This window comes from Morganella sp. B601, from assembly GCF_051172335.1.
Classification (GTDB): Bacteria; Pseudomonadota; Gammaproteobacteria; order Enterobacterales; family Enterobacteriaceae; genus Morganella; species Morganella morganii.
Genome location: NZ_JBPIZE010000009.1, coordinates 1 through 115,343 on the forward strand (window position 1 = coordinate 1; position 115,343 = coordinate 115,343).

Sequence of the window (115,343 nt, forward strand, 5' to 3'; positions counted from 1 at the left end):
TCTCCTAAACCAAGGTTTCCGGGAATGCAGCCATAACCGGATAAATCCGTAATAATCCCGTCATTACAGCAAACATGAGGGAAAACAATGGCGGTCATCGGCTATATCCGCGTATCAACAACTGACCAAAACAGCGATTTACAGCGAAACGCGCTCATCAGCATAAATTGCGACCAGATTTTTGAGGACAAAATGAGCGGTAAAACCGCCGTCAGGCCGGGACTGAAACGGGCATTAAAGGCCATTCAGCCGGGCGATACGCTAGCAGTATGGAAACTGGACAGGCTCGGGCGCAGTGTCAAAAACCTGATAGCCCTGATATCTGATCTGCACGAACGCGGCGCACACTTCCGGTCACTGACGGACAGTATCGACACCAGCACCGCGATGGGGCGTTTTTTCTTTCACGTCATGTCAGCACTGGCAGAAATGGAACGCGAGCTGATAGTAGAGCGCACGTTGGCAGGATTGGCCGCAGCGAGAGAACAGGGCAGGGTCGGAGGACGACCGGCGGCACTGACACAGAATGATCGGGAGCAAATCGGCCGCCTGCTGGATAAGGGGCATTCCCGGCAGCAGTTGGCGATTATTTATGGAGTGGGGGTATCGACGATTTACCGGTATTTTCCGGCTGAAAGGCAGAAGAGAAAATAAAAAAGGGGGTGAAAGTTATTTCACCCCTTGCTGTGTTTATAACGACACCGGCAACATATCCATCAAATCGCTGAACTCCATCTCGGCCAGCCGTTCGCGTAGATCCTCACTGGCTTTCACAAGAGAAATACTGAATTCTATCCGCTTGGCTTTACCGTCTGAAAAGAACTCAGCCCGGCCTTCGTTCAGGCCGTCCATGATGTACATACCGTAAATCATGCCGGTACCCTCAATCAGAGGGTAAGGCCGTCCGCGATAGGCGGCAGTGCGCAGAAGTTCCAGTGAGATATCACCGCCGGTCACTTCCGGCAGCAGCACACCGTTCAGGGTAATCTTATCCTCACCCGCTCCGATATACTGCCAGCTTGCGGAACGGCCGACACGGTCATTTTTGGCATAGCGCCAGCTCATTGATCGCTGTAAGTTCTGGTAAGGTATGGTTTCCAGCATAAAAACAAACATACCGTAAATCATCATCATAGCGGTTACCCTATATCAGTGAGTTGTGACCGGCGGCGGCTGTCCTGAGAGCGTTTCAGTTTTTCCAGTTCCTGCCGTACCAGTGCCGCGATACTTTTCGCGTTTGCCATATCCACGCCATGAAAATGCAGCTCAATTTTATCTCCTTCCTGTTTAATGTCCTGCCGTGCAGCCGGGCGCTGCATTTCCATTTTTGCCGGAGTGAAGTCTGACGCGGCAATATCCGGAGTCGGTACGCGCTTAAAGGCAGACGGAGAACGCACAGACGGATCCTGATACAGTCCGTCCACTGCTTTAATTGCCGGGTAATTTTTAAAGACGATTTCACCGAGTTTATTCGGGTCTTTCGCCGCCTTGTCTGACGGGCTGCTGAAGCCGGAACCGTCTTTGTCTTTCTTCGCGGTCGGGTCATACACCCGTGAGCCGTAAGCGGCTTCTGTGGCTTCCTTCTGTTTGTTCTTTTTTTCCGCTTCTTTAATGGCTTCATCCCACGCGCCGGTTAATTTCTCCTTCGCTTTCCCGGCAACGTCTGAAACCTTTTTCCCCGCACCGTCGATAAAGTCACTGGCACCTTTCGGCAGTTTCCATTTAGGCGTGAGCAGGCTCATGACTTTTTCGCCCTGACCTTTCAGCTTCGCGGCATCCTCGGCGGAGAGTTCAACGGGCTTCATTTTGTTGATTTTATTTATGGCATCCTCGGCGGCTTTTGGCGCCATTCCGAGTTTTTCCAGAATCCAGCCGATCCCCCTGGCAACAATTTCAATCGGGGCAAGCAGAGAGCGGATAGCGATACCAACAACTTCACCAAATATTTTACCGGCAGACGTACAGGCCTGTAGTGCCTCATCAGAAGCTTTAATCGGCGTAAACAGCTCTGAAAGCCATTCCCACACCTTTTTGATCGCCGTCCAGATACCATCAAAAACCGGTGCCAAACCGCCGAATACCGCGCTGAATGCCTCACCGAGCGGGGCAAGGGCAGTCATCAGGCCTTCGAAGAACCCGCCGAAAAAGGCTTTTACGTGATCCCAGTATTTATAAATCAGCAGCGCCGCACCAACGACAGCAGCGACGACAAGCCCGACAGGACTCATTAACAGCGAAAGGGCACCGGATGCCATTGATGCACCGAGTTTTATCACGTTAAAAAGCTTACCGAATGCGCCAACCGCCCCCATCAATCCCTGACCACCGGTTAGCAGAGAAAGACTCAGGCGCATAGCTGCAAACGGCAGCATAACAGCGGCAGCACCTGCGGCCAGTGTGCCGAGAGCGGCGGTTACGGTGGCAATAATCAGACCGGCTTTAATCAGCGCAGCGGATAATTCAGGATGTGTTTTCATCCAGTTACCAATGCTGCTGATTACATTGGTAATACCTTGTGCCAGATTACGCAGCGGGGAATCAACGCTTTCCTGCATCTGAATGCCGAGGTCTTCCCAGGCAGATTGCAGTTGCTTCAAATCCCCTTTCAGGTTGTCAATTTTGACTTTGGCGTTTTTATCCGCTTCGCCGCCGCTGTTTTCGTTGGCTTTTTTGAGTTCGTCATAACGGCCGTTTCCGGTAGCGTCGATAACGGCACCCATGCCGACCATTGCTTCCTCGCCGAATATCTCCTTTTTAATCCGGATCTGGCTTGCCTGGTCGAATTGCTTCAGTGCCTTGCCGACATCCTTCAGGATATCCCCGGCATCCCGCAGCTGGCCGTTAGAGTCCTTGATTGATACGCCGAGCTGCTCCATTGCCTTTTGACCTTTGCCGACAGGGGCAACAAGGCGGGATAAACCGGCACGCAGTGACGTACCTGCCATTGAACCGCGGATCCCGTTATCGGCCATCGTACCGGCCATAGCGGCCATACTTTCCAGACTGACCCCGAGCTGTGCGGCAACGGGTCCGGCATAAGTCATCGTTTCGCCGAGCATCCGTAAATCGGTGTTACTGCGGGTAAAGGTGGCGGTCAGAACGTCAGAGACGCGGTTCATCTGGTCAGCATCCATCCTGAACTGAGTCAGGACGTTTGAACCGATATCTGAAGCCTCACCGAGATCCATATCTCCGGCCAGACCCATGTTTAAAATACCGGGCAGTGCCGCTTTAATGGCTTCCGGCGTGAAACCGGCCATTGCGAGAAACTTCTGACCGGATGCCGCATCGGTTGCCGTGTATGCGGTACTTGCGCCGAGTTCCCGCGCCTGGTCACGCAGCATCTTCAGGCGCGGATCGCTTTTATCCAGGCGGGTCAGAGCCTGAACGCCGGACATGCCTTCATCAAAATCACGACCGGGAGCCATGACGCGGGATGCGGCATACAGAGCGCCGCCACCGGCAGCAGCGGCAGCTGCACCGCCCATTGCCATTTTGCCGCTCAGTTGTTTTGCTTTTTCGTACTGCGCCTGTGCCCGGGTAACGGATGCCAGCCGCTGGCGTTGTGCCTCAAGCTGCCGGTTATAGGCTTCGGTGCGCCGGGTGATTTGTGCTGTGGCGTTATCGCTGTTCCGGACAGATATACCGTGCCGGTACAGCTGCGCCGCCGCAGCCTGTAGCTTTTGCTTTTCACTGTCGAGAGAACGGCCAAGGCGGTCACGCGCCTGCCGTGCCTGTTCCAGTGCGCGTTTTTGTTCTTCAGTGCGCTGATTTAATGCCGGGTAGCTGTCGCGCAGAGCCTGAACTTTTGCCTTTGCCTCTTCGTAAGCCGTGGTATTGCGTCTGACAGACTGAGATAACCGATCAAACGTTGCCGCCTGACCGGCCAGATTTCTGATATTGTTCTGAGTGGCTTTTATCTGAGAGGCGAAACCGGCGGCGCTGCGCTGTGCAGCACTCACCGGTGAGGTAAAGTTATTGACGGCGTTAAGTGCTACCCGAATGCTGAGATTGCGATCTGTCATTCGTCCTGTCCTGTGCGTGCCGCCGCAAGGTCGTGCCACTTAAGTAACTCTGAAATTGTCATTTCGTCATAAGCGGACGGCGGCCAGTGGAACACCACGGCGATATCGGCGATCAGGTCATCAATATCCGTGGTGGGTATTTTGGTGATTATTCTTCCGGTTCGCGGATCTCGTCGTCCGGGGAACTCGGTGCTAAAAAAAGCGCCACCTCGTTAATCAACTGATAAAAACACTCAACCGGCATTTCAGAAATTTCCTGTTCAGACAGGCGCGGCTGTGTCACACGCGGCAGCAGAGTGATCATAGAGTTCACATCTCCGGTGGCGACTTCCCACATTTTCAGGCCGCGCAGGGTTCCGGCCTGACGCATGGCTTCAGTAATCGTAACTTCGGTGATTGTTTTGCCATTTTTCAGAGAGACAGGGCATTTAAATTTAACAATAGACATAGCGATAGTTCCTGTGAATAAGCGTTGTAATCAGCGCCACGGCGTGACGCTGCGGGTAAAATTAATGGCCGATATTGGCGCGGTGTTCTGCCAGTCGGTCAACGCCGTTAACGATCCATTTCATGTTGATTAAATCCAGCTCGAAAATGTCCTCACCATCAGCAGTAATTTTGACGTAGGTATTTTTCAGCGTGTATTTATGCTGGGTGTTGTCCCCGGCCTTGGCGGTGCCCTGGTCAAGTTCGTTAAAACGTCCGCGTGTCTGGATCTCATACGCGGTTGTTTCACCGGTTGCATCGTCATAGTAGGAACCGGCAAAGCGGTACTGTGTACCGTCAATCGTGCCGCCCCACTGTTTGATAAGTTCGACATTCAGGCCACCCATTGCGACATCCATGTCGAGCGCCCCGGCATCAAAGCCGAGATTGACCGCCACGGCACCGAGCATTCCGCCACCCTGATAATCTTCGGTTTTCATCGTCAGTTTAGGTGGCGTAACCTCTTCTACTTGTCCAAGGTAGGTTTGACCGTTAATAAACAGGTCAAACATAAAGAGTTTTTTAGGCATTCCCATGATTTACGCTCCTGAACCTAATTGATCGAACACCGCAAAATAATCATCGGTGAATGTTTGCACCAGTCCGAGGCGTTCCAGTGGTGGCACCGGGGTGTATTTGTATTTGATGATCGCGTGACCATCAATTAACTGCGTGCGCGGGTTATCCGCCGGGTCATACCAGCAATGGAAACCAAGCAGGCGTCCCTGTGTGACCAGTTGATCCCCTTTCTGCTGGATACCGGCGATAACATCTTTGACCAGTGACGGTGTAAGCGGCTTATCGTTGTAAGAGAAATGCGCCTCAGCAATCATTTCAGCCAGAGTCTGTGCGGTACGGGTGAATACTTCAAAGAAATAGGTTTCTTCGTCACACGTCCGGTTGCCCCAGAAGCGGAACCCTTTATTTTTGATCAGGGTGGTAATGCCTTTTTCGTTCAGGTCATTAGAATCGGTATCTTTATCCTGCAATGACCAGTACACATCAGCAGAAATGCCGACCACACCATTAACGGGGACGTTTGATAACGATTTATGCCAGCCCTGTTCTTCATCAATACGGGCACGCAATCCGGCTGCAATCGCAGGTGCAGGGATAATTTCGTTTTTTCCGGTCTGTATGTTGTAGCCGATAAAGTCCGGGTAAATCACCATGACTTCACGCTGACTCAGATCCTTGCGGTACTCTTTCGCTTCGGCAATCGTGGTGCAGCCGTTGGCGGACACATAAGCAAAGGCTTTCAGCTTTTCAGCAATAATTGCCAGTTGCAGCGCTACCGGCTTTGTATCGAGTTCCGGCACTATCAGAATGCGCGGGTGTTCGTCTGTTTTGGTTTTTGCCGTCAGCAGCGCAAACATTCCTGTGTAGCGACCATCAGCACCATTACCGCCGATAACAAGCTGATCCTGAGTTTTGGCTGTCTCGCCCTCTTTGGGCTGGATATTGGCCGCATCTGCCACACGAATCACAATCACTTTCGGGCTGCACTGGTCAGAAATGGCTTTCAGGGTTTTATACAGGGTGCCGGTTTTACCTGCTTTCCCGATAACGGAAATAATGCGGGTAATCAGCACCGGCTCATTAAGCGGAAATTGTTCCGCATCAGCATCATCACCCGTGCAGACAACACCGATTGTTGAGGTGTTTAAATTGCGGATCAGGGTGGTGAGTTTGGTTGTCTCGTTGACTTCCACGCCGTGATGATAAGTCATAATTCAGCCTCACAAAAAAAAGAAGTAACGCTATTGTCATGATAAAACCCTGCTAAATCATGCGCTTTCACTTGTGATATCAGTGTGACAAGCAAAAGCGGTACAGCCACGCGCGCGCGATGTGGGAAAGTGTCCGCATAAGGGGGGCGCATGTTCGAACAATATTTTGATCCGGAACTGGTAAAACAACCGGCCTTTGATATCACTATCGGCGGAAAGCAGGTGTTAAGCCTGAACGGGCGCATGATGGGACTGACTCTGACGGACAACCGGGGCTTTGAAGCTGACACGCTGGAAATCACCATTGATGATACTGACGGAAAAATAGAGCTGCCGCCGCGCGGGGTTGAGGTCAGTGTCGCTATCGGCTGGCGCGGTGAACAACTGACGCATAAAGGTATTTTCACTGTTGATGAGGTGAGTCACTCCGGGCCACCTGACCAGTTAATTGTTACAGCGCGGTCTGCGGATTTCCGGCAGGACTTCAACGTTAAGCGCGAATACAGCTGGCACGATATCACTGTCGGTAAGGTGGTCAGTGCTATTGCCGGACGCTACAACCTGACGCCGGCAGTCAGCCGACAACTGATTGATATTGAAATAGACCACGCTGACCAGACTAATGAGAGCGATATCAGTTTCCTGTCACGCATGGCGGAAATGCTGGGCGCTATTGCGACTATCAAAAACGGGAACCTGTTGTTTATCATCCCGAACCGGGGGCTGTCAGCCAGCGGCAAGCCGATACCGGAAATCGTGATCACCCGTGACAGCGGCGATAAGCACAGCTTCCGCGTGGCTGACCGGGACGCTTACACCGGCGTAAAGGCGAACTGGCTGGATCTCAACTTCGGGAAAAAACCGGAAACCAGCGTGAAGCGGAAGAAACGTAAAAGTAAAAAGCCCAAAAAAGAAAAGAAAGAAAAATCAAGCAGTAAAGAGGGTGAATATCTGGAAGGGGCAGAGGGTAACGTTTTTGTGATGCGTCAGACCTTTAAAACCGAGACAGCGGCAAAACGGGCTGCGGCGGCAAAGTGGCTTAAACTGCAACGCGGGGCGGCGGAGTTTTCTATCACGCTGGCGCGTGGCCGGGCAGACCTGTTTCCGGAAATGCCAGCCACCGTAAGCGGATTTAAATCGGTGATTGATAATCACAAATGGATTATTGCCCGGGTGGTGCATCAGATAGGTGAGGGGGGCTTTCAGACACAGCTTGAATTAGAGCTTAAAATTGATAATGACAATATGGTGGATGGTGATAATTCAGACAACTAATTTAACGTGATATAATTGGAACAGGCAAACCCCCGAACCAAGGTTTTACAATGGCGTTTAATTGTCCAAAATGCGGCGCCGCATCCTGGACTCGCACCAGCGAGCCGGTAACTGAAGAAACGAAACGCAGCTATCACCAGTGTCAAAATATACTGTGTGGCTGTACTTTTACCACCCTGACAAGCGTCGAACGGTATTTAACAAAGCCCGCCCCACAGCCACTGCCGACAGGGTTTCGCCTGCCGGAGAATGCGTTTCCGAAAAGCCATTACGGCGAAAATCAATTAGTATTGCCGATGTAAAAATAAAGCCCCTCAATTTGAGGGGCTTCGCATATCTGGTTTAAATATTATTCGTAGTCGAAAGAAATAATATCCCCTGTGATGATATCAACTTTTGCCACGGCTCTCTGTTTTACGGTAGCGTTATATTGATTCTTCCCGGTAAAGGTTGTTATGACTGTGGCAACCGGCGGTTTTGCGCTGAGATCCATTCGGTAGGTTGTCGATTCGTGGGAATAGCTGCGGCTATCATTCATATCATTTTTAATCTGTTTTTCTAATGGCCGGTAAGAACCGTCAAAAGAAGAAAATTTAGATACGAAGTTATCCAGGTTAACACGGTCATTCAGTGCGCTGACAGAACGGTCAAAGTCAGCTTTACACCAGCCGAGAACCTCGGCCAATGTCAGATCTGTATTTTTCGTGTAACTCATTTGACTGAGGCAGCTATAAAAAATATCGAAGTGAGAACCATCGAACGGCACACTTGCCAGGTAGTTTTTAACAATATCCTGCCGGGTCGCCTGAGCCTCATTGCGGTATTCTTTCAGTGTCATACGCGGGTATTTGAATGCAGGGATTTCGGGGTTATTGGTTACTGCTGCTGTTTCGTTTTGCTGCGCCTGTTTTTCTTCTTTTTTATCGGGAGATAACTGCGAGCCAATGACGGCAAAAACCAGAAACGCGCCAAGATAAACCAAAGCAGCCTTGCCTCTACCGGGCATTTTAACGGCCTGTGGTTTGATCATTCCAATAACAAAAGCCAGGAAAGAGACAACCGCAATCAAGAAAATAATATCTTCCATAGAGTCACCATCGGTTAAGTAAAGTTAAACAATCAGAGTCGGTACATTGAACAGGCAGGAAGAGATAAAGTAAAGCCCCCGGGTACAGGGGCTTTTGTGGTACGTGGTCAATAATGGTCGATAGTGGACAGTATGTGGACGTTCAGTAATTTACACTTATATATTTCAATGGGTTAAGAGTAAAAACTGAACACCATCCCTGTCTTTTACAGCCCCTCTCGAGGGGCTTTTTTTTGCCTGTTTTTTGGCACCGGAGATTCCGCAGATAAAAAAAGCGGCCTTGCGGCCGCCGTAACTGAATCACAACGGGAAATTAAAAGTTGTAGCGCACGCCGATATTGCCGTGCAGCGGCGATTCTGTTTTGTCGCCTTTGCGGTAATCGATTTCCGCATACGCCTGAATCTGCGGCGTGAAACGGACAGTTAACCCGCCGCCGGCTTTCAGGCTGTCGCCGGAGAAATCGGTGTCAAACGTATTGCGCTGGTTAATGGTCACATCATTATTGCTGATAAACTCATGCTGCCAGGCCAGTGTGGCGTAAGGGGTGATGATCACCTGATTGTTCAGAGTGAAATCTTTACCCGCGTGCAGGCCGAGTTCGGATTGCAGGGACTGCTGTGCGTCCAGTTTTGCCTGCATATTATTGTTCAGGTGAACTGATTTGCTGTCCGCACGCATATAGCTCAGGCGGGCATACGGTTCCGCCCAGAAGGCTTCCGGCAGATCAAAGGAGTAACCGGCTTCTGCGGATGCGCCGTAGGCATTCTGTGAATAATCCCCGCGGATGCTGCTGCGGTTGGTGGAAACCGCGCGTAACTCATTATTGAAATGGTTATATTTCAGCACACCATCGAGATACCAGCCGTTATCCGAGAACCAGGTGGCGTAACCACCGGCAGTAATACTGTCGATGCTGCTTTCGCCGCCGCGCTGATGCTTCAGTTTGACATCGTTATAGCCGGTAAAGACGCCGAGCCATAATTTGCCGTTTTCCAGCGGGACAGATTTATCCGCACCCAGCTCAAAACCGGCCTGATTCAGTTTAAAGTGTGTGTGTCCGGTACCTGCGCGGGTTCTGTCGCCGGTCAGACGCACCCAGACCCCCGCATCGCCCTGATTATCCCGTAATTCGCCGCGGCGGAACCGCAGATTGTCGAGTTCGTGATTAAAAATCAGCTGCGGCGCGGCAGCCATGGATAACACCGCATCGGTGGATGGTGTGGTTTTATCCTCAGGTACGACCGGCGGAACCGGCTTTTCAGGCTCGCCCGGCTCGTCTTTCTGAGCCGCCAGATACCAGATTTTGCCGTCCTGCTCATCACGCTGATAGAGCGAGTACATATAGGTCCCGCCGTCCACCGCATTGATATTGGTACCGTCGAGGGCGCTCAGACGGAACTGTGCATTGCTGCTTTCGTCCGTGATTAAATCAAGACGTGATTCATCCGGACGGGTAATTTCAGCCCCGGAATCCTGTACATTCAGAGCATGCTCGCCACTGCCGTTACGGATGGTGAGGTAATCACCTTGTTGCTCCGCAATGGCTGTGTTCATATAAAATGTCTGGCTGCCGGAGAGATTATCAATGGTCAGATGGCTGTACCCGGCGTTGACCGGTGCAACAAACCGGACCTGGCCCTGTCCGCTGAGCGAACCGGCAAAGGCGGCATTCCCGGTATCACCGGTGATCACCAGCAGAGTGCTGTCCGGGCCGGATAAGATGACATTTTCCGCATAAGCCCCGGCATCCGCAGCCAGTCTGTCTTCTGAACCGGCCGTCAGCTGTACCTGCGACTGCTGATTAACCGTAGTGACGCCGAGGAGCTGTGCCCCTGCCGCCAGCCAGCTTTTGGCGCGATCATTCAGTGTGGTATCTGTCGCGGAGGAGCCGCTGTAAATACTTTGTACGGCGGTGTCATATAATTCGTTATTAATGGCTTGTCCGCCACCTTTGATTATCTGGGCGCCGCCATTTTTTACCAGGTTAAATTCCGCAATACCGGCAGCTGCGGCGGCATTCTGACTGAAAATATATTGCTGGCCGCCGTCAACAGTTGTATTGGTTGCTTTGGAATCATCAACCACATATTGCCGTGCTCCGGCGTTCACGAGGGTATTATCGGCAAAACCCTTGCCGTGCAGTTGCTGTAATCCGCCGTCATTAATAATGGTGCTGTCTGCAAATCCTCCGGATTTCAGCATCTGGGCACCGCCGTTATTCACGACCGTATTCAGGGATTTACCGTCCTGCTGGACATATTCATAACCGCCGTCATTAACCTGTGTACCGGTTGATTCCCCGCCCAGGTAAATAAATAATTTCCCGCCGCTGTTGACGGTATTATTTACAGACTGACCCGGGTCATCTGCTTTACCGGTATTACTGACATAGACGGTTCCGCCGTTGAGTACGGAATCTTTTAATGTTCCGCCATCCAGAACACGAATTAATCCGCCGCTCTGAATATCAATACGGTTGCCGGTGGCCGGAAAACCGGTGTGATACCCGTCCCAGGCAATATGGGTTGTTTTATCAATCCAGACTTCAGCGCCGCCCTGAACCTGAGAATCCTCAAACAGGCCGAGTACACTGAGTTTACTGCCGCTCAGCAGGGTCAGATCTTTTGCGATCCCGATATAGTCTGCGGGATCGCCGATAACCGATGCGCCAACCTCATAGCACTGGTCCGCGGTGAGTTCTCCGGTCAGTGTTGAGCTCCCGCCGTAAGTAATACTGCCTCTGTCACCACAGAATGTTTCAGCCATAACCAATGAAGGTGCTGTGCTGAAAATAACGGACAGAATAGCGAGGTGTAAGATTTTCTTTTTTGTTTTCATTAGTTATTCCCTGGTGTCGGTATATATAACGAAAGCCATTTCATCAGACGGAAATGGTAAATTTAAAAGGCGTAAATTTTATTTATGAGATGAGTATCTTATTTAAGGTTTGTTTAATCAATGGGAGCAAAAATGCATATTTAAGTGATTTTTTAAAATTAACTGATGGTAATGAATCTTAATACACATTATGAATGAAGTTAATCTGATGGTTTTTTTATTTCTTTGGTTGGAGTAAAATTCTGATATTGTCTGTTTTTGGGTTATTTTTCTTGCTTAAGTTCCATATTTGATTTATCAGGGGTAATGGATATACCCGCGACATGCGTAATAGCGGTGATGTAATAAATATTAATTTAGTATGACAAAATATTACGGATGTCTGTTTTTTAAATCCGGTCATAAATTATATTCAACAATTGCAAAAAAATATTATATAAACTTCTATTGCATTATTTATGTCACGATGTGAGTAATGACATAATTTCTTACGTTTTGTTTTTATTAATTACATAATGTGCGGTAAATCCGGATATATATTCTTTCCCGGATATGCCTTTTATTTCAGATCCTGCCTTTGACCCCTGCTTTTCCGGTAACGCATTATTTGTGAAAAAAATGTTTCATATCCGCTAATTATTTTCTGTTTTTCAGGTATCCTTAACGGGTATGCTGAGTAATCCTGCGGTTATGACAGGCCTGTGTTTCCGGTGTCTCAAAATGACAAAAAAATCCGCAAAGATAGGTGCATCCGGCTAAACCTTATCTTACTATAGGATTAGGTGAATCAATTCAGCAATGCGTTACAGCAGTGAATTCCCGAAGCCTGACCGGGGAAGCGTGATAACATGCCGCTCAGGTTTTTCAGATTTACACATATTACATCTGCAAATCAGAGGTCATCATGAGCAAGAAGATCAAACGAATCGGTGTGCTGACAAGCGGCGGTGATGCGCCGGGCATGAATGCTGCAATCCGTGGCGTTGTCCGCGCTGCGCTGTCAGAAGGGCTGGAAGTTATCGGGATTTATGACGGCTATCTCGGCCTGTATGAAAACCGGATGAAACAGCTCGACCGCTTCAGTGTCTCTGATGTGATCAACCGTGGCGGTACCTTCCTCGGGTCGGCGCGTTTCCCGGAATTCCGTGATGACAAAGTGCGGGAAACCGCGATTGAAAATTTGCGCAAAAATGGCATCGATGCGCTGGTGGTTATCGGCGGGGACGGTTCTTATCTCGGTGCCAAAAAACTGACCGAAGCGGGTTTCCCGTGTATCGGCCTGCCGGGGACTATCGATAATGACGTGGCGGGAACCGACTACACCATCGGCTATTTTACCGCGCTGGAAACCGTGGTTGAAGCTATTGACCGCCTGCGGGATACCTCCACATCTCACAAACGTATCTCTATTGTGGAAGTGATGGGCCGCTATTGCGGTGACCTGACACTGTCCGCTGCCATTGCCGGGGGCTGTGAATTTATCGTTCTGCCGCCGAACGAAGTGGAATACAGCAGTGATGAGCTGATTGCAGAAATCAAAGCCGGGATTGATAAAGGCAAACGCCATGCGATTGTGGCGATCACCGAACATGTCACCGACGTGTATGAACTGGCGCGGCAGATAGAGGCGACAACACATCACGAAACCCGTGCAACGGTACTGGGGCATATCCAGCGCGGCGGCTCGCCGGTGGCGTATGACCGTATCCTGGCATCCCGCATGGGCGCTTATTCTATTCAGTTACTGCTGGAAGGTTACGGCGGCCGCTGTGTCGGGATCCAGAATGAAAAACTGGTTCATCACGATATTATTGATGCGGTGATGAATATGAAGCGGGTGTTTAAGAAAGACTGGTATGAGACCGCGAAGAAACTCTACTAAAAAATCCTCGTCATCCTTCAGCCTGTGGCGGTGTTGGCTTCATTCATCGCCCGGGTCACATACTTGATGTATGCTCCCCGGACTCTTCATTTTGCCGCCTTGCCACAGACTGAATGATTCAGAGGATTGCGTGAATTTTTCAAGATAATACCTGATGACTCAATTTGGGATTAATCAGAATAAAAAGAAGCGGCGATTTCGCCGCTTTTTGCTGTCCGGAGCCCGGAGATTATTTTGCAGCTTTGGCTGCCGCTGCGGCTTTGACGATCACGGCGAAAGCATCTGCTTTCAGTGATGCGCCGCCGACTAATGCACCGTCGATATCCGGCTGGGTAAACAGCTCTGCGGCGTTTTTATCATTTACAGAACCGCCGTACTGGATAATAACCTGCTCTGCCACTTTCGCATCTTTCTTCGCGATATGGCTGCGGATAAATTTGTGCACTGCCTGTGCCTGGGCAGGCGTGGCAGATTTGCCGGTACCGATAGCCCAGATTGGCTCATACGCGATGACGGCGCCGAGGAATGCATCTGCACCCTGAGTGTTCAGAACCGCATCAATCTGACGTGCGCAGACTTCTTCGGTTTTACCCGCTTCATTTTCTGCTTCGGATTCACCGATGCACAGTACCGGGGTCAGACCCAGTTTTTTCAGGATCGCGAATTTCTCTGCCACTAATTCATCACTCTCACCGTGGTAAGTGCGGCGCTCGGAGTGGCCGATAATGATGTATTGTGCGCCGATGTCTTTCAGCATTTCAGGGGAAGTTTCGCCGGTGAACGCACCGGAGAGATTCAGACCGGTATCCTGGGCACCCAGTACAATGGAGGAGCCCGCCAGAACCTGTTTGGCCTGAGAGAGATAAATTGCCGGTGGTGCGATCGCAACATCACATCCGGTGACATTGCCGATTTCATGACGCAGAGCGGTGATCAGCTCATAAACCATTTTACTGCTGCCGTTCAGCTTCCAGTTACCCATGACTAAGGGATGTCGCATTGTATTTCCTCCTGCCGGAATGAGTTAAATGACTTAAGCTTTATTACCATTGTCCGCGCAGAGCGGCGAACAGGCAAACAGAGAGACAGTATAGTGAAAGCGGCGCGAAATAGCTTTGCTTTTCGGCCACTGTTTACTGTGCCGTATCACTATTAGATAGCGAAAGCTTAATCGGTTCAATAGCGAAAGTTACCCCATTTTTGTCATCAACTACCAGAAGATAGCGTAATGCACCGAATTGAGAGGCGTAAGTGCCGGTTTTGAAATCCGTTGCCAGTGCCCGGCTCAGGGCGGCATCAATATTGCTTTTATTGAGTGTCGGTTCGAACTGAATAATCAGTGCCTTAATATAGGCCAGCATCAGGGCGCGGTTGGTTTTTTCCGCTGCACTGTCCGCGCCGGGCAGCAGTGTCAGCTGAAGACTTTTGATTTTTTCACTGTCGCGCTCAAGGATGGCGGAAGAGTAAATATAAGGGCTGATGCGGGTTGCCGCCCGCAGATAGCTGGCGGTAATGTCGTTTGAGGCCACGACTTTGTATTCCCGTAATGGCAGCGACGGGTTGTTGCGGTTAAACTGTTCGCGCATAACGGGGATGGTGATGCCGAAAGCAGGGGCATCCGCCTGAAGCCAGAGTGTTTCCGGCGGGCAGGGGATGGGGATCAGCACCGCGTCACCGGCCGCAGCCGGTGTAACGGGCAGCAGCGTGCATCCCGCTGTCAGGGCGGCCAGTGCGGTTTTTTTGACTGCGTTCATAGCGACTCCCTGTGGTCCGTCTGCAATATAACCAGTGTACACGATTAGGAAAGAGAAATGACACTACAACAATGGGCGTTTTCGTTTCACGGGCGGATCGGCCGCAAAGCATTCTGGGCGGGGATCGGCGTGTGCGGCGCAGTGCTGTTTCTCCTGATGTCATTACAGGGGCTGTTTAAGCTGCCTGTTGAAGTGATTATGGTGCCGGTGCTGATGGTGATGTATCCCGCCGCCGCGATTTTTACCAAACGCCTGCATGACCGCAACAAGCGCGGCGGCTGGGCGTTAATGCTGGTGATGGCGTGGGCACTGACCACGCCGGACTGGAGCCTCGCCGGTGATTTCTGGCAGTGGGGACTGGGGCGTTTTCTGCCGATTTTTATCGTGATGATAATGGTGCTCGACTGCGGTGTGTTTAAAAGTCTTGATGAGGGCAACCGCTTCGGGGAGAGCACACAGCCGGTGGATAAAATCGACAGCCACTGAGGCAGAGACAGCGGGCGCACCCGCTGTCAGGGTATCACCAGTATTGCTCGCTGGTGATATGGCCGGGTTTGCGGCGCAGGTGTTTGCGCATCTCCCGCTCAGTTTTCAGCAGATTTTGTGTGTCTTTCACCATCTCCGGGTTACCGCACAGCATCACATGGCTGTTTTCGGCGGTCAGCGGTAATCCGGCGGCGGTTTCCAGCTCACCGGAACTGATCAGCGCCGGTACCCGGCCATGCAGTGAGCCTTCCGCATGCTCCCGGCTGACAACAGTCACAATCCGCAGTTTGTCACTCCCGATTTTTTTCTGCAGTTCCCGCATCAGCGGCAGATAGCTCAGGTCGGCGGCATAGCGCACGGCATGCACCAGCACAATATGACGGAACCGCTCCAGATCCTTGCCATATTGCAGAATGGATAAAAACGGGCCGATGGCGGTGCCGGTGGATAGCATCCAGAGGGTGTCGCAGTCCGGTACTTCATCAAGCACAAAAAAACCGGCCGCTTCATCGGTGATCAGCAGTTCATCTCCCGGGGTCAGGGTTACCAGACGCGGGCTGAGTTTACCGTCGCCGACAGTGACCAGATAAAATTCGAGGTCATCATTGTCCGGTGCATTAACATAAGAATAAGCGCGCTGTGTGCGTTCGCCGTCAATTTCCAGGCCGAGTTTGGCGAATTGTCCCGCTGTAAAGGGAAGGACAGGTGCCTGAACATGCAGGCTGAATAAGGTATCAGTATGGTGTGTGATACGTGTGACACGTCCTGTGATCCAGTTTGACATGCATAACCTCCGTCAGTCGCAGAATGGTCGTTATTAATATGTAAACCAGTGTAATAAGCCAACGGGGAAAAATGTATCGATTAAATGCGTCAGAGGATCCTGTCGCATGAATACGATAAATCAGGATGAACTGTACAGTTTAGTTGCCGGAAACAGCATAAAAACGGTCGTTCTGTTACAAAAATAAATGTGTGAACTATCTCCCAAAATTTTTTTAATTTGCTATTTTATACGGTATCGCAAGTATGACTGATTCCGGCCGCGATTAATGCTGCCGGAATTGTGCTGTGCCCTCCCGGTGACAATGTAAAGACAGACAATAAAAATGAAAAAACTGGAAAACTTTCATCTGCTGGTAATGCTGATTGCGCTGATTGCTGTCGGGCAAATGACGCAGACAGTGTATGTGCCTGTAATAACGGATATTGCGCTGGATTTCGGTAAACCGGCGGGTGCCGTGCAGAGCGTGATGGCGGCGTATTTATTTACTTATGGTGCATCCCAGCTTATTTACGGGCCGATTTCAGATAAAGTCGGCCGCCGTCCGGTGATCCTCACCGGGTTATTTATTTATGTGTTATCCACGACTGCCGCGCTGTTTTCACCGAACCTGACCATGCTGGTGATTGCCAGCGGGTTACAGGGATTAGGGACCGGGGTGGCCGGGGTGATGGCGCGGACCATGCCGCGTGACTTATACACCGGAATTTCCCTGCGCTATGCCAACAGCCTGCTGAATATGGGGATCCTGGTCAGTCCGCTGATCGCCCCGATGCTCGGCGGTGCGCTGGCGTTTTTCTTCGGCTGGCGCGCCTGTTATGCGTTTCTGCTCCTGCTTGGCCTGGCGGTGGGTTATAACATGTGGCACAAGCTGCCGGAAACCCGTCCGCCGATGAAAGAGAAACCTAAAATGTGGGCCTCTTTCCGTCTGCTGCTGACCAACCGGACATTTGTACCGTATCTGGCGATGCTGATTTGCGGCCTGGCCGGGGTGGCAGTATTTGAGGCATCCAGCGGTGTGCTGATGCGTGACGGCCTGGGGCTGGGCAGTATGGCGGTGAGTATTCTGTTTATTCTGCCGATACCTGCGGCATTTTTCGGTGCCTGGTTTGCCGGGCGTGACAGTAAATCCTTCAGTTTTCTGGTGTGGTGTGCGGTAATCTGCTGCCTGGTGGCTGGTGCGCTGATGTGGGTCCCGGGGCTGCTGGGCGTGATGAATGTCTGGACCTTACTGATCCCTGCCGCGCTGTTTTTCTTTGGTGCCGGGATGCTGTTCCCGCTGGCCACCACAGCGGCCATGGAGCCGTTCCCGTATCTGGCGGGGGCTGCGGGTGCGCTGGTGGGCGGATTGCAGAATGTGGGTTCCGGTGTTGCCACCTGGATTTCTGCACTGATGCCGCAGGGCGGGCAGGGCAGTGTCGGCCTGCTGATGCTGGCGGTCTCTGTGATTATGGTGTTGTGCTGGCTGCCGCTGGCTCACCGGTTGCAGAATCAGCAGCCGATGGCATCCTGAGTCAGGCTGCTGATATAAAGAAAACGGGCACTATTGTGCCCGTTGTTCTGTTTCGCAACAGAGTAGTGATCACTGATGCAGTTTATGTTTTTGCAGAAACTGTATGCCTTTGTCCGGAAAATCAGTAAATAACCCTTCTGCTCCGGCCTGAATATAAATAGCATCAAATAACTGTTCAGTGTTTTCCGCATACGGCGGCAAGGCATCCGCGCGGACAGTAAACGGATGGATCATCAGTTGCGAAGCGTGTGCCTCTTTTGCCATCGGCGTCAGAGTGATGTGACCCGGTTTGGACTCCTTGCTGATAAGCATATGATAATCAGGCCCGATACCACCAGCATATGCTGCGATTTTACTCATCGCACCGGGAGCCATCATCCAGTCGTAGTTATAGTTGACCCATTTGCCTTCCGCATTCTGTTCAAAGGTTTCCTGCCAGTCGGTGTAAGCGATCAGTTGTATCAGCATCAGATCCATCTTCATTTCCGGCATCAGTTCATTTTTGATGCGCTTTAATTCATTCGGATCGAAACACTGAAGAAATACCCCGGAATCTTTAGTCTGGTAGCCGTAGGCTTTCAGCACTTCCAGGGTTTTACGGGTGATATCTTTACCTTCCTGATGGTGGAACCACGGCGCTTTGATTTCCGGGTAAATCCCGGTGTTTTTTCCGGTGGAATGATTCAGACCCTGAATGAACTCAAGTTCTTCCTGAAAGGTATGAATACGGAAATCTGATTTTCCCATAGGAAAACGACCCGGATATTTTTGTACCGCTTTACCGTTTTCGATTTCAAACCCCTCCGTAAATTTCAGGGATTTAATTTCCGCGAGGGTAAAATCGATGGCGTAGTAACGGCCATCCTTACGCGCGCGATCCGGAAAGCGTTTTGCCACATCGGTAACACGGTCGAGATAATGGTCATGCAGGACGATGAGTTCATCATCTTTGGTCATCACCAGATCCTGTTCCAGATAATCAGCACCCTGCGCATATGCCATCGCTTTGGCCGGCAGGGTATGCTCCGGCAGATAGCCGCTGGCACCGCGATGTGCAATCACAATCTTATTGTCTGCCGCAAAAGCGGCAGAGCCGCAGAGCATGGCACCCGCAAGGGCACTGACAAGATAAAACTGACGGGATATATTCATCTGTCTGTCTCCGCTTAGGCTTTATTGCGGGCGATTTCATCGTGGTGTTTTTTCTCACCACGCATCACCACAACTAACAGGATCACAGCGAGCACACTGCCGCCAATCATCACACCGAAACCGCCGTCCCAGCCGAAATAATCCACGGTAAAGCCGACGATGGCACTTGCTGCCACAGAACCGCCGAGATAGCCGAATAATCCGGTGAATCCGGCGGCGGTACCGGCTGCTTTTTTCGGTGCCAGTTCCAGGGCATGCAGGCCGATAAGCATGACCGGGCCGTAAATCAGGAAGCCGATGGTGATCATACACGCCATATCAACAGACGGGTTACCCGGCGGGTTGAGCCAGAAGACCACGGTGGCAATCGTCACCAGCATCATAAAGAACACCCCGGTTGCACCACGGTTTCCTTTAAAGACTTTATCTGACATCCAGCCGCACAGCAGCGTGCCCGGGATCCCCGCCCATTCATACAGGAAATAGGCGACAGAATAGCCTGTTATATCGAAATGTTTGACTTCCCTGAGATAGGTCGGTGACCAGTCGAGAACGCCGTAACGCAGCAGATAAACAAAGACGTTAGCAACAGCGATATACCACAGTAACTTATTCGGCAGAATGTATTGCATGAAGATCTGTTTTGCCGTCAGTTCAACTTCGCTGTTCTCTGTGTAATCATCAGGATAGTCGTTTTTGTACTCTTCGATTGGTGGTAAGCCACAGGATTGCGGGGTATCCCGCATCAGGGCAAATGCGATGAGTGCCACCAGAATGGCCGCAAATGCCGGCATATAAAACGCCGCTTTCCAGTCACCGAACCAGTACATCCCCAGCAGCATCAGCATCGGCGGTAAACCGCCGCCGACGTTATGGGCACAGTTCCAGATTGATACAATCCCGCCGCGCTCCCTCTGTGACCACCAGTGCACCATGGTGCGTCCGCACGGCGGCCAGCCCATCCCCTGGAACCATCCGCAGAGAAACAGAAGAATAGCCATAATCCAGACGGAAGAGGTTGCCCAGTCGCAAAAGCCCATGATAAGCATGACAGCCGAGGCAAGGATAAGCCCGGTCGGGAGAAAATAGCGCGGGTTAGCCCGGTCAGAAAACGATCCCATGATAAATTTGGAAAGACCATAAGCAATGGAGATCGCAGACAATGCCGTTCCCAGTTCGCCTTTGGAAAATCCCTGCTCCATCAGACTGGGAAAGGCGAGGGCGAAATTTTTCCGGACCAGATAATAGGCAGCATAGCCAAAAAAGATACCAATAAAAATTTGCCAGCGCAGACGGCGGTATACCGGATCAATGCGATCAGCACTGAGCCTTTGAATATGCGGTGCGGGTTTAAACAGGCTTAGCATAGACATCCCCCTCGCTAAGTATTTGTCAGTATTTGGTGGCGAAGTTTACCGGAACATCAGCGGTTTTCTTCATATATTTTCCTTTTCGCTCACAGAATATTCGATTTAATTCGTTATTACTGTGAATGTCAGCACATGCGGTTACATACTGATTACAGTTGGTTGTTTTTTGTGATCTCTGACGGGTATCCGGGAGTTTGGTCTGCGGATATGTGCTTTTACCGGGTGAGGCGGGTTTTTGTTCTGGTGGTGATTATTGTTTTCGCGCATAAAAAACCGCCGGTATTAACCGGCGGCAGAGAGCAAAGAAAAGGAAAGAGGAATTAGTTGTGGTCTTCCCAGTCCTGTGCGCGGGCAACGGCTTTTTTCCAGCCGCTGTAGCGGACATTCCGTTCGGTGGTTTCAATGCCCGGACGGAAGGTTTTCTCGATGGTGGATTTGGCTTTGATTTCCTCGAGATCCTGCCAGAACCCGGTGGATAATCCGGCCAGCAGTGCCGCACCCAGTGCAGTACTTTCGCGGATCAGCGGGCGTTCCACTGACGTGCCCAGGATATCGGACTGGAACTGCATCAGGAAATTGTTTGCCACCGCACCGCCATCGACACGCAGCGCCTTCAGACGGGTTCCGGCATCGGCCTGCATGGCTTCCAGCACGTCGCGGGTCTGATAGGCGATAGATTCCAGGGTGGCACGGATCAGGTGATTGCTGTTCACACCCCGGGTCAGGCCGAAAATAGCACCGCGCGCATACGGATCCCAGTAAGGTGCGCCCAGGCCGGTAAAGGCAGGCACCACATACACACCGTTGCTGTCTTTGACTTTGGTGGCGAAATATTCGGAATCGGTGGCATCGGCAATGATTTTCATCTCATCGCGCAGCCACTGGATAGAAGCGCCGGCCACAAATACCGCGCCCTCAAGGGCATAATTCACTTCACCGCGCGGGCCGCAGGCGATAGTGGTCAGAAGACCGTGTTCGGACAGTACCGCTTCGTTACCGGTGTTCATCAGCAGGAAGCAGCCGGTGCCGTAGGTGTTTTTTGCCATACCCGGCTGAACACACATCTGGCCGAACAGCGCCGCCTGCTGGTCACCGGCGATACCGGAGATAGGAATACGGGTACCGCCTTTCCCGCCGATGTTGGTTTTGCCGTAGATTTCAGAGGACGCTTTCACTTCCGGCAGCATGGCGCGCGGAATGCCGAACAGATCGAGGATTTTCTGATCCCACTCCAGTGAGCGGATGTTATACAGCATGGTGCGTGAGGCGTTGGTGTGATCGGTGACGTGCACACGTCCCTGGGTCATGCGCCAGACCAGCCAGGTATCGACGGTTCCGAACAGTAATTCCCCTTTCTCCGCCTTCTCCCGCGCGCCTTCGACATTGTCGAGGATCCACTTCACTTTGGTGCCGGAAAAATACGGGTCGACCACCAGGCCGGTATTTTCCCGGATATAGCGGACCATCTCTTCATTCTGTTTGAGACCGGTGCAGTAATCTGCGGTCCGGCGGCACTGCCAGACAATCGCATTATAAACCGGTTTTCCGGTCTCTTTTTCCCAGACGATGGTGGTTTCGCGCTGGTTGGTGATACCGATCGCAGCGACTTCGTCCGGATGCACGTCGGTTTTGGCGAGGACTTCTGTTAAGACTGAGCTCTGTGTGGCCCAGATTTCCATCGGATCATGCTCCACCCAGCCCGGTTTCGGGTAGATTTGGGTGAATTCGCGCTGCGCGATATCGATAATATTGGCATTACGATCAAAAAGTACCGCCCGTGAACTGGTGGTTCCCTGATCCAGTGCGACGATATACTTTTTCTCACGGGTGATTGTTTCTGTTGTCATAATTAAACCTGTTTTATTTCTGAGTGAACAAACACGCGATAACGTCAGAGTACGTGATTCGCTGCGGTATTATTTTTCGTCCCCGGTATTGCACACTTCGCACGGCAGATGGCGGCCGATCAGCTTGCGGTAACCGAATGCACCGAGTAACCCGCCGACGATCGGCGCAAACATCGGTACCAGGAAATACGGGATATCACGCCCGCCGGTGAAGGCAATATCTCCCCAGCCTGCAAGGTATGCAACCACTTTCGGGCCGAAGTCGCGGGCAGGGTTAAGGGCGAAACCGGTCAGCGGACCGAAGGAGCCGCCGATAACCGCAATCAGCAGACCAATCAGCAGCGGTGCCAGCGGGCCGCGCGGCACACCGTTGCCGTCATCGGTCAGTGCCAGGATAAGACAGACGAGGATAGCGGCGATCACCACTTCGATAAAGAACGCCTGACCCACGCTGACCGGTGCAGCAGGATAGGTGGAGAAAACCCCGGCGGTAAAGAGGCTTTCCTGTGAGCCGCGGACAATATGATGCACCTGGTCATAATCGAGGAACACATTGTAATACATGGCATAAACCAGCGCCGCAGCGGCAAACCCGCCGAGGAATTGGGCCACAATATACGGAATCACTTTACGGCGCTCAAAGCAGGCAAACAGCCAGAGCGCGAGTGTGACAGCCGGATTGAGATGCGCGCCGGAGATCCCGGCAGTCAGATACACCGCCAGTGCCACACCCAGACCCCAGATGATACTGATTTCCCATAATCCCAGTTGTGCACCGGCGATACGAACCGCGGCCACACAGCCTAAACCAAAGAAGACCAGCAGTGCTGTACCCAGGAATTCGGAGAGACATTGTCCGAAGAGGGTCGGAGATTTCATTAGACTCATAGTATCAATCCTGATAGTGCAAAATTAGGGTGAAATAAGTGCAAATTATTAACAAATAATGTTCTTCGTGTATCAGACGTATGTCTTAGTGTGAATTTATCGTTAATGAGCGGAAACGAGAAATAACGAAATCAAAAACTGTGGATCTCGTCAACAAATTGAGCGATTTCGCTTATTTTGTAACAGGCAGGCAACATTCAGGCGAATATCAGCCGGATTTTATTCTGCTGCATTATGGGGAATACACGGGATGTGACTGGACACATTGATAACACCTACTTACAATCAGAGCATCGCTTACAAGGAGGACGCAAGATGTCATTTGAAGTATTTGAAAAGCTGGAAGCAAAAGTCCAGCAGGCTATCGACACCATCACTCTGTTACAGATGGAAATCGACGAATTAAAAGAAACGAACAACAACCTGAACCGCGAAGTGCAGAATGCAGCCGGTGCCCGTGAGTCACTGGTGCGTGAAAACGAGCAGCTGAAGCAGGAACAGGCAGGCTGGCAGGAGCGTCTGCGGGCTTTACTCGGAAAAATGGACGACGTCCAGTAATTACGCGTCATCCTTCGCCCTGTGGCTGTGTTGGTTTCGCTCAGCTCCCCGGTCACATACTGATGTATGCTCCCGGGGTTCTTCGCTTCACCACCTTGCCACAGAACGAATGATTTAGCGTAATCGCGGTATTGCTGCACAGCGGCGTTGGCTTTGTTCGTCCGCCCCGGTCACATACTGGTGTATGCTCCCGGGGACGTCCTCACTTCGCCGCCTTGCTGCAAAACGAATGATTTAGTGTAATCGCGGTTTTGATGCAAAATAACTGATTGAGTGTTATGCGGTTTTTATCTTGTGTCATAACGACAAAAGGGCGGATATCCGCCCTTTTTGTTGTCTGTGTATCTGATGAGGATTACGCTTCGGTCAGCTCGTCTTCATCGTCATCATTTTCTTCCGGAAGCGTCAGCGGGATATCTGACAGGATAATCCCTGTGTTATCCGCATACAGATAATCGCCGGAGAAGAAGGTCACACCGCCGAAATTCACGCGGATATCACTGTCGCCGATACCTTCTGAACCACAGCCTGCGGGAATCGCGGCCATCGCCTGGATACCGATATCCATTTCAGCCAGATCATCCACCTGACGTACCGCGCCGTACACCACAATACCTTCCCAGCCGTTCTGCACAGCCAGTGCCGCGAGTTCCGCGTCAACCAGCGCACGGCGGACAGACCCGCCCCCGTCAACGAGGAGAATACGGCCCTCTCCCTCTTCTTCCAGGAGATCAAAGAGCAGTCCGTTATCTTCAAAGCATTTTACGGTGGTGATTTGCCCCGCAAACGATGAACAGCCCCCGAAATTGGAAAACAGGGGTTCAACGACATTCACATTTTCCTGGTAAATGTCACAAAGCTCGGAGGTGTCGAAGGTATCATTTTTCATAGGATTTTACGTCTGGTTGCTGCCGGATACAGTCAGTATAGCCCCTTCACACGGTTGTTTGCAAAATCAACAGCGGCCGCTTTCCGATCTGAATCAAGAAAGCGGCAGATTTCGGCGTAAATCCCGGTTACAGACGCTGGCAGATAAGCCCTGCGGAAAACAGGATATTGACCAGAAGTGCGGCTTTCACCATCTGTTCCAGCAGCGGACGCATTCCGGTGGCGGTCATATCCCCCAGCACACGCCTGATATGCATAAACAGTACCGGTGCGGAGAGCAGGAACAGCCAGCTGTACCAGCCGTGCAGATAGAGAAGGGTAAAGAGCACCAGGCACAGGAATGCCACGGTAATCACGGTGGCATGGTAATAGCGGGATTTCAGCGGACCGAGGCGGACGGCCAGCGTGTTTTTCCCGGCCAGGATATCATTTTCGATATCGCGCATATTATTGATATTCAGCACCGCAACAGACAGCAGACCGCAGGCGGTCGCCGGCAGAATAGTCAGCGGGCTGAAAAAACCGGCCTGCAGGTAATAGGTGCCTATCACACTCAGCCAGCCGAAAAAGATCAGAACAGAAATATCACCCAGCCCGAGGTAACCGTAGGGTTTTTTCCCGACCGTATAGGTGATTGCGGCGATAATCGCGGCCACACCTAACCCCAGGAAGCCGATAATATCTTCCGGTTTCTCGCAGGCGACAATAATCAGGGCCAGCCCGGACAGACAGGCGAGGGTGACGGTCAGAATCAGCGCCTTTTTCATCTGAGCGGCGGTGATAACACCTTTCTGCATACCACGCAGCGGCCCGAGGCGTGCTTCGGTATCGGTACCTTTTACCGCATCGCCGTAGTCATTGGCCAGATTCGACAAAATCTGCAGAATGCCGGTGGTGATAAGGGCGAGCAGGGCAACAGGGAATTTAAAGTGGCCGGTCCAGTAAGCCAGAGCGGAACCGGTAATAATCGCGATCACCCCGAGAGGTAATGTTTTGGGCCGCAGGCTTTCCAGCCAGGCTTGGGTACGGCTGATGGCCGGTGAAGGGGTGACTGACATTGAAACTCGCTTACTTTTCAGAATGAAATAATAACGACAAAAATAATAACGCAGACTGCCGGGCGGATTACACCCGTACAGTCTGAATACTATTATGTCTGATTATTATCAAATTACAGAATAAAGCGACTTAAATCTTCATCAGCCACGAGCTGATCCAGATGATCTTTCACATATTCCGCATTGATCTCAATGGATTGACCCTGTTTTTCACTGGCATCGTAGGAAATTTCTTCCATTAATCGTTCCAGCACCGTATGTAAACGACGGGCACCGATATTTTCGGTGGTTTCGTTGACCTGCCATGCAGATTCAGCAATTTTACGGATGCCGTCGGCTGTAAAGGTGATATCCACACCTTCGGTGGCCATCAGTGCTTTGTACTGAACCGTCAGTGAGGCGTTCGGTTCGGTCAGGATGCGCTCGAAATCTTCCGTGGTCAGTGCCTGTAATTCCACACGGATAGGCAGACGACCCTGTAATTCCGGGATCAGGTCAGACGGGCTGGAAACCTGGAACGCACCGGAGGCGATAAACAGGATGTGGTCGGTTTTGACCATGCCGTGCTTGGTGGAAACAGTACAGCCTTCAATCAGCGGCAGCAGGTCACGCTGAACCCCTTCGCGGGACACATCCGGCCCGGAGGACTGGCCGCCGCGCTTACAGATTTTATCGAACTCATCGATAAACACGATACCGTGCTGTTCAACCGCTTCAATGGCCTGCTCTTTCAGCTCTTCCGGATTGACCAGCTTGGCGGCTTCTTCCTCAACCAGCAGTTTGAAAGCTTCTTTGATCTTCATTTTGCGTGGTTTTTGTTTCTGTCCGGCCAGGTTCTGGAACATGGACTGTAACTGGCTGGTCATCTCTTCCATGCCCGGAGGTGCCATGATTTCCACACCCATTGGTGCGGCAGAGACTTCAATTTCAATGTCTTTGTCATCCAGCTGACCTTCGCGCAGCTTTTTGCGGAATGCCTGGCGGGCAGCTGACGGCTCTGCCTGGGTGTCAGTCTGGCCCCAGTTATTTTTTGCCGGCGGGATTAAAACATCGAGAATGCGTTCTTCGGCCATTTCCTCAGCACGGAAACGGTTTTTCTCGATAGACTGCAGACGCACCATTTTCACAGCGGAATCAGTCAGATCACGGATGATGGAATCCACTTCTTTACCGACATAACCGACTTCGGTGAATTTGGTGGCTTCGACTTTGATAAATGGCGCATTGGCCAGTTTAGCCAGACGACGGGCAATTTCGGTTTTACCGACACCGGTCGGGCCGATCATCAGAATATTTTTCGGGGTGACCTCGTGACGCAACTCCTCATTGAGCTGCATACGGCGCCAGCGGTTACGCAGCGCGATGGCAACAGCACGTTTGGCTTTATCCTGGCCGATAATATGGTTATCGAGTTCGCTGACAATTTCGCGTGGAGTCATTTCGGACATAACGTCGATCCTTATGCTTTTGAAGGTAATTCTTCAAAATTCAGATTGTGGTTGGTGTAGATACAGATATCACCGGCAATAGTCAGTGCGCGCTCCGCGATTTCACGGGCACTCAGATCGGTGGTTTCCAGCATGGCACGGGCTGCTGCCTGGGCGTACGGGCCGCCGGAACCAATGGCAATCAGATCATTTTCAGGCTGAACGACATCCCCCTGGCCGGTGATAATCAGCGATGCGGTTTCATCGGCAACGGCCAGCAGGGCTTCCAGTTTGCGCAGCATGCGGTCGGTACGCCAGTCTTTGGCGAGCTCAACGGCGGCTTTTGTCAGGTGTCCCTGATGGAGTTCAAGTTTGCGTTCAAACAGTTCGAAGAGGGTAAAGGCATCCGCGGTGCCACCGGCGAAACCGGCAATGACTTTGTCGTGATAGAGGCGGCGGACTTTGCGGACATTACCTTTCATGACGGTATTACCCATTGTCGCCTGCCCATCACCACCAATTACGACCTGGCCATTACGGCGAACACTTACGATTGTTGTCATGAGTCAGCCCCTGGTTGTGCTAAAGGATGGAGAGAGGCCGCCGGGTATATTCCCGGCGGCACAGAATTAACTAGAGATATGGGGGGAGGGCTGAAGGATTTCAACCCCCGGCGGAGCGAAGAATACAATTTGTTACGCCGGCATCAGCGGCACGGCTTTTCACCGACTGCGCGGCGGATTTTTCATACGGGCCGAGCATCACACGATACCAGCCGCCGCCCTGGGACACCCGGCTTTCGATACCGGAGAAGGCGAGACCGGCGCGGACTTCTTCTGCCTGACCACTCTCACGGAATGATCCGCACTGGATTAACCAGCGCTCAGGCGCAGCCTGCGGTTTTTCCTGTACCGGTTTTGGTTTCTCAGCCGGTTTTTCGGCCGGCTGCGGTGCCGGGCGGGTTTCCGGCTGCATACGCAGCTGCGGATCCTGGCCGGTAACCACAACCTGAGAGCGCGGAACCGTGCCGTTTGCCGGTACTTCCTGTAACTGAACCGGTGCCTGCTGCATATCAGACTGCATCTGTTCCAGCAGCAGCCGCTGTTCCTGGGTCAGTTTGGCATTCGGATCAATGCGGTTGGCCGGTGCCTGCGGGTTGGAGTAATACTGTTCCGGTACCCCGGCTTCGCGGTTTTCCAGCTCTTTGATATAACGCCAGCGCTCCTCCGGGATCGGCGGGAGACCGTTACCGGTACTCTGCTGATGCGCAGGCGGAATGATGCTGTCAGAAGCGGTCTGACTTTTTTTGTTATGGACCAGATAGAACAGGCCGCCGACAAAAACGACCACCAGTGCCACGGCGATCACCAATGTGGTGAACGGCAGGCCTTTCGCCTGACTTTTCTTCCGTGATTTACTTTTTTTACGCGGCGCAGAGCGTCCGCGTCCCACATAATCTCGTTGTGCCACTGTTTCAATTCACTAATGAGTCGGTTAAGGGAACATATTATTCAGCGTTACATGTTACTTAACCTTATGGATTTTGCCTAGCTTTTAGGCGCACAGGCACTTTCTCTGATGATTAAATCAGAATCCAGCAGGCGCGAGCCTTTTGCCACGGTGTGTCCCTGCAACTGTTCCAGCAGCAGTAAGAAAGACTGACGGCCGATTTCATAACGGGGCTGTGCGATAGTCGTCAGGGTCGGCGAACAGTATTGTGCAGCCGGTAAATCATCGAAACCGACAACCGAGAGATCCTGCGGCAGTGTCAGCCCCTGTTTTCTGGCTGCCCAGAGAACGCCGATAGCCATAATATCGTTGTGGCAGAAAATCGCGGTCGGTGGTTCCGGCAGTGCCAGCAGCTGTGCGGCACATTCCGCGCCGCTCTCGTGGGTGAAATCCCCGCGCACCAGATACTCTTCCCGTACCGGCATTCCCATACGGCGCATGGCCTGAATATACCCTTCGACACGGTACTGACACAACGGCAGTTCTTCCGGCCCGGAAATACAGGCGATACGGGTGTGTCCGAGTGACTGTAAGTAATGGGTGGCATTAAAGGCGGCGGTCAGGTTATCAATATTCACCGTCGGCAGCTCCAGCTCCGGGGCAAATTCGTTGGCCATCACCATCGGCGGGAAGTGACGCTGTTCATCGTGGCGGCTGTCAAACGGCACATCGGAGCCGAGCAGCACCATACCGTCAATTTGTTTGGTGACAATCAGATTCACAAAGGTGTGTTCCGGCTTGTGCTGATAACGGCAGTCACCGATCAGAACCAGATAGCCGTGTTTGGCGGCAATTTCCTCGATGCCGACAATAATATCGGTAAAAAACGGATCACCGATATCCGGCACAATCACCAGAATAGTGCGGGATTCGTTACGTTTCATCCCCCGGGACAGATTGTGCGGGTAATACCCCACTTCAAGGACAGCATTTTCCACTTTCTGCCGTGTCTGCACAGACACTTTCTCCGGATTCATCAGTGTCCGCGACACGGTCGCGGTCGAGACGCCTGCGGCTCTGGCGACATCTTTCATTGTCGCGCCGGTATCGTTACGGCGTGGTTCCATCATTAATTCCTTTGGTTACCCTGTAAGTGTATCGATTGCGCGGTTTTTGTGATCATTATGGTCCGCTGGACTTTTCACATGCCTGTGAAAAACCGCCTGAGCTTCTTAAGTGAAATTCAGACGGTTTATTAATCGTTCTATTAACGGCTATTCTAAGCCCTTTGTAAAATTAATCTGTTACCTGGTTTGCATAAAACTGTGAGTTATCTCAATTTTTTGAGACAACGCGCACTTTCCGTGAGACGTCAGTCTCAGCCGTCGGTCGGATCGACATCCACATTCCAGCGGACTTTCCGGCTTTCCGGCATCTGCTGAATATACGGAATGGCCTGCGCGACAATTTTCTGCAGCTGACTGCGGGACGGATGCTGTAACAGCAACTGCCAGCGGAAACGTCCGCCGCGTTTGGCCTGGATAGCTGGCAGCGGCCCCATCAGCCAGAAATGCTCATCCCGCAGCGGATGGGATTCGAATAACTGGCGTACCGTCTGCAGGAATGCATTCGCCCGCTGATTATTCTGATCTTCGGCGCGGATCATCACCTGGCTGGTATAAGGTGGCAGACAGACACTCTGCCGCTCATTCAGTGCCTGTGCGGCGAAGGCGGCATAGCCTTTTTCCAGCAGCACGGTCAGCAGCGGATGTTCCGGATGGTGAGTCTGTAAAATGACCTCGCCGCGTTTCCCGGCACGCCCCGCCCGGCCGGAGACCTGGGTGTAGAGCTGTGCAAAGCGCTCCGCCGCGCGGAAATCACCGGAGAACAGTGCGCCGTCGACATCCAGCAGCGCGACAAGGGTGACATCCGGAAAGTGATGCCCTTTGGCCAGCATCTGGGTACCGATCAGGATGCGTGCGCCGCCCTGATGCACATCCGCCAGATGCTGCTCCAGCTCGCCTTTGCGGCTGGTGGTGTCGCGATCCAGCCGTGTGACCGGAATATCCGGGAACAGCGGGGTGATGCTCTCCTCCAGCTGTTCGGTACCCAGCCCGACCGGCACCAGCTGTGTGGAGCCGCACTGCGGACACTGTTTCGGTACCGGGCGCTGGCTGTCACACTGATGGCAGCGCAGCATGCGGTGGTTCTGGTGCAGGGTGTAAAAATGGTCACAACGCGGGCATTCCGCTATCCAGCCGCACTCGTGGCACAGCATTGCCGGAGCAAAGCCGCGCCGGTTGAGGAACAGAATGACCTGATTATCTGCGGCCAGATGGTGGCGGATGCGTTTGATCAGCGGTTGTGACAGCCCGGAGGTCAGCGGCAGCCCTTTCAGGTCGAGCAGATGCTGATCGGCAAGCTGTGCATTTCCCGCCCGCTGCGTCAGCGGCAGGACTTTGTATTTTTTCTGCCGGACATTAAACAGGGTTTCCAGTGACGGGGTCGCCGTTCCCATCACAATCGGAATATCATTTTTCTTGGCGCGGAACACGGCCAGATCACGGGCGTGATAACGCCAGCCATCCTGCTGTTTATAGGAGCCGTCGTGCTCCTCATCGATAATAATGATGCCGAGAGAGGTAAACGGCGTGAACAGCGCGGAGCGGGTACCGATAACAATGGCGGTCTCCCCGCGTTTTGCCCGCAGCCAGACAGCCAGCCGTTCGCTGTCATTCATGCCGGAATGGAGAATATCCACCGGTGCCTGAAAACGGGCGCGGAAACGGGCGATGGTCTGGGGGGTCAGGCCGATTTCCGGCACCAGTACCAGGGCCTGGCGGCCTTCAGCCAGCACATTTTCCAGCACACTGAGATACACCTCGGTTTTCCCGGAGCCGGTCACACCGTCCAGCAGCCAGGGGGAAAACTGATGCTGCTCTGCGCGGATCGCTCCCACAGCGGTGGCCTGCTCGGTATTGAGTTTCAGTCGTTCGCCGGTGACGGCAAATCCCGGCTGCCAGGGTTTGCTCTCCGGCTGCACATCGTTCAGGGTGATCAGGTTTTTCTTTTTCAGTCCCTGCAATGCACTGTCGCTGAGTTCATATTCCGCAGTCTGATGGCGGTAAACAGGCTGACGGCGCAGACAGGCCAGTGCCTGCTGCTGTTTCGGGGAGCGTTTGAGGGTGTGGATATCAATCTCCCGCCCTTCCGGCGTCACTTCCCAGCACCACAGCGGTGCAAAGGCGGCCTCTTTGCCCTGACGCAGCAAAATCGGCATGGCATGAAACAGCACTTCCCCTAACGGATAATGATAATACTGCGCCGCCCAGTTCAGCAGTGGCCACAGATCACCGGGAAACAGCGTGTCATCATCCGGACAGGCAATGACCGGTTTGAGTTTCTCCGGGCTGAAGGTGCTGGTTTCCGCCAGTTCAGCCACAATGCCGACTGCCTGTTTCTGCCGTCCGAACGGCACAATCACCCGTGCCCCCGGTACCGGGCGGGGCATATTATCAGGCAGTAAATAGTCAAATGTTTGTGTCAGAGGTACTGGTAATATCACCCGGACGACTGTCATTATAATGTCCATTATCGGCAGAGCGCCGACGTGTAAAAAATACACAGCGGCGGAAAAGGCGCAAAAGTGTCTGAATAATCACCGGATTTCAGCTTTTCCCCGGTAAAAACAGGGAAATTATCCGCAAAACGGGATCCAGAATACCACGAAAAGACAGCGGATTTCATTGCATGGTTCAGGGAATTTCTGTATGATCCGCCGCCTTTGGTAATTAAAATACCACCGATAACTTATCATCAACACGACGTGTGGTGTCCGGCAAAAAGGCTCGGATAGCGACACGGCCTTAACCGAGGTTTTCCCATGAAAAAAGGTATTCATCCTAACTACGCAGAAATCACTGCAACCTGCTCTTGCGGCAACGTAATGAAAATTAACTCTACCGCAGGTCACAACCTGAACCTGGACGTGTGCGGCGAATGCCACCCGTTCTACACCGGTAAACAGCGTGACGTTGCAAGCGGCGGCCGTGTTGATCGCTTCAACAAACGCTTCAGCGTTCCTTCTGCGAAGAAATAATGGCACTGCGCGGCATGCCGCGCTCTGTTCCATAAAAAACGCCCTGAATGAAAATATTTCACAGGGCGTTTTTTTATGTCTGTTTCCGGGTTGAGAAGTCGTATAACACGCGGATAAAACTCAATATTCCCACGTATCCGGGTCGACCCCATGCTGGCGCATAATTTCTTTCGCCACTTCCGGGATTTCATCACTGCGTTCTTTGCGCAGATCATCATCATCGGGCAGTGGCTGTCCGGTAAAAGCATGCAGAAATGCTTCACATAACAGTTCGCTATTGGTGGCATGACGCAGGTTATTCACCTGGCGGCGCGTGCGCTCATCCGTTAAAATTTTAAGCACTTTCAACGGGATAGAAACTGTAATCTTCTTTACCTGCTCACTTTTTTTGCCATGCTCAGCATAAGGGCTGATATATTCGCCGTTCCATTCAGCCATGGATTACCTTGTTATCTTAGTCAGTTTGAGGAGGAGCCGGGCACAGAAAAGTACCTGACTGATACCGTATTATCCCACTTGTATATATAACCGTAAAGCAGGATGGATGTCCAGACATATTGACGTCTAAATGAACCGCGGATATGCTGATAACTCGTTCGGTTACTGACAGGGAAAGAGGTATGGCACGCAAACCCGCGACAGCGGCAATTCATAACGGACTCAATGAAGAGACCCAATTCGGCTGTGTCATACCGCCGGTGTATCTCTCATCAACCTATAATTTTCCGGCCTTCAACAGCCCGCGTGAACATGATTATTCACGGCGCGGCAATCCCGGGCGGGATATCACCGGGCGTACGCTGGCGGAGCTGGAAGGTGGCGCCGGGGCGGTGGTGACCAGCAGCGGGATGTCAGCACTGCATCTGCTGTTTACCGTGTTTTTGTCACCGGGGGATGTGATTGTGGCCCCTCATGACTGCTACGGCGGCACTTACCGGCTGCTCGACAGTTGTCAGCAGCGCGGCCATTTTACCGTCCGCTTTGCGGATATGAATGACGAGGCATCGCTCAGTGCCGCGCTGGCGGAAAAACCGAAGCTGGTACTGATTGAAACGCCGGGTAACCCGCTGCTGCGTATCACGGATATCGCGGCCGTCAGTGAGAAGGCGCATCAGGCCGGGGCGCTGGTGGCGGCGGATAACACGTTTCTCAGCCCGGCATTACAGCAGCCGCTGGCGCTGGGGGCGGATTTTGTTATTCATTCCTGTACCAAATACCTGAACGGGCACTCCGATGTGGTGGCCGGTGTGGTGATCGCCGCAGACGCAGAGCATTGCGAAACACTGGCGTGGTGGGCCAATAATATCGGTGTGACGCTGGGGGCGTTTGACAGCTATCTGCTGTTGCGCGGTATCCGCACGCTGATCCCGAGGATCACCTTACAGGAAAAAAATGCCGGAATTCTGGCGGATTATCTGGTGCGCCAGCCGCTGGTGAAAAAAGTGTATTATCCGGGACTGGTGACGCATCCCGGGCATGAACTGGCCGCAAAGCAGCAGAAAGGATTCGGCGCAATGCTCAGTTTTGACATTAATGGTGATGAAGCTGCAATTTCCCGCTTTTTATCTCACCTGTCTCTCTTTACACTAGCAGAGTCATTGGGCGGGGTGGAAACGCTGATTTCCCATGCCGCGACCATGACACATGCGGGAATGCCGGAGCAGGCGCGGCATGCAGCGGGAATTTCAGACAGCTTATTACGTATTTCTGCGGGGATTGAGGACAGCGGTGATTTGATTGCTGATCTGGATCGCGCATTTCAGTCAGTGACTAAGGGGTAAGGGTAATCATGAGTGCGTTGGCGATTGATGAAAAAGGGCGTCAGTTACATAAATTCGGCGGCAGCAGCCTGGCAGATGCAAAATGCTATCTGCGGGTGGCGAATATTATGGCGAACTACAGTGAGCCGGATGACCTGATGGTCGTGTCTGCCGCCGGCAGCACCACCAACCAGCTGATTAACTGGGTCAAACTGAGTCAGAGTGACCGCGCTGCCGCAGAGCAGGCGCAACAGACCCTGCAACGCTATCAGACAGCCCTTATCAGTGATTTGCTGCCGGAGATTCAGGCCAATGTCCTGATTTTCCAGTTTAATGATGATATTCACCGCCTGGCGGAACTGCTGAAACACCCGCTGAATGATGTGATTTACGCGGAAGTGGTCGGCCACGGGGAGATCTGGTCTGCCCGTCTGATGGCGCAGGTGCTTCAGGAGCAGGGCATGGCAGCGCAATGGCTGGATGCCCGGACATTCCTGTGCGCGGAGCGGGCGGCTCAGCCGGAAGTCGATACTGCGCGGTCGCAGCCGCTGCTGGCAGAGCTGCTGGCGCTGCATCCGGGTAAACGCCTGGTGGTGACCGGGTTTATCTCCCGTAACCGTGCCGGGGAAACCGTGCTGCTCGGCCGTAACGGCAGTGACTATTCCGCCACTCAGGTCGGTGCGCTGGCCGGGGTGAAAAAAGTGACTATCTGGAGTGATGTCGCGGGGGTTTACAGCTCGGATCCGCGCAAAGTCAAAGATGCCTGTCTGCTGCCGCTGCTGCGTCTGGATGAAGCCAGTGAACTGGCACGTCTGGCGGCACCGGTGCTGCATACCCGCACTTTACAGCCGGTGTCCGTCAGTGATATCGATTTACAGCTGCGCTGCAGTTACCAGCCGGAACAGGGCTCGACAAAAATTGAGCGTGTGCTGGCATCCGGCACCGGGGCGAAGATCGTGACCAACCATGATGAGGTTTGTCTGATTGATATCCGCCTGCCGGCCGGGGATGACGCCAGAGCGCGTTATAAAAGTATTGATCTGCTGCTTAAACGCAGCCAGATCCGTCCGCTGGCGGTCGGACTGCATAATGATGACAATCTTATTCAGCTCAGTTATACCGCCGAAGTGGCAGACAGCGCCCTGCATGTGCTGGAAAGCGCCGGACTGCCGGGCACACTGACACTGCGTGACGGCTTCTCGCTGGTGGCGCTGGTCGGGGCGGGGGTCTGTAAAAACCTCCTGCATTACCACCGTTTTTATCAGCAGCTCAAAGATCAGCCGGTGGAGTTTATCTGGCAGGCCGAGGACGGCATCAGCCTCGTGGCTATTCTGCGCACCCGTCAGACCGGGCATGTGATTCAGGGTCTGCACCAGAGCCTGTTCCGTGCGGAAAAGCAGATCGGCCTGATGGTGTTCGGCAAAGGCAATATCGGCAGCCGCTGGCTGGAACTGTTTGCGCGTGAGCAGAGTAATCTCTCTGCCCGCAGCGGGTTTGAATTTGTTCTCGCCGGGGTGGCGGACAGCGAAAGAGCGCTGCTCAGCTATGACGGGCTGGATCCGAGCCGCGCACTGGCTTTCTTCAATGAGGAAGCAGAGCCGATCGCCGATGAGGACACCCTGTATCTGTGGATGCGCAACCATCCGTTTGATGACCTGGTGATTATCGACCTGACTGCCAGCCAAACCCTGGCGGAAAGCTACGCCGATTTTGCCGCGTACGGTTTCCATGTCATCAGCGCCAACAAAATTGCCGGGGCGGCAAAAACCCGCGATTACCGCCAGATCCGCGATGCATTCCGCAAAACCGGGCGTCACTGGCTGTACAACGCCACTGTCGGTGCGGGACTGCCGATCAACCACTGTGTGCGGGATCTGCATGAAAGCGGAGACAGCATTATTGCGATCAGCGGGATCTTCTCCGGTACGCTCTCCTGGCTGTTCCTGCAATTTGACGGCACTGTGCCGTTCAGTGAACTGGTGGAACAGGCCTGGCAGCAGGGGCTGACCGAACCGGATCCGCGTATTGATTTATCCGGCCGGGATGTGATGCGCAAGCTGATTATCCTCGCCCGTGAAGCCGGGTATGAAATTGAGCCGGAAGATGTCCGTGTGGAATCCCTGGTGCCGGAAGCGGCACAGGAAGGCACACCGGATCACTTCTTCGAGAATGTCACTGCGCTGAATGAACAGATGGCCTGCCGCCTGGAAGCTGCCCGTGAAATGGGCATGGTGCTGCGCTACGTGGCCCGTTTTGATGCCAACGGCAAAGCGCGGGTCGGGGTGGAAGCGGTCCGGCCTGATCATCCGCTGGCCGCACTGCAGCCGGGGGATAATCTCTTTGCGGTGGAAAGCCGCTGGTACCGCGATAATCCGCTGGTGATCCGCGGGCCTGGAGCCGGACGTGATGTTACTGCCGGGGCGATTCAGTCAGATTTAAACCGTCTGGCACAATTGCTGTAATTCATCGGATTCCGACTATCACCGGGGTTAAATAGTCTTAAAAAGTTACTATACGGGACAAAAAATGACGATAACGGGAATTGTCTTATTACGTTTATAGTACAGGGTTGGTATAAATAGCGCATGGTGATGTTTCAAGATGGACATATAACCATTATGGATGATGGCTGTGACAGGATGTCATGGTAAGGATATGCACCGGACGTGCTTCTTCTGACAGGAAGTCAGGCTAAGGACAGAAACAATCCCGGCGGGATGCGATTAACGGATTTAATTGCATCCCGTTACTATTTTTACTTCCCGCAGTTTTCTGTTAACGGTTTCCCGTTACACTTCCCCGCTGAATTTTTCCCCGCCGGACTGAGGATTTTCGCTCAGGCTGAATCGTTACTATTTTTGCCTTAATTCGCGATATCTGTCTGTGACGTTTGTTTTTCCCTTTCATTATGCTGGCGGGACGGATTTTTACCCGATAATCCGGCACCTGCCGGTGCGCAACATGATAGCAGCACGGTAATTAAATCTGATAAAGTCCTTTCAAAGCGCGTTTTTTTTGATATGAATATAGGGCAGAGATAAATGCAAGGGAACGGCGTCACAAAATAAGAATTAATCCGTCGTATGAAATCACTAAGATGTACAGGACAGAGAACTGCCGGCTGAAAGTTCCTCACCGGCGGTCATAGGATTCTGCCGTCAATAAGGGTCAGGGGTCGTATGAATCAACAATATTCCGCAATGCGCAGTAACGTCAGTATGCTCGGGAAACTACTCGGAGACACGATCAAAGAGGCCCAGGGTGAACATATTCTCGAGAAAGTAGAATCCATCCGTAAGTTATCCAAAGCGTCACAGGCCGGTAATGAAATCCAGCGGCAGAAGCTGCTGATGACACTGCAAAATCTATCCAATGAAGAACTGCTGCCGGTTGCCCGCGCATTTAACCAGTTCCTGAATTTAACCAACGTGGCGGAGCAGTATCACAGCATTTCGCCGCACGGTGAGGCGGCCAGTAATCCGGTTGCCCTGGCGGCGCTGTTTGATCAGCTGAAAGCCAAAAACTTTACCAATGAAGAGATGCGCAAGGCCGTGGATGAGCTCTCTATTGAGCTGGTGCTGACCGCACATCCGACCGAAATTGCCCGCCGTACCCTGATCCACAAACTGGTGGCGGTGAACACCTGTCTTGCACAGCTGGATCATGATGACCTGGCTGATTATGAGCATGATCGTATTATGCGCCGTCTGCGTCAGCTGGTGGCACAGGCCTGGCACACTGATGAAATCCGCAAAGACCGTCCGACACCGCTTGATGAAGCGAAGTGGGGCTTTGCTGTGGTGGAAAACAGTCTGTGGGAAGGAGTTCCGGCGTTCCTGCGCGAGTTTAACGAGCAGCTCGAGGCATCACTGGATTACAACCTGTCCGTGGAAGCCACACCGATCCGCTTTACCTCCTGGATGGGCGGTGACCGTGACGGTAACCCGAATGTTACGGCAGATATCACCCGGCGCGTGCTGACCCTCAGCCGCTGGAAGGCTGCTGATCTTTTCTATAATGACATTCAGGTGCTGGTCTCCGAGCTCTCCATGAGCGAGTGCACGCCGGAGCTGCGTGAGCGCGTGGGTGAGGATGCCGCCGAGCCGTACCGCGTTATCACCAAACAGTTGCGTGCCCGTCTGAAAAGCACACTGGACTATCTGGAGCGCTGCCTGGCCGGTGAACCGGCTATCAAACCGGATAACCTGCTGACCGATAACGAAGAGCTATGGGAGCCGCTGTATCTCTGCTACCGCTCACTGGTTGAGTGCGGCATGAAGATTATTGCCAACGGTCAGTTGCTGGATACCCTGCGCCGTATCCGCTGCTTCGGTCTGCAGCTGGTGCGTATTGATGTGCGCCAGGAAAGTACCCGTCATACCGAAGCGCTGTCTGAACTGACACAGTATCTCGGCCTCGGGGATTACGCCGCCTGGCCGGAAGAGGAAAAACAGGAATTCCTGTTGCGTGAACTCCAGTCAAAACGTCCGCTGGTGCCGCAGAACTGGGAGTGCAGTAATGAAACCCGCGAAGTTTTTGATACCTGCCGGGTGATTGCCGAATCACCGGAAAATTCTGTCGCCTCCTATGTGATTTCGATGGCAAAAGTGCCGTCGGATGTCCTGGCGGTCAAACTGCTGCTGAAAGAATCCGGCAGCCCGGTCACATTGCCGGTCGCACCGCTGTTTGAAACTCTCGATGACCTTAATAACGCAGAGAGTGTCATAACCCGCCTGCTGAGCATCGACTGGTACCGCAATCTGATTAATGACCGCCAGATGGTGATGATCGGTTACTCTGACTCTGCCAAAGATGCCGGGGTAATGGCGGCGTCCTGGGCACAATACCGCGCTCAGGATGCACTGATTAAAGTCTGCGCCCGTGAAGGCGTGACACTGACGCTGTTCCACGGACGCGGGGGCACCATCGGCCGCGGCGGTGCACCGGCACACGCCGCACTGCTCTCACAGCCGCCGGGAAGCCTGAAAGGCGGTCTGCGTGTGACAGAGCAGGGTGAGATGATCCGCTTTAAGTTTGGTCTGCCGCAGGTCACTATCAGCAGCCTGGCAATGTATGCCAGCGCCAGCCTGGAAGCCAATCTGCTGCCGCCGCCGGAGCCGAAACCGGAGTGGGCCGCGATTATGGATCGCCTCTCTGATGTCTCCTGTGAGATGTACCGCGACTATGTCCGCGAACAGCCGGATTTTGTCCCGTATTTCCGTGCGGCCACCCCGGAGCAGGAGCTGGGTAAACTGCCGTTGGGATCCCGTCCGGCAAAACGCCGTCCGACCGGTGGTGTGGAAACCCTCCGTGCAATTCCGTGGATTTTTGCCTGGTCGCAAAACCGTCTGATGCTGCCGGCCTGGCTGGGTGCGGGCGCGGCTCTGAAAACCGCCGTGGATGAAGGCAACCGGGCAATGCTGGAAGTGATGTATTACCAGTGGCCATTCTTCAGAACCCGTATCGGTATGCTGGAAATGGTGTTTGCCAAAGTCGATTTATGGCTGGCGGAATACTATGACCAGCGCCTGGTGGAGCCGCGCCTGTGGCCGCTGGGGGCAAAATTGCGCGAACAGTTATCACAGGATATTAAGAGCGTCCTGATGATTTCCAAAGATGAGCAGTTAATGGCGGATCTGCCGTGGATTGCAGAATCTATCGCCCTGCGTAACGTATACACCGACCCGCTGAACGTCCTGCAGGCCGAACTGCTGCACCGCTCACGTGAATGCGAGCAGTCAGATCCGCAGGTAGAGCAGGCCCTGATGGTGACTATTGCTGGTATTGCTGCCGGGATGCGTAATACCGGCTGATATTATCAGCACGTCTTTTTTACTCCGGATGGCCGCTTTTATCAGCGGCCATTTTTTTGACATTTTCCTGCCGGAAAAGGGTTGTTTGTTATCTGATTTAATATTATATAATAATATATATTATTAATATCTATAACAGAGGTGACTATGTCCTACTACAAAGATGTGATCAAAGATATCGCCGGCAACATGCAGGAATTACACAAAAATATTCCGGACGTGATGGGAGCATTTATGTCCATCATGCAAAGCAGCACCGCTGACGGCGCACTGGATAAAAAAACCAAAGAGCTGATAGCCGTGGCGATTGCCGTTGCCAACCGCTGTGACGGTTGCATTGGTTTTCATACCAAAACGCTGGTGGAGCTGGGGGTAACAGAGCAGGAATTATCAGAAGCCCTGGGTATTGCTATCGGCATGGGCGGCGGGCCGTCCGTGATGTATGCGGCGAATACATTAAAGGCATTTAAAGAGTTCTCATAAACGCCTTACCTTTCGCTGTGACGGATGCTCACGATCCGGCGACATACTGATATATGTGCCCGGATCGTGATAAATTATGCCACGCAGGCCGCCGGGCGGACACCCAGGGTATGGCAGATAGCGTAAGTCAGTTCCGCACGGTTCAGGGTGTAGAAGTGGAAATCTTTTACGCCTTCACGGCTGAGCAGTTTCACCATCTCCATTGCTACGGAAGCCCCGACCAGCTTGCGGGATTCCGGGTCATCATCCAGCCCTTCAAACATGGTGCCGAGCCAGCCCGGGATGCGGACATTAGTCATTCCTGCAAAGCGTTGTAACTGCCTGAAGTTAGAGACCGGCAGAATACCCGGTACAATCTCCACATCAATCCCCGCCGCCGCGCAGCGGTCACGGAAACGCAGATAGGTGCTGACATCAAAGAAAAACTGCGTGATAGCGCGATCTGCACCGGCATCAATTTTCTTTTTCAGGTTAATCAGGTCTGACTGCGCACTGCGTGCTTCCGGATGCACTTCCGGGTAAGCGGCGACGGAAATATCAAAATCGGCGACCGATTTTAACAAACCGACCAGGTCAGCGGCATACATATCCGGTTTGCTGCTGCTGTCCGGCAGGTCGCCGCGCAGCGCCACAATATGGCGGATGCCGTTATCCCAGTAATCTCCGGCGATAGTTTTCAGCTCATCACGGGTGGCATCAATACAGGTCAGGTGCGGAACAGCAATCAGCCCGGTTTTCTCTTTGATACTTTTAATCACCGAATGGGTGCGGTCCCGCTCGCCGGAGTTCGCCCCGTAAGTGACGGAAACAAATTTCGGCTTCAGCACACTGAGACGTTCGATGGACTGCCACAGGGTTTTTTCCATTTCCGGTGTGCCCGGCGGAAAGAATTCAAAGGATACGGCCACACGGCCGGCCAGTTCTGCCAGGTTCTGATTCAGTGCTTCGTGCTGGTCTATATGTAAAAAACTCATCGCTGCCTCCGCGGTCGTACGTGGCGCAAATACCCTTATTCATTCAAACTGCAGGTTCGTTGGCTGCATCCTGAATGACGTTGGGTATATATCCCGGCACGTGATTATTTGAATGTCTATACGTTTAGACGTCTGGATGTAGATTACGGGATGAATTGGTTAAACGTCAACCACTAATTGTCACAATGCGGGTGAGGGTTTCTCACACACTGCATGAAAGATTGTCATGATGAGGGAAAAGTGCGGACAGGCGGGCTGTCCGCTGAGAAGAATTATTCGGGGGTTTTGCAGCAGAAATGGGTGACAAGCTGGGCCAGCAGTTCGCGGGTCGGCTCAATAAAGCGGGTTTCGAGAAACTCATCCGGCTGATGCGCCTGTTCAATCGACCCGGGGCCGAGCACCAGGGTCGGGCACAGATCCTGAATAAACGGTGCTTCGGTGCAGTAATTCACCGTCTGCGCTTTTTCGCCGAGCAGGTTTTCAATCACACCGACCATTTTATGATCCGTCGGGCAGGCGTAACCCGGGATCGGCGCATGCAGCTCCTCAATCGCCAGCCGTCCCGGCCAGCGTTGTTTCACCGGCTCCAGCGTGGTATTGAGCATGTCATCAATATCGCTGAGGGTCATGCCCGGCAGCGGGCGGATATCCATATGCAATTCACAGCAGCCGCAGATACGGTTTGCCGCATCACCACCATGAATATGACCGAAATTCATGGTCGGATACGGGATAACAAACGCCGGGTTATTGAATTTTTCTTTCAGCTCGTTACGCAGCGACATCAGGTGCGTGATGGATTCATTCATCAGCTCAATCGCATTGACACCGCGCTCCGGGTCACTGGAATGACCGGACTGACCGGTAATGCGGATAGCATTGGAGAGGTGGCCTTTGTGTGCCCGCACCGGCTGTAACGAGGTGGGTTCGCCGATAATGGCAAAGGACGGGCGGATAGCGGCATTGGCGGCAAAATAGCGCGCCCCGGCCATGGTGGTTTCTTCATCTGCGGTGGCGAGGATATAGAGCGGGTGCTGCAAATCCTTCACACTGATATCACGCAGTGCATCGAGGATAAAGGCGAAGAAACCTTTCATATCCGCCGTTCCCAGCCCGTACAGCTTGTTGTTCTGCTCTGTCAGGGTGAAGGGATCTTTGCTCCAGCGGCCTTCATCAAACGGGACGGTATCGGTGTGGCCACACAGCAGCAGACCGCCGTCGCCATCTCCGAGACTCGCGAGCAGATTGAACTTGCCGCGCGTTTCCGGAACGGGTTGCACCTCGACATCAAACCCCAGGGTTTCAAACCAGGTCGCCAGCAGATTGATAACAGTTTCATTGCTCTGATCAGATTCCGCTTCCGTGGAACTGATGGAAGGTGCCGCGATGAGCTGACGATAAATCTCAATAAATGCAGGTAATTTAATATTCACTGTTGACAGCCTTTAGTCATAATAGTATCAATATTCATGCAGTTTATGTGAATAAAAATACATTGTTTGTGTTTCAGGTACAAGGTGAAGATAACTTATGTTGAAAACGCTGATTATCGGTGCCAGCGGATATACCGGTGCAGAGCTCGCTGCTTATATCCGGCGCCATCCGCAGACGGAACTGACCGGCCTGATGGTTTCTGCCAATAGTGCGGATGCCGGAAAATGCTTTTCGGATCTGCATCCGCAGTTCAGAGGCCTGGTGGATCTGCCGCTGGAGCCGCTGACAGACCCGGCTGCCGTTGCACAAAATACCGATGTGGTGTTCCTGGCAACCGCCCATGAGGTCAGCCATGACCTCGTGCCGGTTTTCCTTGCGGCAGGTTGCACGGTGTTTGATCTTTCAGGCGCTTACCGCGTTCAGCAGGATAATTTTTACCCACAATACTACGGATTTGAACACAAACATACCGCCTTATTGGCGCAGGCCGTGTACGGGCTGGCGGAATGGCAGCATGACAACATCCGCACCGCGCAGCTGATTGCCGTGCCGGGCTGTTATCCGACGGTCTCCCAGCTGGCGCTGAAACCGCTGCTGGATAATGACTTACTGAATCTGACCCAATGGCCGGTGATTAATGCCACCAGCGGCGTGAGCGGCGCGGGGCGTAAAGCCGCGCTGAATAACAGTTTTTGTGAGGTGAGTCTGCAACCCTACGGGCTGTTTACTCACCGGCATCAGCCGGAAATTGTCGCGCATCTCGGCACCCCGGTGATTTTTACCCCGCATCTCGGCAACTTTAAGCGCGGGATCCTGGCAACCATCACCTGCAGACTGAAAAGCGGCGTCACCGCAGAGCAGGTCAGCGCGGCCTATCACAAGGCCTATGACGACAAACCGCTGGTGCGGGTGTATGACCACGGCGTACCGGCACTGAATGCCGTTGTCGGCCAGCCGTTCTGCGACCTGGGCTTTGCCGTGCAGGGAGAGCATCTGATTGTCGCTGGCGCAGAGGATAATCTGCTCAAAGGGGCTGCTGCTCAGGCGGTTCAGTGCATGAATATTCGTTTTGGCTTTAATGAAACGCTGTCCCTGCTGCCACAGTAAGCAGACAGCCCGGCTCACTCTTTTATCTGACGGAAAACGGAAATGGAACCATTAGTCATCAAATTAGGCGGTGTGTTACTGGACAGCGAAGAAGCTCTCGGGCGTTTATTCACCGCACTGGCCGCATACCGGGCGTCAAATGACCGCCGCATCGTCATCGTTCACGGCGGCGGCTGCGTGGTGGATGAACTGATGGCGAAATTACAGTTACCGGTGGTGAAAAAGCAGGGACTGCGGGTCACCCCGGCGGATCAGATAGATATTATCACCGGGGCGCTGGCGGGCAGTGCCAACAAAACACTGCTGGCGTGGGCGACCCGTTATCAGCTCAACGGTACCGGCTTGTGTCTCGGGGATGGTCAGAGTGTGAAAGTCACACCACTAAGTGATGAACTGGGCCATGTCGGTAAAGCGGAACCCGGCAGCCCGGTTCTGCTGAATCTGTTACTGAACAACGGTTTTCTGCCGGTCATCAGTTCCATCGGCATCACGGAAGACGGACTGCTGATGAATGTGAATGCGGATCAGGCGGCTACCGCCATTGCGGAAACGCTGGGCGCGGATCTGGTCCTGCTGTCGGATGTCAGCGGCATCCTGGACGGCAAAGGACAGAAAATCAAAGCACTCGATGGTGTACATGCACAGAAAATGATCGACGACGGCATTATCACCGACGGCATGATTGTAAAAGTGAATGCGGCGCTGGAAGCGGCGGCCACACTGGGGCGCCCGGTGGATATCGCCTCCTGGCGTCATGCGGATCAGCTGCATTTATTATTTGATGGCGAAGCCATCGGCACGCGGATTTCCGCGTAATCCGGATTATCAGCACATTGGCAGAATCACTCCGCAGCGGCGGATAACATTTACTGAAAGGACAGGGTTATGACAGAGGCAAAAAAAACAGGCATTAAAAAAATCGTACTGGCTTACTCCGGCGGTCTGGATACATCGGCGATTATTCCGTGGCTGAAAGAGCATTATGATAACTGCGAAGTGGTGGCATTTGTCGCCAATATCGGCCAGAGCGCGGAAGATCTCGACGGTGTTGAGCAGAAAGCACTGAACTCCGGCGCATCTTCCTGCTATGTCGTCGATCTGCGCGAAGAATTTATCAAAGATTTTGTCTATCCGGTGCTGAAAAGCGGCGCACTGTATGAAGGTAAATATCTGCTCGGTACATCGATGGCGCGGCCGATTATCGCCAAAGCCCAGGTGGAGCTGGCACTGAAAGTCGGCGCGGATGCCCTGGCACACGGTGCGACTGGCAAAGGGAATGACCAGGTGCGTTTTGAGGGAACCTACACCGCTCTGGCGCCACAGCTGAAAGTCATTGCGCCGTGGCGTGAGTGGGATCTGCGTTCCCGTGAGGCTCTGCTGGATTACCTGAAAGTCCGTAATATCCCGACCACCGCGACCCTGGAAAAAATCTACAGCCGTGATGAAAATGCGTGGCATATCTCTACCGAAGGCGGCGTGCTGGAAAGTCCGTGGAATCAGTCGAATGCCGATTGCTGGGTGTGGACCGCAGATCCGCAGGAAGCCCCGGATCAGCCGGAGCTGGTCACTGTCACCATTAAGGCCGGTGAAGTCACCGGGGTGAACGGTAAAGCACTGTCTCCGTATAACTGCCTGAATACCCTGAATGAACTGGGTGCGAAACACGGTATCGGCCGGATCGATATTATTGAAAACCGGCTGGTGGGCATGAAATCCCGCGGCTGTTATGAAACCCCGGGGGGCACCATCATGATGGCGGCACTGCGCGGACTGGAAGAAATCATCCTTGACCGCGACAGCTTCAAATGGCGTCAGCAGATTGGTCTGGAGATGTCCTATGTGGTGTATGACGGCCGCTGGTTTGCCCCGCTGCGTAAATCCATTCAGGCAGCTGCGGATTCCCTGGCGGAAGAGGTCAGCGGTGAAGTGGTGCTGAAACTCTATAAAGGACAGGTCACGGCGATTCAGAAACAATCCGCCAACAGCCTCTATTCCGAAGAGTTCGCCACTTTCGGCGAAGATGATGTGTATGACCACAGCCATGCGGGCGGCTTTATCCGCCTGTATTCACTCTCCTCGCGGATCCGTGCACTGAAAGCACAGAAATAACCGGCGGGAGACAGGGAGATTATGCACAGGGACGTGCATCAGACTGATTTATCATTAAAAACAGAAAGGGAAAATGTATGGCACTGTGGGGCGGACGCTTCAGTCAGGAAGCAGATCAACGGTTCAAACAATTCAACGACTCGCTGAGATTCGACTATCGTCTGGCGGAGCAGGATATCACCGGCTCTGTGGCCTGGTCGAAAGCACTGGTGACGGTCAATGTGCTGACCGCACAGGAGCAGGCGGCGCTGGAGCAGGCACTGAATGAGCTGCTGGCGGAAGTGCAGGCTGACCCGCGTGCCATTCTGCGCAGTGATGCGGAAGATATCCACAGCTGGGTGGAAGGCAAACTGATCGGCAAAGTCGGCGATCTGGGGAAAAAACTCCACACCGGACGCAGCCGTAACGACCAGGTGGCCACGGATTTAAAACTGTGGTGCAAAGAGGCGGTCAGCCAGATCCTCGCGGCATTGCAGGAATTACAGCAGGCGCTGGTGCTGACGGCAGAACAGAATCAGGATGCGGTGATGCCGGGCTACACCCACTTACAGCGGGCACAGCCGGTGACATTTGCCCACTGGTGCCTGGCGTACAGTGAAATGCTGGCGCGGGATGAAAGCCGTGTCCGCGATGCCCTGGCGCGTTTTGATTACAGCCCGCTCGGCTCGGGTGCGCTGGCCGGAACCGCGTATGCCATCGACCGGGAACAGCTGGCCGGCTGGCTGGGATTCGCCGGTGCGACCCGCAACAGCCTCGACAGCGTGTCTGATCGCGACCATGTGCTGGAACTGCTCAGTGATGCGGCGATCAGCATGGTGCATCTCTCCCGCTTTGCTGAAGATATGATTTTCTTCAACAGCGGCGAAGCAGCGTTTATTGAATTATCCGACCGCGTCACCTCCGGCTCTTCTCTGATGCCGCAGAAAAAGAACCCGGATGCTCTCGAGCTTATCCGTGGCAAATGCGGCCGGGTGCAGGGCGCACTGACCGGCATGATGATGACCCTCAAAGGTCTGCCGCTCGCCTATAACAAGGATATGCAGGAAGACAAAGAAGGGCTGTTTGATGCACTCGACAGCTGGCTGGACTGCCTGCATATGGCGGCACTGGTACTGGAAGGCATTCAGGTGAAACGTCCGCGCTGCGAGGAAGCGGCCAAACAGGGCTATGCCAACGCGACAGAACTGGCGGATTACCTGGTGGCAAAAGGCGTTCCGTTCCGCGAGGCGCATCATATTGTCGGTGAAGTGGTGGTCGGCGCGATAGCAAAAGGTGTGGCGCTGGAGGAAATGCCGCTGACAGAATTGCAGGAATTCAGTCCGGTAATTGCCCTGGATGTGTATGACATCCTGTCACTTCAGTCCTGTCTGGAAAAACGCTGTGCGAAAGGCGGTGTTTCACCGGAGCAGGTGGCTGCGGCTATCAGTGAAGCCAAAATCCGGCTGAAACTGGTGTGACATAATACATTGTCCCCGGATCACGCGCTGTTCCCCGTGATCCGGGGTTTTTATTTATTATCATCAGTATATTTTTTGCATATAACGCGAAGGCCATATTTCGGCCGGTGATACATTCAGGAAATCCGCAATAATCTTTTCTCCTTTCGGCCAGCGCCGGGCAAGGGCATTATTCAGTGTCGATGGCCGTAATCCGGCATTACGCGACAGTGCCGACAATGATGTTCCTCTTTTTTTGATGGCGGCAATAATATCCGCCGGATGCCAGTCTTGTGCTTTACTCATATTTATTCCTTTATTAATTAATCTGACTAAATTTAGTGAGTATTTAATATCATGCTAATTAGTGATATTAGTTCTGAAATTAAAGGGTAAGTTAAATTATAAATTTTAAAATACGAGTAAATTGAGGGGTTGTAATTTCATTTCACTATGCTAAACATTAAAGTGATTCAACGTGAATACACTTGCACAGGGAATAATATGAATATTCAAAGTATCGCAATGGAAGAATTATGTAATAATCTGACAAATGATTTTTCTCAATATTTTGATTGGAATGATATGGGTATTAATTATTCCAGAATTAATCTTTCTGAAAAATCTGTCAATGTATTATCCAGTGACTACGACTGGCTGCTGACATTCTGGGGGGATGATATGGATTTACGTATCGGTGAACGCCTGAGTGCAGGAATTCAGTACTGGAGCAACTACAGTGATGAGTACAGAACGGTTTTACGGAAGGGAAAAAACAGTCAGTTTAAAGTAGATTTCTGTACGAAGCACGGCGATTTATTTGAGATTGTGTCCATTAACTCAGGAGAAAAATTATCTGTCGCGGATATGATGACCATCTATAAATGGAAGCCGGTTATTTCTGATTACGCAGACAGGCTCTGGCAGAAAAAAGAAGAATTAATTTTACCGTTGCGGGCAGAGATAAATGAATCTGATAATGAAAGTGACCGGATAAATAATGACTCTGCTGATATTTTAGATATCCACCAATATATGCGTTTCGGCAATATCCGTTTTACCCGCAAAGAAATCCTCACCATCCGGTTATTATTATCCCATCGTAAAGTAAAAGAGATCAGTGCAGTGCAGGGATGTTCAGAAGCATCAGAGCATAAACGTATTCAGCGGATAAAAGAAAAACTGGGCTGCCCGCATGCCTCGTCCGGCGGGGTGTTTCATGCACTGAAAGAAAACGGGATCACACTGGCGTGCCTGGATACGCTGGTGAGTCTGCCATAAGCCATTTGTACAAATAACAACGCAACAGAACGGGCTGCCGGGCAGCCCGTCTTTATCAGGATCAAAGGGAACTGAGAATGAAATGGAGATACCGGCTGGGTGCCGTGGCAGGGAATGCACTGGAGTATTACGATATCGCGGTTTTTGCGGCAATCTCCGTATATCTCAGCGCTGAACTTGAAAGGCTGGGTTATGAATCAGCAACCGAAATGGTCTGGGGAATATTTGCGCTGCGTTTTCTGGCACGTCCGATCGGCGGCTATATTATCGGGCGTTATGCGGACAGAGCAGGGAAAAAAGCGGCATTGGTTTTAACCAGCCAGATTACCGGCGTTGCAACATTATGTATGGCGCTGTTACCCGTTCATTTGCTGGGTTCTTATACACCGATTGCGATTCTGCTGCTGCAGATGGTGTTGTCTTTCAGCTTTGCCGGAGAAAATCCGTCGCTGATGACATATTTATTCAGTGATGCAAAGAAAAATGAATATGCCAGAATTTCCGCCCTGATTGTCGGCAGTTCTGTTACCGGCGTTATTGTGTCTCTCGGATTGGTGCTGGTACTGGAAAATATGCTCACACCTGAGATGATGCAAACTGTCGGCTGGCGGATCCCGCTGCTGGTCGGAGTGCTTAATATAATTATGAGTTTCTGGTTCCGCACCAGGTTACCTGCACTGCCGGTGCAATCTGTTATCACAAAGCGCGTTGACGGCCTGCGGGCATTACTGATTTTCCTGATGACCGTGCCGGGGTCTGCGGTATTCTATTCTTATAATATGTCTTCTTCACTTGTACGGGATCATATCGGGGCGGAATCCCTGAAAAGCAGTTATGCGATTTTTTCATCCTGTTTATATCTGTGCTGTATTCTGACCTGCGGGTGGCTGACGGATAAATACAGCTCAGCAGAAAAGGTGTTTAAAAGCGCGTCAGCGGCACTGGTCATTTTTTCTGTCCCGCTTTATTTCTTACTCAGCAGCGAACAAACCGCCCTGGTCATTACCGCTCAGTTGATCCTGACCATTAATGCGTCCTGTATCTCCTGCACACTGGCATCGGTGATCGCCGGTATTTCCCGTGGTCACACCACCACCTTAAGTCTGGGTTATAACCTGGCATCCACCCTGATCGGCGGATTTACCCCGTTAATTATCGGCTGGCTGGTGTCATATAACCTGACATATGCCGGGGTGTATATTGCCGCCTCCGGTCTGACCGTCATGCTTTCTTACCGGTTAATGCGGAATGGTGATGTAAAGGTATACGCTTACCGGTAACGCTATGGATTTTCTGTCTGTTTCCGTCCTGCGATTTAAGCTCGACTAACAATGCAGTTGCGTTATGATAGTTATCAATTGATTTTATCTATTAATCGCAGACGGAGACACAGGCATGAATATCCGGGATTTGGAATATCTGGTGGCACTTTCTGAGCATAATCACTTTCGCCGCGCGGCAGATGCCTGTCATGTCAGCCAGCCGACACTGAGCGGACAGATCCGCAAGCTCGAGGATGAACTGGGTGTGATGCTGCTGGAGCGAACCAGCCGCAAAGTCCTGTTTACCCAGCAGGGAATGCTGCTGGTGGATCAGGCCCGGACCATTCTGCGTGAAGTGAAAATCCTCGAGGAAATGGCCTCCCTTCAGGGAGAAAGCATGGCAGGGCCGCTGCATATCGGGCTGATCCCGACAATCGCCCCGTATCTGCTGCCGCATATCATTCCGGAACTGCACCGGCTGTGGCCGAAGCTCGAGATGTATCTGCATGAAGCCCAGACTCATCAGTTGCTGGCACAACTGGACAGCGGGAAACTCGACTGCGCGATTCTGGCGCGGGTAAAAGAAACCGGCAGCTTTATTGAAGAGCCGCTGTTTAATGAGCCGATGAAACTGGCGATTTATGATGAGCACCCGTGGGCATCCCGTCAGGAAGTGGAAATGCATGAACTGGCGGGGGAAAAACTGCTGATGCTGGAAGACGGACACTGTCTGCGTGATCAGGCGATGGGATTCTGTTTCCAGGCAGGGGCGCGGGAAGATACCCACTTCCGGGCGACGAGTATGGAAACCCTGCGCAATATGGTGGCGGCAGGCAGCGGTATCACGTTACTGCCGGACCTGGCGATTCCGCCGGAGCACAAACGCGACGGCGTGTGTTATCTCTCCTGCACGAATCCTGAGCCTTTCCGTGAAGTGATCCTGGTTTACCGTCCGGGGTCGCCGCTGCGCAGCCGTTACAGCCAGCTGGCAGAGGCTATCCGTGCAAAAATGTGCGCTTATTACCAGCAGGAGCCTGCGGCTTAAAATAAGCGGTTAAGTCCGTTCAGTGCGGCAACCCGGTAAGCTTCCGCCATTGTCGGGTAGTTGAAGGTGGTATTGACGAAATAATCGATGGTATTACCTTCACCTTTCTGTTCCATAATCGCCTGGCCGATGTGGATAATCTCAGCCGCACGCTCGCCGAAGCAGTGGATCCCCAGAATCTGCCGGGTTTCGCGGTGGAACAGAATTTTCAGGCTGCCCGCATCCAGCCCGGCGATTTGCGCCCGCGCCAGATGTTTGAACTGTGCCCGGCCCACTTCATACGGGATCTTCATCGCCGTCAGCTGCTGCTCTGTTTTGCCGACTGAGCTGATTTCCGGAATGGTGTAAATCCCGGTCGGGATATCCTCTATCAGATGCAGCGGCGCATTGCCGTCATGAGTAATAGCACGGGCGGCAATCCGCCCCTGGTCATAGGCCGCCGAGGCGAGGCTCGGGTAGCCGATAACATCCCCGACTGCATAAATCGCCGGATTACTGGTCTGGTAAGTATCATTGACACTGATGAGTCCCCGGCTGTCAGCGGTGATCCCGACATGCTCAAGACCGAGACTATCCGTGTTACCGGTGCGGCCGTTGGCAAAGAGCAGGCAGTCAGCCTTCACTTTTTTCCCGGAGCGGAAGTGAATAATCACACCGTCATCCGTACCTTCAATCCGCTCATACTCTTCATTCTGGCGGATAACCACGCCGTTGTTCCAGAAATGATAGGTGAGTGCGTCCGACATTTCCTGGTCGAGAAACGCCAGCAGACGGTCGCGGGTGTTGATCAGATCCACTTTCACACTCAGGCCACGGAAAATAGAGGCATATTCACAGCCGATAACCCCGGCGCCATAAATGATGACATGGCGCGGTTCATGTGTCAGTGACAGAATGGTGTCGCTGTTATAAATGCGGGAGTGGCTGAAATCCACATCCGGCGGGCAGTACGGGCGTGAACCGGTGGCGATAACCACATTCTCCGCGCGGAGAATATCGCAGCTGCCGTCACTGTAGCGCACACGGACATCACCCTCTTCGGTGAATTTAGCTTCGCCGCAGAACATGGTACAGCCGTTGCGCTCGTAAAAACCACGGCGCATGCCGGTCTGCTGGGTAATAACCCGGCCGGCGTGAGCCAGGATTTCGGAAAATGAAGATTTCAGAACCCGGGAGTTATCACTGTACAGCGGATTCTGGTTAAATTCGATAATACGGCTGACCGCGTGGCGCAGCGCTTTGGAAGGAATCGTTCCCCAGTGGGTACAGCCGCCGCCGACGTCATCATAACGCTCAATTACGGCAACCCGTTTTCCCTGCTTCACAAGTCCCATTGCCACACCCTCACCACCCGGGCCGGAGCCGATGACAATGGCGTCAAACTGGTTCTGTTGCATATGAGAAGTAACCTGTTTATACATAAGTTAACAACATCATCTTAACATCAGATGGAAAATCAGCCTATGATTAGTAAGGTTTACAGGTCACACTTCGGGAAATCTTTTTTTCAGTAATTTCACCGGCCATAAGCTAATCATCACTGAAAAAAGTATTAAGTTTGTTATATTGATCCGTCTGAATAAATTGAGAGTCTGAATTCCGTGAGTAACGTGATTGGTGTAAGAGCAAAACAGAAAGAAAAAACCCGCCGGGCCCTGATTGAAGCCGCCTTCAGTCAGCTCAGCGCCGAGCGCAGCTTCACCAGTCTGAGCCTGCGCGAGGTTGCCCGTGAAGCCGGGATCGCCCCGACCTCTTTTTACCGTCATTTCAAAGATGTGGATGAACTGGGGCTGACGATGGTGGATGAGAGCGGGCTGATGCTGCGTCAGCTGATGCGTCAGGCGCGTCAGCGTATCGCCAAAGGCGGGAGTGTGATCCGGACATCAGTTGCGACATTTATGGAGTTTATCGGTAATAACCCCAACGCTTTCAGGTTATTATTGCGTGAGCGCTCCGGCACATCTGCGGAATTCCGTGCAGCGGTCGCACGGGAAATCCAGCATTTTATTGCAGAACTGGCAGACTATCTGGAACTGGAAAGTAAAATGCCGCGTCAGTTTACTGAATTGCAGGCAGAATCGATGGTGACCATCGTTTTCAGCGCCGGTGCGGAAGCACTGGATATTGATCCGGAAAAGCGGGCGCACCTGGAAGAGCGGCTGGTATTACAGCTGCGGATGATCGCCAGAGGCGCGTATTACTGGTACCGCCGCGAACAAGAGAAAATGCATGACCCCGATTACAACACCCCATTAATCTGACACTCATCACCAAGGAGAACGTTATGACGGAACAACATCGCCGTGACAAAGGAACCTTACTGCTCGCATTTATTGTCGGGCTTTCAGTACACGGTACTTTTTCAGCACTTTTTAATTCCGCAGTCCATTTTTCGGTTTTTCCGGTTCTGGCATTGTGCCTTGCGGTCTATTGTTTCCATCAGCGTTACCTTAACCAGATGCTGCCGGAAGGTATGCCGAAACTGGTGACCGGTACGTTCTTCCTGGGTCTGTTCTCCTATAACGCCCTGATGCGCGCAGAATATCCGGAAGCCGGATCAAACTACTTTTCTGCCGTCTTTATTGTGATTATCGCCTTGTGGCTTTACCGGGCGATGAAACAGCGCCGTGCCACCGGGCAGGATGAAGTAACAGAGTAATCGCGGCAATTTACTGATTATACCCCCGGTGGCAACCCGCTGCCGGGGGTTTTTTGTGTCTGCTTTATTGTTCCGGCCGGACAATCCCCAGGCAGACCGCCTCTTCTTTGGCGCCCGGCTGTGACTGATAGACCACCTGTTTACGCTTTGCGATAACCAGATCCGGCCAGTCTTCCAGGGCACCGGTAAACGGCTCGTCCGCACAGGTCCGGTTTATTTTGCCGATCAGCAGCGCACCGTGACGGCGGATATCATCCCGGGTGACATGCAGATTATAAATATTGGTCGCCCGGTAATCATGGCCAAACTCATTGAGCCATGGCTGAAGTGTTTCCGGCTGATGTTTACCGTAAAACGTTACCCATTCATGCAGATATTCCCCGCCGGTGTATTTCAGTGGTTTTCCGGTTTCCTGTTCCCACCAGCTTTCTGCCTCAGCCGTAAAAGTTTTCATCCCGATATTTTTTTGCCCGGCATCGCGGATATTGAGGCTCATCACTGCGGCATAGCCTGTGATAACGATAACCGCAAAGACTATCAGCCCGTTCATCACGTTTTTCAGCGGTTTTACCGGCGGCGTGACCACAGAGCAGATCAGTGCCGGAATGCACAGCAGAACAAAAGGTTGCAGCCACTCGGTAATACGTCCGCCTTTATGGAAGGTGAACCAGACATAAATCACCGCGAGTGGTGCCAGAATCATAATATTAATAAGCCGCCGTGCCTGTTCTTTCGGCCAGCCGAAACGGCCGCCTTTCAGGCGGATAATGACGGCAATAATGATCAGCGGATAGAACACCGTAAACAGCGAACCGGTGGTTTTCAGGGTCAGGCCGGTTTTAATCTGTGAATCGACCCATTTAAAGGCGGCAAAATCATTATTTACCAGCCAGATAACATTCGGGACGACCAGTGCAAACCAGATAGCTATCGCAGCATAAAACCAGGGGGAACGGTAACTTTCCCGCGCTTTCGGCACAAACAGGGTGAAGAGAAAGGCCATCCCGGTGAGTGCGAGCGTGGAATATTTCCCCATGGTCGCCAGTCCGGATGTCAGTGCAAAACCAATCCACCAGGCCGGATTGTCATAAACGGCGCGGACAAAAAAGTACAGCATCCACGGCCAGAAGGTGACCAGGATATAGTTATCATTGTAAGGGATTAAATCGAAATTAATGATCCCCGACAGATTCAGTGACAACAGTGCCAGCCAGGCATAATCAGAACGCTGTGTGAGGCGGTGTGTCAGATACCACACCCCGCACATACCAATACCGATGCCGGTAAAATGAATGAAGTACCAGTAAAAATCGGCGGCAATAAGGTCAGGGAAGGCAATGACCGGGTACATCAGCATACCGACCAGCCACGGATTTTTCGGTGCACCCCATTCACCGGTTTTGCCCCAGTTCAGGGCTTCCACGGCATCGTAGGGTACCGTCGGATCCAATCCGTAGCTGACAATAATCCAGAGCGTGGCATAAGCAGTGACCCAAAACCAGACAGGGCGGTGCGACGTTTGTTGTGAAAAGTGCATAATTCTATATCTTGGTTAAAATAATGGTTGTGTTCATTATTCACCCGGAGGCGAAATGATAGATCGTTTTGACGGAAATCAGGGTAAACTAGCCGCCAGCGAATCATTGTCATGGCTGCGGGCAGCCCGGAAGCCATGAATATAGTTTTGTACTGTTCATTTACGTGGTAAATGTTAACACAAATTAATCAGTTATTTTTAAGCGAGTAAGGTATATGGCCGCTATTTCAAAAAAACCAGCCCGGTCACGGACACCAAAGAAAAGCCGTGAGGAGCTCAACGCGGAAGGCCGTGAACGCAAACGGCAGAAAAAACACCGCGGTAATCCGTCCGGTGCCCGTCAGCAGGATGATGCCCGCAAGACCGGCCGTGGTGCGGAGAATGCGGTTGCTGATCCGCGTATCGGCAGTAAAAAACCGGTTCCGCTGTTTGCGGAAGGTAAAACCTCCGTCAAACCGGCGGTAAAAAAACCGGCTGAGCCGGTCAAAGCCAGACTGTCTCCTGAAGAGGAACTGGCAAAACTCGAGAATGATGAGCGTCTCGATGCACTGTTGCTGCGCCTGGAGAACAACGAAACCCTGACCGCAGAAGAAAACACCTACGTTGATACCATGCTGGAACGTATCGACGCGCTGATGGAAAAACTCGGTATTTCTCTTGATGAAGATGATGATGAAGAGAAAACCGACGACATCATGCAACTGCTGAAAGGGCGCTGATCCTCAGTTATTTTGCTGAAACCGGCGGTACTGCATCAAAACCGGCGTAACGGGCGACTGTTATGCCGGTTTTCTTATTTTAAGCCTACGTGTTTGCCGTGTTGCCTGCCTTAACAGAGGATTAAATACCGTCCGGCGGCGGTTATCTGCAATATCAGCGCTGTTTTTCTGTGACAGTTATGGCAGATATCTTACTGAAAATAATAAATAATTCTGAAGAATAATACGGAGTTATGCTGATGCCGCATGTAACTGTACACTCTGGGTGATTTACGGCCTTAAAGTGAAAGATTTGCCGGTTGCGGTCGCCAATGCCCCCGGTGTTCTGTCCGGATTAGCGGCAATGCTGACCGCCTTATAGCGATTCGCCTGATTATCCGTCTGTGGCACGATCATATTAATCGGGCGGCAGATCCGATAAACTGTGCGGCACACAAAACCGTCAGAGAACGGAAATACATTAATTCTGCAATGGTGAGGCAAAGGGGAGAGCATGTCTGACGCGATCATCTGGGATCTGGCATTGATCCGGAAATATAACTATTCCGGTCCGCGATACACTTCGTATCCGACCGCACTGGAATTTAATCAGCAGTACAGTGACAGTGATTTTATCGCCTCAGCAAACCGCTATCCGGAGCGCCCGCTGTCGTTATATGTACATATCCCGTTCTGCCATAAATTATGTTACTTCTGCGGCTGTAATAAATTAGTCACACGTCAGAAGCATAAGGCGGATGAATATCTGGCTGTGCTGGAGAAAGAAATCACCGCCCGTGCCCCGTTGTTTGCCGGACGCGAAGTGCATCAGATGCACTGGGGCGGCGGTACGCCGACCTATCTCGATAAAGCACAGATCAGCCGTCTGACCGGCATGCTGCGTCAGCATTTCTGCTTTGCGCCGGATGCTGAGCTTTCCATTGAAATCGATCCGCGTGAAATAGAATTGGACGTTATCGACCATCTGCGGGCGGAAGGATTTAACCGTCTGAGCATGGGGGTGCAGGATTTCAACAAAGAAGTGCAGCGCCTGGTCAACCGCGAGCAGGATGAAGCGACGATTTTTGCGCTGGTGGAGCGCGCCCGGGCAACCGGGTTTGAATCCGTCAGTATCGACCTGATTTACGGGCTGCCGAAACAGACCCCGGAAAGTTTTGCCTTTACCCTGAAACGGGTGGCGGAACTGTCACCGGATCGCCTGAGTGTCTTTAACTATGCCCATCTGCCGAACCTGTTTGCCGCCCAGCGGAAAATCAAAGATGAAGATCTGCCTTCCGCAGAGCAGAAACTGACGATTTTACAGCAGACGATTGAAAACCTGACCGGCAGCGGTTATCAGTTTATCGGCATGGATCACTTCGCCAAACCGGATGATGAGCTGGCGGTCGCACAGAATAACGGCATCCTGCACCGTAATTTCCAGGGGTACACCACCCATGAGGAGTGCGATTTGCTGGGCTTTGGTGTCTCTGCGATCAGCATGCTGGGTGACCACTATGCCCAGAACCAGAAAGACCTGAAAACCTGGTATGCACAGGTGGAAGAGCGCGGCAACGGGTTGTGCCGTGGTCTGGTGCTGACGGAGGAAGACTGCCTGCGCCGCGATGTGATTAAGGCGCTGATCTGCAACTTCCGGCTGGATTATCCGCAGATTGAAAAGCAGTATAACCTGGATTTTAAAACCCATTTCGCCGAAGATTTGCAATTATTGCAGCCGATGGCGGATGACGGGCTGGTTGAGATCCGCGACGATGCTCTGGTGGTCACACCGCGCGGACGGCTGCTTATCCGTAATATATGTATGTGTTTTGATACCTATCTGCGCAACCAGATGCGTCAGCGTCAGTTCTCCCGCGTGATTTAATCTGTTTCCGGGGTTGATGCAGCGTCATCAATCCCGGCTTCTTTCAGTTTCCGCGTCAGCGTATTACGCCCCCAGCCCAGCAGGCGGGCGGCATCCTGCTTGTGTCCGTTGCTGTAATTCAGAGCGCACTGCAGCAGGGTACGTTCAAACAGCGGCAGAGCATCCGCCAGCAGATCGGTTTTCCCGGCCCGTAACTGTGCATCCGCCCACTGCGCCAGCTGCTGATCCCAGTTGCCGGCTGCCGGATTATGGCTGTGCTCACTGCGGATATGTTCTCCGGCAGCGGTCATGGTCAGGTCGGCAGGCAGATCCTGCGGCAGCACTTCCTGGGTGGAGGACATCACGGTCAGCCAGCGGCAGACGTTTTCCAGCTGACGGACGTTACCGGACCACGGCAGCTGCATCAGCAGCGCTTCGGTATCCGGATGCAGGGTTTTCGCTTCTGTTCCCAGCTCTTTTGCGGTTTTCTGCAGAAAATGGCGTGTCAGACGCGGAATATCTCCCGGTCGTTCCCGCAGCGGCGGCAGCTGCATGCGGATCACATTCAGGCGGTGGAACAGGTCTTCACGGAATTTACCTTCCGCCACCAGCCGCTCCAGATCCTGATGGGTGGCGGCAATAATCCTCACATCCACTTTTACCGGCGCATAACCGCCGACACGGTAAAACTGGCCTTCTGCCAGCACACGCAGCAGTCGTGTCTGAATATCGAGCGGCATATCGCCGATTTCATCAAGAAACAGCGAGCCGCCGTCCGCCTGCTCAAAACGCCCCTGCCGCACCTGTGATGCCCCGGTAAATGCGCCTTTTTCATGGCCGAAGAGTTCTGATTCAATCAAATCTTTCGGGATCGCCGCCATATTGAGAGCAATAAACGGAGCATCCGCCCGCGGGCTGTGATGGTGCAGGGCGTGCGCCACCAGCTCCTTCCCGGTCCCGGATTCGCCGTTAATCAGCACACTGATGGAGGAGCGGGATAACCGGCCTATCACCCGGTATACCTCCTGCATGGCAGCGGATTCACCGATAATGCCGGACACCGGATCGGCGGCCGCTTCCTGCCGTACCGGCAGATGCTGCTCGCGGTAATGTTCCAGGGCGCGGGCCACCAGCGTGACTGCATCATCAATATCAAAGGGTTTCGGCAGATAATCAAACGCGCCCTGCTGGTAAGCATTCACTGCGGCATCCAGGTCGGAATGGGCGGTCATAATAATCACCGGCAGTAACGGGTTATGCTGTTTGACCGCCGCCAGCAGAGACAGACCGTCCATGCCCGGCATCCGGATATCGGAGATCAGCACGTCCGGCTGTCCGCTGTTCAGGGCCGCAAGGGCATTTTCAGCACTGTCAAAACAGACACAGGCATAACCGGCGCTGCTCAGTGCGCGCTCGAGCACCCAGCGGATCGCGCTGTCATCATCAACGACCCAGATTTTTCCCGGCTGCATATGACCTCCTCAACAGGCTTACTGACGGATTGGCAGATAAAGTGAAAATAAGGTGTGACCCGGCCAGCTGCTGAACTCAATTTTGCCGTTATGCTGATCGATAAGATTGCGGGCAATGGATAAACCCAGCCCGGAACCGCCTTCGCGGCCGCTGACCATCGGATAGAACAGGGTATCCAGGATATGCGGCGGAATACCCGGGCCGTTGTCCTCAATATCAATCCTGGCGGCCAGCCGGTAGCGTTCTCCGTGCAGCATTACCTGGAATGCGGTGCGGGTACGCAGAATAATGGTGCCGCCTGCGGAATGCAGGGCCTCCAGGGCATTGCGCATAATATTGAGGATAACCTGCTCGATCTGGTCGGGATAATGCGACAACTCCGGCAAACTGGGATCGTAGTCTTTGACCAGCGTGATATTGTCCGGTTTTTCCAGATTGATGAGCTGAAAAACCCGCTCCGCCACATGGTGAATACTCTGCAGGCTTTTCTGCCCCGGATGCTGGGGGCCGAGAAGACGATCAACCAGCGCCCGCAGGCGATCGGCCTGCTCGATAATCACCTGTGTGTATTCCTGAAGTGCCGGATCCGGCAGCGCGCGGGATAACAGCTGTGCGGCACCGCGTAACCCGCCGAGCGGATTTTTGATTTCATGCGCCAGCCCGCGTACCAGATCACGGGCGGCAGCCTGCTGCGCCTGCTGTAATTGTTCCTGGGTAATGCGCCGGTGACTGTCGAGCGGTGTCAGTTCCAGCAGAATAAAATCGCCGGATACCGGCTGGGCACTCAGCGAAAGAGCGTGCATCTGGTTATTTACCACCAGGGTCACATCGTTGTCAGTAAAGCTGTGGCCTTCTGCCAGTGTGGTCTGCAATGTGGCGGTATCGAGGGAAAGGTAGCTGTATAAAATAGGGAGCGGCGTGCCGGTGAGTTTACGGGCACTCTGGGCGAATAACTGCATAGCCGATTGATTGGCGTAACGGATAATCAAATCATTATCCAGCAGCAGGACACAGTTGATCAGTGAATCAAGGAGCTGCTCTGCCTGCGGTTTGTTATCCGGGTTCATATTATCCACCTCTTTGCACCAATTTGGTGCATTGTAGCGTATTTACCCCGCAGGAGAAAAGGACCCGCCCAACGGCGGGTCAAGTGCTTCACGGCAACAAAATAAACCGGAACCTGTCACTCTGAGTACCGCCAGACAGCGGTACTATCAGAATCACACGCTGTAATACATATCAAATTCAACCGGATGCGGTGTCATATTCAGGCGCTGAACATCAGCACGCAGCAGGTCGATATAGGTGTTAATCGCATCTTCGGTAAACACACCGCCGCGCACCAGGAACTCATGATCCGCTGCCAGCGCATCCAGTGCATCACCCAGAGACGGTGCGACTGTCGGGATTTCTTTCGCTTCTTCCGGCGGCAGGTCATACAGGTTTTTATCCATGGCATCGCCCGGATGAATTTTATTGATGATACCGTCCAGACCGGCCATCAGCTGTGCGGCAAAGGCCAGATACGGGTTAGCAGCCGGGTCCGGGAAGCGGACTTCAATACGGCGGGCTTTCGCGCTGGACACAATCGGAATACGGATTGAGGCCGAACGGTTACGTGCAGAGTAAGCCAGCATGACCGGTGCTTCGTAGCCCGGCACCAGACGTTTGTAAGAGTTGGTGGTCGGGTTGGTAAAGGCGTTCAGGGCACGGGCGTGTTTGATGATCCCGCCGATGTAATAGAGTGCCATTTCTGACAGACCGGCATATTTATCCCCGGAGAACAGGTTAACGCCGTCTTTTGACAGAGACATATGGCAGTGCATACCGGAGCCGTTATCGCCGACCAGCGGTTTTGGCATAAAGGTCGCGGTTTTGCCGTAGCGGTGCGCCACATTCTGCACCACATATTTGTACATCTGGGTTTCGTCCGCTTTCAGCGTCATGGTATTGAAGCGGGTGGCGATTTCGTTCTGGCCGGCAGTACCGACTTCGTGGTGATGTGCTTCCACGACCAGACCCATCTCTTCCATGACCAGACACATTTCAGAACGCAGATCCTGTGAGGAATCGACCGGCGGCAGCGGGAAGTAACCGCCTTTCACGCGCGGACGATGACCTTTGTTGCCTTCCGGATAGACAGTACCGGTGTTCCAGGCGGCTTCAATATCATTGATATGATAGTAAGCACCGGAGATATCAGCACCGAAACGGATGTCATCAAACAGGAAAAACTCAGGTTCAGGCCCGAACAGGACGGTATCCGCAATACCGCTGGTGCGCAGGAAATCTTCGGCACGTTTGGCGATAGAGCGCGGGTCACGGTCATAACCCTGCATGGTGTTCGGCTCTAACACATCACAGCGCAGAACCAGTGTCGGGACTTCAAAGAACGGGTCGATCAGGGCGGATTCCGCAATCGGCATCAGTACCATGTCAGATTCGTTGATGCCTTTCCAGCCGGCCATTGAGGAACCGTCAAACATTTTTCCGTCTTCGAAGAAATCTTCATCTACCTGATGAGCAGGGATCGACACATGCTGTTCCTTGCCTTTGGTATCGGTAAAGCGTAAGTCCACGAATTTAACGTTGTACTCTTCCATCATGGTCAATACATGTTCAACAGACATATTCAGATCTCCTGGTTTGGGATGTTCCGTCAATCCTCTGGTGGTCACCCGGAGGGACACTGATTGCGGTTCTCACATTGCTTGATAAACATAAAGCGAAAAGCGTGCCAACTTTTTTAAAAGGGGGTAAGCCGCGTTACAGCGGCGGGTTACTCAGATAAGGATAGCGGAAACGGGGCGAATTGCACCATATTGGTGCATTTTTGATTCGGCTTGCAGACCCGGGATGCACTATTATGGTGCGATGAAATCAGTGCATCGTTTCCCGGCCACAAACGCAAAAAAAGTATCTCTTTTATCCTGAATAGGTTTATGATATGCCCCTCTGAATTCGTCGCTGAGCGTGGTATGCGCCGCTGATTTTGTAAAAAAATGGCAGGATGAATTTTATCTCCATGTTTTATAATCATTTATTTTTTAAGTGAGATGTATCACACTTCTTTCACTTGCCTCAGAGAACGTGTAAAATACCACCAAACATCTACACCATAGATGGGCGTTGTTGAAAAGAATGCTATCTGTGACGTAATTCCCATCCATTAACGAAAACGGTACAAGTCTTTGTCTATCGAGAAATTAAGAAATATTGCCATCATCGCTCACGTTGACCATGGCAAGACCACGCTGGTCGATAAATTATTACAGCAGTCCGGTACGTTTGATGAGCGTTCAAAACCGGAAGAGCGTGTAATGGACTCCGGCGATCTGGAAAGAGAGCGCGGCATTACTATTCTTGCAAAAAATACCGCGATTACGTGGAACGACTATCACATCAACATCGTTGACACCCCGGGGCACGCCGATTTCGGTGGTGAAGTAGAACGTGTGATGTCCATGGTTGACAGCGTACTGCTGCTGGTAGATGCGATGGACGGTCCTATGCCGCAGACCCGCTTTGTAACGCAGAAAGCGTTTGCAAACGGTCTGAAACCAATCGTCGTTATCAACAAAATTGACCGTCCGGGCGCACGTCCTGACTGGGTTATCGACCAGGTGTTTGACCTGTTTGACAACCTCGGCGCAACTGACGAGCAGCTCGACTTCCCTATCATTTATGCATCTGCGCTGAATGGTATTGCGGGCACCGATTATAACGATATGGCGGATGACATGACCCCGCTGTACGAAGCTATCGTTAAGTATGTTGAGCCGCCTCAGGTTGACCTCGACGGCCCGTTCCAGATGCAGATCTCCCAACTCGATTACAACAACTATTTAGGTGTTATCGGGATTGGTCGCATCAAGCGCGGTAAAGTCAAACCAAACCAGCAGGTTACTGTTATCGATGCGGAAGGTAAAACCCGTAACGGTAAAATCGGTAAGGTTCTCGGTCATTTAGGTCTGGATCGTATCGAAACGGAAGTTGCTGAAGCCGGTGATATCATCGCGCTGACCGGTCTGGGTGAACTGAATATCTCAGATACTATCTGTGATACCAACTGTGTTGAAGCATTAAAACCACTGGCCGTTGATGAACCAACCGTCAGCATGTATTTCTGCGTTAACACCTCACCATTCTGCGGTAAAGAAGGGAAATATGTGACTTCCCGTCAGATCCTTGACCGTCTGAAGAAAGAACTGGTTCACAACGTGGCACTGCGCGTTGAAGAAACTGAAGACCCGGATGCATTCCGTGTATCAGGCCGTGGTGAGCTGCACTTATCTGTTCTGATCGAAAACATGCGCCGTGAAGGTTTTGAGCTGGCGGTATCCCGTCCGCGCGTTATCTTCCGCGACATCGACGGCCGTAAACAGGAGCCGTTCGAGCAGGTGACTCTGGATATCGAAGAGCAGCACCAGGGTGATGTGATGATGGCACTGGGTGAGCGTAAAGGCGAACTGCGTGACATGATGCCGGATGGCAAAGGCCGCGTACGTCTGGATTACAGCATCCCGAGCCGTGGTCTGATCGGTTTCCGTACTGAATTCATGACCATGACTTCCGGTACCGGTTTACTGTATGCCACATTCAGTCACTATGATGATGTTAAACAGGGTGAAATCGGCCGCCGTCAGAACGGTGTGATGATTTCCAACGGTCAGGGTAAAGCAGTTGCATACGCACTGTACAGCCTGCAGGATCGCGGTAAGCTGTTTGTCGGTCACGGTACTGAAGTGTATGAAGGCCAGCTGATCGGTATTCACTCACGTTCAAACGACCTGACAGTTAACTGCCTGACCGGTAAGAAACTGACCAACATGCGTGCATCCGGTACTGATGAAGCTACCACACTGACTCCGTTTATCGAGAAAACCCTGGAACAGGCGTTAGAATTTATCGATGACGACGAATTAGTGGAAGTAACGCCGAAGTCTATCCGTCTGCGTAAACGCCACCTGACTGAAAACGACCGCAAACGCGCACACCGCAGCAAAGATTAATCTCTGCCGGTTGTTTTGATTCATGCCACTCAGGGCGCCTCCGGGCGCCCTGAGCTTTTTCTGCATACTGATCACATACCGGTCACAGGCTGATAACCGTACTGAAATACGGGCGGGATCGCACTCCCGGATATTTTTTCTCACCGAAAATGGTTTTCACTCTGTTCAGGAAGGGACTCTGCGGGTAGAGTAAAAATAATTCATCAACCCGGAGGGATGGTATGCTTTATATTTTTGACATGGGTAATGTCATTATTGATATTGATTTTAAACGTGTTTTATCAGTCTGGAGTAATCTGAGCGGCAAGCCGCTGTCCGAACTGAGCAGTGATTTTATTCACGGCGAAACCTTTAAACAGCATGAATGCGGCAAAATTTCCGATGTTGAATTTGCCGAAGCCATTAATGACCAGCTGGATATGTCGCTGAGTTTCGATGAGTTTGCCGAAGGCTGGCAGGCTATCTTTATCTCTGTCCGCCCTGATGTGATTGATATCATGAACAGGCTGCGTGAGCAGGGACACCGCGTGGTGGTGCTCTCTAACACCAACCGTCTGCATCAGGATTACTGGCCGCAGCACTATCCGGAAATCGCTGCTTCCGCGGATTTCCTGTATCTCTCCCAGGATCTGGGACTGCGCAAGCCGGACCCGGATATCTATCAGTATGTGCTTGAGACCGAAGAATTTGAGCCGCAGGATGCCGTGTTCTTTGATGATGTCCGCGAAAACGTGGATGCGGCAGTGGCACTCGGTATCAAAGGCGTGTTTGTCACCGATCGTGATACAGTCTCCCGTTATTTTGCAGAGTATGATTTTTCAGCAGAAGTGACTGAGTAATTCAGGTGTGATTGTTTTCTAAACGGATATGACATGATTGCATTAATACAGCGTGTGACCTGCGCAGATGTCCGGATCGCCGGGGAAATTGCCGGTGAAATCGGTCCCGGATTGCTGGTTCTTCTGGGCGTTGAGCGGGATGACGACGAACAAAAATCAAAACGTCTGAGTGAGAAAGTGATGGGTTACCGCATTTTCAGTGATGCGGACGGGAAAATGAACCTGAATGTGGCGCAGTCCGGCGGTCAGCTGCTGGTGGTGTCACAGTTCACCTTAGCAGCGGAAACACAAAAAGGAATGCGCCCGGGATTTTCAAACGGCGCGGCACCGGAAAAAGCCAATGCCTTATATGAGCACTTTGTAGCACAGTGCCGTGCAGCAGGAATGGTGACGGAAACAGGCCGGTTTGCGGCAGACATGCAGGTCAGTCTGACAAACGATGGTCCGGTCACTTTCTGGCTGCAGGTATGATACAACAGTCTCAGGCCGGTCACCGGTTACCACTGACAGGAGAAAGTGCGATGTATCATTTACGTGTACCAAAAACCGATCAGGAGCTGGAAAGCTATTTTCATTTCCGCTGGGCGATGCTGCGCAAGCCGCTGAATCAGCCGCAGGGGTCGGAAAAGGACGGTTATGATACCTATGCACATCATCAGATGGTGGTGGACGAAACCGGGCAGCCTGTGGCTGTCGGCCGTTTGTATATCAATGCAGAAAATGAAGGCGCGATCCGCTTTCTGGCAGTTGATCCGCAGATGCAGGGACGCGGGCTGGGCACACTGATTGCACGCGCACTGGAGTCCGTGGCGCGTCAGGAAGGTGTTAAGCGGATTGTCTGCAGTGCCCGTGAGGAAGCGGTCGCATTTTTTGAAAAATCAGGTTTTGAAAACAGAGGACCGATTACAGGCCCGCAAACGACGCCTGTTCGTCATTTTTTTATGATTAAATCCGTTGAAACCCTCGATGCGATTCTGCATCGCCCTGACTGGTGTGCCGAATTACAGAAAGCATGGTATGAAACCATTCCCCTGAGCGAAAAAATGGGGATCCGCATTACACAGTATACCGGTCAGGAATTTATGACCACCATGCCGGAAGGCCCGAACCAGAACCTGCATCAGACCATTTTTGCCGGCAGCCAGTTCTCGATGGCGACACTGACCGGCTGGGGGCTTATCTGGCTGCTGTTACAGGAAAACTCTCTGGACGGCGATATTGTGCTGGTGGATGCCAATATCCGCTACCGCAAGGCAGTGGCAGGCAGACCGGAAGCTATTGCTTCCCGCGATAAACTCAGCGGCGATCTGGATCGCCTGGCACGCGGCAGTAAAGCGCGGATTAAGCTGGAAGTGACTGTCGGGCAGGGGGATGAAGTCGGTGCGGTCTTTACCGGTACTTACATGGTGCTGCCCGGCCAGAAACACAGCGCGGAGTAACGGGTAAGATACATTTTTTTGCTGTGGCTGACAGAGAGAACAACGGGTCAGATACGGCGGTGATAACGGGCAGGCGAACGAAAAGCATGCGCGTCATGGATGACGCGCCTGAGCGCACAGGGAAGTATTCACAGCGGCTTTTCGTTTTGCCCGTTATCAGAGCTCCCCGGTTTCAGAGGATCACACCACAGCGCCTTACGGCGCTGTTTTTGTATCAGCAAAGGTTACAGAATTTCTCCGGTTTCGCTGTTATCCGGGATCACCCGCTGTGCAGGCGGGGCAGAAGGTGCCGGCTCTGCGGATCCCGGGGGGTTGCTCATCTGTCCCTGTGTGATAGCCCGGTTTATCTGATCCCCCTGTTTGTCCTGTCCGGAGAGCATGCCGCTCAGTGTGCTGCGGATATCCTCTGCCCGCAACTGCCCGTTCAGACGCAGGGTGTAATTGGCGCTGCCGGTCAGCGGAGCAGGTTGCCAGCCCCATTGTGACAGGATCTGACTGTCCGCACCGGTTGCCTGTAATGTGAAACTGAAAGGCGCAGTACCGGATGGCGTGGCCTGAAACTGCATTTTCAGCAACCCTTCCCCGGCAGAGGCGGCAAACTGTGTGGTTGCCGCGCTGTCAGTTCCGGCAGTCAGAGTCAGATACGGGCGGTGCAGTTCGACCCGGTTAAAGGTGGCATTGCCGGCACTGACAGAAAGCTCGCCGTCCCATAATCCCCACTGACCGGATTTCAGGATCTGCATGGTTTTGATGTAGCCGTTCACATTGGTGAGCTGGAACGGAAAAACCGGCTGTGTATCAATCAGCAGGGCATTGGAGACTTTAATATCCTGTAAGCGGATAGTATCAATTCCCTGCGGGGCGGCTTCCTGTAATGCGGCGAACCACTGTTCCGGGAAGCTGTACAGCAGGTTGTCGGCGACACCGCTGGTGATATCCAGTGTCCGGGTGGCGCGGTTCCACTCCCCGGTAAAGCGCAGAATGCTTTTGTCATAGCGTCCGGTCAGGCGGTTGACAGCAATCTGATCGCCGCGCAGTTCCAGGGTACTGATAATGTCAGAAAAATGCTGCCCGCTGAGTGTCAGATCCGCGGCGGCGATATCTGCCTGTCCGTTATCCGTCTGCCAGCGTCCTTGTTTAAAGGCCAGATTTTTGACTGTGCCTTCCAGATAGTTTACCGCCCACTGATGACCTTCGAGCTTGATATTGGTGGCGGTGATATTTCTGGCCTGAATATCCGGCAGATTTTCTGTGCTGTCTGTCAGCTGTGTCAGTGTTTGCGGTGTCTGCCAGCGGATATCATTAAGCAGCAGGTTATCCAGCTGCCACTGACCTTCGGCGCTGCGGCGTCCGGTGGCGGTGATCAGCCCGTTTTCCAGAGTGGCGGTCAGGTTATCAAACGTGAATTGTTTTCCGCTGACCTCGCCCTGCGTCAGGATATTTTTCAGCGGCAGCCCGTAGTAGTTCAGGCTGTTGGCGGAAAACTGGTATTTGCCGTTTCCGGTCAGGTCACTGCCCTGCGGCTGCCACGGCGTGATCCCGCCGGTAACACCTTCCGCGTCAATTACCCGGTTGCCGTCGGTGCGGCGGAGTGCGGTCTGATTGAGCTGTAATAACCCGGCACTGACCGGCAGAGTGCTGCTGTCAGCAGCATCAGAAATTTCGATATCCCCTTTCTGCACAATGATACGGGCAAACCAGCCGGGTTCAGAAAAACTGCGCCAGTCCAGGGTCAGCTCAACATTGGCCGCTTCCAGGGCAAAATCACCGGAAACCGTGCTGATGCTGACATCACTGAGTGAAATAAGTGAGGGGGAGGAGAGCGAGTGACTTATCGCGGAAAGCGAGACTTTGTAGCGGGTGTTGTCACTGATGAGGGCTGAAACCTGTTTTGTGCCCCATGATGTCTGCACCACAAGGGCAGTGGCAACGATAAGAATAATGACCAGTGTTATCAGCCAGAAAACAGCCCGTCCCAACCATTTCATAATGCGCTCCCCGATAGATAATCCTGAGGGCATACTAGCGTGAGGCTCTTTATGGTGACAAGGATTATCGCGGTTTTTCCGCACAGAGCAGCCCGCGTGACCCTTTCCGGTCACGCGGTTAAACAGATGATTATTTCTCCGGCGGGAAAATCAGGTTCAGAGCAATCGCGGTCAGGCCACCGGCCGCAATTCCTGAAGAAAGCAGGGTTTTCAGCCAGTCCGGTGCGAACTGCAGGATCAGCGGCTGCTGGGAAACACCCATGCCGACAGCCAGCGACAGCGCAATAATCATAATTGCCCGGCGGTTCAGGGTTTCGCGGGAGACAATCCGTACCCCGGACGCTGCAATCGTCCCGAACATCACAATGGTTGCACCGCCGAGTACCGGCTCCGGAATGTGCTGCACAAAACCGGCCACGGCCGGGAACAACCCCAGCACGATCAGCATCAGTGCCACCACATAACCGACATAACGGCTGGCAACGCCGGTCAGCTGGATCACGCCGTTGTTCTGCCCGAAACAGGAATTCGGGAAGGTGTTAAAGACCGCAGACAGGGCGGAATTGAGGCCGTTTGCCAGTACGCCGCCTTTCAGGCGCTTCATATAGAGCGGACCAGACACCGGTTGTTCGGAGACATCAGATGTGGCGGTAATATCACCGATGGTTTCCAGCGAGGTCACCATAAAGATCAGGATCAGCGGCAGCAGCAGGTTCCAGTCAATGGATAAGCCGTAATAGAGCGGTGCCGGGATCACAATCATTTCCTTTGGAATTTCCGTATGGTTCTCCGGCAGCATGCCCATCCACCAGGCGGCCAGATAGCCCGCTGTCATTGCCAGCACCAGAGAGGCAACGCGCAGATACGGGTTTTTCTGGCGGTTCAGCAGCACAATCACCGCCAGCACAATACCGGCGAGGATCAGGTTATCGGCAGAGCCGAAGGTGTTATCCGCCATTGCGCCGTAACCGCCGCCGATGGAAGTCAGCCCGACCTGAATTAATGACAGGCCGATAATCATTACCACCACACCGGACACCAGCGGCGTGATAATACGGCGCGCCAGATGCAGGAACCGGGAGAGGATCACTTCTGTCATCGCCGCCAGCATCAGTGTGCCGAACAGCCCCGCCATCATTCCTTCTGTATCCACACCGTTATTTTTCAGTGCCATACCGCCCATAATCAGCGGGGCAACAAAGTTAAAGCTGGTGCCCTGGATAGAGAGCAGCCCGGAGCCGACCGGCCCCCAGGTCCGGATTTGCAGCAGCGAGGCCAGCCCGGAAGCGAACAGCGACATACTGATAATCCGCTGGGTATCATGGGCGGAAAGGCCGAGCGCCTGAGCGATAAGCAACCCCGGCGTAATTACCGCCACAAACATCGCCAGCAGATGCTGGCAGGCGGCAAAGAGGGTCTGCGGCAGCGGCGGACGATCTTCCAGACGGTAGATGAGTTCACTATTTGTGTTAGTTGCGGGAGTTACACTGGTTTTGTCAGAAATTGCAGAGTTCATGTCAACAGGTCCGGGATAAGCAATTTCCGTATTTTAATGATCTGTGGCACAAAAGCAATCGTTTGCGCAGATGAGATGTTATTTTTTATAGCGGAATATAATCACAGTTTTATTTATTTTAACTTGTTTTTATCCGCTTTTTTTTCTTTAATCCGGATACCTGCTTTTTTTCTTGCGTGATAGGGACGTTATTAACGCGATACTGATGTAACAAATACCAACAATAAAAGGGGTACGTGAATGTATCAACTCGACGTTTACGGCACGCTGGTTGCGGCCACACTCGTCCTATTACTGGGACGTAAACTCGTAAAAACTGTACCATTCCTCGAAAAATATACTATTCCTGAGCCTGTGGCCGGTGGTCTTCTGGTCGCGATTGTATTATTGGGGCTCAAATCCGGTATGGATCTGGAAGTGAAATTTGATGATTCACTGAAAGACCCGCTGATGCTGGCTTTCTTCGCCACCATCGGCTTAAACGCCAACTTAGCCAGCCTGAAGGCGGGCGGTAAAACCTTATTTATCTTTGTGATTGCCGTTGTGGGCTTACTGATTGTGCAGAACAGTGTCGGTATTTCCCTGGCGAAAATGATGGGGCTTGACCCGCTGATTGGTCTGCTGGCCGGTTCTATCACACTTTCCGGTGGTCACGGTACCGGGGCGGCATGGGGTAAAATTTTCAGCGACAGCTATGGTTTCTCCTCTGCAACAGAAATTGCGATTGCCTGTGCAACATTTGGTCTGGTGCTCGGCGGCCTGATTGGTGGTCCGGTGGCCCGTTTCCTGATCAAAAAGACAGCCATGAGCGATGTGAAACTCCAGGATGATGAAGCACCGACCGCGTTTGAACAACCGCAGGCCGGACGCATGATCACTTCAATGGTTCTGCTTGAAACAATTGCACTGATTGCTATCTGTTTGCTGGCAGGGACGTATCTGTATGGTGTTCTGACGGATTTCTTCACGTCGATGCAGTGGAAGTTCCAGATCCCGGCATTCGTGTGTGTGCTGTTTATCGGGGTTATCCTGAGCAACAGTCTGTCACTGATGGGCTTCTACCGTGTATTTGAACGGGCGGTGTCGGTGCTGGGTAACGTCAGTCTGTCACTGTTCCTGGCGATGGCACTGATGAGTCTGAAACTGTGGGAAATCGCCTCTCTGGCGGTACCGATGCTGGTGATTCTGGCGGTACAGACAGTGGTGATGGCGCTGTATGCTGTCTTCGTCACTTACCGGGTGATGGGGAAAAACTATGATGCTGCGGTACTGGCTGCCGGTCACTGTGGTTTCGGGATGGGCGCGACACCAACCGCGATTGCTAACATGCAGGCGGTAACTGATCGCTTCGGTCCTTCCCATGTGGCCTTCCTGGTGGTACCGATGGTAGGGGCGTTCTTCCTGGATCTGATTAACGCACTGGTTATTCCGTTCTTCCTGGCGTTACCTGTTTTCCCGGCTGCGGGCGGGTAACAGAACAGACCTTAAAGCAGGTAAGCCACCCTTCCGGGTGGCTTTTTTCGTTATACGTTGGTGTATTGTGTGCGTTCCGGCAGCCAGCGTTCTATCAGGGCTTTCGCCTGTTCCGGATAATTCTGGTGCAGATGCCGTGCCACGCGCTGTACTTCCGGCAGCATGCCCTGATCGCGCAGTAAATCCGCCACTTTAAATTCCGCATTGCCGGTCTGGCGTGTGCCGAGCAGTTCCCCCGGCCCGCGGATTTCCAGGTCTTTCTGCGCGATAACAAAGCCGTCGTTGCTGTCACGCAGTACCTGAAGACGCAGTTTTGCTGTCTGGGTGAGCGGGGTTTTATACAGCAGCACACAGTGGGAGACGGCAGAGCCGCGCCCGACCCGGCCACGCAGCTGATGCAACTGTGCCAGCCCGAGCCGTTCCGGGTTTTCAATAATCATCAGGCTGGCGTTCGGCACATCCACCCCGACTTCAATCACCGTGGTGGCAACCAGCAGATCCAGCTCACCGGCCTTGAACTGCGCCATTACCGCCTGTTTTTCTGCCGGTTTCATGCGGCCGTGAACCATCCCGACCCGCAGATCCGGCAGCGTGGCGGACAGATCATCAAACGTGACCTGAGCCGCCTGAGCTTCCAGCAGATCCGATTCATCGATCAGGGTACAGACCCAGTAAGCCTGGCGCTTTTCATCCTGACAGGCACTGCGCACCCGCTCAATAATCTCATGGCGGCGGCTGTCCGGAATTGCCACCGTGGTCACCGGGGTTCTGCCGGGCGGCAGCTCATCGATAACCGAGGTGTCGAGATCCGCATAGGCTGTCATTGCCAGGGTGCGCGGGATCGGCGTGGCGGTCATAATCAGCTGATGCGGATGGAATCCCTGTTGTTCGCCTTTCTCCCACAACGCCAGCCGCTGGTGGACGCCAAAGCGGTGTTGTTCATCGATAATCACCAGCGCCAGGGAATGAAAACGGATATGTTCCTGAAAAATAGCGTGTGTGCCGATAACCATGGCCACATCACCGGCAGCGATGGCGTCTTCCTGTGCCTGTCGTGCCTTGCCTTTCTGTTTCCCGGCAACCCAGCCGACACGGATACCCAGCGGCTCCAGCCACTGACGGAACGTATTGGCGTGTTGTTCAGCCAGCAGTTCTGTCGGTGCCATCAGCGCCACCTGTTTGCCGTGTGCGATAGCGCGCAGTGCTGCCAGTGCGGCGACCAGCGTTTTCCCTGAGCCGACATCCCCCTGAATCAGGCGCATCATCGGCACTGGTTTTGCCAGATCCTGCTCTATTTCCGCCACCACGCGCTGCTGGGCATTGGTCGGTGAGAAGGGGAGTTGTGCCAGAAACTGATTTTTCAGTGCCTCCTGCGGTGACAGCGGCAGCGCGTGATAACGCTGTGCCCCTGCTCTGACGGCCAGCATGCTGAGGTGATGCGCCAGCAGTTCTTCCAGCACAATCCGTTTCAGTGCCGGATGCTGCCCGCTTTCCAGTTCGGCAAGCTGTGTATCCGCCGGTGGCCGGTGCAGTGTTTTCAGTGCCTGCGGCAGACTCATCATAGAGCGGGTCAGTTCCGGCGGCAGTAATTCATTGATGGCGCAGGTATCGAGCAGCTCCAGCGCCTGGTCGAGCAGTTTGCGGAGCGTGGCCTGGCGGACACCTTCGGTGGTCGGGTAGATAGGGGTGAGTGTTTCCTGTAATTCAACGGAAGTATCACTTTGGCGGACTTTGTATTCGGGGTGGAAAATTTCCGGACCGTTTTTGCCGCGCCGGATTTCGCCGTAAGCGGTGACTTGTTTTCCGGTCGCCAGCGCATTTTTCATCGCCGCCGAAAAGTTAAAGAAACGCAGGGTTAAGATGCCGGTACCGTCGCTTATCTGGCAGGTCATCATCCGTTTGCGGCCAAAGACCACATCGGTGCGCAGCACTTCGCCGCTGACGGTGGCATAAATTCCGGGTAACAGGTCAGTGATGGTATAGAGCCGGGTCTGGTCTTCATAACGCAGCGGCAGATGGAAAAGCAGATCCTGAAGGGTGTGCAGACCGATACCGGCCAGTTTGCCCGCCTGCCCGGCCCCGACGCCGTGTAAAGTCGTGAGTGGGATAGCATCAAGCAGTTGACCTTTCATTTTCTGCTCCGTTTCGTATCAGGCGGATGGTTTCTTCTGTTGCATGGCAGCCCACCAGCTGTCCGGCGCAATGATATGGCCCTGTTCATCAATCTGCGGACGGGGCAGTTTTTTCTCACGGGCGACCTGAGCCAGCACCGGATAACCGCGTTCAAACAGCAGGCGCTGCTGTTCATCCTGCGCCAGGGCACAGCGGGGATGCTCATAGAGACCAGCGGCTTCACGCTGACGCTGTGCTTCATAGAGGATCACAGCAGCGGCAACAGACACGTTCAGTGACTGTACCATGCCGGACATCGGGATCATAATATGCTGATCTGCCAGCCGGATGGCTTCCTGAGATATGCCGGTTTTCTCCGAGCCCATGATAATGCAGGTCGGGCGGGTAAAATCGACAGCCCGGAAATCCACCGCGCTGTCAGACAGATGCGTGGCAAGAATCTGCATACCCTGTGATTTCAGGAGGGTCACGGCATCAGCGAGTGTGTCGTGGTTATGCACATTCACCCAGCTGTTGCTGCCGGCGGCGGAAGAGACCAGCGTTTTGATTTTTTCCGGCCAGACTGCATGCAGATCATGGATACCGACAGCATCCGCGCTGCGGATCACAGCGGAGACATTGTGCGGCTTATGCACTTCTTCGAGACACAGAGTGAGGTCGGGCTGGCGCATCGCCATCATCCGGCAGATGCGCTCATAACGTTGGGAATTCATACCGTGTGATTAATTCCGGTTGCGGCTGACGCGCAGGACATCCGGCATAATGCGGATCTTACGCATAATATTCGCAAGCTGGATACGGTCTTTTGCGGTCAGGCGGATAAAGGCGCAGTAAACGCGGCCATCTTTCTCCTCGGTATTCATGCTCTGAATACTGGAGTTGGCATCATTAATTGCGGCAGTCAGGTTAGCCAGCGCGCCCTGGTGGTTAAACATATCCACTTTGATTTCAGCAATAAAATCGGTGTCGATATCATTATCCCACTCAACGGCCATGAATTTTTCCGGCTCTTTTTCATATCCGCGGATATTACGGCAGGATTCATGGTGGATAACCAGCCCTTTACCCGGACTGATATGGGCGATAATCGGGTCACCCGGTACCGGACGGCAGCATTTGGCGAAGGTGATAAGCACCCCGTCCGCGCCTTTGATCGGCAGCTTGCGGGTGGTGCTCTCTTCGGTATTACTTTCCGGCTCGTTCAGCAGGTTACGGGCAACCACCACACTCATGGCATTCCCCAGGCCGATTTCCGCCAGCAGGTCATCCAGAGTCGCCAGTTTCATCCGCACCAGCTCACGGCTGATATTTTCCTGCGGGATATCTGTGATCTTACGGCCGTTACCGAGTGCATGGTTGAGCAGACGGCGGCCCAGGTTGACAGAATCATCCCGTTTGAGGTTTTTCAGTAACTGACGGATTTTCGCCCGGGCTTTTGAGCTGACAACAAAGTTCAGCCACGCGGCATTCGGCCGTGCGCCCGGTGCGGTAATAATTTCAACGGTTTGTCCGCTGGTCAGTTGCTGGGAGAGCGGGTACGGCTGGCGGTCAACGCGCGCACCGACACAGGAGTGACCTATATCCGTATGGACGGCATAGGCGAAATCCACCGGGGTGGCGCCGGTCGGCAGCTCCACAATCCGGCCTTCCGGTGTGAAGACATAAATCTCATCCGGGAAGAGATCGGATTTCACGCTCTCAATAAATTCAAAGGTGTTGCCGGTGCTTTGCTGAAGTTCTATCAGGCTCTGCATCCAGCGGTGGGCACGCACCTGTGCGGTGGTGCCGGATTCACCGTGCTCTTTATAAGCCCAGTGTGCTGCCACCCCCATTTCCGCCATCTGATCCATATCTTCGGTCCGGATCTGCACTTCCACCGGCACCCCGTGAGGGCCGATAAGGGAGGTGTGTAATGACTGATAGCCGTTGGCTTTCGGGATGGCGATATAATCTTTGACGCGGCCGGGACGCGGCTTGTACAGGCCGTGAACCTGACCTAATACGCGGTAACAGGTGTCGACAGTACTTACAATCACGCGGAATGCATAAATGTCCATGATCGAGTGAAAACGCTGCTCTTTCAGGTGCATTTTCCGGTAGATGGAGTAGAGGTGTTTTTCCCGCCCGCTGACTTTGCAGCTGATCCCGGCTTCCGTCAGACGCCCTTCGATTTCGGATAAAATCTTCTGGATCATCTCTTTACGGTTGCCGCGTGCGGCTTTCACCACTTCTTTGATGACGCGGTAGCGGTTCGGGTAAAGGGCTTCGAATCCCAGCTCCTCAAGCTCCGTTTTGATATGGTGAATACCGAGACGGTGAGCCAGAGGACTGTAGATTTCAAGGGTTTCGCGCGCAATACGGCGACGCTTATCGGGACGCAGAGATCCGAGCGTGCGCATGTTGTGCGTGCGGTCTGCCAGCTTGATGAGAATGACACGGATGTCTTTCACCATCGCCATGACCATTTTGCGGAAGTTTTCAGCCTGAGCTTCTTTTTTATCGCGGAAGTTCAGTTTGTCTAACTTCGATACCCCTTCCACCAGCCCGGCAACCGTGGTGCCGAACAGTTGTTCAATATCCTGAAAGGTGGCAGGCGTATCTTCAATAACGTCGTGCAGCAGTGCTGCCATCAGTGTTTCGAGGTCGAGACGCATCTCGGCCAGGATACAGGCAACAGCGACCGGATGGGTAATATACGGTTCGCCACTGGAGCGGGTCTGCCCTTCGTGAGCATCCCGCGCAACGACATAGGCTTGTTTTAACAGATCAATCTGCTCTTTCGGCAGATAATCCTTAACAATATGGTTCAGGCTTTCAAACAGGTACAAGGCAGACCTACCTTAACTTAACGACGTCCTTCGGCGATTGCAGAAACCGCTTGCATTTCAGCAGCTTCCTGCTCCTGTTGTTCCTGGCGCTCACGGGCGTCAAGGATCTGGCCGTTGATCAGATTTTCTTCGATTTCGCGCAGGGCGATCACGGTGACTTTATCGTTTTCTTCCGGAACCAGAGGCTCTTTGCCGCCGGCCTGTAACTGACGCGCACGGCGTGCTGCCACTAATACGAGGTCAAAACGGTTACCAATTTTTTCTACTGCGTCCTGGACTGTTACGCGTGCCATAGGTGTGCTACTCCACAGATAAATAAATGACTCGGCATGATACTGAAAGTTGTATCACTGTGCCAATAATTTGGCGATTAAAGCATCATGTCGCTGAACCTGGCGACCTGAACGCAGACGTTCCGCACGGATAATCGTCTGTAAATCGGTCAGCGCGACATTAAAATCATCGTTCACAATCAGATAATCGTACTCGCCATAGTGCTGCATTTCACTGACTGCCTGTGCCATACGTCCGGCAATGACCTCGTCAGTGTCCTGACCACGGCCGCGCAGGCGGCGCAGCAATTCTTCACGGGACGGCGGCAGAATAAAGATACTGCGGGCTGCCGGCATCTGTTCCCGGATCTGGCGGGCTCCCTGCCAGTCAATATCAAGAAATACATCAACACCGGAGTTCAGGATATCTTCCACTGTTTTACGGGCAGTGCCGTAGTAATTTCCGAAGACACAGGCATGCTCAAGAAATTCATTACGGTCGATCATGCTTTTGAATTCATCTTCAGTGGTGAAGAAATAATGCTCTCCGTGCACTTCGCCCGGGCGGATACCACGGGTGGTGTGCGAAACAGAAACCTGGGTGTCATATAAAGGCTGTGTTTTCAGTAATGCCTGAATAAGACTCGATTTTCCCGCACCACTCGGCGCAGAGACAATATATAACGTACCTTGGGTCATTGTTGATGTCTTGTCTGATTGGGGGTTGAAAAAGCCTCGGGGAATAAATCCCCGCATATAGTATACACACACGCGCAGCGACATGCAGCGTTCAGGTGATTATCTGCTGAAAATTTCTTATTTTTCCGGTCAGATGAATACGGATGTTTCATTTTTCCGCACCGGCGGAATAAAAATGTACGTACAGCCCCCCAGTTACATGACAGTGCGGGACAACAGGAAAAAACAGACAAACAGGGCAGATAAGCAGAGCCGGAACCGGTATTGTCCGGTTCCGGGTGAGCGGTTATTGCCGTTAATCCTGATTTTCGTAATTAAAGACCGGTAACCCGAGGCGGTAGCGGATGGCAATTAACCGGGATGTCAGGCCGGCCACCAGGGTAATAATAATGACGGCATCGCGCGGCAGCGGCGTGTAAAACAGTAATCCCATATAGAGCCAGGCGGCGGCAAAGGAGATACCGGCATATAATTCTTTCTGGAAAACCAGCGGAATGGTGTTACACAGCATATCGCGCAGCACACCACCGAAAACACCGGTGATAACGGCGGCAATAGCCGCAATGATCGGCCCGTAGTTCATATCGAGTGCTATCTGAGCGCCGATAATGGAAAATACCATCAGCCCGATGGCATCCAGGATCAGGAAAAGACGGCGCAGATGTTTCATCATCGGCGCAACCCAGATAGTAATAACGGCAGCACAGGCAACCGTAATAATATATTCAGGATGTTTTACCCAGCCCAGCGGGTAATGGCCCAGCAGCATATCGCGGACAGACCCGCCGCCGATAGCAGTGGCGGAGGCGATAATAATCACGCCGAAAACATCCATTTTCCGGCGGCCGGCGGCCAGTGCTCCGGTCATGGCTTCAGCGGTAATACCAATAATGTACAGGATACTGAGTAACATAGTCTTATCATTGCCGGTTTATCGGAAGGTTAGCATAGTCAGCACAGCCGAAAGTCTCGACTGAGTTTTTTTTAGTCTGACCCAATCGGATTACCTGAGGTTATCCGAACTGATGGTATACAAAGAGAGTATCACTCTAATGAATGAATATCAGATAACAACAACGCCCCGTCATCATCAGCTTACTAATATTAATGTATGGACGCCGGATAGCCAATGGCTGGTTTATGATGTCCGCCCTCAGGGATCTTCGTTTACCGGTAAAACGATAGAAAAAATTCATGTGAATACAACAGAAATCCGTGAAATTTACCGGGGAACCGCCGGGGCCTGTGTGGGTGTGGTGACGGTCAGCCCTGAATTACCGGTGCGCTATGCCTTTATCTGCGGGCCGCTTAATCCGGATCAGCAGTGGCAGTATGATTTCCATCATCGTCAGGGGGTGATGGTCAGTGATGATGTACCGGGTGTTGCACACAATATTGATGCTTTCTGTATTACGCCGCCTTATCAGCCCGGCGCTCTGCGCGGTGGTACACATGTGCATGTGTTCAGCCCGGACGGAGAATGGCTGAGTTTCACTTATAACGACCATGTGCTGCATGAGCGGGATCCGGCGCTGGATCTGCGTAATGTGGCGGTGGCGGTTCCGCTGCATCCGGTATGCAGCGGGAAACATCACCCGCGTGAATATGACGGGGAGTTTTTCTGCTGTGTGGTCTCGCGGACAACTCCAGCGCCGCAGCCCGGCAGTGATGACATCAGCCGTGCATACGAAGAGGGCTGGATTGGTGAGCAGGGGTATCTGCGGGCTGACGGCTCCCGTCAGCGGCGTGCGATTGCGTTTATCGGGGATACCCGGTCAGAAAACGGTGAGGTGATCCCGGAGATTTTCCGTCTTGATCTGCCGGAACGGCCTGAAGATTATACCGTTGCCGGCGATCTGCCGCTTGAGGGAACCGACAGTACGATGCCTGCTCCGCCGGCCGGTGTCAGCCAGACGCGGCTGACATTTACCTATCAGCGCCGGTATCCGGGGCTGGCAAAACAGCCGCGTTTCTGGCTGCGCAGCTCACCGCAGGGCGACAAAATTGCGTTTCTGATGCAGGACGATCAGGGAATTGTTCAGTTGTGGACGATTTCCCCGCAGGGCGGGGAGCCGCATCAGGTCACTTCCGGCAGTGACAGTATTGAATCTGCATTCAGCTGGGACAGCACCGGGCGGTATCTGGCTTTTGTCCGCAAAGGATTGGTCATGGTGTGCAGTGCTGAAACCGGGGTATGCCGGGCGGTGACTGCACCATCAGCAGAACCGGTTTCAGGGGATGCGGTAGTGTTTTCACCGGATAACAGCCGGGTGGCATTTCTGCGCCGCACAAACGGCTGGCAGCAAATCTGGGTGGCAGACACCGGGCTGTAACGGCGGCAGATTACTCCTGTGGTAATGGTGCCGGGGCGTTATGGGCGGTTTCCGCTGCTTCCAGGCGTTTTACCCGTTCCGCAGGGGATGACTTACTGTTGTCTTTGCCGTCGGTGGCATAATCAACCGGGGCCAGAAGGGTATCGAGAACAGCGGAGAAGGGCAGGTCAATGGCGACAATCGGCTTCATTACCCAGCCGGTTTCGTCATCCTGCAACATGGCGATACTGTTTTTGGTCCCGGGATAGTAGCCCTCTGTCGGGCCGGTCCGGGTCATAATACTTGAGCAGCCGCTGAGTATCGTACTCAGTCCCAGCAATCCGCTTATTATCATACATTTGCGTGTCATAACATGTCCCTGCATATACAGCGGGCGGGTACCGGTAATTATTTCACCCGACCGGCGTACTATTCCATAAATAGAGTGTACTGAGAAGTTTTTGTTTTTTTGTGTGATCCGGATTTCCGTTTAACGGCGGAACGTGAGTGCTGTCATCTGAAAATGGTCACCGGCAAATCGTCACCGGTAAAACACGCAGATCACAGGCAAAGGGTACCATCCCCGGGGAACTGTTTTAACAGAACCGGCAGAATTATCTGTCAGAAAGTGTGACTGAATTTATTGAACAGTGCGGTTTGTCGGCGCTAATACAATGATAATAGCAGGATTATTACAGCCATTACCGGAGGCACTTGCGGGTAAACTGGGACGCATTACTGAACGGTGTGAGGTAAATGCCTTGTGCTTTATACCGGCCGGTAATGTCAGTTAACAGATCCAAAGTCCTCGTTATACCTTTACCCCGTTATGTTCTTACCACATAACGGGGATTTTTTTACCGGCGGCTGCAACAGTGCGGCAGATGATCATCAACCATGCCGACGGCCTGCATAAAGGAATAACAGATAACCGGCCCGCAGAATTTAAACCCGCGTTTTTTCAGCGCTTTTGCCAGAGTATGGGACAGCGGCGTATCCGCGGGGATGGTGCTGCTGTCAGTATGGTGGTTAACCAGCGGCGTGTTACCGGTGAAATTCCACAGAAAATCACTGAAATCCTCACCGGCCTGCTGCATCGCCAGATAGGCTTTTGCATTACTGATAATGGCATTGATTTTCGCCCGCTGGCGGACAATTCCCGGGTTTTGCATCAGTTTATCCACATCGGCATCTGTCATGGCTGCCACTTTTTCCGGATCGAACTGAAAGAACGACTGCCGGTAATTTTCCCGTTTTTTCAGGATTACCAGCCAGGAAAGACCCGCCTGCTGGCCTTCAAGGCAGATCATCTCAAATAATTTATGGTTATCCCGCTCGGGGACACCCCATTCGGTGTCATGATACTGAATATAGAGCGGGTCATCAGTAACCCACGCACAGCGGGTCTGAGCAGCGGCGGACAGTGACATTGTGTTCTCCCGGAAGACGGCTTTCCGGTTAATTTATACTGGATAAATATCCATGTAAACGGGTATATTCCCGGTTTTTCGATCCGGGCGGAAAAAGATCGGAGAAGCGCTGTATAGTCCGGCGGTCAGAGGGTATACTGAATGACTTTATTTTATTATTCATTTTCTCGCGTGCGGATCCAACATGCAAAAGTTTGATACCAAAACCTTCCAGGGTCTTATCCTGACATTACAGGATTACTGGGCGCGCCAGGGCTGTACCATTGTTCAACCACTGGACATGGAAGTCGGCGCCGGCACTTCACACCCGATGACGTGTCTGAGAGCGTTAGGGCCGGAGCCGATTGCGGCGGCCTATGTGCAGCCATCCCGTCGTCCGACGGACGGCCGTTACGGGGAAAACCCGAACCGCCTGCAGCACTACTATCAGTTTCAGGTCATCATCAAACCGTCTCCGGATAACATCCAGGAGCTGTATCTCGGTTCCCTGAAAGAGCTGGGTATTGACCCGACGGTTCATGACATCCGTTTTGTTGAAGATAACTGGGAAAACCCGACGCTGGGTGCCTGGGGATTAGGCTGGGAAGTCTGGCTGAACGGCATGGAAGTTACACAGTTTACTTACTTCCAGCAGGTCGGCGGCCTGGAGTGCAAACCGGTTACCGGGGAAGTCACTTACGGTCTCGAGCGCCTGGCGATGTATATCCAGGGCGTGGACAGCGTTTACGATCTGGTCTGGTGTGACGGCCCGCTGGGCAAAACCACCTATGGTGATATCTATCATCAGAACGAAGTTGAGCAATCCACGTATAACTTTGAATACGCCGATGTGGACTTCTTATTCACCTGTTTCGAACAGTATGAGAAAGAAGCACAGTCCCTGCTGGCACTGGAAACTCCGCTGCCGTTACCGGCCTACGAGCGTATTCTGAAAGCGGCTCACTCTTTCAACCTGCTCGATGCGCGCAAAGCGATTTCGGTGACGGAACGTCAGCGTTATATCCTGCGCATCCGTACCCTGACCAAAGCCGTTGCCGAAGCTTACTATGCCTCCCGTGAGGCACTGGGCTTCCCGATGTGTAAAAAGAACTAAGAGGCTGTCATGACACAACAGACTTTCCTGACGGAAATCGGCACAGAAGAGTTACCGCCGAAGGCGCTTCGTTCTCTTGCTGAATCTTTTGCGGCCAACCTGACTGCAGAACTGGCCGCTGCTAACCTGACTCACGGTGATGTGACCTGGTATGCCGCACCACGCCGCCTGGCGGTAAAAATTGCCGGTCTGGCGGAATCTGCCGCTGATCGCGAAGTGGAAAAGCGCGGCCCTGCGATTGCCCAGGCATTTGATACCGAAGGCAAACCGACCAAAGCGGCGGAAGGCTGGGCACGCGGTTGCGGGATCACCGTTGATCAGGCTGATCGCATGGTCACCGACAAAGGTGAATGGCTGCTGTACCGCGCGGTGGAAAAAGGGAATAAAGCCAAAGAATTACTGGCAGATATGGTCAGCCGTGCGCTGGCAAAACTGCCTATTCCGAAACTGATGCGCTGGGGTGATAAAGAGACTCACTTTGTGCGTCCGGTTCATACCGTTACGATGCTGATGGGCGCGGATGTTATTCCGGGTGAAGTCCTGGGGATCACCTCTGACCGTGTTATCCGTGGTCACCGTTTTATGGGTGAAGCGGAATTCACTATCGCACACGCAGACGAGTATCCGGCCATTCTGGAAACCCGCGGTAAAGTGATGGCGGATTACGATGCCCGTAAAGCCATGATCAAACGTGATGCGGAAAAGGCAGCACTGGCACTGGGCGGCGTGGCTGACCTGACTGACAGCCTGCTGGAAGAAGTCACTTCACTGGTGGAATGGCCGGTTGTGCTGACAGCGAAATTCGAGGAAAAATTCCTCGCGGTTCCGTCTGAAGCCCTGGTTTACACCATGAAAGGTGACCAGAAATACTTCCCGGTTTACGACAAAAACGGCAACCTGATGCCGAACTTTATCTTTGTTGCCAATATCGAGTCTTCTGACCCGTCGCAGATCATCGCAGGTAACGAAAAAGTTGTCCGTCCCCGCCTGGCGGATGCTGAGTTCTTCTTCAAAACCGACTGCAAAAAGCGTCTGGAAGATAACCTGCCGCGCCTGAGCACCGTTCTGTTCCAGCAGCAGCTGGGTACACTGCGTGATAAAACTGATCGCCTTGAAGCGCTCGCAGGCTGGATTGCCGGTCAGATTGGCGCGGATGTGAATCACGCTACCCGTGCAGGCCTGCTGGCCAAATGTGATCTGATGACCAACATGGTCTTTGAATTCACTGACACCCAGGGTGTGATGGGCATGCACTATGCACGCCATGACGGTGAATCTGAAGACGTGGCGCTGGCACTGAAAGAGCAGTATCAGCCGCGTTACGCCGGTGATAACCTGCCGTCAACGCCGGTGTCTGATGCGCTGGCGATTGCTGACAAAATGGATACCCTGGCGGGGATCTTCGGCATCGGCCAGCATCCGAAAGGGGATAAAGACCCGTTTGCTCTGCGCCGTGCCGCACTCGGTGTGCTGCGTATCATCGTTGAGAAAGGTTACAACCTCGACCTGGAAACGCTGACACAGGAAGCTGCCCGCCTGTATGGTGATAAGCTGACGAACGCGAATGTGGTCACTGACGTGGTTGATTTCATGTTAGGCCGTTTCCGCGCCTGGTATCAGGAGCAGGGTTTTGCGATTGATACTATCCAGGCAGTTCTGGCGCGTCGTCCGACCCGTCCGGCAGACTTTGATGCCCGCATGAAAGCGGTCACTCACTTCCGTACACTGGAGGAAGCCGCTGCTCTGGCCGCTGCTAACAAGCGCGTTTCCAACATTCTGTCGAAGAGTGATGATGCACTGAATGATACCGTTCTGGCATCATTAATGAATGCACCGGAAGAGATTCGCCTGGCAGCCTATGTGACTGACCTGAAAACACAGCTGGCACCGCTTTATGCGGAAGGCAAATATCAGGAAGCACTGACTGAACTGGCCTCTCTGCGTGAAGCAGTGGATGCGTTCTTTGATAGCGTGATGGTGATGGATAAGGATGACAATATCCGCCGTAACCGTCTGACATTATTAAATGAACTGCGCAACCTGTTCCTGGGGGTTGCGGATATTTCGCTGTTGCAGTAACCGGTGAAAGAGCTAAAAGCCCGGCAATGCCGGGCTTTCTTTTTACTGAAGTGGTTTTTTTATCTCAGATTCAAATACAGGCCCGGATGTGATTTTTCCATTACCTGAATGATAGAGTTCATAAGCTCTGAACTTAGCCGTTTCATTCATTATCTCGCCATCATTAATATAGGCAAGAACATCACTATCCGCAGATATATCCAATGCTTCCAGATATTTTTTATTGTTAAATGCGATTTGATTTGCTTTAACCAATAAACTGCCTGTCAGATTGCCATAGTTATTAATACCAACACCGGATTTAACATTATTCAAACTGGTAATTTCGGTGATATCTGATGACATATTCCCTTTGTTATGGATAACAGCACTGCCTATTGTCAGCATTTTATGCTTGTTATCAATATGGATATTGCCGTTGTTGGTAATCTGGCTGTTTTCCAGGATTGAATCCGCATCAGTTACACGGATATTACCTTTGCTGCCATTCATCAGGTGTGAATTGACCAAATCCAACGTCAGTTGACTATTCACAGCATGTTGCTTTTGTACATCACCAACTGTAATCATACCGTGATTTTTTATATCAGTGTTATTTGCACTGATATACATATTATCCGTTTTAATATGGCTGTCTTTGCTGACAGTCAGTTTGCTTTTTTGCGTGCCACTGCTGCCGGGTAAGGCTTCCAAACCCCTGACTGTATCTGGTGAATACTTTACTAATTCATGGCCGCTGAACATCACCAGATTGGGCGTACTGATTTCACTGTTACGAATAGTGATATTTTCAGCAATCACATTGAATTTGTTTACGGAAGAAAACGCATTTTCAGTGGTGTTACTAATGCGAATGTTGCTGTTATTTTTACTATTGTGATAACCCGGTAATTCTCCGTCCTGAGAGAATACTATTTTTCCGCCGGTCAGTGTTAACTGATCCGCGCCGGAAACACTGCATCCGTTACAGGCAATACCGTTCGGGTTAGCGATAATGAGATGGGCTTTTTTGCCATCCACATGCATATTACCGCGCAGTTGTGATTTTTCGGTTGAAAGCACCTCGTTAATAATCATTCCGGCGCCGGATTCGCGGTTATTAAATACCACACCGTTTTTCCCGACGTTAAACTGATCATAGGCATTATAAGAAACACCTTGCGTGTTTGCCGGTGCGATATTGATGGTGGTGTTGCTCCCCTGACGGACGACCTGAGTCGTCTCTGATGATGCAGGATTAACGGTAATATCCGCTGCAGAGGCGAACTGAGCGAGGAAAAGGGTACTGCTGATAACGGACAGCTTTACTATTTTTGGCATAACCACTCCCTGGTTGTTGCTGAGGTATAAAATCCACGGGCAGGATAAATAAAGTCGCTGACAGCAGATATGAACAGAGTGGTTATTTTTTGTCAGTTTTCAGCATTCCGATAGCAAATAAAAAACATACCGTTTACCAATAAGCGGATAAAAAACAGAAATTTGGCTGATAAACCGGCGAAATAAAAATAATGGGGCGAAAAACAAAAAATTCCGGTTTCTGCACTTGACGTTTAGCCTTTCCGGCAGTAATATCCATCCCGCTTTCGGCGAGTAGCGCAGCTTGGTAGCGCAACTGGTTTGGGACCAGTGGGTCGTAGGTTCGAATCCTATCTCGCCGACCATATTAAGAAAAACCCTGCTTTTACAGCAGGGTTTTTTGCTTTTCAGCATCTGTCATTTTTCTTCTTCTGTTACTTTCAAAAATTACGCCGCTTTTTTGATATCGCTGTTTTCTGTTATCCGTTTAACTGCCCGCTGAAAGGATTTCATCAGACGGACGGATACATGATAAAAAAAACAGCGGCTGCTGCTGTGATGGCGGCGGCCTGTGGCTGCGCATGGGGCAGCACTTACACTTCTTCTCCGCCGGTTTCTCCGGTCTCCTGCGCCATACTGTCAGAGGTGGTGATTAAGCAGCGTGAATTAATTGAGCCCTCTTATCTGGCTGATGAATTTGAAAAAAGCATTACCGGACACTGCCTGACATCAGAACAGATGGCAGAAGCGGTAATGAAACTGGAGTCGGCGGTGCATCAGGCCGGTTTTATCACTGCACAAATCAGTGTGCCGCCGCAGAATGTTAGTGACGGTACCCTGACACTTCACTATCAGCCCGGTTATCTGAGCGGCTATCGCGATAAAGAGAGCGGAGATACGCATTTCGGGCTGAACCTGATTTTCCCGCAGCGGGCAGACGGACAGCTGAATATCCGTGATACTGAACTGGGAATGTCCCATCTGAATCAATTGCCCGGTCTGGGGGCTCAGGCCGCCGTTGAACCGGATCCGCAGAACCCCGGCAACAGTGTAATCACCATTGCCCGGCAGAAAAAACGCAGCATCAGCGGCTCACTGGAAATCAGCAATCACGGCAGTCCGTCAACCGGCAGCAGGCAGATAACTAACCGGCTCAGTCTTGAAAATCCGTTACAGCTGTATGACCGCCTGTTTATTTATACTCTGCGGGATATGGACCGCGACCATTCCGCCGGGGTGAAATTTATTTATGGCCAGTACCGGATCCCTTTCCGGTACTGGGAATTTACCGCAGGCGGCAGTTACAGTGATCAGAAGCAGCAATACCCGGTATATCAGGGGTCACTGGACTATTTTACCCGCAGCAAAACACTGGATCTGAGCCTCGGCCGTAAGCTCCTTCTGACCCCGGCGCATGATATCACCCTCAGCAGCGGTATTTCTGCGCTGACCCGGCATGTCACACTCGGACATGCGCCGCTGATAATGCCTGAGCGCCGGTCTGTTTACTGGAATACCGGGCTGAATCACCGCTGGTATCTGCCGGATTTCACCTTGCAGTATCAGGTGCAGTATAAGCATTCACTGAACCGCTTTGGTGCACTGCCGGTAACAGAAAAAAAGCTGAAACCGACGCGGCAGCTGATGGCAGAAACAACACTGACAGTACCGTTCCGTCTCGCCGGTCAGCCGTTTTACTATGACGGTGTTATGCGCGGCTTTATTAATGCGGATAAAGCGGATGAGATGGATTATGAATCCCTGAGCGGCCGTTATTCGGTACGCGGCTATCCTTTTTCCCACAGTATGAGTGCTGCGCGGGTTTTTATCAGCCGTAATGAGGTGGTCTGGCAGCAGGTATTGCCGGGGCATAATCTGTATCTGGCAGCGGATGCCGGGTTGCCGGGGGCAAAAATTTCCGGCGGTGCGCGATCTCATAGTCTGGCGGGAACTGAGATCGGGATGAAGGGATTTTATAACTCACTGAGCTATCAGATCTTTGCCGGTCTGCCGCTGAAAGAGGCGGAGCATGTACGGGCCTTTTCACCGGTGGGTGGATTTTCTGTCAGTGTCAGTTACTGAAGATCAGTTTGATTTCAGCGCGTGATAGTTCCGCTGTATATCAGGCAGGGTGCGGATTACAGCGGCAGACGTGGCAAAATGTGCAACGGAAAACACTGTGACAGTGATACCAGACAAAATAATCGCGCAGTAATTAAGCATTCAGTCACAAAATCCGGATAATTTTTATCAGCTGTTTATTCTGTGAACGTTTTATCCGGCAGCTGAATAAATGCTCAGTTGTGCACCCGTTCAAACATTTTAGCTGTTTTTGTTATCAAAACGTTTGATTTGTGTGTTTTATGTGTAGTCATCGTCCATAGTCAATAGTATTGACTGCCTCTGTGACAGTTGATTTAGTGAAGTGTCAGAAAATAATAAACAAACTGAAATTTGTGGTCCGGCACTGCCGGACGACAGAGCAAACACGACATTCAACGACAGGCGGAGATAATGATGATGAGAAGCGCCAAACGTAAGACAGGATTTGCGAAGCTGGGCATTACACTGGTTGCTCTGGCGGTATCCGCCAGTGTCAATGCGGCGGGAACGCTGGTTTTTTGTTCTGAGGGATCACCGGAAGGGTTTAACCCGCAGCTGTTCACCTCGGGAACCACTTATGATGCCAGCTCCGTGCCGCTGTATAACCGGCTGGTGGAGTTTAAGGCCGGTACCACAGAGCTGGAGCCGGGCCTGGCGGAATCCTGGGATGTGAGCGAAGACGGAAAAACCTATACGTTCCATCTGCGTAAAGGGGTGAAATTCCACAGCAGCAAGGATTTCAAACCAACCCGTGATTTCAATGCGGATGATGTGGTCTTTACCTTTGACCGCCAGAAAAACCCGGATAACCCGTATCACAAGGTCTCCGGCGGTAGTTATGAATATTTCAGCGGCATGGATATGGATAAAATCATCGATAAAGTTGAGAAAGTCGATGACAACACTGTCCGTTTTCAGCTGAGCCGCTCTGAAGCGCCGTTCCTTGCAAACCTCGGGATGGACTTCGCCTCCATCCTTTCTGCTGAATATGCGGATCAGATGCTGAAAGCCGGTACACCGGAGAAAGTCGACCTGAACCCGATCGGCACCGGGCCGTTTGTGTTGCAGCAGTACCAGAAAGATTCCCGTATCCTGTATAAAGCCAATGACGATTACTGGAACGGCAAACCGAAAATTGACCGCCTGGTCTTCTCCATCACCCCGGATGCCTCTGTCCGTTACGCCAAACTGCAGAAAAACGAGTGTCAGGTAATGCCGTACCCGAACCCGGCAGACCTGGAGCGTATGCGTGAAGATAAAAACATTGTCCTGAAAGAGCAGCCGGGCCTGAACGTCGGCTATCTCTCCTATAACGTCACGAAAAAACCGCTGGATAACGTCAAAGTACGTCAGGCACTGAATATGGCAGTTAATAAAGATGCCATCATTGACGCGGTGTATCAGGGCGCAGGCCAGAAAGCGAAAAACCTGATCCCGCCGACCATGTGGGGCTACAACAACAGTATCGAAGACTATCCGTATGATCCGGAAAAAGCCAAAGCGCTGCTGAAAGAAGCAGGTATGGAAAACGGCTTTGAAATCGACCTGTGGGCGATGCCGGTTCAGCGTCCGTATAACCCGAACGCCCGCCGTATGGCTGAGATGATCCAGGCAGACTGGGCGAAAGTCGGCGTGAAAGCCAAGATTGTGACCTATGAGTGGGGCGAGTACCTCAAGCGCGCAAAAGCGGGCGAGCCTCAGACTGTCATGATGGGCTGGACCGGTGACAACGGGGATCCGGATAACTTCTTCGCCACACTCTTCAGCTGTGCGGCCAAAGAGCAGGGCTCTAACTACTCGAAATGGTGTGATCAGTCCTTTGAAAACATCATTCAGCCTGCACGTACCACGGCTGATCCGAAAGAGCGCGCCAAGCTGTATGAGCAGGCTCAGGTGGTGATGAAAGAGCAGGCGCCTGCACTGATCGTTGCACACTCCACAGTGTTTGAGCCGGTGCGCAAAGAAGTGAAAGGCTATGTGGTGGATCCGCTGGGTAAACACCACTTTGACAATGTGTCTATCGAAAAATAAGTAAACCGGAAATGAGTGTTACCGGTCTGCCGCCTCCTCCGGGGGGCGGCAACCCTGTATCGAACCGCATTGCACGGACGACGCAGAACACATAACTAAAACAATATTATTCATCGTGTGAGTATAAAGGGAAAGTCCTCCCTTTCGTCCGGTCTTATGACCAGAGCGCTGTCAGCGGCCATTACAAGAGAAACAGGGATATGCTGCAATTTATCCTCCGACGGGTCGGGATGGTAATACCGACATTTATCGGTATTACGTTACTGACGTTTATATTTGTTCATCTGATTCCGGGAGACCCGGTCACTATCATGGCGGGTGAGCGGGGAATTTCCCCTGAACGCCACGCCCAGCTGATGGCGGCCCTGGGGCTGGATCAGCCTTACTGGAAACAGTACCTTCATTATATCAATGGTGTCCTGCACGGTGACCTCGGTCTCTCTCTGAAGAGCCGTCAGCCGGTGTGGGAAGAGTTTGTTCCCCGTTTTAAAGCCACGCTGGAACTCGCAGCCTGCGCCATGATTTTCGCTATTTCTGTCGGGATCCCGGTCGGGGTGCTGGCGGCCGTCAAGCGCGGGTCAATCTTTGATCACACTGCTATCGGGGTCTCCCTGACCGGCTACTCCATGCCGATTTTCTGGTGGGGCATCATGCTGATCATGCTGGTGTCGGTGAATCTCGATCTGACACCGGTGTCAGGGCGCTTATCGGACAGTGTGTTCCTCGATGACAGTCAGCCGCTGACCGGATTTATGCTGATTGATACCCTGATCTGGGGCGAGGACGGCGATTTTCATGATGCGGTGATGCATCTTATTCTGCCGTCCATTGTGCTCGGTACTATCCCGCTGGCGGTGATTGTCCGTATGACCCGCTCGGCAATGCTGGAAGTGCTGGGTGAGGATTATATCCGTACCGCCCGCGCCAAAGGGCTGAGCCGCATCCGCGTGATTGTGGTGCATGCACTGCGCAACGCGCTGCTGCCGGTGGTGACCGTTATCGGCTTACAGGTCGGCGTGATGCTGGCCGGGGCGATTCTGACCGAAACGATTTTTTCCTGGCCCGGTATCGGCCGCTGGCTGATTGATGCCCTTCAGCGCCGTGACTATCCGGTTGTGCAGGGCGGCGTTCTGCTGATCGCCATTCTGATTATCCTGGTTAACCTGTGCGTGGATTTACTCTACGGCGTCGTTAACCCGCGGATCCGTCATAAAAAATAACAGGAGCGCACAATGTCTGAGACGACAAATACTACCGTGACCCGCGCGCCTGAGCCGCTTTCCCCTCTGCGCGAATTCTGGCACTACTTCCGGCGCAACAAAGGCGCACTGATCGGCCTGATCTATATTCTGCTGATGCTGATGATCGCCGTTTTTGCCCCGCTGCTCGCCCCGCATCTGCCGGATGAGCAGTTCCGTGATCATTTATTACAGCCGCCGGTCTGGCAGGAAGGCGGCTCATGGCAGTTTATTCTCGGTACTGATGATATCGGCCGCGATATTCTGTCGCGCCTGATGTACGGTGCACGGCTTTCACTGCTGGTCGGTTGCCTGGTGGTGGCGCTGTCGCTGCTGCTGGGGGTGGTGATTGGCCTCGCTGCCGGGTATTTCGGCGGCTGGGTTGATGCCCTGATCATGCGTATCGTCGATATCATGCTGGCACTGCCGAGCCTGCTGCTGGCACTGGTGCTGGTGGCGATTTTCGGCCCGTCGATTGTTAATGCCTCGCTGGCGCTGACCTTCGTGGCACTGCCGCACTATATCCGTCTGACCCGCGCGGCGGTGCTGACGGAAGTGAGCCGCGACTATGTGACCGCTTCTGCGGTGGCGGGCGCAGGCCCGGTGCGCCAGATGTTTGTCAATATTCTGCCGAACTGTCTGGCACCGCTGATTGTGCAGGCATCTCTGGGTTTCTCCAACGCTATTCTGGACATGGCCGCATTAGGTTTCCTCGGGATGGGCGCACAGCCGCCGACACCGGAATGGGGAACCATGCTGTCCGATGTTTTACAGTTTACGCAGAGCGCATGGTGGGTGGTGACCTTCCCGGGCCTGGCGATTTTACTGACGGTACTGGCGTTTAACCTGATGGGCGACGGATTGCGTGATGCCCTTGATCCTAAGCTTAAGCAGTAGAGGTGCAGACATGGCGTTATTAACAGTTGATAAATTATCTGTTCACTTCGGTGAAAAAGAGATGCCATTCCGCGCTGTTGACCGGATCAGCTATCAGGTTGAGGAAGGTGAAGTGCTCGGGATTGTCGGGGAATCCGGCTCCGGTAAATCCGTCAGTTCGCTGGCGATTATGGGGCTGATTGATTTCCCCGGCAGGGTGATGGCAGATAACCTTGAGTTTGACGGCCGCCATCTGCTGACCATCTCGGAAAAAGAGCGGCGCGAGCTGGTGGGCGCGGATGTGGCAATGATTTTCCAGGATCCGATGACCAGCCTGAATCCCTGCTATACCGTGGGGTATCAGATTATGGAAGCCCTGAAAGTTCACCAGGGCGGCAACCGGAAAACCCGGTTACAGCGGACTATCGACCTGCTGACGCTGGTCGGCATTCCGGATCCGAAATCACGGCTGGATGTTTATCCGCATCAGTTATCCGGCGGGATGAGCCAGCGGGTGATGATTGCGATGGCGATTGCCTGCCGTCCGAAGCTGCTGATCGCCGATGAACCGACAACGGCGCTGGATGTGACCATTCAGGCGCAGATCATTGAACTGCTGCTCGAGTTACAGCAGCAGGAAAACATGGCACTGGTGCTGATCACCCATGACCTCGCGCTGGTGGCGGAAGCAGCTCACCACATTATTGTGATGTATGCGGGGCAGGTGGCGGAGTCCGGTAAGGCGTCGGATATCTTCCGCGCGCCGCGTCATCCGTATACTCAGGCACTATTACGGGCGCTGCCGGAATTCGCCGGTAACAAGAGCCGTCTGGCATCACTTCCGGGAGTTGTGCCCGGTAAATATGACCGGCCTGAGGGCTGTCTGCTGAACCCGCGCTGCCCGTATGCCACGGATTTATGCCGCAGCACGGAACCGGAACTGCGTACTGTCGGGGCGCGTCAGGTGAAATGTCATACCCCGCTGGATGATGAAGGGAGACCGGGCCATGAGTGAAACCACACAGCCGCTGTTACATGTCAGTGATCTGAAAAAATATTATCCGGTGAAGAAAGGCTTTTTCTCACCGGAACGGATGGTGAAAGCCCTCGACGGAGTCTCATTTGATCTGAACCGGGGGAAAACTCTGGCGGTGGTCGGGGAGTCCGGCTGCGGGAAATCAACCCTCGGCCGTCTGCTGACCATGATTGAAAAACCGACCGGCGGGGAGCTGTTCTACCAGGGGCAGGATCTGCTGGTGGCGGATAAACACGCGGAGAAACTGCGGCGGCAAAAAATCCAGATTGTGTTCCAGAACCCGTACGGCTCGCTTAATCCGCGTAAAAAAGTCGGGCAGATTCTGGAAGAGCCGCTGGTGATCAACACCTCCCTCAGTGCGGCAGAGCGCAAAGAGAAAGTGCTGGCGATGATGGCGAAAGTCGGTCTGAAAACCGAACATTACAGCCGTTATCCGCATATGTTTTCCGGCGGTCAGCGCCAGCGTATTGCCATTGCCCGGGGGCTGATGCTGGATCCGGATGTGGTGATTGCCGATGAACCGGTATCCGCGCTGGATGTGTCCGTCCGCGCTCAGGTACTGAACCTGATGATGGATCTCCAGGATGAGCTGGGTCTGTCGTATGTGTTTATTTCTCATGACTTATCTGTGGTGGAACATATCGCGGATGATGTGATGGTGATGTATCTGGGGCGTTGTGTGGAAAAAGGTACCAAAGCGCAGATTTTTGAGAATCCGCGCCATCCTTACACACAGGCGCTGCTCTCCGCGACACCAAGGCTCAATCCGGCACAGCGCCGCGAGCGGATAAAACTGACCGGCGAGCTGCCGAGCCCGCTGAATCCGCCGCCGGGGTGCGCCTTTGCCGCCCGCTGCCGTCATGCATTCGGCACCTGTACTCAGTTCCGGCCGGAGCTTAAATCCTACGGCGGACAGCTGATTGCCTGTTTCGCGGTAGACAGGGAAGAAGAGGCAAAAATTTCCGCATAACATTCTGTTTTACAGTAAATTACAGAAAAACATGTTTTAACTGAAGACAAACAGCGATAATGGAGGGCTCCGTTATCGCTTTTTGCTGTCTGGCGGGTGAGATTAGATCAGCACAAAGCACAATGATGACGTATAATCACTGCGTATGGCGAAAGATGTGATAACTGAATTGTAACGAAAGGCGTGGAATATGCGTGTAAAAGTCAGAAAGTCACTGACTATCAAACAGATGTCAGTTGTCGCTGCGGTGACTTTGGTGACGATCGCACTTTTTATGACGCTTCTGTTATCACATCTGATACAACAGCGGAAAGATGATTACATCAATCAGCTTTATAATTCGTCAGTACAGGTCAGGAAACCGCTGGCAGATGCCTTGTTAGGGTCGGACTTAAACGCAATAAAATCGACGCTGATAACATTGCGGGCCAGCGGGATTTTAGGACGCGCGATTGTGATGACGCCGGAAAATGTTCAGGTGATAAGCCTGGATTTTGCCACACACCGTCCTATTCCCGGCACAGCAAAAATGATTTTCGGGATCCCGGTTGAGATTAAGGTTCCGCTTTACGCCTACGGCGTGGCACATACCGGCAAACCCCCGCAGGGTTATCTTATTCTTCAGGTGGATGATAACCGCATATACCGCTTCGCGATGAATGTCGTGGCACTGATGGTGACCAGTTATCTGTTACTGGCACTGGTGCTGGTGATCGCGATAAGCTGGTGTATTAACCGCCTGATCGTGCGGCCGCTGCGTAATATGGCCCGTGAGCTGAACAGTGATGAGCCTGCAGAGCAGCTCAGTTGTTCAGCATATCATGAGGATGATGAACTTGGTTTGCTGGCGAAGGGGTACCGGAACCAGCTGAACAAACATAAAACGGAGTCATCATAAAACTTCCCGGACGGTTTGCTGTCTAAACCCAGACGAATCAAAAGGGCGTCCCGGAAGCCGGTCAGTTTTTGCCTGTACGTATCGTCTGACATAACAGTATTTCCGGCATCAGTGGTAAACCTCAGAAGAAGGCATACCAGGGATTCATATTAAAAGAGGTTAGCATGCAACGCTCTTATTTACGTGTTTTACTCGGTGGCGTCCTGATTGCCGTCACATCTCAGTTACACGCAGAAGCATTACAGCCGGACCCGGCATGGCAGCAGGGTAAACTGGCAAACGGATTCAGCTGGCAGCTACTTCAGACGCCGCAGCGCCCGAATGACCGCATACAGATGCGCCTTTCTGTTCAGACCGGCTCCATGATGGAAAAACCGGCTGAAAAAGGGTTCGCTTATCTCATCCCGAAAGTGGTGATGTTTAACAGCCAGAGCCTGAACACACAGCAGCTATCGAACCTGCTGCGTAACGGTATAAGCCCGGATATGCCGCTGCCGCCGGCGATTGTTTCCTATGATTTCACACTCTATAACCTGAGCCTGCCGAATAATAATCCTGAGGTGCTGAAAGCGGCACTGAGCTGGATGGCGGATGTCTCAGGTCATGGAATTTTTAATCAGGAAACCGTTACTGCCGCTCTGGCTGCGCCGGATTCTCCTGTTGCCACCTATCCGCCGAATATCAATGATCCTATCTGGCGTGCCCGGTTAAAAGGCACCACCCTCCAGGGGTTTGACCCGGTGCCGCCGCCTGCGGGCAAAATTGATGTTGAGGCACTGAACAGTTTCTATCAGCGCTGGTACACACCGGATATGGCGACGCTCTATGTTGCCGGGCCGGTTGATAAACGCGCGCTGGAAGACGGCATCAGCAAAGCATTCGGCTCCCTGGAAGGTAAGCGTCAGACACCGGTCAGTGTTGCCACACTGCCGCCGATGAAACCACGCTCAGTCCATGCTGTGAATGAAAATCAGAAAGACGATATGCTGGCGCTGGTCTGGGATCTGAACTGGTCTTCCGTCAAAGATTCAGATGCACTGAACCGCTACTGGTTAAATGACCTCGCCCGTGAAGCGCTTTTTGGTGCATTACAGCAGGGTATCGGCAAGAAAAATGAAAAATTCATGGCCATGAATATGGATTGCCGGATGCAGTATCAGCGTGCCAGCTGCATGCTCAGCCTGCGTGCGCCGAATGAAAAAATGCCGGTGATTGTCTCTGAACTGGCCGGTGAACTGGCTGTGCTGAAAGAAAAAGGGATTTCCGCTGAGAATTTTGATGCGCTGATTGCCCTGAAACAGGCTCAGCTTCAGCAGCTATTTGCTATTTATGCCCGGACTACCACGGATATTCTGATCAACCAGCGTCTGATGTCCCAGCAGAGTAATATCATTGATATTCCGCCGGAGCAGTATCAGCGTCTGCGTCAGGCGTTCCTGAACAACCTGACACCGGATGTGCTGAACGCAGAAATTCATGCAATTTTAGAGCAGGATACCGCATTCTTCTTTATTCAGCCGAAAGGTGAGACAGAAATGAATGTGGATCAGCTGCGTGCTCAGTTCGATAAGATAATGCATCCGGAGAAAGCGGTTGCTGCGGCAGAGAAACAGGCTGCGGCGGATGCGGAATCCGCTGAGAAAGCGGCAGCCGAAAAAGCAGCGGCAGAAAAAGCCGCCGCAGAGCAGGCCAAAGCCCCGGCGGTAACCCCGGAAGCGGCAGCGCCGTCACAGGAAGCGAAACCGGCAGAACCGAAAGCACCGGCTCCGGCTAAAAAAGGCGGGCAAAACGGCAACAGCGAGCAACCGGCGGCAGATAATAACACCGACGGTGTCAGTGCCTGATTTTTGGTAACAGCATGAAATAAAAAGGGTATCTTTCAGATACCCTTTTTTAATGACTATTCATCATCCTGACACAAGCTGCTTTCCAGCAGATTCATCAGCCACGGCCGGGTGTCCCTGTTGTTCACAAACCCCGCTGCCGCGATTTTTTTCTGCGGGTGATAATAAGCGGCGGTTCCCCAGAATCCAAGGTGATACCAGAGTGTCTGGCCGTCCCGCTCAGTCACCATCACCCCGCAGCGGTAATCCTCAGCGCCGTCATGGCTGCCCGGTTTCAGCATGGTTTCAAGGGTGTCCGGCTTGTCAAAAATACGGCCCTCAAACAGATTCGCCATAAACACCGCCAGGGCGTTTACCGACATAATCAACCCGCCGCCGCCCCACAGATCCATGGTCGGGCTGATGGTCTCTCCGTCAATATTACCGAGATACTGGTGTGCCCGTGGCGGAAGACCCGCCGGCGCAGGCTCTTCCAGTTCCCAGTAAGCGGATTCCATGCCCGGTGCATCAAAACGCAGTAACTGCCGGATCGCCTGCGCCAGCGGCAGTTGCGTTACCCGCTCAATAATATCGCCCAGCAGCAGATAACCGGTATCGGAATAGAGGAAACAGAGGCCCGGTTTCATCAGCGGATAGCCCCGGCTGATATACAGGCGGATCTGTTCATCCCGTGTCCAGAGATGGCCGGGATCCGCGAGCACATCACGGATATACTTCTCATCGGCATGATCATACAGCCCGCTGCTGTGACTGAGCAGATGCTGCACCGTGATGGCATTCAGATCATAACCCGCCTCTGTCAGCCAGCGGACATACTGCGGGGAGAGCAGCGGCGCGACCGGTGAACTGAGACTGAGCTTCTGCTGTTCATACAGGCGCAGCACTGCCGCCGCGGTAAACGTTTTGGTATTACTGGCGATCCGCACCGGGGTATCCGGGGTGACCGGCGTGCTGTCGTTTTTGCTCAGTCCGCCGTGTGCCGCACCGTCCGGTAATTCACACCCTTCGCCGGTGAAACAGAATGCCGTGGCAAAACCGTCCGGCTGAACATCCTGCAGCAGGGCTGATAAATTCCGTGCCGGCATGATTATTTCTTCGCGTCAGCGCGCAGTTTCGTCACACTCTGTCCGCCGACACCCCAGTTGTCTGTTTCCACCTCATCAATAATCACAAAGGTTGAGGCCGGGTTTTTCCCCAGTACATCAACCAGTAATTGTGTGGCACCTTCAATCAGTTTTTGCTTTTGTTCTGCGGTCGCACCTTCTTTGGTGATGCGGATATTGATGAATGGCATAGAGGCTCCTGATGATGTCGTTATGATGATCCCGGAGGATACCGGCAAGTGTCTGAACATCAGGCCGTATTGCTTTGTCAGACTGCATAAAGGCGGCTGATGCTCTTACCACATCATAGAGTGAAGCGGTGTGTTGTGCGAGCCTGAAATGCGGATTCTGTTGTCTGCGCAGATCAACCGCCTGTGCACTGTGAATAAGCAAAATACTCAATAATTCATAACAGTTATCAATTTGCTGCTGCAGATGCTGCGTCACTGCGGGAGCCCGGGTGGCGATATCTTCAATTCCTCCGGCGACAGGCAGGTAATCCAGTGAAAGCGGCATTGCCAGACTTTTATTATGCAAAGCGAGCGCCATCATGTCTTTTTCAATCGCCCCGAAGGCGTGTACGGTTTCTTCCGTTGCCAAAAAGCGGCTCAGACCGGTAAATGCGGGTGTGTTTAATACAATCAACTGCTGCGCACTGAGCAGAGAGTAGCGGGCGACAGACAGACTGAGCTGCTCAAAAGCTATCACCCACGGCAGCGGCTCAAAATTAGCGGAAGGAATAACCGCCCCGGCGGGATAATTTTTACCGGGAGGAATAACAACAGGATTATCATCGGCACTGTTAAGCTGAATAAGTAACCGGTGGTATGCACGCTGATAACTGTCCCTCAAGTCGGCCAGAAAAAAGAGGGCGGAGCGGAAACTGAGCGGATCCTGCAACCGGCGGTCCGGATCCGGTTCTGACAGTGATGAGCCTCTGAGTAATAAGCGAAGTATCTGTCCGCTCTCAGTCACTGCCGGATAAGGCCGCTGCTGTAATACCTCTGCGGTAAAAGGATGGATATTGCCGTTAAGTGCTTCCAGTGCCAGCGCATAAACCGCAAAACTTAAATCCGTCAGACGGGCGGCATCATAAAGTGCGAGAGCGGCCATGGTAGATGAAACCGCATTGGAACTGATAACGGACAACGCATCTTTCGCTGCAGGCCTGAAAAGAGGAATACCGGCTGCTTTCAGTGCCTCTGCGGCTTTCATCTGTTTTCCCTGATAATCCACATCACCTTCTCCTGACATGGCAAGCCCGATATGGCTGAGCTGTGTGATATCCGCCTCTCCGACAGAGCCTGCGGACGGAACCAGGGGGGTAATAAACTGATTGAGAAAACGGAGATACATCCCGGCCAGATCCGGATGTGCGCCACTGCCGCCGGTCAGCAGCATGTTAAGCCGTGTTGCCATCACCGCCCGGGTTTGTCTGACACTCAGTGGCTTTCCTGTCCCTCCGCCGTGAGCACGGAGTAAATGCAGATTAAATTCCGTGGCGGGCATAGTCACTTTTTTGTCTTTATTCAGACCAACGCCCCGTGTCAGGCCATATACCGGCTGCTCTGTACCGACGGTTTTTATCAGAATCTCATGTGATCGGTGCATGGCTGCCAGTGAATCCGGCGCAATGCGGACCGGTTCACCATCCGCAATCCCGGCAATCAGGGCAGGGGTCAGTGTTTTACCATCCAGAAGAACAGCCGCGCAGACGGGGAAACTGAGCAGCAATGATATCCATATTCCTGATATTGTTTTCAATAACATGTCTCCGGTGAATGAAATGTAATTCATCCGGAGACTATAGGGGGAAGAATGATGAGATGATTATCTTAAAAAATCTCAGACGGCTTTATTTTTTTGGATGTCAGTCGCAATCCAGGCGGCAGAAAAGAGGGTCAGGCGCGCGAAGAAATAGAAAAAGGCCATCAGGCCGATAACCGAACCAAACGCAGCACCGGACGGGGAGGCCGCCATATTCGGCAGCAGCCAGGTCATAATGGTTTTCAGGATCTCAAAGCCTATTGCGGCCAGCAGTGTACCTTTCAGCAGAGAGCGGCGGCTCAGCTTCATGCGCGGCAGGATCCAGAGAATCCAGGTAAACAGCAGATAGTTGGCGAGAATGGAGATGGTCAGGCCGATAGTTGTCCACGCGGGACGCAGCCATTCGACAGCATCCAGGCCGAGAAACGCGACAATCCGGGCTTGCGCGGCACCGGCAATTGAGGTCAGCGAGAGAGTAACCACCAGCGCCACCAGCAGACCGATCAGCGCCAGGAAATCCCGCAGATAGCGCAGGAACATGTTCTCTTTGACTTCGATATCCGGCTCCCACTGGTCGTGGTACTGCGCCCGGATAGCCATCCGCAGATTGCCCACCCAGTTCACCCCGGAATAGAGTGCCAGTGCCAGACCGGTTAACCCGACGGTCGCACGCTGGCGGATTGCGGTATCAATACTGCGCTCAATGGTGGCGGCGAGTGTCGGGTCGCTGATACTGTTGGCGACACCGCGGATAAGTCTGGTCAGCAGTTCCGGATTAAAGGCCAGCACATAACCGGCGGCGGCAAAAGAGACCATCAGAATCGGGATCATGGATAAAAACGAGAAATAGGTAATCGCTGCACCGAACGGGCTGCCCATTCTGTCATTAAAGCGGGTGGCGGTGCGGATCAGATGGGCAATAAACGGAATATTGCGGATATAATTCCCGGCTTTCACACTCCATTTCAGGGCTTTTTTCCCCTGTTTTAATCCTTCATCAAAATTCTTCCGCAGGGGTTTTAATGATGATGTGCTGTTGTCATCTTCCGGTGTGTCGTTTTCCCGGGTCATGTATCCTCGCTTGTTCGGAAATTGATTCCGTTTAAGTTTACTACAGGACTCACCGGATGAACAATTCAGGTTCCGGTATAACGGGCTTCAGAATTTCCCGATTGATTAACCGGGATAATAATGTGTAATCAGCCGCGCTTATTTCTTCTCAGAATAATTAAAATAAATGCCAATTTATAAGATGTTCACAATATGAATAATAAATGTGTCTTTCCCGGATGTGTTTATAAGCCGGAAGGGAATGAGAAAATTATCCGCCTGAATATTCATCCCGGAACGCGGAATTTTGAAGTCCGCTTTCAGCTGACTAATTATTTCGGGCAGTTAAGAGCAACAGAGTTTTAATACTGTCTGCCGGTTTCTGTTGTCAGAAAACCGGCAGCGGTATAATTACTTTAATAATGAATCCAGTTCCGCCTGCGCTTCTTTTAATTCAGCTTCAGCTTCGGCCAGTTTGCGTTCGCGTTTGGCAATCTTACTGATATCGCCTTTATCGATGGCTTTCTGTAAATCGGCTTTGCGCTCTGCCACTTCTTTTGTCCGGTCGCTGACTTCATCGCGGGCATCATCACGCAGGCTGTTTGGTGTGCAGTAAGTATTCACATTCTGCAAAGCCCGCTCCAGCCCCTGCACCCGGTGTGTATTGCCGTGAGCTTTGGCGTAGCTGAGCTGCTCCTGAATTTTGCTTTTTTTGATATCACAGCCATTCTGCGCACTCAGCGCGGAGGTGCTTACCAGTAATGCACCCAGAGCCAGTGCAGCAGTTGTAAAACGTGTCATGTTTACCTCGTTATTTATACTAGTCGTCATTTTATGACTATCAATAATGACAATGGTTCATTATCACGCCGCACAGATGAGGAAAGGGCATTGGTTCTTTCCTGCCGAAATCAGGTTATACTGAGTACTTCAATCTGTACTGATATTCTTGTTCCGGGTGGTGCACACCCGACCATCTGAGGCCCTTGTATGCTTAGTTACCGCCACAGCTTTCACGCCGGCAACCATGCGGATGTGTTAAAACACACCGTCCAGAGTCTGATCATTGAATCATTAAAAGAGAAAGACAAACCCTTTTTGTATCTGGATACGCACGCCGGTGCCGGGCGTTATCAGCTCAGTGGTGAGCATGCGGAGCGTACCGGGGAGTACCTGGAAGGGATCGCCCGTATCTGGGCGCAGGAATCGGTGCCGGAAGAACTGAAAACGTATCTTGAAGCCGTCAGTGCACTGAATCCGCGTGGTGACCTGCGTTTTTATCCGGGTTCGCCGCTGATCGCCGCACATTTGCTGCGTGATCACGACAAATTAAATATCAGCGAACTGCATCCGTCCGATTTCCCGCTGCTGCGCAATGAATTCAGCCGTGATAACCGCGCCCGTGTGGTACGGGAAGATGGTTATCAGCAGCTGAAATCACAGTTACCGCCGTTATCCCGGCGCGGATTTGTGCTGATTGACCCGCCGTATGAACTGAAAAGTGATTATCAGGCCGTGGTGAAAGGGATTCAGGAAGGTCACCGCCGTTTTGCGACCGGGACTTATGCGGTCTGGTATCCGGTGGTGCTGCGCCAGCAGATCAAACGGATGGTAAAAGATTTCCAGGCAACCGGGATCCGCAAAATTCTGCAAATCGAGCTGGCGGTGCGCCCTGACAGTGATCAGCGCGGTATGACCGCATCCGGCATGATTGTGATTAACCCGCCGTGGAAGCTGGAATCACAGATAAAATCCGTGCTGCCGTGGCTGCATAAAGTGCTGGTACCGGAAGGTACAGGGCATACACTGGTTGAATGGATCACACCGGAATAATTCGTTTCCGCTGCGGGCATGACAGCAGCGGGTGTTTATGTATTGACTGATAAATGGAACGAGCCAACTATGAGCAAACATTACGATTATATTGCAATCGGCGGCGGCAGTGCCGGTATTGCGTCTGTAAACCGGGCAGCAATGTACGGGCAGAAATGTGCCCTGATTGAAGCAAAAGCGCTCGGCGGCACGTGTGTTAACGTCGGTTGTGTCCCGAAAAAAGTGATGTGGTACGGCGCGCAGATTGCGGAAGCTATCCGCCAGTACGGCCCGGATTACGGGTTTGATACCACCATCAATCATTTCAGCTGGGACAAACTGCTGGAAAGCCGTTCTGCGTATATTGATCGTATTCACCAGTCTTATGAGCGCGTTCTCGGCAATAACAAAGTGGATGTGATCACCGGATTTGCCCGTTTTAAAGATGCACATACCGTGGAAGTGAACGGTGAAACGTACACTGCGGATCATATCCTGATCGCTACCGGCGGCCGTCCGGTTCCGCCGTCCATCCCGGGCGCGGAATACGGTATTGATTCTGATGGTTTCTTCGCATTGAAAGCTCTGCCATCACGTGTGGCGGTGGTCGGTGCCGGGTATATTGCCGTGGAACTGGCCGGGGTACTGAATGCACTGGGCAGCGAAACACATCTGTTTGTCCGCAAACATGCGCCGCTGCGTAATTTTGACCCGCTGATCACAGAAACGCTGGTCGAAGTGATGAACACCGAAGGGCCGTCACTGCACACCAACTCTGTACCGAAAGCGGTTGTGAAAAATGCCGACGGCAGCCTGACCCTGCAACTGGAAAACGGCCACGAGCAGACTGTGGATTGCCTGATCTGGGCTATCGGTCGTGAACCGGCAACAGACAATATCAATCTCGGTGTGACCGGCGTGAAACTCAGCGATCGCGGTTATATTCAGGTGGATAAATACCAGAACACCTCAGTTCCGGGTCTGTACGCGGTAGGTGACAATACCGGTGCTGTCGAACTGACGCCGGTTGCGGTTGCCGCAGGCCGCCGTCTCTCTGAGCGCCTGTTTAACAACAAGCCTGACGAGCACCTGGATTACACCAATATCCCGACTGTTGTCTTCAGCCACCCGGCTATCGGCACCGTGGGTCTGACCGAACCACAGGCGATTGAGCAGTACGGCGCGGATAATGTGAAATGCTACAAGTCCTCTTTCACCGCCATGTATACCGCTGTCACCAGCCACCGCCAGCCATGCAAAATGAAGCTGGTGTGTGCGGGTAAAGACGAAAAAATCGTCGGTATCCACGGCATCGGCTACGGTATGGACGAAATCCTGCAGGGCTTTGCGGTTGCACTGAAAATGGGCGCCACCAAGAAAGATTTCGATAACACCGTGGCCATTCACCCGACAGCAGCGGAAGAGTTTGTGACCATGCGCTGATGGCACATTAATTGATACTGATGTCTGCAAAGCAGGCCGTGACGATGTCCGGCCTGCTTTATTTTTACGTAATGACAATGACACTACACCATGCTATGTTTAAGAGGATGTAACATTGTTCCGGAGGAGGATATGACAAAACACACAGATGAGCAGCATCCTGTGTCCGGCGTGAATATCACCCGTTCAACACTGAATTTGCGCATCAAACCGGAAGATAAAATTCTGATTGATCGTGCAGCGCATGCTGCCGGTAAAAACAGAACCGAGTTCGTACTGGAAGCTGCGCGGCGTGCCGCCGAAGAAACACTGGCAAATTTACGGGTTATTGATGTCAGTACCGATGTCTATCAGCAGTTTATTACCAGACTGGATATGGCACCACAGTCCGGTGAAGCGCTGAGGAAGACCATGCTGACGAAGGCGCCGTGGGAGAAGTAATATTGAACTTAACGGCACCGGAACCCCTGCAGCAGCATCATGATTTTACCGTTTTTCAGTCAGGTGAGGAGTCCCTTAATCATTGGCTGAAAACCCGCGCATTGCAAAATCAGCAATCCGGCGCTTCACGGACATTTGTCGTCTGCCACCATAACCGGATAATGGCCTATTATGCATTATCGACAGGTGTTATTACCTGTTCACAGGCGGCGGGGCGCTTCAGACGTAATATGCCCCCGGAAATTCCGGTTATCCTGCTGGGACGTCTTGCTGTTGATGAAAGTGTAAAAGGCAGAGGGATCGGACGGGGTCTGATAAAAGATGCCGCACTGCGGGTCTTGCAGGCAGCCGGGATTGTGGGTATCCGCGGTATTGTTGTCCGTGCTTTATCTGATAATGCCAGACGTTTTTATGAGTATACCGGTTTTATGCCGTCACCGGCTGACCCGATGCTGCTGATGATTACATTACGGGATCTGCAGCTGGTAACCGGCATCTATTCTGAATAGCTGACGGTCACCCGAACTTCTTCGACATTCCCTCTGATGCCGGGCCGACCGGTTTCCAGCCGGGCTTTTCATAGAAACCGGGTTTATCCGCGACCATCGGGATATAAGAACCTTCGGGTGTGGCGAATGTAAGATAGCCCCCGATGCAACCCGATCTCAGCCGCTTTCAGTGATTTTTCCGACAATCCGGCCTTAATGCGCAGCGCGCAGTACTCCTGTGCGGAAGGCGCACGTTCTTCTGTCATCAGTGTCATGACGTTGTTATCTGTAACAGCGGGAATTTTTTGGCGATGACCTTAAACCATTCGGCAAATTGCTGCGGATGGTCATGCATCTCTTTTTTCAGGTCAGTGAGTGATATCCAGCGCACGGCAGCGACTTCCTGCGGATTCAGGGAAAACGGGCCGTTATAGTGACCGGTAAACAGGTGATCATATTCATGTTCAGTCAGTGACGGCGGGACATCCGCACGATAAATGATATGGCCAGCGGTCTGTAACGGGCTGGTGATCCCCAGCTCTTCCTGCAGACGGCGCTGTGTCGCCTGTTCCAGCGATTCACCACGGCGGGGATGACTGCAGCAGCTGTTGGCCCACAATCCGCCGGAATGGTATTTGCTGAGTGCGCGCTGCTGGATCAGCAGCTCACCCGCATCATTAAACAGGAATACAGAAAACGCACGGTGCAGTAATCCGAGCTGATGAACGCGGAGTTTTTCGTCATACCCGAGGGTATTATCATGTTCATCGACCAGAATCAGTTCGTCACTCATTATATCTTTTATCCGGTAAAGCGGCTGAAAGATATACTGTAGCAAATATGCAGCGGAAAGTTTGCCGGAATAGTGGCATAAAAACGCCGGAATATATCTCCGGCGTTTCATTATTTATTTTCAGGGATTATTTATTGCGGGCAGCCAGGTAATCCTGAAGGGTGCCTTCAGGGAATTTCTTACAGAATTCAACGATTTTTGGTGCTTCTGCAATCCCTTTTTCTGACAGTGCCACAAAGTCACCGCCCGGGTATTGTGTGTCTTTGCTGATCACCCACAGGGCAACCGGCGCCCAGCTTTGCGGGTTCAGATTAACGAATTCTTTGCAGGTCATTTTATCGGGTACCTGAATATCAGCAGGTTCAGCGAGAGCCACTGAGGAAAATGCACTTGCAGCAACCAGACACGCGGTGACGAAATACTTTTTCATGATAAATAAACCTCGTTTTTTGTTTCAGAAAATACAACAAATACGTTTTCAGAATAGATCAAATAACGTCATATTCAATATTTCTCCTTTTTTAAAGAGGAAATAATAATATTAAATGGTTTTTTCAGGATAAAAAGTATGAGTGTGCAGATGAGACTCATATCGGGCCGGGTAACATGATTTTATGTCAGGCCCGATATGAGTGACGGTTACGGATTATTTTCCAGCCAGCTGACAATAAAGTCGCGGATGGCAGTGATATTGTTGATATCCAGCTGCGGCACAGTGACATCCTGCCGTGGCTTATCTGACGCAAACGCAATAACAAATTCATCCAGCAGTGTCTGATACGGACGATCAGTCACATCGCGGAACAGGGCGATTTTCGGTACGGATTCCCCCTTGAACCCTTCCACCAGGATAAGATCCAGCTCCCGTGTATCAAAGCGGCCAGCCAGCTGCATCAGATCAGGCTCCGCGCCACCCGGGGTTTCTGTCATCAGTGCAAACCGCTCCTGACTGACCACCAGCGTCTGATAAGCACCAGCTTTACGCAGCTCGTAGCTGTCTTTCCCCGGGGTATCCACATCCATATCGTGATGCGTGTGCTTGACCAGACCGATGCGCAACCCGCTTTCCCGCAGTTGCGGGATCAGCTTTTTCAGCAGAGTGGTTTTGCCGGTGCCGCTGTAGGCAGTGACGGCCAGCAGCGGTACCGGGTGCGGCAGCCGGTGCTGTTTTTCCCATTCCCGGCACTCCGCGAGGGTATTGAGATTAATAAAATCACCGGGATTTGCATCAAATATGACGGCTTTTGCGCCGATGTTATCCATAAACAGCAGAAGTTTGCGATCGCCGCCGGTGAGGTATTCTGTCAGCGGCGTGATCAGCGAGCGGTGACACAGCGCAAAGGCCGGATGGGCCCGCTGGTGATCACAGGCATAAGCGCACAGGGAATCGCCTTTATGCTGCCAGAGTTTTTCTGCCAGATCTGCCGGGAACTGCGGCACATCACAGGGCACGAACAGCACCCAGTCGTGCAGGGCGTTTTCAAGACCGGCCAGCATCCCGGCAAGCGGGCCCGGAAAATCCGGTAATGTATCGGCGACCACCCGCAGACCGGTGGCGTGATAATCCCGCACATTACGGTTGGCATTGATAAAAACGTCATCTGTCTGCGGGGCGAGCCGTTTTACACTGTGCTGATAAAGCGGGATCCCGCCCAGTAATACCAGACCTTTGTCCTGTCCCTGCATCCGGGTGGCCCGGCCGCCGGCAAGAATACAGCCGCTGAGTTGCATCATCATTTTCAGTTTCTCTGACAATCTCTGATAAATATTCTGAACTTATCTTAACAAGGATTCCGGTATAGTGAGCGCGAATATCAATGCAATGGTCGTTATAATCACGGATAATACGCCGCAGTTATTACAGCCTGCCAATATTTACGCATCCTGACAGTCCTGTTCTTTCCGGAGAGGCGGATAATTGGTAATGTGTTACGATCTTGCTTATAAGGAATTTATTATGAAATGTCATCGTCTTAATGAGGTTATCGAACTTCTGCACCCTGTCTGGCAGCAACATTCTGATCTGAACCTGATGCAGATGTTACAGAAACTGGCTGACGAAGCCGGGTTTGAGGGTGAATTATCTGACCTGACCGATGATATTCTTATTTATCACCTGAAAATGCGCGGTTCTGAGGCAACAGACGCCATTCCGGGTCTGAAAAAAGATTACGAAGAAGATTTTAAAACCGCCCTGTTACGTGCACGCGGCATCATCAAAGAGTAATGCAGACGATTACCCCGCCGGTTTTCACTTTTCAGGATTTCCGGCCTGACCGCCTGATCGACAGCCTGAGCCGTTACGGTATCTGGCTTGATTCCGGTCTGACGGAACTGAACAGCTATGAAAACCGCGTATATCAGTTTACGGATGAAAACCGTACCCGCTATGTGGTGAAATTCTATCGTCCGGCACGCTGGGATGAGGCGCAGATCCGTGAGGAGCACGACCTGACCCTGACACTGGCTCAGGCCGGGCTGCCGGTCGCGGCACCGCTGGCCTTTGACGGCGACACGCTGCTGTCACAGGACGGTTATCTGTTCGCGCTGTTTCCGTCGATCGGCGGGCGGGCATATGAGACGGATAACCTTGATCAGCTGGAAAGTACCGGGCGGTTGCTCGGACGGCTGCATCAGATAAGCCGGGAGCGCTGTTTTGAGCACCGGCCGGCGATCGGACTGCAGGAATATCTGCTGACACCGCGTGAAATCCTCGCACAGTGTCCGCTGATCCCGCAGGCGCGTCGTGACAGCTTTATCGCGGCACTGGATACCCTGATCCGTGAGACATCTGCCCGCTGGCACGACGACTGGCATGCCATCCGTCTGCACGGGGATTGTCATCCGGGTAATATTTTATGGCGTGATGAACCGTGGCTGGTGGATTTCGATGATGCCCGCAACGGCCCGGCGGTGCAGGATTTGTGGATGCTGCTCAGCGGGGATACGGATTCGCGCCGTTATCAGATGGATATTCTGCTCGATGCCTATCAGGAGTTTTGTGACTTCGATACGCGGGAGCTGGCACTGATTGAACCGCTGCGCGCCATGCGCATGGTTCATTTTTTATCCTGGGTGGCACGCCGCTGGCAGGATCCCGCTTTTCCCCGGGCATTTCCGTGGATGGCGGAAGGTGATTTCTGGTCACAGCAGCAATCACTGATGACTGAACAGACAGCCGTACTGGCGGAGCCTCCGCTGACGCGCTTTCTGCCTTATTGATTTTCAGGAGAGATAAAGATGAAGAAACTTTGGTTAGCGCTGATTGGATTTGCGATGTCATTCAGTGTCTTTGCAAACCCGGTATCCGGAAAAGAGTACACCGAACTGAGCACCCCGGTAACAAATCAGCCTGACGTGGTGGAGTTTTTCTCCTTCTACTGTCCGCACTGCTACCAGTTTGAAGAAAACTTCAAAGTACCGGAATCCATCAGCAAAAATCTGCCGGAAGGGGCTAAACATGAACGTTATCATGTTGATTTCCTCGGCGGTCCGATGGGGCCTGAACTGACCAAAGCGTGGTCTGTGGCAATGGCGATGGGTGTTGAGGACAAAGTGACTCCGCTCCTGTTCGAAGGCATTCAGAAAACCGGCACAATTAAAACACCGGCCGATGTCCGTGAGGCCTTTATCAAAGCAGGTGTGACCGGCGAGGATTATGATTCCGCTGCTAACAGCATCTTTGTTAAATCCCTGATTGCCAAGCAGCAGAAAGCAGCTGCGGATTACAAATTACGCGGTGTACCGGCAGTCTTTGTCAAAGGTAAATACCAGATCAACAATGCCGGTCTGGAAGTCAAAGATGTGAATGAATACGGTAAAGCGTTCTCTGATACGGTCAATTATCTGCTCAAACAGAACTGATCACAGCATCTGTATCTCCGGGAAGCAATGGCGGTAACGCCATTGCTTTTTTACTATCCACATTAATCAAGTGATTACAACGGCAGATTATCTTGCGGTATTCGTTTATAACCTATTGATTTTTTTGAACGAGATTCAGGCATATCGCGCCGCAGACAGTGATTTACATAGGGTTCATAAATTTACCCACAAAGTTATCCACAGCTTGTTATTTTTTATTTCCCGGGCAAACCCGTCCTGTTCTGATGTGCGGGAAGATTAACGGCTGAGGCCGATAATAGTCGTCTGACGCCGCAGTCTGTGGCATGCTACCCGCAAGAATCCATTTAATACTGTGAAGGCAATTATGGCTCAGATTGCAGACAACCCTTTGATTTTAGTCGATGGTTCATCGTACCTCTATCGTGCTTACCACGCATTCCCTCCGCTGACTAACAGCGCCGGACAACCGACCGGTGCCATGTACGGCGTGCTGAATATGCTGCGCAGCCTGATAATGCAGTATGAACCCAGCCATGTTGCCGTGGTATTTGATGCCAAAGGTAAAACATTCCGTGATGAATTGTTTGAAGCCTATAAATCACACCGCCCGCCGATGCCGGATGATCTGCGTGAGCAGATAGCGCCGCTGCATGACATGGTCGTCGCGATGGGGATGCCGCTGTTATCTGTTTCCGGCGTGGAAGCGGATGATGTTATCGGGACACTGGCGAAACAGGCGGCGGCAGAAGGCCGTGCCGTGCTGATCAGCACCGGTGATAAAGATATGGCGCAGCTGGTGACCCCGGATATCACCCTGATCAATACCATGAACAATACTATTCTCGGGCCGGAAGAGGTGGAAACCAAATACGGTGTTCCGCCGTCACTGATTATTGATTATCTGGCACTGATGGGCGATTCCTCCGATAACATCCCGGGCGTGCCGGGCGTCGGCGAGAAAACCGCTCAGGCCTTATTGCAGGGGCTGGGCAGCCTGGATGATATCTATGCGGATCTGGATAAAATCGCCGGACTGAGCTTCCGTGGTGCTAAAACCCTCGCGCCGAAGATGGAAACCAACAAAGAGATGGCATATCTCTCTTACACCCTGGCGACCATCAAAACCGATGTGGAACTCGACCGCACCTGGGATTCCCTGGCACTGACGGAACCGGACTTAGATAAGCTGCATGCATTATTCACACAGTATGAATTTAAACGCTGGATAAGTGATCTGGAAAACGGCGGCTGGCTGGCGAAGAAAAGTACCCGCAGTGCGCCGTCAAAAGCAGCGGTAACTGCCGCAGTACAGACCCCGGCAACACCGGTGGGCACACCGGAAATCAGCAGCGAAAACTATGAAACCATTCTCGATGAAGAGGCGCTGAACCGCTGGGCACAAATCCTGCGTGAAGCAGGTGAGTTTGCGTTTGATACCGAAACCGACAGCCTGGATAATCTCTCCGCACGTCTGGTCGGGATGTCGTTTGCGGCGAAAGCAGGCCATGCGGCGTATGTGCCGATTGGTCATGATTATCTGGATGCGCCGGATCAGTTGTTAACTGAGCAGGTGCTGCGGGTGATGAAACCGATTCTGGAAGATGAAAAAATACGGAAAATCGGTCAGAACCTGAAGTTTGACCGCGGGATTATGGAAAATTACGGCGTGGAACTGCGCGGAATCGCCTTCGATACCATGCTGGAATCCTATGTGCTCAACAGTGTCGCCGGGCGTCATGATATGGACAGCCTGGCCGACCGTCATCTGAATTACAAAACCACCACCTTTGAAGATATCGCCGGGAAGGGCAAAAAACAGCTGACGTTTAATCAGATCCCGGTGGAAGAAGCCGCCAATTATGCGGCGGAAGATGCGGATATCACACTGCTGCTGCATCAGGCGCTGTATCCGCAGCTGGAAGCCGAAAAATCGCTGCTGCATGTCTATCAGGATATTGAAATGCCGCTGGTGCCGGTACTCTCCCGTATGGAGCGGACCGGGGTTCTGATCGATGCCAATGTGCTGGCTGCACAGTCAGCGGAGCTGACAGCCCGTCTGGATGAGCTGGAAAAACAGGCATTTGCGATTGCCGGAGAAGAGTTCAACCTCTCTTCACCGAAGCAGCTGCAAACCATTCTGTTTGAAAAACTGAATCTGCCGGTGGTGAAGAAAACCCCGGGTGGTGCACCGTCAACCAATGAGGAAGTGCTGGAAGAGCTGGCGGATAACCATGAACTGCCGCGCGTGATCCTCGAACACCGCAGCCTGTCCAAACTGAAAACTACCTATACCGATAAACTGCCGCTGATGGTGGATCCGAAAACCCGCCGTGTGCATACCTCGTATCACCAGGCAGTGACCGCGACCGGCCGTCTTTCTTCCCGTGACCCGAACCTGCAGAATATTCCGGTCAGAACCGATGAAGGCCGCCGTATCCGTCAGGCGTTTATTGCCCGTGACGGTTACTGCATTATGGCCGCGGACTATTCTCAGATTGAGCTGCGCATCATGGCGCATCTGTCACAGGACAAAGGGCTGCTGAAAGCCTTTGCCGAAGGTAAGGATATCCACCGTGCTACCGCCGCCGAAGTGTTTGGTGTGCCGCTGGACGAAGTGACAGCTGATCAGCGCCGCAGTGCGAAGGCGATCAACTTCGGCCTGATTTACGGCATGAGTGCATTTGGTCTTGCCCGTCAGCTGGGGATCCCGCGCGGCGAAGCGCAGCGCTATATGGATCTCTATTTTGAGCGCTATCCGGGTGTGCTGGAATATATGGCCCGCACCCGCGAACATGCGGCAGAAAAAGGCTATGTGGAAACACTGGAAGGCCGCCGTCTCTGGCTGCCGGAAATCAATTCCCGTAATGGTATGCGCCGCAAGGCCGCTGAGCGCGAGGCGATCAACGCCCCGATGCAGGGTACCGCAGCGGATATCATCAAAAAAGCGATGATTGCCGTGGATGACTGGCTGCAAAAAGAGAATATCGATGCACTGATGATTATGCAGGTGCACGATGAACTGGTGTTTGAAGTCAGAAAAGAACAACAGGCAGAGATGGCAGAGAAAATCCGCGGGCTGATGGAAGCGGCGATGAAGCTGGATGTACCGTTAAAAGTAGAAGCGGGGGTAGGCGCCAACTGGGACGAAGCCCACTAATTTACGCGTCATCTTTCAATCCGTGGCCGCGTTGGCCGCACTCAGAAATCCGGGTCACATACTGGTGTATGCTCCCCGGATTTCTTCCTTTGCCGCCTTGCCACAAATTGAAATCTATAGCGTAAAGGCATTGTGCCCCCGGTTCTTTCTGCTTGCTGCCTTGCTGCAAACCGAATGATTTAGCCTTAGCATCAGGTATCACTTTGCCCGCACTCAGAAATCCGGGTTACATACTGGTGTATGCTCCCCGGATTTCTTCCTCTGCCGCCTTGCCACAGATTGAAATCTATAGCGTAAAGGCATTGTGCTCCGGGGGATTTTCCTGTTATGCGTTTTCTTCCCGCATTTTCAGGGTTTTCTTCACTTTTTTCTCAATACGCTGGCGCTTCAGCGGAGAGAGATGGTCGATAAATAACTTACCGTTGAGATGGTCGATTTCATGCTGAAGGCAGCCCGCCTGTAACCCTTCCGCCTCAAGGGTATGCTCTGCACCGCTTATATCCTGATAACGGACAGTAACAGCGGAGTAGCGCTGAGTTTCTGTGTAGCTTTCCGGCAGGGACAGGCAGCCGTCCATCATCATCATTTCGCCATCGCACTGAATAAATTCCGGATTAATCAGCGCCATCGGCTGATCGCGGTTTTCAGAGATATCCACGATAATCACACGCTTACAGACACCCACCTGCGGCGCGGCAAGGCCGATGCCCCGCTCGGCATACATGGTTTCTGTCATATCTGTGACAAATGTTTTCAGTTCGTCATCAAAAACCGTGACGGGTTGGGCCGTTTCCCGCAGGCAGGGATCAGGAAAATGCCGTAATGTCAGTAATGCCATAGCTAACTCACTAATATAAATAAAAATTATGGGGAGACGTACTCCCGGATGCGCTCAGACTATCATAACAGTATGGTGTGAAAACGGCATCATTTGTGCTGTTTTGTTGCTATTTTGTGCGGACAGCCCCGGGCTGTCTATAGATCCAGATCGCATAAATATGTAATTAAAGTACATTTGGAAGGAATTTGACGGTTTTATGACAAGCTGAATCGTGCGCAATCTGAAAAAAAATTACAAAAAAGGTTTTTTTGTCGGTAAATTTGCGGTAAAGTTATTCGCGTAGGGTACAGAGGTAAGATGTTCTATCTTTCAGACCTTTTACTTCACGTAATCGGATTTAGCTGAATATTAGCTGCTCCGGTCAGATAATGTCTGACCGGAGCATTTTTTTTGCATAAAAAAACCCGCGGTACGCGGGCTTCTTCATGAGCGGATATTTCAGAGGATCACTCTGCGTCGCTTTCGCTGAACCAGGTGTCCAGTTTCAGACGTAACTTATCAATGCCGATTTTTTTCAGGGCAGAGAAATATTCCACCTGAATATCGCCGGTTTCACTCAGATCAGTCAGTGCATCACGCACCGCCATCAGCTGTTTTTTACGTGCGCCGCTGGCCAGTTTGTCGGCTTTGGTCAGCAGTGCCAGAACCGGTACCTGCATGGCCACGGCCCATTCAATCATCTGCATATCCAGGTCTTTGAGCGGATGGCGGATATCCATCAGCACCACCAGACCGCGCAGACAATCACGCTTTTGCAGATATTCACCCAGTGCTGCCTGCCATTTGCGTTTCATCGCTTCCGGAACTTCGGCGTAACCGTAGCCCGGCAGGTCAACCACACGGCAGCCCTCAGTGACTTCAAACAGGTTAATAAGCTGGGTGCGTCCCGGGGTTTTACTGGTCCGCGCCAGGCTTTTTTGTTGTGTCAGTGCATTCAGTGCACTCGATTTTCCGGCATTGGAGCGACCGGCAAACGCCACCTCGATCCCCGTATCTTCCGGTAAATGGCGGATATCCGGTGCGCTGATGACAAAATGGGTCGCTTGGTAGTTGTGCGTTTTAATGGTCAAAATCTGTTCTCCTCAGGTCGAAACCGGGATGATTATAGCCTAATGCCTGTTGTTTAAGAACTGCGGCAGACAGATTACTGTGTCTGTTTATTCTCAGAGCGGAAAAAAGTAATAACAATAACCGGGCTGTGTGTGATAACCGATATAATCCGGAGAAAACAAAGTCTTCCCGGTGAAAAAAACACGGATATTTACGCGCAAAAAGATAAAAAACGGCACGGTTTATTATCGGTTATACAGGCAGGTGTTATTTTTTTATTTGGCATAAGTTGAGTTTTTCATCAAAAAATAAAATTTACACATAAAAATCAATATGATATTTATATTTACGCGTTAAATGCAATAAAAGTATCAGCAGAATGAACGGTTCCGTCGTATTTTGATAAATTACGGGCTATGCGCAGAATATCATCAGTACAAATACGTGAAATATTCTTATATTAATTAGCAGCCCCGGCGGCGAAGGTAAATTAAAGTAAATCGGTGGCGCTCAGCGCCATTGCCCATTAAAATCGATAAGATCAGTATCAGCTTATTTTGTTGAAAGGAATTGGGAATGTTAAAACGTGTTTTAGTTACATTTGTGGCAGCC

Annotated in this window: 100 protein-coding genes, 1 tRNA gene and 1 pseudogene (1 of these 102 running past the window's edge); 49 read left to right on the forward strand and 53 right to left on the reverse strand. The window is 52.5% G+C overall.

Annotated features, from left to right (window positions below):
• The first annotated feature begins 87 nt into the window (after positions 1-87).
• Positions 88-654: a recombinase family protein gene (locus ACSBQN_RS17710; RefSeq protein WP_218453833.1), complete on the forward strand. Its 567-nt coding sequence runs from the start codon at positions 88-90 to the stop codon at positions 652-654.
• Between the two features lie 36 nt (positions 655-690).
• On the opposite strand, the gene ACSBQN_RS17715 is transcribed toward ACSBQN_RS17710, so the two are convergent.
• The 6 genes from ACSBQN_RS17715 to ACSBQN_RS17740 form a co-directional block, all read right to left on the reverse strand.
• Positions 691-1,134, reverse strand: a complete 444-nt coding sequence (locus tag ACSBQN_RS17715) for a phage tail protein (protein ID WP_049246069.1) — start codon at positions 1,132-1,134, stop codon at positions 691-693.
• 5 nt (positions 1,135-1,139) lie between these two features.
• Positions 1,140-4,025, reverse strand: a complete 2,886-nt coding sequence (locus ACSBQN_RS17720) for a phage tail tape measure protein (protein WP_434991785.1) — start codon at positions 4,023-4,025, stop codon at positions 1,140-1,142.
• Positions 4,022-4,177: a GpE family phage tail protein gene (locus tag ACSBQN_RS17725; protein ID WP_434991794.1), complete on the reverse strand. Its 156-nt coding sequence runs from the start codon at positions 4,175-4,177 to the stop codon at positions 4,022-4,024. The genes ACSBQN_RS17720 and ACSBQN_RS17725 overlap by 4 nt, the downstream gene beginning before the upstream one ends.
• Entirely contained in the window at positions 4,174-4,473 is a 300-nt protein-coding gene (locus ACSBQN_RS17730; protein ID WP_186722621.1) for a phage tail assembly protein, read from the reverse strand. The genes ACSBQN_RS17725 and ACSBQN_RS17730 overlap by 4 nt, the downstream gene beginning before the upstream one ends.
• Positions 4,474-4,534: 61 nt before the next feature.
• Positions 4,535-5,047, reverse strand: coding sequence for a phage major tail tube protein (locus tag ACSBQN_RS17735; RefSeq protein WP_434991787.1), 513 nt, complete (start codon positions 5,045-5,047; stop codon positions 4,535-4,537).
• A 3-nt stretch (positions 5,048-5,050) separates the two neighbouring features.
• Entirely contained in the window at positions 5,051-6,241 is a 1,191-nt protein-coding gene (locus ACSBQN_RS17740; RefSeq protein WP_434991788.1) for a phage tail sheath subtilisin-like domain-containing protein, read from the reverse strand.
• Positions 6,242-6,391: 150 nt separating this feature from the next.
• Here ACSBQN_RS17740 and ACSBQN_RS17745 point away from each other — a divergent pair, with 150 nt between their 5' ends.
• Both ACSBQN_RS17745 and ACSBQN_RS17750 read left to right on the forward strand, forming a co-directional pair.
• Entirely contained in the window at positions 6,392-7,516 is a 1,125-nt protein-coding gene (locus ACSBQN_RS17745; RefSeq protein WP_434991790.1) for a phage late control D family protein, read from the forward strand.
• Positions 7,517-7,566: 50 nt separating this feature from the next.
• Complete coding sequence (locus ACSBQN_RS17750) at positions 7,567-7,818, forward strand: ogr/Delta-like zinc finger family protein (RefSeq protein ID WP_071997688.1); 252 nt, start codon at positions 7,567-7,569, stop codon at positions 7,816-7,818.
• Positions 7,819-7,865: 47 nt separating this feature from the next.
• Here ACSBQN_RS17750 and ACSBQN_RS17755 read toward each other — a convergent pair whose 3' ends face one another.
• Together ACSBQN_RS17755 and ACSBQN_RS17760 are read right to left on the reverse strand one after the other, a co-directional pair.
• On the reverse strand, positions 7,866-8,603 hold the full coding sequence (locus tag ACSBQN_RS17755) for a hypothetical protein (RefSeq protein ID WP_434991791.1): 738 nt from the start codon (positions 8,601-8,603) through the stop codon (positions 7,866-7,868).
• A 313-nt stretch (positions 8,604-8,916) separates the two neighbouring features.
• A complete protein-coding gene (locus ACSBQN_RS17760; RefSeq protein WP_354633023.1) occupies positions 8,917-11,442 on the reverse strand; it encodes an autotransporter outer membrane beta-barrel domain-containing protein in 2,526 nt (841 codons plus the stop codon).
• 904 nt (positions 11,443-12,346) lie between these two features.
• On the opposite strand from ACSBQN_RS17760, the gene pfkA reads away from it, so the two are divergent.
• A complete protein-coding gene (gene pfkA, locus ACSBQN_RS17765; RefSeq protein ID WP_004240806.1) occupies positions 12,347-13,324 on the forward strand; it encodes a 6-phosphofructokinase in 978 nt (325 codons plus the stop codon).
• A 229-nt stretch (positions 13,325-13,553) separates the two neighbouring features.
• Here pfkA and tpiA read toward each other — a convergent pair whose 3' ends face one another.
• The gene (gene tpiA / locus ACSBQN_RS17770; protein WP_004240805.1) at positions 13,554-14,324 is read right to left on the reverse strand and encodes a triose-phosphate isomerase; all 771 of its coding nucleotides are present in this window, start codon (positions 14,322-14,324) and stop codon (positions 13,554-13,556) included.
• Between the two features lie 133 nt (positions 14,325-14,457).
• Positions 14,458-15,078 carry a DUF1454 family protein gene (locus tag ACSBQN_RS17775; protein ID WP_024473655.1) on the reverse strand — a complete coding sequence of 207 codons (621 nt, stop codon included), beginning with the start codon at positions 15,076-15,078 and terminating at the stop codon, positions 14,458-14,460.
• 57 nt (positions 15,079-15,135) lie between these two features.
• Here ACSBQN_RS17775 and ACSBQN_RS17780 point away from each other — a divergent pair, with 57 nt between their 5' ends.
• Complete coding sequence (locus tag ACSBQN_RS17780; protein ID WP_004236619.1) at positions 15,136-15,564, forward strand: DUF805 domain-containing protein; 429 nt, start codon at positions 15,136-15,138, stop codon at positions 15,562-15,564.
• Positions 15,565-15,598: 34 nt separating this feature from the next.
• Here the strand turns inward: ACSBQN_RS17780 and fpr are convergent, their stop codons facing one another.
• A complete protein-coding gene (gene fpr / locus ACSBQN_RS17785) occupies positions 15,599-16,348 on the reverse strand; it encodes a ferredoxin--NADP(+) reductase (RefSeq protein WP_024473654.1) in 750 nt (249 codons plus the stop codon).
• A 325-nt stretch (positions 16,349-16,673) separates the two neighbouring features.
• Between fpr and emrD the strand changes: the two genes are divergently transcribed.
• Complete coding sequence (gene emrD / locus ACSBQN_RS17790; RefSeq protein WP_024473653.1) at positions 16,674-17,861, forward strand: multidrug efflux MFS transporter EmrD; 1,188 nt, start codon at positions 16,674-16,676, stop codon at positions 17,859-17,861.
• Positions 17,862-17,930: 69 nt separating this feature from the next.
• Here emrD and glpQ read toward each other — a convergent pair whose 3' ends face one another.
• From glpQ to ACSBQN_RS17810, 4 genes are all read right to left on the reverse strand, one after another.
• Positions 17,931-19,013, reverse strand: coding sequence for a glycerophosphodiester phosphodiesterase (gene glpQ / locus ACSBQN_RS17795; RefSeq protein WP_434991792.1), 1,083 nt, complete (start codon positions 19,011-19,013; stop codon positions 17,931-17,933).
• A 14-nt stretch (positions 19,014-19,027) separates the two neighbouring features.
• On the reverse strand, positions 19,028-20,380 hold the full coding sequence (gene glpT, locus ACSBQN_RS17800; protein ID WP_024473651.1) for a glycerol-3-phosphate transporter: 1,353 nt from the start codon (positions 20,378-20,380) through the stop codon (positions 19,028-19,030).
• Positions 20,381-20,703: 323 nt separating this feature from the next.
• Positions 20,704-22,230 carry a glycerol kinase GlpK gene (gene glpK / locus ACSBQN_RS17805; protein ID WP_024473650.1) on the reverse strand — a complete coding sequence of 509 codons (1,527 nt, stop codon included), beginning with the start codon at positions 22,228-22,230 and terminating at the stop codon, positions 20,704-20,706.
• Positions 22,231-22,299: 69 nt separating this feature from the next.
• The gene (locus ACSBQN_RS17810) at positions 22,300-23,118 is read right to left on the reverse strand and encodes an MIP/aquaporin family protein (RefSeq protein ID WP_015422391.1); all 819 of its coding nucleotides are present in this window, start codon (positions 23,116-23,118) and stop codon (positions 22,300-22,302) included.
• A 315-nt stretch (positions 23,119-23,433) separates the two neighbouring features.
• On the opposite strand from ACSBQN_RS17810, the gene zapB reads away from it, so the two are divergent.
• On the forward strand, positions 23,434-23,676 hold the full coding sequence (gene zapB, locus ACSBQN_RS17815; protein WP_004236611.1) for a cell division protein ZapB: 243 nt from the start codon (positions 23,434-23,436) through the stop codon (positions 23,674-23,676).
• Between the two features lie 355 nt (positions 23,677-24,031).
• On the opposite strand, the gene rraA is transcribed toward zapB, so the two are convergent.
• The 7 genes from rraA to priA all read right to left on the reverse strand — a co-directional run bounded on the left by rraA (position 24,032) and on the right by priA (position 32,078).
• Positions 24,032-24,565, reverse strand: coding sequence for a ribonuclease E activity regulator RraA (gene rraA / locus ACSBQN_RS17820; RefSeq protein ID WP_004236610.1), 534 nt, complete (start codon positions 24,563-24,565; stop codon positions 24,032-24,034).
• 127 nt (positions 24,566-24,692) lie between these two features.
• Positions 24,693-25,622, reverse strand: coding sequence for a 1,4-dihydroxy-2-naphthoate polyprenyltransferase (locus ACSBQN_RS17825; RefSeq protein ID WP_004236609.1), 930 nt, complete (start codon positions 25,620-25,622; stop codon positions 24,693-24,695).
• Positions 25,623-25,735: 113 nt separating this feature from the next.
• Positions 25,736-27,070 (reverse strand): HslU--HslV peptidase ATPase subunit, encoded by a 1,335-nt coding sequence (gene hslU, locus ACSBQN_RS17830; protein WP_004236608.1) that lies wholly within the window; start codon positions 27,068-27,070, stop codon positions 25,736-25,738.
• Between the two features lie 11 nt (positions 27,071-27,081).
• Positions 27,082-27,612, reverse strand: coding sequence for an ATP-dependent protease subunit HslV (gene hslV, locus ACSBQN_RS17835; protein WP_015422392.1), 531 nt, complete (start codon positions 27,610-27,612; stop codon positions 27,082-27,084).
• A gap of 100 nt (positions 27,613-27,712) precedes the next feature.
• Positions 27,713-28,519, reverse strand: a complete 807-nt coding sequence (gene ftsN, locus ACSBQN_RS17840; protein ID WP_024473649.1) for a cell division protein FtsN — start codon at positions 28,517-28,519, stop codon at positions 27,713-27,715.
• A gap of 77 nt (positions 28,520-28,596) precedes the next feature.
• A complete protein-coding gene (gene cytR, locus ACSBQN_RS17845) occupies positions 28,597-29,625 on the reverse strand; it encodes a DNA-binding transcriptional regulator CytR (protein WP_024473648.1) in 1,029 nt (342 codons plus the stop codon).
• A gap of 251 nt (positions 29,626-29,876) precedes the next feature.
• Positions 29,877-32,078 carry a primosomal protein N' gene (priA, locus tag ACSBQN_RS17850; RefSeq protein ID WP_152696944.1) on the reverse strand — a complete coding sequence of 734 codons (2,202 nt, stop codon included), beginning with the start codon at positions 32,076-32,078 and terminating at the stop codon, positions 29,877-29,879.
• 303 nt (positions 32,079-32,381) lie between these two features.
• Between priA and rpmE the strand changes: the two genes are divergently transcribed.
• Positions 32,382-32,597: a 50S ribosomal protein L31 gene (rpmE, locus tag ACSBQN_RS17855; RefSeq protein ID WP_015422394.1), complete on the forward strand. Its 216-nt coding sequence runs from the start codon at positions 32,382-32,384 to the stop codon at positions 32,595-32,597.
• Between the two features lie 120 nt (positions 32,598-32,717).
• Here rpmE and metJ read toward each other — a convergent pair whose 3' ends face one another.
• Entirely contained in the window at positions 32,718-33,035 is a 318-nt protein-coding gene (metJ, locus tag ACSBQN_RS17860) for a met regulon transcriptional regulator MetJ (RefSeq protein WP_004236602.1), read from the reverse strand.
• 182 nt (positions 33,036-33,217) lie between these two features.
• On the opposite strand from metJ, the gene metB reads away from it, so the two are divergent.
• From metB to ACSBQN_RS17880, 4 genes are all read left to right on the forward strand, one after another.
• Positions 33,218-34,378 (forward strand): cystathionine gamma-synthase, encoded by a 1,161-nt coding sequence (metB, locus tag ACSBQN_RS17865; protein ID WP_024473646.1) that lies wholly within the window; start codon positions 33,218-33,220, stop codon positions 34,376-34,378.
• An 8-nt stretch (positions 34,379-34,386) separates the two neighbouring features.
• Positions 34,387-36,819: a bifunctional aspartate kinase/homoserine dehydrogenase II gene (locus ACSBQN_RS17870; protein ID WP_214168002.1), complete on the forward strand. Its 2,433-nt coding sequence runs from the start codon at positions 34,387-34,389 to the stop codon at positions 36,817-36,819.
• A gap of 717 nt (positions 36,820-37,536) precedes the next feature.
• The gene (gene ppc / locus ACSBQN_RS17875) at positions 37,537-40,170 is read left to right on the forward strand and encodes a phosphoenolpyruvate carboxylase (RefSeq protein WP_024473644.1); all 2,634 of its coding nucleotides are present in this window, start codon (positions 37,537-37,539) and stop codon (positions 40,168-40,170) included.
• Between the two features lie 147 nt (positions 40,171-40,317).
• Positions 40,318-40,653, forward strand: coding sequence for a carboxymuconolactone decarboxylase family protein (locus ACSBQN_RS17880; RefSeq protein WP_024473643.1), 336 nt, complete (start codon positions 40,318-40,320; stop codon positions 40,651-40,653).
• 74 nt (positions 40,654-40,727) lie between these two features.
• Here the strand turns inward: ACSBQN_RS17880 and metF are convergent, their stop codons facing one another.
• Both metF and argE read right to left on the reverse strand, forming a co-directional pair.
• Positions 40,728-41,627: a methylenetetrahydrofolate reductase gene (gene metF / locus ACSBQN_RS17885; protein WP_024473642.1), complete on the reverse strand. Its 900-nt coding sequence runs from the start codon at positions 41,625-41,627 to the stop codon at positions 40,728-40,730.
• A gap of 272 nt (positions 41,628-41,899) precedes the next feature.
• Positions 41,900-43,060: an acetylornithine deacetylase gene (gene argE, locus ACSBQN_RS17890; protein WP_024473641.1), complete on the reverse strand. Its 1,161-nt coding sequence runs from the start codon at positions 43,058-43,060 to the stop codon at positions 41,900-41,902.
• Positions 43,061-43,157: 97 nt separating this feature from the next.
• Between argE and argC the strand changes: the two genes are divergently transcribed.
• The 4 genes from argC (at position 43,158) to argH (ending at position 47,734) form a co-directional block, all read left to right on the forward strand.
• Positions 43,158-44,168: an N-acetyl-gamma-glutamyl-phosphate reductase gene (gene argC, locus ACSBQN_RS17895; protein ID WP_214189430.1), complete on the forward strand. Its 1,011-nt coding sequence runs from the start codon at positions 43,158-43,160 to the stop codon at positions 44,166-44,168.
• A 42-nt stretch (positions 44,169-44,210) separates the two neighbouring features.
• Positions 44,211-44,984, forward strand: a complete 774-nt coding sequence (argB, locus tag ACSBQN_RS17900; RefSeq protein WP_152696947.1) for an acetylglutamate kinase — start codon at positions 44,211-44,213, stop codon at positions 44,982-44,984.
• Between the two features lie 69 nt (positions 44,985-45,053).
• Entirely contained in the window at positions 45,054-46,277 is a 1,224-nt protein-coding gene (locus ACSBQN_RS17905; RefSeq protein WP_152696948.1) for an argininosuccinate synthase, read from the forward strand.
• A gap of 77 nt (positions 46,278-46,354) precedes the next feature.
• Entirely contained in the window at positions 46,355-47,734 is a 1,380-nt protein-coding gene (argH, locus tag ACSBQN_RS17910; protein WP_004240777.1) for an argininosuccinate lyase, read from the forward strand.
• Positions 47,735-47,797: 63 nt separating this feature from the next.
• Here the strand turns inward: argH and ACSBQN_RS17915 are convergent, their stop codons facing one another.
• A complete protein-coding gene (locus tag ACSBQN_RS17915; RefSeq protein ID WP_108943367.1) occupies positions 47,798-48,019 on the reverse strand; it encodes a helix-turn-helix domain-containing protein in 222 nt (73 codons plus the stop codon).
• A 198-nt stretch (positions 48,020-48,217) separates the two neighbouring features.
• On the opposite strand from ACSBQN_RS17915, the gene ACSBQN_RS17920 reads away from it, so the two are divergent.
• The 3 genes from ACSBQN_RS17920 (at position 48,218) to oxyR (ending at position 51,301) form a co-directional block, all read left to right on the forward strand.
• Positions 48,218-48,994, forward strand: a complete 777-nt coding sequence (locus ACSBQN_RS17920; protein WP_152696950.1) for a helix-turn-helix transcriptional regulator — start codon at positions 48,218-48,220, stop codon at positions 48,992-48,994.
• Between the two features lie 77 nt (positions 48,995-49,071).
• Positions 49,072-50,274: an MFS transporter gene (locus ACSBQN_RS17925; RefSeq protein ID WP_201893586.1), complete on the forward strand. Its 1,203-nt coding sequence runs from the start codon at positions 49,072-49,074 to the stop codon at positions 50,272-50,274.
• A 115-nt stretch (positions 50,275-50,389) separates the two neighbouring features.
• Positions 50,390-51,301 carry a DNA-binding transcriptional regulator OxyR gene (gene oxyR, locus ACSBQN_RS17930; RefSeq protein WP_004236590.1) on the forward strand — a complete coding sequence of 304 codons (912 nt, stop codon included), beginning with the start codon at positions 50,390-50,392 and terminating at the stop codon, positions 51,299-51,301.
• On the opposite strand, the gene sthA is transcribed toward oxyR, so the two are convergent.
• A complete protein-coding gene (sthA, locus tag ACSBQN_RS17935) occupies positions 51,298-52,698 on the reverse strand; it encodes a Si-specific NAD(P)(+) transhydrogenase (RefSeq protein WP_024473637.1) in 1,401 nt (466 codons plus the stop codon). The genes oxyR and sthA overlap by 4 nt on opposite strands.
• Before the next feature lie 213 nt (positions 52,699-52,911).
• Here sthA and fabR point away from each other — a divergent pair, with 213 nt between their 5' ends.
• Positions 52,912-53,562: an HTH-type transcriptional repressor FabR gene (gene fabR / locus ACSBQN_RS17940; protein WP_108657558.1), complete on the forward strand. Its 651-nt coding sequence runs from the start codon at positions 52,912-52,914 to the stop codon at positions 53,560-53,562.
• A gap of 23 nt (positions 53,563-53,585) precedes the next feature.
• Positions 53,586-53,960, forward strand: coding sequence for a YijD family membrane protein (locus ACSBQN_RS17945; RefSeq protein ID WP_004236587.1), 375 nt, complete (start codon positions 53,586-53,588; stop codon positions 53,958-53,960).
• A 64-nt stretch (positions 53,961-54,024) separates the two neighbouring features.
• Here the strand turns inward: ACSBQN_RS17945 and ACSBQN_RS17950 are convergent, their stop codons facing one another.
• On the reverse strand, positions 54,025-55,497 hold the full coding sequence (locus tag ACSBQN_RS17950) for a glycosyltransferase family 39 protein (protein ID WP_024473635.1): 1,473 nt from the start codon (positions 55,495-55,497) through the stop codon (positions 54,025-54,027).
• Between the two features lie 215 nt (positions 55,498-55,712).
• On the opposite strand from ACSBQN_RS17950, the gene yihI reads away from it, so the two are divergent.
• Together yihI and hemN are read left to right on the forward strand one after the other, a co-directional pair.
• Positions 55,713-56,216 (forward strand): Der GTPase-activating protein YihI, encoded by a 504-nt coding sequence (gene yihI, locus ACSBQN_RS17955; protein ID WP_004236585.1) that lies wholly within the window; start codon positions 55,713-55,715, stop codon positions 56,214-56,216.
• A 493-nt stretch (positions 56,217-56,709) separates the two neighbouring features.
• The gene (gene hemN, locus ACSBQN_RS17960) at positions 56,710-58,080 is read left to right on the forward strand and encodes an oxygen-independent coproporphyrinogen III oxidase (protein ID WP_024473634.1); all 1,371 of its coding nucleotides are present in this window, start codon (positions 56,710-56,712) and stop codon (positions 58,078-58,080) included.
• On the opposite strand, the gene glnG is transcribed toward hemN, so the two are convergent.
• From glnG to glnA, 3 genes are all read right to left on the reverse strand, one after another.
• A complete protein-coding gene (glnG, locus tag ACSBQN_RS17965; protein WP_024473633.1) occupies positions 58,077-59,531 on the reverse strand; it encodes a nitrogen regulation protein NR(I) in 1,455 nt (484 codons plus the stop codon). The genes hemN and glnG overlap by 4 nt on opposite strands.
• Positions 59,532-59,549: 18 nt before the next feature.
• Positions 59,550-60,599 (reverse strand): nitrogen regulation protein NR(II), encoded by a 1,050-nt coding sequence (gene glnL, locus ACSBQN_RS17970; protein ID WP_024473632.1) that lies wholly within the window; start codon positions 60,597-60,599, stop codon positions 59,550-59,552.
• Positions 60,600-60,752: 153 nt separating this feature from the next.
• Positions 60,753-62,162: a glutamate--ammonia ligase gene (gene glnA / locus ACSBQN_RS17975; protein ID WP_004236580.1), complete on the reverse strand. Its 1,410-nt coding sequence runs from the start codon at positions 62,160-62,162 to the stop codon at positions 60,753-60,755.
• A gap of 561 nt (positions 62,163-62,723) precedes the next feature.
• Between glnA and typA the strand changes: the two genes are divergently transcribed.
• The 4 genes from typA (at position 62,724) to fabY (ending at position 66,822) form a co-directional block, all read left to right on the forward strand.
• The gene (typA, locus tag ACSBQN_RS17980) at positions 62,724-64,544 is read left to right on the forward strand and encodes a ribosome-dependent GTPase TypA (protein WP_004236578.1); all 1,821 of its coding nucleotides are present in this window, start codon (positions 62,724-62,726) and stop codon (positions 64,542-64,544) included.
• A 221-nt stretch (positions 64,545-64,765) separates the two neighbouring features.
• Positions 64,766-65,383, forward strand: a complete 618-nt coding sequence (gene yihX, locus ACSBQN_RS17985; protein ID WP_024473631.1) for a glucose-1-phosphatase — start codon at positions 64,766-64,768, stop codon at positions 65,381-65,383.
• Between the two features lie 33 nt (positions 65,384-65,416).
• Positions 65,417-65,854 (forward strand): D-aminoacyl-tRNA deacylase, encoded by a 438-nt coding sequence (dtd, locus tag ACSBQN_RS17990; protein ID WP_024473630.1) that lies wholly within the window; start codon positions 65,417-65,419, stop codon positions 65,852-65,854.
• Between the two features lie 50 nt (positions 65,855-65,904).
• The gene (gene fabY / locus ACSBQN_RS17995) at positions 65,905-66,822 is read left to right on the forward strand and encodes a fatty acid biosynthesis protein FabY (RefSeq protein WP_015422399.1); all 918 of its coding nucleotides are present in this window, start codon (positions 65,905-65,907) and stop codon (positions 66,820-66,822) included.
• Positions 66,823-67,046: 224 nt separating this feature from the next.
• On the opposite strand, the gene ACSBQN_RS18000 is transcribed toward fabY, so the two are convergent.
• Both ACSBQN_RS18000 and ACSBQN_RS18005 read right to left on the reverse strand, forming a co-directional pair.
• The gene (locus ACSBQN_RS18000; RefSeq protein ID WP_024473629.1) at positions 67,047-68,810 is read right to left on the reverse strand and encodes a hypothetical protein; all 1,764 of its coding nucleotides are present in this window, start codon (positions 68,808-68,810) and stop codon (positions 67,047-67,049) included.
• 130 nt (positions 68,811-68,940) lie between these two features.
• Complete coding sequence (locus tag ACSBQN_RS18005) at positions 68,941-70,326, reverse strand: nucleobase:cation symporter-2 family protein (RefSeq protein ID WP_354633020.1); 1,386 nt, start codon at positions 70,324-70,326, stop codon at positions 68,941-68,943.
• Between the two features lie 240 nt (positions 70,327-70,566).
• On the opposite strand from ACSBQN_RS18005, the gene gltS reads away from it, so the two are divergent.
• Positions 70,567-71,799, forward strand: a complete 1,233-nt coding sequence (gene gltS, locus ACSBQN_RS18010; RefSeq protein WP_024473627.1) for a sodium/glutamate symporter — start codon at positions 70,567-70,569, stop codon at positions 71,797-71,799.
• A 50-nt stretch (positions 71,800-71,849) separates the two neighbouring features.
• Here gltS and recG read toward each other — a convergent pair whose 3' ends face one another.
• The 6 genes from recG to ACSBQN_RS18040 form a co-directional block, all read right to left on the reverse strand.
• Positions 71,850-73,931 (reverse strand): ATP-dependent DNA helicase RecG, encoded by a 2,082-nt coding sequence (gene recG, locus ACSBQN_RS18015; protein WP_337137385.1) that lies wholly within the window; start codon positions 73,929-73,931, stop codon positions 71,850-71,852.
• 18 nt (positions 73,932-73,949) lie between these two features.
• Positions 73,950-74,645, reverse strand: coding sequence for a tRNA (guanosine(18)-2'-O)-methyltransferase TrmH (gene trmH, locus ACSBQN_RS18020; protein ID WP_096747626.1), 696 nt, complete (start codon positions 74,643-74,645; stop codon positions 73,950-73,952).
• A 9-nt stretch (positions 74,646-74,654) separates the two neighbouring features.
• On the reverse strand, positions 74,655-76,760 hold the full coding sequence (gene spoT / locus ACSBQN_RS18025) for a bifunctional GTP diphosphokinase/guanosine-3',5'-bis pyrophosphate 3'-pyrophosphohydrolase (protein ID WP_024473624.1): 2,106 nt from the start codon (positions 76,758-76,760) through the stop codon (positions 74,655-74,657).
• 17 nt (positions 76,761-76,777) lie between these two features.
• Entirely contained in the window at positions 76,778-77,053 is a 276-nt protein-coding gene (gene rpoZ, locus ACSBQN_RS18030; RefSeq protein WP_004236565.1) for a DNA-directed RNA polymerase subunit omega, read from the reverse strand.
• Between the two features lie 54 nt (positions 77,054-77,107).
• Entirely contained in the window at positions 77,108-77,731 is a 624-nt protein-coding gene (gene gmk, locus ACSBQN_RS18035) for a guanylate kinase (RefSeq protein WP_262875740.1), read from the reverse strand.
• A 295-nt stretch (positions 77,732-78,026) separates the two neighbouring features.
• Positions 78,027-78,644 carry a trimeric intracellular cation channel family protein gene (locus tag ACSBQN_RS18040; protein WP_004236560.1) on the reverse strand — a complete coding sequence of 206 codons (618 nt, stop codon included), beginning with the start codon at positions 78,642-78,644 and terminating at the stop codon, positions 78,027-78,029.
• A gap of 139 nt (positions 78,645-78,783) precedes the next feature.
• Between ACSBQN_RS18040 and ACSBQN_RS18045 the strand changes: the two genes are divergently transcribed.
• Positions 78,784-80,064, forward strand: a complete 1,281-nt coding sequence (locus tag ACSBQN_RS18045; protein ID WP_220730379.1) for a DUF3748 domain-containing protein — start codon at positions 78,784-78,786, stop codon at positions 80,062-80,064.
• Between the two features lie 10 nt (positions 80,065-80,074).
• Here ACSBQN_RS18045 and ACSBQN_RS18050 read toward each other — a convergent pair whose 3' ends face one another.
• Positions 80,075-80,413 carry a YceK/YidQ family lipoprotein gene (locus ACSBQN_RS18050; RefSeq protein ID WP_004240758.1) on the reverse strand — a complete coding sequence of 113 codons (339 nt, stop codon included), beginning with the start codon at positions 80,411-80,413 and terminating at the stop codon, positions 80,075-80,077.
• 487 nt (positions 80,414-80,900) lie between these two features.
• Complete coding sequence (locus tag ACSBQN_RS18055) at positions 80,901-81,473, reverse strand: DNA-3-methyladenine glycosylase I (RefSeq protein WP_024473622.1); 573 nt, start codon at positions 81,471-81,473, stop codon at positions 80,901-80,903.
• Positions 81,474-81,657: 184 nt separating this feature from the next.
• Here ACSBQN_RS18055 and glyQ point away from each other — a divergent pair, with 184 nt between their 5' ends.
• Both glyQ and glyS read left to right on the forward strand, forming a co-directional pair.
• Positions 81,658-82,566 carry a glycine--tRNA ligase subunit alpha gene (gene glyQ / locus ACSBQN_RS18060; protein ID WP_004236554.1) on the forward strand — a complete coding sequence of 303 codons (909 nt, stop codon included), beginning with the start codon at positions 81,658-81,660 and terminating at the stop codon, positions 82,564-82,566.
• A 9-nt stretch (positions 82,567-82,575) separates the two neighbouring features.
• Positions 82,576-84,645, forward strand: a complete 2,070-nt coding sequence (glyS, locus tag ACSBQN_RS18065) for a glycine--tRNA ligase subunit beta (protein WP_262875752.1) — start codon at positions 82,576-82,578, stop codon at positions 84,643-84,645.
• 42 nt (positions 84,646-84,687) lie between these two features.
• Here the strand turns inward: glyS and ACSBQN_RS18070 are convergent, their stop codons facing one another.
• Positions 84,688-85,965, reverse strand: coding sequence for a filamentous hemagglutinin N-terminal domain-containing protein (locus ACSBQN_RS18070; RefSeq protein ID WP_152696958.1), 1,278 nt, complete (start codon positions 85,963-85,965; stop codon positions 84,688-84,690).
• Between the two features lie 267 nt (positions 85,966-86,232).
• On the opposite strand from ACSBQN_RS18070, the gene ACSBQN_RS18075 reads away from it, so the two are divergent.
• The 9 genes from ACSBQN_RS18075 (at position 86,233) to ACSBQN_RS18115 (ending at position 96,940) form a co-directional block, all read left to right on the forward strand.
• Positions 86,233-86,309 (forward strand) — tRNA-Pro (locus ACSBQN_RS18075).
• A 163-nt stretch (positions 86,310-86,472) separates the two neighbouring features.
• On the forward strand, positions 86,473-88,026 hold the full coding sequence (locus tag ACSBQN_RS18080) for a ShlB/FhaC/HecB family hemolysin secretion/activation protein (protein ID WP_434991793.1): 1,554 nt from the start codon (positions 86,473-86,475) through the stop codon (positions 88,024-88,026).
• A gap of 438 nt (positions 88,027-88,464) precedes the next feature.
• On the forward strand, positions 88,465-90,078 hold the full coding sequence (dppA, locus tag ACSBQN_RS18085; RefSeq protein ID WP_036409105.1) for a dipeptide ABC transporter periplasmic-binding protein DppA: 1,614 nt from the start codon (positions 88,465-88,467) through the stop codon (positions 90,076-90,078).
• 200 nt (positions 90,079-90,278) lie between these two features.
• Positions 90,279-91,298: a dipeptide ABC transporter permease DppB gene (dppB, locus tag ACSBQN_RS18090; protein WP_015422405.1), complete on the forward strand. Its 1,020-nt coding sequence runs from the start codon at positions 90,279-90,281 to the stop codon at positions 91,296-91,298.
• A gap of 12 nt (positions 91,299-91,310) precedes the next feature.
• Entirely contained in the window at positions 91,311-92,213 is a 903-nt protein-coding gene (gene dppC / locus ACSBQN_RS18095) for a dipeptide ABC transporter permease DppC (RefSeq protein WP_126324167.1), read from the forward strand.
• Positions 92,214-92,223: 10 nt separating this feature from the next.
• The gene (gene dppD, locus ACSBQN_RS18100) at positions 92,224-93,207 is read left to right on the forward strand and encodes a dipeptide ABC transporter ATP-binding protein (RefSeq protein WP_004236546.1); all 984 of its coding nucleotides are present in this window, start codon (positions 92,224-92,226) and stop codon (positions 93,205-93,207) included.
• A complete protein-coding gene (gene dppF, locus ACSBQN_RS18105) occupies positions 93,200-94,198 on the forward strand; it encodes a dipeptide ABC transporter ATP-binding subunit DppF (protein WP_004236544.1) in 999 nt (332 codons plus the stop codon). Before dppD ends, dppF begins: the two co-directional genes overlap by 8 nt.
• Before the next feature lie 190 nt (positions 94,199-94,388).
• Positions 94,389-95,096, forward strand: a complete 708-nt coding sequence (locus ACSBQN_RS18110) for a HAMP domain-containing protein (protein ID WP_004236543.1) — start codon at positions 94,389-94,391, stop codon at positions 95,094-95,096.
• Positions 95,097-95,260: 164 nt separating this feature from the next.
• A complete protein-coding gene (locus tag ACSBQN_RS18115) occupies positions 95,261-96,940 on the forward strand; it encodes a M16 family metallopeptidase (RefSeq protein ID WP_354633018.1) in 1,680 nt (559 codons plus the stop codon).
• Positions 96,941-96,996: 56 nt separating this feature from the next.
• On the opposite strand, the gene ACSBQN_RS18120 is transcribed toward ACSBQN_RS18115, so the two are convergent.
• From ACSBQN_RS18120 to ACSBQN_RS18140, 5 genes are all read right to left on the reverse strand, one after another.
• Positions 96,997-98,025 carry a serine hydrolase domain-containing protein gene (locus tag ACSBQN_RS18120; protein ID WP_024473613.1) on the reverse strand — a complete coding sequence of 343 codons (1,029 nt, stop codon included), beginning with the start codon at positions 98,023-98,025 and terminating at the stop codon, positions 96,997-96,999.
• Positions 98,026-98,027: 2 nt separating this feature from the next.
• On the reverse strand, positions 98,028-98,234 hold the full coding sequence (locus ACSBQN_RS18125; protein ID WP_004236540.1) for a 2-hydroxymuconate tautomerase family protein: 207 nt from the start codon (positions 98,232-98,234) through the stop codon (positions 98,028-98,030).
• Positions 98,167-99,807 carry an HAL/PAL/TAL family ammonia-lyase gene (locus ACSBQN_RS18130; protein ID WP_354633016.1) on the reverse strand — a complete coding sequence of 547 codons (1,641 nt, stop codon included), beginning with the start codon at positions 99,805-99,807 and terminating at the stop codon, positions 98,167-98,169. The genes ACSBQN_RS18125 and ACSBQN_RS18130 overlap by 68 nt, the downstream gene beginning before the upstream one ends.
• An 81-nt stretch (positions 99,808-99,888) precedes the next feature.
• Complete coding sequence (gene yhjD / locus ACSBQN_RS18135) at positions 99,889-100,881, reverse strand: inner membrane protein YhjD (protein WP_024473611.1); 993 nt, start codon at positions 100,879-100,881, stop codon at positions 99,889-99,891.
• 390 nt (positions 100,882-101,271) lie between these two features.
• The gene (locus ACSBQN_RS18140) at positions 101,272-101,661 is read right to left on the reverse strand and encodes a DUF1090 domain-containing protein (protein ID WP_004236536.1); all 390 of its coding nucleotides are present in this window, start codon (positions 101,659-101,661) and stop codon (positions 101,272-101,274) included.
• A gap of 189 nt (positions 101,662-101,850) precedes the next feature.
• On the opposite strand from ACSBQN_RS18140, the gene ACSBQN_RS18145 reads away from it, so the two are divergent.
• The 4 genes from ACSBQN_RS18145 to ACSBQN_RS18160 all read left to right on the forward strand — a co-directional run bounded on the left by ACSBQN_RS18145 (position 101,851) and on the right by ACSBQN_RS18160 (position 105,065).
• Entirely contained in the window at positions 101,851-102,693 is an 843-nt protein-coding gene (locus ACSBQN_RS18145) for a 23S rRNA (adenine(2030)-N(6))-methyltransferase RlmJ (protein ID WP_024473610.1), read from the forward strand.
• Positions 102,694-102,762: 69 nt separating this feature from the next.
• Positions 102,763-104,115, forward strand: coding sequence for a glutathione-disulfide reductase (gene gorA, locus ACSBQN_RS18150; protein ID WP_024473609.1), 1,353 nt, complete (start codon positions 102,763-102,765; stop codon positions 104,113-104,115).
• Between the two features lie 132 nt (positions 104,116-104,247).
• A complete protein-coding gene (locus ACSBQN_RS18155) occupies positions 104,248-104,556 on the forward strand; it encodes a DUF1778 domain-containing protein (RefSeq protein ID WP_201893569.1) in 309 nt (102 codons plus the stop codon).
• 2 nt (positions 104,557-104,558) lie between these two features.
• A complete protein-coding gene (locus tag ACSBQN_RS18160; protein ID WP_024473607.1) occupies positions 104,559-105,065 on the forward strand; it encodes a GNAT family N-acetyltransferase in 507 nt (168 codons plus the stop codon).
• Positions 105,066-105,315: 250 nt separating this feature from the next.
• On the opposite strand, the gene idi is transcribed toward ACSBQN_RS18160, so the two are convergent.
• From idi to mobA, 4 genes and pseudogenes are all read right to left on the reverse strand, one after another.
• Positions 105,316-105,837 (reverse strand): isopentenyl-diphosphate Delta-isomerase, encoded by a 522-nt coding sequence (gene idi, locus ACSBQN_RS18165; protein ID WP_024473606.1) that lies wholly within the window; start codon positions 105,835-105,837, stop codon positions 105,316-105,318.
• A 127-nt stretch (positions 105,838-105,964) separates the two neighbouring features.
• Positions 105,965-106,267 carry an HdeA/HdeB family chaperone gene (locus ACSBQN_RS18170; RefSeq protein ID WP_004240743.1) on the reverse strand — a complete coding sequence of 101 codons (303 nt, stop codon included), beginning with the start codon at positions 106,265-106,267 and terminating at the stop codon, positions 105,965-105,967.
• Between the two features lie 209 nt (positions 106,268-106,476).
• A complete protein-coding gene (mobB, locus tag ACSBQN_RS18175; protein ID WP_227989222.1) occupies positions 106,477-106,995 on the reverse strand; it encodes a molybdopterin-guanine dinucleotide biosynthesis protein MobB in 519 nt (172 codons plus the stop codon).
• Between the two features lie 36 nt (positions 106,996-107,031).
• Positions 107,032-107,574, reverse strand: a pseudogene (gene mobA / locus ACSBQN_RS18180) (molybdenum cofactor guanylyltransferase MobA); the annotation flags it as partial.
• Between the two features lie 220 nt (positions 107,575-107,794).
• Between mobA and ACSBQN_RS18185 the strand changes: the two are divergent.
• From ACSBQN_RS18185 to polA, 4 genes are all read left to right on the forward strand, one after another.
• Entirely contained in the window at positions 107,795-108,064 is a 270-nt protein-coding gene (locus tag ACSBQN_RS18185; RefSeq protein ID WP_004240741.1) for a YihD family protein, read from the forward strand.
• Positions 108,065-108,072: 8 nt separating this feature from the next.
• On the forward strand, positions 108,073-109,059 hold the full coding sequence (locus ACSBQN_RS18190) for a serine/threonine protein kinase (protein WP_434991795.1): 987 nt from the start codon (positions 108,073-108,075) through the stop codon (positions 109,057-109,059).
• Positions 109,060-109,077: 18 nt separating this feature from the next.
• Positions 109,078-109,701 carry a thiol:disulfide interchange protein DsbA gene (gene dsbA, locus ACSBQN_RS18195; RefSeq protein WP_214177450.1) on the forward strand — a complete coding sequence of 208 codons (624 nt, stop codon included), beginning with the start codon at positions 109,078-109,080 and terminating at the stop codon, positions 109,699-109,701.
• A 346-nt stretch (positions 109,702-110,047) separates the two neighbouring features.
• On the forward strand, positions 110,048-112,840 hold the full coding sequence (gene polA / locus ACSBQN_RS18200) for a DNA polymerase I (RefSeq protein ID WP_036409065.1): 2,793 nt from the start codon (positions 110,048-110,050) through the stop codon (positions 112,838-112,840).
• 325 nt (positions 112,841-113,165) lie between these two features.
• Here the strand turns inward: polA and def are convergent, their stop codons facing one another.
• Together def and yihA are read right to left on the reverse strand one after the other, a co-directional pair.
• Entirely contained in the window at positions 113,166-113,678 is a 513-nt protein-coding gene (gene def, locus ACSBQN_RS18205) for a peptide deformylase (RefSeq protein ID WP_024473601.1), read from the reverse strand.
• Between the two features lie 449 nt (positions 113,679-114,127).
• Positions 114,128-114,751: a ribosome biogenesis GTP-binding protein YihA/YsxC gene (gene yihA, locus ACSBQN_RS18210; RefSeq protein ID WP_004236522.1), complete on the reverse strand. Its 624-nt coding sequence runs from the start codon at positions 114,749-114,751 to the stop codon at positions 114,128-114,130.
• A 556-nt stretch (positions 114,752-115,307) separates the two neighbouring features.
• On the opposite strand from yihA, the gene ppiA reads away from it, so the two are divergent.
• Positions 115,308-115,343: the beginning of a peptidylprolyl isomerase A gene (ppiA, locus tag ACSBQN_RS18215; RefSeq protein ID WP_024473600.1), read on the forward strand. The gene runs 531 nt beyond the window's last position; the window shows 36 of its 567 coding nt (coding positions 1-36); the start codon lies at positions 115,308-115,310; its stop codon lies off the right edge, out of view.

What these genes read in the sequence shown, in the direction of transcription:
- zapB (WP_004236611.1), top strand. Translation starts at nt 23,434, where the DNA reads ATGTCATTTGAAGTATTTGAAAAGCTGGAAGCAAAAGTCCAGCAGGCT.
- hemN (WP_024473634.1), top strand. Translation starts at nt 56,710, where the DNA reads ATGTCTGACGCGATCATCTGGGATCTGGCATTGATCCGGAAATATAAC.
- ACSBQN_RS17750 (WP_071997688.1), top strand. Translation starts at nt 7,567, where the DNA reads ATGGCGTTTAATTGTCCAAAATGCGGCGCCGCATCCTGGACTCGCACC.
- ACSBQN_RS17740 (WP_434991788.1), bottom strand. Translation starts at nt 6,241, where the DNA reads ATGACTTATCATCACGGCGTGGAAGTCAACGAGACAACCAAACTCACC.
- ACSBQN_RS18080 (WP_434991793.1), top strand. Translation starts at nt 86,473, where the DNA reads ATGATAAAAAAAACAGCGGCTGCTGCTGTGATGGCGGCGGCCTGTGGC.
- tpiA (WP_004240805.1), bottom strand. Translation starts at nt 14,324, where the DNA reads ATGCGACATCCCTTAGTCATGGGTAACTGGAAGCTGAACGGCAGCAGT.
- ACSBQN_RS17810 (WP_015422391.1), bottom strand. Translation starts at nt 23,118, where the DNA reads ATGAGTCTAATGAAATCTCCGACCCTCTTCGGACAATGTCTCTCCGAA.
- sthA (WP_024473637.1), bottom strand. Translation starts at nt 52,698, where the DNA reads ATGCAACAGAACCAGTTTGACGCCATTGTCATCGGCTCCGGCCCGGGT.
- def (WP_024473601.1), bottom strand. Translation starts at nt 113,678, where the DNA reads ATGGCATTACTGACATTACGGCATTTTCCTGATCCCTGCCTGCGGGAA.
- trmH (WP_096747626.1), bottom strand. Translation starts at nt 74,645, where the DNA reads ATGAATTCCCAACGTTATGAGCGCATCTGCCGGATGATGGCGATGCGC.
- yhjD (WP_024473611.1), bottom strand. Translation starts at nt 100,881, where the DNA reads ATGACCCGGGAAAACGACACACCGGAAGATGACAACAGCACATCATCA.
- gmk (WP_262875740.1), bottom strand. Translation starts at nt 77,731, where the DNA reads ATGACCCAAGGTACGTTATATATTGTCTCTGCGCCGAGTGGTGCGGGA.
- ACSBQN_RS17950 (WP_024473635.1), bottom strand. Translation starts at nt 55,497, where the DNA reads ATGCACTTTTCACAACAAACGTCGCACCGCCCTGTCTGGTTTTGGGTC.
- yihX (WP_024473631.1), top strand. Translation starts at nt 64,766, where the DNA reads ATGCTTTATATTTTTGACATGGGTAATGTCATTATTGATATTGATTTT.
- rpoZ (WP_004236565.1), bottom strand. Translation starts at nt 77,053, where the DNA reads ATGGCACGCGTAACAGTCCAGGACGCAGTAGAAAAAATTGGTAACCGT.
- dppD (WP_004236546.1), top strand. Translation starts at nt 92,224, where the DNA reads ATGGCGTTATTAACAGTTGATAAATTATCTGTTCACTTCGGTGAAAAA.
- argC (WP_214189430.1), top strand. Translation starts at nt 43,158, where the DNA reads ATGTTGAAAACGCTGATTATCGGTGCCAGCGGATATACCGGTGCAGAG.
- glnA (WP_004236580.1), bottom strand. Translation starts at nt 62,162, where the DNA reads ATGTCTGTTGAACATGTATTGACCATGATGGAAGAGTACAACGTTAAA.
- ACSBQN_RS18005 (WP_354633020.1), bottom strand. Translation starts at nt 70,326, where the DNA reads ATGAACTCTGCAATTTCTGACAAAACCAGTGTAACTCCCGCAACTAAC.
- fpr (WP_024473654.1), bottom strand. Translation starts at nt 16,348, where the DNA reads ATGTCAAACTGGATCACAGGACGTGTCACACGTATCACACACCATACT.
- ACSBQN_RS18050 (WP_004240758.1), bottom strand. Translation starts at nt 80,413, where the DNA reads ATGACACGCAAATGTATGATAATAAGCGGATTGCTGGGACTGAGTACG.
- ACSBQN_RS17925 (WP_201893586.1), top strand. Translation starts at nt 49,072, where the DNA reads ATGAAATGGAGATACCGGCTGGGTGCCGTGGCAGGGAATGCACTGGAG.
- ACSBQN_RS18155 (WP_201893569.1), top strand. Translation starts at nt 104,248, where the DNA reads ATGACAAAACACACAGATGAGCAGCATCCTGTGTCCGGCGTGAATATC.
- ACSBQN_RS17870 (WP_214168002.1), top strand. Translation starts at nt 34,387, where the DNA reads ATGAGTGCGTTGGCGATTGATGAAAAAGGGCGTCAGTTACATAAATTC.
- ACSBQN_RS17720 (WP_434991785.1), bottom strand. Translation starts at nt 4,025, where the DNA reads ATGACAGATCGCAATCTCAGCATTCGGGTAGCACTTAACGCCGTCAAT.
- ACSBQN_RS17715 (WP_049246069.1), bottom strand. Translation starts at nt 1,134, where the DNA reads ATGATGATGATTTACGGTATGTTTGTTTTTATGCTGGAAACCATACCT.
- ACSBQN_RS17755 (WP_434991791.1), bottom strand. Translation starts at nt 8,603, where the DNA reads ATGGAAGATATTATTTTCTTGATTGCGGTTGTCTCTTTCCTGGCTTTT.
- glpK (WP_024473650.1), bottom strand. Translation starts at nt 22,230, where the DNA reads ATGACAACAGAAACAATCACCCGTGAGAAAAAGTATATCGTCGCACTG.
- yihI (WP_004236585.1), top strand. Translation starts at nt 55,713, where the DNA reads ATGGCCGCTATTTCAAAAAAACCAGCCCGGTCACGGACACCAAAGAAA.
- dppB (WP_015422405.1), top strand. Translation starts at nt 90,279, where the DNA reads ATGCTGCAATTTATCCTCCGACGGGTCGGGATGGTAATACCGACATTT.
- hslV (WP_015422392.1), bottom strand. Translation starts at nt 27,612, where the DNA reads ATGACAACAATCGTAAGTGTTCGCCGTAATGGCCAGGTCGTAATTGGT.
- ACSBQN_RS18145 (WP_024473610.1), top strand. Translation starts at nt 101,851, where the DNA reads ATGCTTAGTTACCGCCACAGCTTTCACGCCGGCAACCATGCGGATGTG.
- ACSBQN_RS17760 (WP_354633023.1), bottom strand. Translation starts at nt 11,442, where the DNA reads ATGAAAACAAAAAAGAAAATCTTACACCTCGCTATTCTGTCCGTTATT.
- priA (WP_152696944.1), bottom strand. Translation starts at nt 32,078, where the DNA reads ATGACAGTCGTCCGGGTGATATTACCAGTACCTCTGACACAAACATTT.
- ACSBQN_RS18120 (WP_024473613.1), bottom strand. Translation starts at nt 98,025, where the DNA reads ATGCCGGCACGGAATTTATCAGCCCTGCTGCAGGATGTTCAGCCGGAC.
- ACSBQN_RS17920 (WP_152696950.1), top strand. Translation starts at nt 48,218, where the DNA reads ATGAATATTCAAAGTATCGCAATGGAAGAATTATGTAATAATCTGACA.
- dtd (WP_024473630.1), top strand. Translation starts at nt 65,417, where the DNA reads ATGATTGCATTAATACAGCGTGTGACCTGCGCAGATGTCCGGATCGCC.
- ACSBQN_RS18070 (WP_152696958.1), bottom strand. Translation starts at nt 85,965, where the DNA reads ATGCCAAAAATAGTAAAGCTGTCCGTTATCAGCAGTACCCTTTTCCTC.
- glnG (WP_024473633.1), bottom strand. Translation starts at nt 59,531, where the DNA reads ATGCAGCCGGGAAAAATCTGGGTCGTTGATGATGACAGCGCGATCCGC.
- glpQ (WP_434991792.1), bottom strand. Translation starts at nt 19,013, where the DNA reads ATGAATATATCCCGTCAGTTTTATCTTGTCAGTGCCCTTGCGGGTGCC.
- oxyR (WP_004236590.1), top strand. Translation starts at nt 50,390, where the DNA reads ATGAATATCCGGGATTTGGAATATCTGGTGGCACTTTCTGAGCATAAT.
- cytR (WP_024473648.1), bottom strand. Translation starts at nt 29,625, where the DNA reads ATGGAACCACGCCGTAACGATACCGGCGCGACAATGAAAGATGTCGCC.
- ppc (WP_024473644.1), top strand. Translation starts at nt 37,537, where the DNA reads ATGAATCAACAATATTCCGCAATGCGCAGTAACGTCAGTATGCTCGGG.
- ACSBQN_RS18055 (WP_024473622.1), bottom strand. Translation starts at nt 81,473, where the DNA reads ATGTCACTGTCCGCCGCTGCTCAGACCCGCTGTGCGTGGGTTACTGAT.
- ACSBQN_RS17880 (WP_024473643.1), top strand. Translation starts at nt 40,318, where the DNA reads ATGTCCTACTACAAAGATGTGATCAAAGATATCGCCGGCAACATGCAG.
- glpT (WP_024473651.1), bottom strand. Translation starts at nt 20,380, where the DNA reads ATGCTAAGCCTGTTTAAACCCGCACCGCATATTCAAAGGCTCAGTGCT.
- dsbA (WP_214177450.1), top strand. Translation starts at nt 109,078, where the DNA reads ATGAAGAAACTTTGGTTAGCGCTGATTGGATTTGCGATGTCATTCAGT.
- dppA (WP_036409105.1), top strand. Translation starts at nt 88,465, where the DNA reads ATGAGAAGCGCCAAACGTAAGACAGGATTTGCGAAGCTGGGCATTACA.
- ACSBQN_RS18000 (WP_024473629.1), bottom strand. Translation starts at nt 68,810, where the DNA reads ATGAAATGGTTGGGACGGGCTGTTTTCTGGCTGATAACACTGGTCATT.
- ACSBQN_RS18125 (WP_004236540.1), bottom strand. Translation starts at nt 98,234, where the DNA reads ATGCCATTCATCAATATCCGCATCACCAAAGAAGGTGCGACCGCAGAA.
- ACSBQN_RS17780 (WP_004236619.1), top strand. Translation starts at nt 15,136, where the DNA reads ATGACACTACAACAATGGGCGTTTTCGTTTCACGGGCGGATCGGCCGC.
- ACSBQN_RS18170 (WP_004240743.1), bottom strand. Translation starts at nt 106,267, where the DNA reads ATGAAAAAGTATTTCGTCACCGCGTGTCTGGTTGCTGCAAGTGCATTT.
- ACSBQN_RS18040 (WP_004236560.1), bottom strand. Translation starts at nt 78,644, where the DNA reads ATGTTACTCAGTATCCTGTACATTATTGGTATTACCGCTGAAGCCATG.
- argH (WP_004240777.1), top strand. Translation starts at nt 46,355, where the DNA reads ATGGCACTGTGGGGCGGACGCTTCAGTCAGGAAGCAGATCAACGGTTC.
- ACSBQN_RS17730 (WP_186722621.1), bottom strand. Translation starts at nt 4,473, where the DNA reads ATGTCTATTGTTAAATTTAAATGCCCTGTCTCTCTGAAAAATGGCAAA.
- rraA (WP_004236610.1), bottom strand. Translation starts at nt 24,565, where the DNA reads ATGAAAAATGATACCTTCGACACCTCCGAGCTTTGTGACATTTACCAG.
- ACSBQN_RS17735 (WP_434991787.1), bottom strand. Translation starts at nt 5,047, where the DNA reads ATGGGAATGCCTAAAAAACTCTTTATGTTTGACCTGTTTATTAACGGT.
- metB (WP_024473646.1), top strand. Translation starts at nt 33,218, where the DNA reads ATGGCACGCAAACCCGCGACAGCGGCAATTCATAACGGACTCAATGAA.
- ACSBQN_RS17825 (WP_004236609.1), bottom strand. Translation starts at nt 25,622, where the DNA reads ATGTCAGTCACCCCTTCACCGGCCATCAGCCGTACCCAAGCCTGGCTG.
- glnL (WP_024473632.1), bottom strand. Translation starts at nt 60,599, where the DNA reads ATGAACCCGGATAACAAACCGCAGGCAGAGCAGCTCCTTGATTCACTG.
- glyS (WP_262875752.1), top strand. Translation starts at nt 82,576, where the DNA reads ATGACACAACAGACTTTCCTGACGGAAATCGGCACAGAAGAGTTACCG.
- ACSBQN_RS17745 (WP_434991790.1), top strand. Translation starts at nt 6,392, where the DNA reads ATGTTCGAACAATATTTTGATCCGGAACTGGTAAAACAACCGGCCTTT.
- ACSBQN_RS18140 (WP_004236536.1), bottom strand. Translation starts at nt 101,661, where the DNA reads ATGACACGTTTTACAACTGCTGCACTGGCTCTGGGTGCATTACTGGTA.
- emrD (WP_024473653.1), top strand. Translation starts at nt 16,674, where the DNA reads ATGAAAAAACTGGAAAACTTTCATCTGCTGGTAATGCTGATTGCGCTG.
- recG (WP_337137385.1), bottom strand. Translation starts at nt 73,931, where the DNA reads ATGAAAGGTCAACTGCTTGATGCTATCCCACTCACGACTTTACACGGC.
- hslU (WP_004236608.1), bottom strand. Translation starts at nt 27,070, where the DNA reads ATGTCCGAAATGACTCCACGCGAAATTGTCAGCGAACTCGATAACCAT.
- dppC (WP_126324167.1), top strand. Translation starts at nt 91,311, where the DNA reads ATGTCTGAGACGACAAATACTACCGTGACCCGCGCGCCTGAGCCGCTT.
- fabY (WP_015422399.1), top strand. Translation starts at nt 65,905, where the DNA reads ATGTATCATTTACGTGTACCAAAAACCGATCAGGAGCTGGAAAGCTAT.
- gorA (WP_024473609.1), top strand. Translation starts at nt 102,763, where the DNA reads ATGAGCAAACATTACGATTATATTGCAATCGGCGGCGGCAGTGCCGGT.
- ACSBQN_RS18045 (WP_220730379.1), top strand. Translation starts at nt 78,784, where the DNA reads ATGAATGAATATCAGATAACAACAACGCCCCGTCATCATCAGCTTACT.
- gltS (WP_024473627.1), top strand. Translation starts at nt 70,567, where the DNA reads ATGTATCAACTCGACGTTTACGGCACGCTGGTTGCGGCCACACTCGTC.
- rpmE (WP_015422394.1), top strand. Translation starts at nt 32,382, where the DNA reads ATGAAAAAAGGTATTCATCCTAACTACGCAGAAATCACTGCAACCTGC.
- idi (WP_024473606.1), bottom strand. Translation starts at nt 105,837, where the DNA reads ATGAGTGACGAACTGATTCTGGTCGATGAACATGATAATACCCTCGGG.
- ACSBQN_RS17905 (WP_152696948.1), top strand. Translation starts at nt 45,054, where the DNA reads ATGACAGAGGCAAAAAAAACAGGCATTAAAAAAATCGTACTGGCTTAC.
- pfkA (WP_004240806.1), top strand. Translation starts at nt 12,347, where the DNA reads ATGAGCAAGAAGATCAAACGAATCGGTGTGCTGACAAGCGGCGGTGAT.
- metF (WP_024473642.1), bottom strand. Translation starts at nt 41,627, where the DNA reads ATGAGTTTTTTACATATAGACCAGCACGAAGCACTGAATCAGAACCTG.
- metJ (WP_004236602.1), bottom strand. Translation starts at nt 33,035, where the DNA reads ATGGCTGAATGGAACGGCGAATATATCAGCCCTTATGCTGAGCATGGC.
- ACSBQN_RS18115 (WP_354633018.1), top strand. Translation starts at nt 95,261, where the DNA reads ATGCAACGCTCTTATTTACGTGTTTTACTCGGTGGCGTCCTGATTGCC.
- ACSBQN_RS17775 (WP_024473655.1), bottom strand. Translation starts at nt 15,078, where the DNA reads ATGAACGCAGTCAAAAAAACCGCACTGGCCGCCCTGACAGCGGGATGC.
- polA (WP_036409065.1), top strand. Translation starts at nt 110,048, where the DNA reads ATGGCTCAGATTGCAGACAACCCTTTGATTTTAGTCGATGGTTCATCG.
- dppF (WP_004236544.1), top strand. Translation starts at nt 93,200, where the DNA reads ATGAGTGAAACCACACAGCCGCTGTTACATGTCAGTGATCTGAAAAAA.
- ACSBQN_RS17945 (WP_004236587.1), top strand. Translation starts at nt 53,586, where the DNA reads ATGACGGAACAACATCGCCGTGACAAAGGAACCTTACTGCTCGCATTT.
- ACSBQN_RS18185 (WP_004240741.1), top strand. Translation starts at nt 107,795, where the DNA reads ATGAAATGTCATCGTCTTAATGAGGTTATCGAACTTCTGCACCCTGTC.
- ACSBQN_RS17710 (WP_218453833.1), top strand. Translation starts at nt 88, where the DNA reads ATGGCGGTCATCGGCTATATCCGCGTATCAACAACTGACCAAAACAGC.
- glyQ (WP_004236554.1), top strand. Translation starts at nt 81,658, where the DNA reads ATGCAAAAGTTTGATACCAAAACCTTCCAGGGTCTTATCCTGACATTA.
- ACSBQN_RS18110 (WP_004236543.1), top strand. Translation starts at nt 94,389, where the DNA reads ATGCGTGTAAAAGTCAGAAAGTCACTGACTATCAAACAGATGTCAGTT.
- argB (WP_152696947.1), top strand. Translation starts at nt 44,211, where the DNA reads ATGGAACCATTAGTCATCAAATTAGGCGGTGTGTTACTGGACAGCGAA.
- ACSBQN_RS17915 (WP_108943367.1), bottom strand. Translation starts at nt 48,019, where the DNA reads ATGAGTAAAGCACAAGACTGGCATCCGGCGGATATTATTGCCGCCATC.